Origin of the sequence: Halopolyspora algeriensis (assembly GCF_003337235.1) — a bacterium.
Lineage (GTDB): Bacteria > Actinomycetota > Actinomycetes > Mycobacteriales > Pseudonocardiaceae > Haloactinomyces > Haloactinomyces algeriensis.
This window is the reverse complement of the sequence record NZ_QPJC01000010.1, coordinates 1-113,049: the sequence shown is the minus strand read 5'-3', so window position 1 is coordinate 113,049 and position 113,049 is coordinate 1. Positions and strand designations below refer to the sequence as shown.

The 113,049-nt window shown below is 67.9% G+C and carries 107 protein-coding genes, 3 tRNA genes, 1 other RNA gene and 2 pseudogenes (1 of these 113 only partly in view); 69 read left to right on the top strand and 44 right to left on the bottom strand.

Annotated elements, in window-relative coordinates:
• Positions 1-377, top strand: the 3' portion of a protein-coding gene (locus tag DFQ14_RS15490; RefSeq protein ID WP_114454002.1) for a hypothetical protein. Its footprint begins 52 nt before the window's first position; only the last 377 of its 429 coding nucleotides appear in the window; its start codon lies beyond the left edge, outside the window; its stop codon occupies positions 375-377.
• 46 nt (positions 378-423) lie between these two features.
• On the opposite strand, the gene DFQ14_RS15485 is transcribed toward DFQ14_RS15490, so the two are convergent.
• Positions 424-846 (bottom strand): Fur family transcriptional regulator, encoded by a 423-nt coding sequence (locus DFQ14_RS15485; RefSeq protein ID WP_114454001.1) that lies wholly within the window; start codon positions 844-846, stop codon positions 424-426.
• Positions 843-1,358 carry an ArsR/SmtB family transcription factor gene (locus tag DFQ14_RS22395; protein WP_114454066.1) on the bottom strand — a complete coding sequence of 172 codons (516 nt, stop codon included), beginning with the start codon at positions 1,356-1,358 and terminating at the stop codon, positions 843-845. Before DFQ14_RS22395 ends, DFQ14_RS15485 begins: the two co-directional genes overlap by 4 nt.
• Before the next feature lie 336 nt (positions 1,359-1,694).
• Here DFQ14_RS22395 and DFQ14_RS15475 point away from each other — a divergent pair, with 336 nt between their 5' ends.
• The 6 genes from DFQ14_RS15475 (at position 1,695) to DFQ14_RS15450 (ending at position 7,646) form a co-directional block, all read left to right on the top strand.
• Complete coding sequence (locus DFQ14_RS15475) at positions 1,695-3,080, top strand: glycine--tRNA ligase (protein WP_114454000.1); 1,386 nt, start codon at positions 1,695-1,697, stop codon at positions 3,078-3,080.
• A 262-nt stretch (positions 3,081-3,342) separates the two neighbouring features.
• The gene (locus tag DFQ14_RS15470; protein WP_114453999.1) at positions 3,343-4,017 is read left to right on the top strand and encodes a YdcF family protein; all 675 of its coding nucleotides are present in this window, start codon (positions 3,343-3,345) and stop codon (positions 4,015-4,017) included.
• A 48-nt stretch (positions 4,018-4,065) separates the two neighbouring features.
• A complete protein-coding gene (locus DFQ14_RS15465; protein WP_114453998.1) occupies positions 4,066-5,358 on the top strand; it encodes a deoxyguanosinetriphosphate triphosphohydrolase in 1,293 nt (430 codons plus the stop codon).
• Positions 5,359-5,533: 175 nt separating this feature from the next.
• A complete protein-coding gene (locus DFQ14_RS15460; RefSeq protein ID WP_114453997.1) occupies positions 5,534-5,728 on the top strand; it encodes a hypothetical protein in 195 nt (64 codons plus the stop codon).
• Between the two features lie 162 nt (positions 5,729-5,890).
• Positions 5,891-6,997 carry a serpin family protein gene (locus tag DFQ14_RS15455; protein ID WP_114453996.1) on the top strand — a complete coding sequence of 369 codons (1,107 nt, stop codon included), beginning with the start codon at positions 5,891-5,893 and terminating at the stop codon, positions 6,995-6,997.
• A gap of 82 nt (positions 6,998-7,079) precedes the next feature.
• Complete coding sequence (locus DFQ14_RS15450; RefSeq protein WP_114453995.1) at positions 7,080-7,646, top strand: carboxymuconolactone decarboxylase family protein; 567 nt, start codon at positions 7,080-7,082, stop codon at positions 7,644-7,646.
• 44 nt (positions 7,647-7,690) lie between these two features.
• Here DFQ14_RS15450 and DFQ14_RS15445 read toward each other — a convergent pair whose 3' ends face one another.
• Entirely contained in the window at positions 7,691-8,602 is a 912-nt protein-coding gene (locus tag DFQ14_RS15445) for a sigma-70 family RNA polymerase sigma factor (RefSeq protein ID WP_114453994.1), read from the bottom strand.
• A 77-nt stretch (positions 8,603-8,679) separates the two neighbouring features.
• Between DFQ14_RS15445 and dnaG the strand changes: the two genes are divergently transcribed.
• The 5 genes from dnaG (at position 8,680) to DFQ14_RS15420 (ending at position 13,516) form a co-directional block, all read left to right on the top strand.
• Positions 8,680-10,578, top strand: a complete 1,899-nt coding sequence (gene dnaG, locus DFQ14_RS15440) for a DNA primase (RefSeq protein ID WP_114453993.1) — start codon at positions 8,680-8,682, stop codon at positions 10,576-10,578.
• Complete coding sequence (locus DFQ14_RS15435; RefSeq protein WP_114453992.1) at positions 10,575-11,123, top strand: hypothetical protein; 549 nt, start codon at positions 10,575-10,577, stop codon at positions 11,121-11,123. Before dnaG ends, DFQ14_RS15435 begins: the two co-directional genes overlap by 4 nt.
• An 81-nt stretch (positions 11,124-11,204) precedes the next feature.
• Entirely contained in the window at positions 11,205-11,966 is a 762-nt protein-coding gene (locus DFQ14_RS15430) for a trans-aconitate 2-methyltransferase (RefSeq protein ID WP_114453991.1), read from the top strand.
• Between the two features lie 141 nt (positions 11,967-12,107).
• Positions 12,108-12,179: transfer RNA gene (locus tag DFQ14_RS15425), tRNA-Asn, on the top strand.
• Positions 12,180-12,364: 185 nt separating this feature from the next.
• Positions 12,365-13,516 (top strand): diguanylate cyclase domain-containing protein, encoded by a 1,152-nt coding sequence (locus tag DFQ14_RS15420; RefSeq protein WP_338072617.1) that lies wholly within the window; start codon positions 12,365-12,367, stop codon positions 13,514-13,516.
• A 113-nt stretch (positions 13,517-13,629) separates the two neighbouring features.
• Here the strand turns inward: DFQ14_RS15420 and DFQ14_RS15415 are convergent, their stop codons facing one another.
• Positions 13,630-15,339, bottom strand: a complete 1,710-nt coding sequence (locus tag DFQ14_RS15415; protein ID WP_114453989.1) for a putative bifunctional diguanylate cyclase/phosphodiesterase — start codon at positions 15,337-15,339, stop codon at positions 13,630-13,632.
• Positions 15,340-15,869: 530 nt separating this feature from the next.
• On the opposite strand from DFQ14_RS15415, the gene DFQ14_RS15410 reads away from it, so the two are divergent.
• The 3 genes from DFQ14_RS15410 (at position 15,870) to DFQ14_RS15400 (ending at position 17,110) form a co-directional block, all read left to right on the top strand.
• Complete coding sequence (locus DFQ14_RS15410) at positions 15,870-16,079, top strand: hypothetical protein (protein ID WP_114453988.1); 210 nt, start codon at positions 15,870-15,872, stop codon at positions 16,077-16,079.
• Between the two features lie 139 nt (positions 16,080-16,218).
• Positions 16,219-16,292: transfer RNA gene (locus DFQ14_RS15405), tRNA-Ile, on the top strand.
• A 425-nt stretch (positions 16,293-16,717) separates the two neighbouring features.
• The gene (locus DFQ14_RS15400) at positions 16,718-17,110 is read left to right on the top strand and encodes a hypothetical protein (RefSeq protein ID WP_114453987.1); all 393 of its coding nucleotides are present in this window, start codon (positions 16,718-16,720) and stop codon (positions 17,108-17,110) included.
• Between the two features lie 426 nt (positions 17,111-17,536).
• Here DFQ14_RS15400 and DFQ14_RS15395 read toward each other — a convergent pair whose 3' ends face one another.
• Positions 17,537-18,355, bottom strand: a complete 819-nt coding sequence (locus tag DFQ14_RS15395) for an LLM class F420-dependent oxidoreductase (protein WP_114453986.1) — start codon at positions 18,353-18,355, stop codon at positions 17,537-17,539.
• 372 nt (positions 18,356-18,727) lie between these two features.
• Between DFQ14_RS15395 and DFQ14_RS15390 the strand changes: the two genes are divergently transcribed.
• The 3 genes from DFQ14_RS15390 to DFQ14_RS15380 all read left to right on the top strand — a co-directional run bounded on the left by DFQ14_RS15390 (position 18,728) and on the right by DFQ14_RS15380 (position 20,851).
• Positions 18,728-19,291 (top strand): hypothetical protein, encoded by a 564-nt coding sequence (locus DFQ14_RS15390; RefSeq protein WP_246195699.1) that lies wholly within the window; start codon positions 18,728-18,730, stop codon positions 19,289-19,291.
• A gap of 304 nt (positions 19,292-19,595) precedes the next feature.
• On the top strand, positions 19,596-20,111 hold the full coding sequence (locus DFQ14_RS15385) for a DUF3145 domain-containing protein (protein ID WP_246195700.1): 516 nt from the start codon (positions 19,596-19,598) through the stop codon (positions 20,109-20,111).
• A gap of 146 nt (positions 20,112-20,257) precedes the next feature.
• Positions 20,258-20,851: a hypothetical protein gene (locus DFQ14_RS15380; protein WP_114453983.1), complete on the top strand. Its 594-nt coding sequence runs from the start codon at positions 20,258-20,260 to the stop codon at positions 20,849-20,851.
• A gap of 13 nt (positions 20,852-20,864) precedes the next feature.
• On the opposite strand, the gene DFQ14_RS15375 is transcribed toward DFQ14_RS15380, so the two are convergent.
• The 5 genes from DFQ14_RS15375 to DFQ14_RS15355 form a co-directional block, all read right to left on the bottom strand.
• A complete protein-coding gene (locus DFQ14_RS15375) occupies positions 20,865-22,301 on the bottom strand; it encodes an acyl-CoA carboxylase subunit beta (RefSeq protein WP_114453982.1) in 1,437 nt (478 codons plus the stop codon).
• A 43-nt stretch (positions 22,302-22,344) separates the two neighbouring features.
• The gene (locus tag DFQ14_RS15370) at positions 22,345-23,592 is read right to left on the bottom strand and encodes a beta-ketoacyl-[acyl-carrier-protein] synthase family protein (protein WP_114453981.1); all 1,248 of its coding nucleotides are present in this window, start codon (positions 23,590-23,592) and stop codon (positions 22,345-22,347) included.
• Entirely contained in the window at positions 23,589-23,828 is a 240-nt protein-coding gene (locus DFQ14_RS15365; RefSeq protein WP_114454065.1) for an acyl carrier protein, read from the bottom strand. Before DFQ14_RS15365 ends, DFQ14_RS15370 begins: the two co-directional genes overlap by 4 nt.
• Positions 23,829-23,906: 78 nt before the next feature.
• Positions 23,907-24,872, bottom strand: a complete 966-nt coding sequence (locus DFQ14_RS15360; protein WP_114453980.1) for a beta-ketoacyl-ACP synthase III — start codon at positions 24,870-24,872, stop codon at positions 23,907-23,909.
• Between the two features lie 14 nt (positions 24,873-24,886).
• Positions 24,887-25,831 (bottom strand): ACP S-malonyltransferase, encoded by a 945-nt coding sequence (locus DFQ14_RS15355; RefSeq protein ID WP_170206361.1) that lies wholly within the window; start codon positions 25,829-25,831, stop codon positions 24,887-24,889.
• A 268-nt stretch (positions 25,832-26,099) separates the two neighbouring features.
• On the opposite strand from DFQ14_RS15355, the gene DFQ14_RS15350 reads away from it, so the two are divergent.
• The 6 genes from DFQ14_RS15350 to DFQ14_RS15340 all read left to right on the top strand — a co-directional run bounded on the left by DFQ14_RS15350 (position 26,100) and on the right by DFQ14_RS15340 (position 28,969).
• A complete protein-coding gene (locus DFQ14_RS15350; RefSeq protein ID WP_114453978.1) occupies positions 26,100-26,414 on the top strand; it encodes a hypothetical protein in 315 nt (104 codons plus the stop codon).
• Positions 26,411-27,601, top strand: a complete 1,191-nt coding sequence (locus DFQ14_RS15345; protein WP_114453977.1) for a hypothetical protein — start codon at positions 26,411-26,413, stop codon at positions 27,599-27,601. The genes DFQ14_RS15350 and DFQ14_RS15345 overlap by 4 nt, the downstream gene beginning before the upstream one ends.
• Before the next feature lie 125 nt (positions 27,602-27,726).
• Entirely contained in the window at positions 27,727-27,972 is a 246-nt protein-coding gene (locus tag DFQ14_RS21695) for a hypothetical protein (RefSeq protein ID WP_158546709.1), read from the top strand.
• Positions 27,973-28,050: 78 nt separating this feature from the next.
• Entirely contained in the window at positions 28,051-28,290 is a 240-nt protein-coding gene (locus DFQ14_RS21690; RefSeq protein ID WP_141921363.1) for a hypothetical protein, read from the top strand.
• Between the two features lie 35 nt (positions 28,291-28,325).
• The gene (locus tag DFQ14_RS21685) at positions 28,326-28,628 is read left to right on the top strand and encodes a hypothetical protein (protein WP_141921364.1); all 303 of its coding nucleotides are present in this window, start codon (positions 28,326-28,328) and stop codon (positions 28,626-28,628) included.
• Between the two features lie 113 nt (positions 28,629-28,741).
• Complete coding sequence (locus DFQ14_RS15340; RefSeq protein ID WP_141921365.1) at positions 28,742-28,969, top strand: hypothetical protein; 228 nt, start codon at positions 28,742-28,744, stop codon at positions 28,967-28,969.
• A gap of 7 nt (positions 28,970-28,976) precedes the next feature.
• Here the strand turns inward: DFQ14_RS15340 and DFQ14_RS15335 are convergent, their stop codons facing one another.
• The 4 genes from DFQ14_RS15335 to aceE form a co-directional block, all read right to left on the bottom strand.
• Positions 28,977-30,191 (bottom strand): PucR family transcriptional regulator, encoded by a 1,215-nt coding sequence (locus DFQ14_RS15335; RefSeq protein WP_179951590.1) that lies wholly within the window; start codon positions 30,189-30,191, stop codon positions 28,977-28,979.
• Positions 30,192-30,400: 209 nt separating this feature from the next.
• Positions 30,401-30,649: a DUF3263 domain-containing protein gene (locus tag DFQ14_RS15330; RefSeq protein ID WP_114453975.1), complete on the bottom strand. Its 249-nt coding sequence runs from the start codon at positions 30,647-30,649 to the stop codon at positions 30,401-30,403.
• A gap of 189 nt (positions 30,650-30,838) precedes the next feature.
• Positions 30,839-31,306 carry a nucleoside deaminase gene (locus DFQ14_RS15325; protein WP_114454063.1) on the bottom strand — a complete coding sequence of 156 codons (468 nt, stop codon included), beginning with the start codon at positions 31,304-31,306 and terminating at the stop codon, positions 30,839-30,841.
• Between the two features lie 78 nt (positions 31,307-31,384).
• Entirely contained in the window at positions 31,385-34,165 is a 2,781-nt protein-coding gene (gene aceE, locus DFQ14_RS15320) for a pyruvate dehydrogenase (acetyl-transferring), homodimeric type (RefSeq protein ID WP_114453974.1), read from the bottom strand.
• A gap of 303 nt (positions 34,166-34,468) precedes the next feature.
• On the opposite strand from aceE, the gene DFQ14_RS15315 reads away from it, so the two are divergent.
• From DFQ14_RS15315 to DFQ14_RS15305, 3 genes are all read left to right on the top strand, one after another.
• Positions 34,469-34,906: a DUF3052 domain-containing protein gene (locus DFQ14_RS15315; protein ID WP_114453973.1), complete on the top strand. Its 438-nt coding sequence runs from the start codon at positions 34,469-34,471 to the stop codon at positions 34,904-34,906.
• 107 nt (positions 34,907-35,013) lie between these two features.
• Positions 35,014-35,478, top strand: coding sequence for a peroxiredoxin (locus tag DFQ14_RS15310; RefSeq protein ID WP_114453972.1), 465 nt, complete (start codon positions 35,014-35,016; stop codon positions 35,476-35,478).
• Between the two features lie 68 nt (positions 35,479-35,546).
• Positions 35,547-35,618, top strand: a tRNA-Val gene (locus tag DFQ14_RS15305).
• A gap of 451 nt (positions 35,619-36,069) precedes the next feature.
• Here the strand turns inward: DFQ14_RS15305 and DFQ14_RS21680 are convergent.
• The 4 genes from DFQ14_RS21680 to DFQ14_RS15290 all read right to left on the bottom strand — a co-directional run bounded on the left by DFQ14_RS21680 (position 36,070) and on the right by DFQ14_RS15290 (position 38,455).
• On the bottom strand, positions 36,070-36,471 hold the full coding sequence (locus DFQ14_RS21680) for a hypothetical protein (protein ID WP_141921366.1): 402 nt from the start codon (positions 36,469-36,471) through the stop codon (positions 36,070-36,072).
• A gap of 143 nt (positions 36,472-36,614) precedes the next feature.
• The gene (locus tag DFQ14_RS15300) at positions 36,615-37,013 is read right to left on the bottom strand and encodes a hypothetical protein (RefSeq protein ID WP_141921367.1); all 399 of its coding nucleotides are present in this window, start codon (positions 37,011-37,013) and stop codon (positions 36,615-36,617) included.
• Between the two features lie 121 nt (positions 37,014-37,134).
• Complete coding sequence (locus DFQ14_RS15295; protein ID WP_246195701.1) at positions 37,135-37,635, bottom strand: hypothetical protein; 501 nt, start codon at positions 37,633-37,635, stop codon at positions 37,135-37,137.
• Positions 37,636-37,831: 196 nt separating this feature from the next.
• Positions 37,832-38,455: a hypothetical protein gene (locus DFQ14_RS15290; protein WP_114453970.1), complete on the bottom strand. Its 624-nt coding sequence runs from the start codon at positions 38,453-38,455 to the stop codon at positions 37,832-37,834.
• A 631-nt stretch (positions 38,456-39,086) separates the two neighbouring features.
• Here DFQ14_RS15290 and DFQ14_RS15285 point away from each other — a divergent pair.
• Both DFQ14_RS15285 and DFQ14_RS15280 read left to right on the top strand, forming a co-directional pair.
• On the top strand, positions 39,087-40,484 hold the full coding sequence (locus tag DFQ14_RS15285) for a sodium-dependent transporter (protein ID WP_114453969.1): 1,398 nt from the start codon (positions 39,087-39,089) through the stop codon (positions 40,482-40,484).
• A gap of 353 nt (positions 40,485-40,837) precedes the next feature.
• The gene (locus DFQ14_RS15280) at positions 40,838-41,419 is read left to right on the top strand and encodes a hypothetical protein (RefSeq protein ID WP_114453968.1); all 582 of its coding nucleotides are present in this window, start codon (positions 40,838-40,840) and stop codon (positions 41,417-41,419) included.
• A 311-nt stretch (positions 41,420-41,730) separates the two neighbouring features.
• Here the strand turns inward: DFQ14_RS15280 and DFQ14_RS15275 are convergent, their stop codons facing one another.
• The 4 genes from DFQ14_RS15275 to DFQ14_RS15260 form a co-directional block, all read right to left on the bottom strand.
• Positions 41,731-42,357 carry an MBL fold metallo-hydrolase gene (locus tag DFQ14_RS15275; protein WP_114454061.1) on the bottom strand — a complete coding sequence of 209 codons (627 nt, stop codon included), beginning with the start codon at positions 42,355-42,357 and terminating at the stop codon, positions 41,731-41,733.
• The gene (locus tag DFQ14_RS15270; protein WP_114453967.1) at positions 42,357-43,439 is read right to left on the bottom strand and encodes an S-(hydroxymethyl)mycothiol dehydrogenase; all 1,083 of its coding nucleotides are present in this window, start codon (positions 43,437-43,439) and stop codon (positions 42,357-42,359) included. Before DFQ14_RS15270 ends, DFQ14_RS15275 begins: the two co-directional genes overlap by 1 nt.
• A 66-nt stretch (positions 43,440-43,505) precedes the next feature.
• Positions 43,506-44,543 carry an NADH:ubiquinone reductase (Na(+)-transporting) subunit F gene (locus DFQ14_RS15265; RefSeq protein WP_114453966.1) on the bottom strand — a complete coding sequence of 346 codons (1,038 nt, stop codon included), beginning with the start codon at positions 44,541-44,543 and terminating at the stop codon, positions 43,506-43,508.
• Positions 44,544-44,618: 75 nt separating this feature from the next.
• Positions 44,619-45,839 carry a cytochrome P450 gene (locus tag DFQ14_RS15260; RefSeq protein ID WP_114453965.1) on the bottom strand — a complete coding sequence of 407 codons (1,221 nt, stop codon included), beginning with the start codon at positions 45,837-45,839 and terminating at the stop codon, positions 44,619-44,621.
• 320 nt (positions 45,840-46,159) lie between these two features.
• Here DFQ14_RS15260 and DFQ14_RS15255 point away from each other — a divergent pair, with 320 nt between their 5' ends.
• The 5 genes from DFQ14_RS15255 to DFQ14_RS15235 all read left to right on the top strand — a co-directional run bounded on the left by DFQ14_RS15255 (position 46,160) and on the right by DFQ14_RS15235 (position 48,990).
• The gene (locus tag DFQ14_RS15255; RefSeq protein WP_114454060.1) at positions 46,160-47,083 is read left to right on the top strand and encodes an AraC family transcriptional regulator; all 924 of its coding nucleotides are present in this window, start codon (positions 46,160-46,162) and stop codon (positions 47,081-47,083) included.
• 165 nt (positions 47,084-47,248) lie between these two features.
• Positions 47,249-47,764 carry a DUF2975 domain-containing protein gene (locus DFQ14_RS15250; protein ID WP_114453964.1) on the top strand — a complete coding sequence of 172 codons (516 nt, stop codon included), beginning with the start codon at positions 47,249-47,251 and terminating at the stop codon, positions 47,762-47,764.
• A complete protein-coding gene (locus tag DFQ14_RS15245) occupies positions 47,764-47,985 on the top strand; it encodes a helix-turn-helix domain-containing protein (protein WP_114453963.1) in 222 nt (73 codons plus the stop codon). Before DFQ14_RS15250 ends, DFQ14_RS15245 begins: the two co-directional genes overlap by 1 nt.
• Before the next feature lie 151 nt (positions 47,986-48,136).
• Positions 48,137-48,724, top strand: coding sequence for a GGDEF domain-containing protein (locus tag DFQ14_RS15240; protein WP_114453962.1), 588 nt, complete (start codon positions 48,137-48,139; stop codon positions 48,722-48,724).
• Positions 48,724-48,990 (top strand): helix-turn-helix domain-containing protein, encoded by a 267-nt coding sequence (locus DFQ14_RS15235; protein ID WP_114453961.1) that lies wholly within the window; start codon positions 48,724-48,726, stop codon positions 48,988-48,990. The genes DFQ14_RS15240 and DFQ14_RS15235 overlap by 1 nt, the downstream gene beginning before the upstream one ends.
• A gap of 72 nt (positions 48,991-49,062) precedes the next feature.
• On the opposite strand, the gene DFQ14_RS15230 is transcribed toward DFQ14_RS15235, so the two are convergent.
• The 3 genes from DFQ14_RS15230 to DFQ14_RS15220 all read right to left on the bottom strand — a co-directional run bounded on the left by DFQ14_RS15230 (position 49,063) and on the right by DFQ14_RS15220 (position 52,746).
• Positions 49,063-50,184, bottom strand: coding sequence for a flavin-containing monooxygenase (locus DFQ14_RS15230; RefSeq protein WP_114453960.1), 1,122 nt, complete (start codon positions 50,182-50,184; stop codon positions 49,063-49,065).
• Positions 50,185-50,471: 287 nt separating this feature from the next.
• Positions 50,472-52,100 (bottom strand): LuxR family transcriptional regulator, encoded by a 1,629-nt coding sequence (locus DFQ14_RS15225; RefSeq protein WP_114453959.1) that lies wholly within the window; start codon positions 52,098-52,100, stop codon positions 50,472-50,474.
• Positions 52,101-52,251: 151 nt separating this feature from the next.
• The gene (locus DFQ14_RS15220) at positions 52,252-52,746 is read right to left on the bottom strand and encodes a DUF4188 domain-containing protein (RefSeq protein ID WP_114453958.1); all 495 of its coding nucleotides are present in this window, start codon (positions 52,744-52,746) and stop codon (positions 52,252-52,254) included.
• Between the two features lie 66 nt (positions 52,747-52,812).
• On the opposite strand from DFQ14_RS15220, the gene DFQ14_RS15215 reads away from it, so the two are divergent.
• The 6 genes and pseudogenes from DFQ14_RS15215 to DFQ14_RS15190 all read left to right on the top strand — a co-directional run bounded on the left by DFQ14_RS15215 (position 52,813) and on the right by DFQ14_RS15190 (position 56,709).
• Positions 52,813-53,409, top strand: a complete 597-nt coding sequence (locus DFQ14_RS15215; RefSeq protein ID WP_114453957.1) for a TetR/AcrR family transcriptional regulator — start codon at positions 52,813-52,815, stop codon at positions 53,407-53,409.
• Positions 53,410-53,517: 108 nt separating this feature from the next.
• Positions 53,518-54,417 (top strand): annotated as a pseudogene (locus DFQ14_RS15210) (ornithine cyclodeaminase family protein).
• A 112-nt stretch (positions 54,418-54,529) separates the two neighbouring features.
• Positions 54,530-54,835 (top strand): Scr1 family TA system antitoxin-like transcriptional regulator, encoded by a 306-nt coding sequence (locus DFQ14_RS15205; RefSeq protein WP_114453956.1) that lies wholly within the window; start codon positions 54,530-54,532, stop codon positions 54,833-54,835.
• Complete coding sequence (locus DFQ14_RS15200; protein ID WP_114453955.1) at positions 54,832-55,023, top strand: DUF397 domain-containing protein; 192 nt, start codon at positions 54,832-54,834, stop codon at positions 55,021-55,023. Before DFQ14_RS15205 ends, DFQ14_RS15200 begins: the two co-directional genes overlap by 4 nt.
• 221 nt (positions 55,024-55,244) lie before the next feature.
• Positions 55,245-55,583 carry a hypothetical protein gene (locus DFQ14_RS15195; protein ID WP_114453954.1) on the top strand — a complete coding sequence of 113 codons (339 nt, stop codon included), beginning with the start codon at positions 55,245-55,247 and terminating at the stop codon, positions 55,581-55,583.
• 145 nt (positions 55,584-55,728) lie between these two features.
• Positions 55,729-56,709, top strand: coding sequence for a thermonuclease family protein (locus tag DFQ14_RS15190; RefSeq protein ID WP_114453953.1), 981 nt, complete (start codon positions 55,729-55,731; stop codon positions 56,707-56,709).
• Between the two features lie 18 nt (positions 56,710-56,727).
• Here DFQ14_RS15190 and DFQ14_RS15185 read toward each other — a convergent pair whose 3' ends face one another.
• Positions 56,728-58,194: a pyridoxal phosphate-dependent decarboxylase family protein gene (locus DFQ14_RS15185; RefSeq protein WP_246195702.1), complete on the bottom strand. Its 1,467-nt coding sequence runs from the start codon at positions 58,192-58,194 to the stop codon at positions 56,728-56,730.
• 177 nt (positions 58,195-58,371) lie between these two features.
• Positions 58,372-59,142 carry a helix-hairpin-helix domain-containing protein gene (locus DFQ14_RS15180; protein ID WP_114453952.1) on the bottom strand — a complete coding sequence of 257 codons (771 nt, stop codon included), beginning with the start codon at positions 59,140-59,142 and terminating at the stop codon, positions 58,372-58,374.
• A 226-nt stretch (positions 59,143-59,368) separates the two neighbouring features.
• On the opposite strand from DFQ14_RS15180, the pseudogene DFQ14_RS15175 reads away from it, so the two are divergent.
• Positions 59,369-59,575 (top strand): annotated as a pseudogene (locus DFQ14_RS15175) (PEP-utilizing enzyme); the annotation flags it as partial.
• Between the two features lie 108 nt (positions 59,576-59,683).
• On the opposite strand, the gene DFQ14_RS15170 reads toward DFQ14_RS15175, so the two are convergent.
• Positions 59,684-61,294, bottom strand: coding sequence for a flavin-containing monooxygenase (locus DFQ14_RS15170; RefSeq protein WP_114453951.1), 1,611 nt, complete (start codon positions 61,292-61,294; stop codon positions 59,684-59,686).
• Positions 61,295-61,475: 181 nt separating this feature from the next.
• Positions 61,476-62,420 carry an alpha/beta hydrolase gene (locus DFQ14_RS15165; protein WP_114453950.1) on the bottom strand — a complete coding sequence of 315 codons (945 nt, stop codon included), beginning with the start codon at positions 62,418-62,420 and terminating at the stop codon, positions 61,476-61,478.
• A 325-nt stretch (positions 62,421-62,745) separates the two neighbouring features.
• On the opposite strand from DFQ14_RS15165, the gene DFQ14_RS15160 reads away from it, so the two are divergent.
• The gene (locus tag DFQ14_RS15160) at positions 62,746-63,468 is read left to right on the top strand and encodes a GAF and ANTAR domain-containing protein (protein ID WP_114453949.1); all 723 of its coding nucleotides are present in this window, start codon (positions 62,746-62,748) and stop codon (positions 63,466-63,468) included.
• 198 nt (positions 63,469-63,666) lie between these two features.
• Here the strand turns inward: DFQ14_RS15160 and DFQ14_RS15155 are convergent, their stop codons facing one another.
• Positions 63,667-64,827 (bottom strand): beta-ketoacyl synthase N-terminal-like domain-containing protein, encoded by a 1,161-nt coding sequence (locus DFQ14_RS15155; protein WP_114453948.1) that lies wholly within the window; start codon positions 64,825-64,827, stop codon positions 63,667-63,669.
• 623 nt (positions 64,828-65,450) lie between these two features.
• Between DFQ14_RS15155 and DFQ14_RS15150 the strand changes: the two genes are divergently transcribed.
• Positions 65,451-68,234, top strand: a complete 2,784-nt coding sequence (locus DFQ14_RS15150; RefSeq protein WP_114453947.1) for a sensor domain-containing protein — start codon at positions 65,451-65,453, stop codon at positions 68,232-68,234.
• A gap of 14 nt (positions 68,235-68,248) precedes the next feature.
• On the opposite strand, the gene DFQ14_RS15145 is transcribed toward DFQ14_RS15150, so the two are convergent.
• Entirely contained in the window at positions 68,249-69,184 is a 936-nt protein-coding gene (locus DFQ14_RS15145; protein WP_114453946.1) for an oxygenase MpaB family protein, read from the bottom strand.
• Between the two features lie 221 nt (positions 69,185-69,405).
• On the opposite strand from DFQ14_RS15145, the gene DFQ14_RS15140 reads away from it, so the two are divergent.
• Positions 69,406-70,281, top strand: a complete 876-nt coding sequence (locus DFQ14_RS15140; protein ID WP_114453945.1) for an IclR family transcriptional regulator — start codon at positions 69,406-69,408, stop codon at positions 70,279-70,281.
• Positions 70,282-70,361: 80 nt separating this feature from the next.
• Here the strand turns inward: DFQ14_RS15140 and DFQ14_RS15135 are convergent, their stop codons facing one another.
• The 4 genes from DFQ14_RS15135 to DFQ14_RS15120 all read right to left on the bottom strand — a co-directional run bounded on the left by DFQ14_RS15135 (position 70,362) and on the right by DFQ14_RS15120 (position 74,713).
• Complete coding sequence (locus DFQ14_RS15135; protein ID WP_114453944.1) at positions 70,362-71,537, bottom strand: 4-hydroxybenzoate 3-monooxygenase; 1,176 nt, start codon at positions 71,535-71,537, stop codon at positions 70,362-70,364.
• A 330-nt stretch (positions 71,538-71,867) separates the two neighbouring features.
• Positions 71,868-72,560, bottom strand: coding sequence for a DUF429 domain-containing protein (locus tag DFQ14_RS15130; RefSeq protein ID WP_114453943.1), 693 nt, complete (start codon positions 72,558-72,560; stop codon positions 71,868-71,870).
• A gap of 81 nt (positions 72,561-72,641) precedes the next feature.
• Positions 72,642-73,634, bottom strand: coding sequence for a nitroreductase family protein (locus DFQ14_RS15125; protein WP_114453942.1), 993 nt, complete (start codon positions 73,632-73,634; stop codon positions 72,642-72,644).
• Positions 73,635-73,816: 182 nt separating this feature from the next.
• Positions 73,817-74,713 carry a Rieske (2Fe-2S) protein gene (locus tag DFQ14_RS15120; protein ID WP_246195703.1) on the bottom strand — a complete coding sequence of 299 codons (897 nt, stop codon included), beginning with the start codon at positions 74,711-74,713 and terminating at the stop codon, positions 73,817-73,819.
• 99 nt (positions 74,714-74,812) lie between these two features.
• Here DFQ14_RS15120 and DFQ14_RS15115 point away from each other — a divergent pair, with 99 nt between their 5' ends.
• Positions 74,813-75,763 (top strand): bile acid:sodium symporter family protein, encoded by a 951-nt coding sequence (locus DFQ14_RS15115; RefSeq protein ID WP_114453941.1) that lies wholly within the window; start codon positions 74,813-74,815, stop codon positions 75,761-75,763.
• Between the two features lie 52 nt (positions 75,764-75,815).
• Here DFQ14_RS15115 and DFQ14_RS15110 read toward each other — a convergent pair whose 3' ends face one another.
• Positions 75,816-77,258 carry an MBL fold metallo-hydrolase gene (locus tag DFQ14_RS15110; RefSeq protein ID WP_114453940.1) on the bottom strand — a complete coding sequence of 481 codons (1,443 nt, stop codon included), beginning with the start codon at positions 77,256-77,258 and terminating at the stop codon, positions 75,816-75,818.
• Positions 77,259-77,785: 527 nt separating this feature from the next.
• Here DFQ14_RS15110 and DFQ14_RS15105 point away from each other — a divergent pair.
• A complete protein-coding gene (locus DFQ14_RS15105) occupies positions 77,786-78,364 on the top strand; it encodes a TMEM165/GDT1 family protein (RefSeq protein WP_246195704.1) in 579 nt (192 codons plus the stop codon).
• A 96-nt stretch (positions 78,365-78,460) separates the two neighbouring features.
• On the opposite strand, the gene DFQ14_RS15100 is transcribed toward DFQ14_RS15105, so the two are convergent.
• Positions 78,461-79,735: a TIGR02679 family protein gene (locus DFQ14_RS15100; protein WP_114453939.1), complete on the bottom strand. Its 1,275-nt coding sequence runs from the start codon at positions 79,733-79,735 to the stop codon at positions 78,461-78,463.
• Positions 79,736-79,855: 120 nt separating this feature from the next.
• Between DFQ14_RS15100 and DFQ14_RS15095 the strand changes: the two genes are divergently transcribed.
• Positions 79,856-80,815, top strand: a complete 960-nt coding sequence (locus tag DFQ14_RS15095) for a cobalamin biosynthesis protein (protein WP_114453938.1) — start codon at positions 79,856-79,858, stop codon at positions 80,813-80,815.
• A 38-nt stretch (positions 80,816-80,853) separates the two neighbouring features.
• On the opposite strand, the gene DFQ14_RS15090 is transcribed toward DFQ14_RS15095, so the two are convergent.
• The 3 genes from DFQ14_RS15090 to DFQ14_RS15080 form a co-directional block, all read right to left on the bottom strand.
• Positions 80,854-81,711, bottom strand: coding sequence for an SURF1 family cytochrome oxidase biogenesis protein (locus DFQ14_RS15090; RefSeq protein ID WP_114453937.1), 858 nt, complete (start codon positions 81,709-81,711; stop codon positions 80,854-80,856).
• Positions 81,712-81,853: 142 nt separating this feature from the next.
• A complete protein-coding gene (locus DFQ14_RS15085; protein ID WP_114453936.1) occupies positions 81,854-82,741 on the bottom strand; it encodes a fructosamine kinase family protein in 888 nt (295 codons plus the stop codon).
• Positions 82,742-82,763: 22 nt separating this feature from the next.
• A complete protein-coding gene (locus DFQ14_RS15080) occupies positions 82,764-83,237 on the bottom strand; it encodes a low molecular weight protein-tyrosine-phosphatase (protein ID WP_114453935.1) in 474 nt (157 codons plus the stop codon).
• 61 nt (positions 83,238-83,298) lie between these two features.
• On the opposite strand from DFQ14_RS15080, the gene cobC reads away from it, so the two are divergent.
• The 18 genes from cobC to DFQ14_RS14990 all read left to right on the top strand — a co-directional run bounded on the left by cobC (position 83,299) and on the right by DFQ14_RS14990 (position 101,111).
• Positions 83,299-84,387: an Rv2231c family histidinol phosphate aminotransferase CobC gene (gene cobC / locus DFQ14_RS15075; RefSeq protein ID WP_114453934.1), complete on the top strand. Its 1,089-nt coding sequence runs from the start codon at positions 83,299-83,301 to the stop codon at positions 84,385-84,387.
• The gene (locus DFQ14_RS15070) at positions 84,384-85,244 is read left to right on the top strand and encodes a Nif3-like dinuclear metal center hexameric protein (RefSeq protein ID WP_114453933.1); all 861 of its coding nucleotides are present in this window, start codon (positions 84,384-84,386) and stop codon (positions 85,242-85,244) included. The genes cobC and DFQ14_RS15070 overlap by 4 nt, the downstream gene beginning before the upstream one ends.
• Entirely contained in the window at positions 85,241-85,975 is a 735-nt protein-coding gene (locus DFQ14_RS15065) for a zinc ribbon domain-containing protein (RefSeq protein ID WP_114453932.1), read from the top strand. Before DFQ14_RS15070 ends, DFQ14_RS15065 begins: the two co-directional genes overlap by 4 nt.
• Entirely contained in the window at positions 85,972-87,192 is a 1,221-nt protein-coding gene (locus DFQ14_RS15060; protein WP_114453931.1) for a bifunctional RNase H/acid phosphatase, read from the top strand. Before DFQ14_RS15065 ends, DFQ14_RS15060 begins: the two co-directional genes overlap by 4 nt.
• 151 nt (positions 87,193-87,343) lie before the next feature.
• An RNA gene (gene rnpB / locus DFQ14_RS15055) (RNase P RNA component class A) lies at positions 87,344-87,738 on the top strand.
• A 123-nt stretch (positions 87,739-87,861) separates the two neighbouring features.
• Positions 87,862-88,647, top strand: coding sequence for a class I SAM-dependent methyltransferase (locus DFQ14_RS15050; protein WP_158546708.1), 786 nt, complete (start codon positions 87,862-87,864; stop codon positions 88,645-88,647).
• Positions 88,648-89,000: 353 nt separating this feature from the next.
• Entirely contained in the window at positions 89,001-89,291 is a 291-nt protein-coding gene (locus DFQ14_RS15045; RefSeq protein ID WP_114453929.1) for a hypothetical protein, read from the top strand.
• Between the two features lie 31 nt (positions 89,292-89,322).
• Entirely contained in the window at positions 89,323-89,847 is a 525-nt protein-coding gene (locus tag DFQ14_RS15040) for a hypothetical protein (RefSeq protein ID WP_114453928.1), read from the top strand.
• Positions 89,822-92,797: an ATP-binding protein gene (locus DFQ14_RS15035; RefSeq protein ID WP_114453927.1), complete on the top strand. Its 2,976-nt coding sequence runs from the start codon at positions 89,822-89,824 to the stop codon at positions 92,795-92,797. The genes DFQ14_RS15040 and DFQ14_RS15035 overlap by 26 nt, the downstream gene beginning before the upstream one ends.
• Positions 92,798-92,799: 2 nt before the next feature.
• On the top strand, positions 92,800-94,770 hold the full coding sequence (locus DFQ14_RS15030) for a hypothetical protein (RefSeq protein ID WP_170206362.1): 1,971 nt from the start codon (positions 92,800-92,802) through the stop codon (positions 94,768-94,770).
• A 41-nt stretch (positions 94,771-94,811) separates the two neighbouring features.
• On the top strand, positions 94,812-95,399 hold the full coding sequence (locus tag DFQ14_RS15025) for a hypothetical protein (RefSeq protein WP_114453926.1): 588 nt from the start codon (positions 94,812-94,814) through the stop codon (positions 95,397-95,399).
• A gap of 1 nt (position 95,400) precedes the next feature.
• The gene (locus DFQ14_RS15020) at positions 95,401-96,498 is read left to right on the top strand and encodes a C40 family peptidase (protein WP_114453925.1); all 1,098 of its coding nucleotides are present in this window, start codon (positions 95,401-95,403) and stop codon (positions 96,496-96,498) included.
• Between the two features lie 84 nt (positions 96,499-96,582).
• Positions 96,583-97,050 carry a hypothetical protein gene (locus tag DFQ14_RS15015; protein WP_114453924.1) on the top strand — a complete coding sequence of 156 codons (468 nt, stop codon included), beginning with the start codon at positions 96,583-96,585 and terminating at the stop codon, positions 97,048-97,050.
• A gap of 103 nt (positions 97,051-97,153) precedes the next feature.
• Positions 97,154-97,339: a hypothetical protein gene (locus tag DFQ14_RS15010; RefSeq protein ID WP_114453923.1), complete on the top strand. Its 186-nt coding sequence runs from the start codon at positions 97,154-97,156 to the stop codon at positions 97,337-97,339.
• A gap of 6 nt (positions 97,340-97,345) precedes the next feature.
• The gene (locus tag DFQ14_RS15005) at positions 97,346-98,824 is read left to right on the top strand and encodes an RNB domain-containing ribonuclease (RefSeq protein ID WP_114453922.1); all 1,479 of its coding nucleotides are present in this window, start codon (positions 97,346-97,348) and stop codon (positions 98,822-98,824) included.
• 69 nt (positions 98,825-98,893) lie between these two features.
• Positions 98,894-99,559, top strand: coding sequence for an NADPH-dependent F420 reductase (npdG, locus tag DFQ14_RS15000; protein WP_114453921.1), 666 nt, complete (start codon positions 98,894-98,896; stop codon positions 99,557-99,559).
• 109 nt (positions 99,560-99,668) lie between these two features.
• Positions 99,669-100,070: a DUF4326 domain-containing protein gene (locus DFQ14_RS14995; protein ID WP_114453920.1), complete on the top strand. Its 402-nt coding sequence runs from the start codon at positions 99,669-99,671 to the stop codon at positions 100,068-100,070.
• Between the two features lie 60 nt (positions 100,071-100,130).
• A complete protein-coding gene (locus DFQ14_RS14990; RefSeq protein WP_114453919.1) occupies positions 100,131-101,111 on the top strand; it encodes a glutathione S-transferase family protein in 981 nt (326 codons plus the stop codon).
• 2 nt (positions 101,112-101,113) lie between these two features.
• On the opposite strand, the gene panB is transcribed toward DFQ14_RS14990, so the two are convergent.
• The 3 genes from panB to DFQ14_RS14975 form a co-directional block, all read right to left on the bottom strand.
• A complete protein-coding gene (gene panB, locus DFQ14_RS14985) occupies positions 101,114-101,977 on the bottom strand; it encodes a 3-methyl-2-oxobutanoate hydroxymethyltransferase (protein ID WP_114453918.1) in 864 nt (287 codons plus the stop codon).
• A 220-nt stretch (positions 101,978-102,197) separates the two neighbouring features.
• Positions 102,198-102,380 (bottom strand): DUF397 domain-containing protein, encoded by a 183-nt coding sequence (locus DFQ14_RS14980; protein WP_114453917.1) that lies wholly within the window; start codon positions 102,378-102,380, stop codon positions 102,198-102,200.
• The gene (locus tag DFQ14_RS14975; RefSeq protein ID WP_114453916.1) at positions 102,377-103,246 is read right to left on the bottom strand and encodes a helix-turn-helix domain-containing protein; all 870 of its coding nucleotides are present in this window, start codon (positions 103,244-103,246) and stop codon (positions 102,377-102,379) included. Before DFQ14_RS14975 ends, DFQ14_RS14980 begins: the two co-directional genes overlap by 4 nt.
• A 115-nt stretch (positions 103,247-103,361) precedes the next feature.
• Here DFQ14_RS14975 and DFQ14_RS14970 point away from each other — a divergent pair, with 115 nt between their 5' ends.
• Entirely contained in the window at positions 103,362-103,742 is a 381-nt protein-coding gene (locus DFQ14_RS14970) for a hypothetical protein (RefSeq protein WP_246195705.1), read from the top strand.
• A 12-nt stretch (positions 103,743-103,754) separates the two neighbouring features.
• On the opposite strand, the gene DFQ14_RS14965 is transcribed toward DFQ14_RS14970, so the two are convergent.
• Positions 103,755-105,527, bottom strand: coding sequence for an NAD+ synthase (locus tag DFQ14_RS14965; RefSeq protein ID WP_114453915.1), 1,773 nt, complete (start codon positions 105,525-105,527; stop codon positions 103,755-103,757).
• 83 nt (positions 105,528-105,610) lie between these two features.
• Between DFQ14_RS14965 and DFQ14_RS14960 the strand changes: the two genes are divergently transcribed.
• The 3 genes from DFQ14_RS14960 (at position 105,611) to DFQ14_RS14950 (ending at position 112,445) form a co-directional block, all read left to right on the top strand.
• Entirely contained in the window at positions 105,611-107,197 is a 1,587-nt protein-coding gene (locus DFQ14_RS14960) for an alpha/beta hydrolase (RefSeq protein ID WP_179951589.1), read from the top strand.
• A gap of 63 nt (positions 107,198-107,260) precedes the next feature.
• On the top strand, positions 107,261-108,604 hold the full coding sequence (gene glnA / locus DFQ14_RS14955; RefSeq protein ID WP_114453913.1) for a type I glutamate--ammonia ligase: 1,344 nt from the start codon (positions 107,261-107,263) through the stop codon (positions 108,602-108,604).
• Positions 108,605-108,650: 46 nt separating this feature from the next.
• Entirely contained in the window at positions 108,651-112,445 is a 3,795-nt protein-coding gene (locus DFQ14_RS14950; protein WP_141921368.1) for an FkbM family methyltransferase, read from the top strand.
• The last annotated feature ends 604 nt before the right edge of the window (positions 112,446-113,049 follow it).

Here is a 113,049-nt window from a genome sequence, read left to right as displayed (position 1 = left end):
CCCTGGAGGCCTACCACGATGTGCACGTCGACGATGACGGTGCGCTGACGTTCCGTCACTCCGAGGTTCCCTGTGCCGTGCAGGCCATGCAGCTGGCCGAGGGACTGACGGTGCTGAGCCTGACCTGCGTCGTGGCGTGGGATCTCCCGCAGGACGACAAGCTCGCCCAGTCGGCGGCGGAGCGGGCCGGGCAGGGCCTGTTCGGCACGCTCGGTGTCGTGCGTACCGAACGCGGTATGGACGTCACCCTGCGTTACGCGTTTCCCGCTCAGGGGATGGACGCCTCGCCGTTGGGCACATTGCTGATGCTGGTGGTCTCCACGGCCTCACAGCTCCGCAACGAACTCGTCGGAGATCCGCACCCGTCCGAGCACTGATCGGACCCGGCTTTCGGCGGAGAGCGTCGGCCGCACGGCCGCGAGTTCAGCTGCCGCAGGAGCACTCGGGGCAGACGCCGAGGATCTCCACCGTGTGGCTGACGTCGGAGAAACCGTGCTCCCGCGCGATCCGCTCCGTCCAGTCCTCCACCGGGGGATCGGCCACCTCGACGGTGCGTCCGCACACGCGGCAGACGAGGTGGTGGTGATGATGGCTGGAACAGCGGCGGTAGACCGCCTCCCCCGACTCGGTACGCAGAACATCGACTTCCCCGACCTCCGCGAGACTCTGCAGGGTGCGGTAAACCGTGGTCAGACCGATTCCCTCTCCCTGCCGCCGCAGCTGCTCGTGCAGTTCCTGCGCCGACCGGAAGTCGTTGATCTCGTCGAGCAACTTCGACACGGCGGCTCGCTGCTTGGTGGTCCGCAGGCCGGGTACCGAGGTGGCGGGACGCTCGCCGGTGGTCACGCGGTCTCCTGTCGATGTCGGCTGTGCTGTGCCAGGGTGTTCGCGGATTCGGTGCGCGTACCGTGCGGTGCGGCCTCCGACGTTTCCTCGGCATGCGCCACCGCGTCCACCACGATATGAGCCAGATGCTCGTCGGAGAGGCGGTACACGACCTCGCGGCCGTGTCGCTGTCCGCGGACGACACCGGCGGATTTCAGTACGCGCAGATGCTGACTGATCAGCGGCTGGGTCACCCCGAGCGCATCGACCAGTTCGTGCACGCAGCGCTCGGCGGCACGCAACTGCAGGACGATGGAGATCCGGACCGGCGCTGCCAGTGCTCGGAGCAGTTCACCGGCTTCGGAGAGGGTCTGCGTATCGTACCGGGGGGCGGGCTGTGAGACGGTCCGCTCGGGGGAGTGCACGTGGTGTTCCGTGGTCTCCGAAGTGGCACCCGGGCTTTCCGCTTCCCTCGAGACCCCGGAAGTCTGCTGTCCCGTCTCCGGGACGGAATCCGGACCGGCGACGGGCATGATGTCCTCTCCGGCGAGCCCGGGGTGATCGTCTCGCTCGCCTCGAACGTGGAACGTGTGGAACGCTCTGTCGTTCCCATCGTACTGGTCCGGGGCTGCGAACACGCCCAACCGAAACCCGGCCACGTCGAAAGCGGCTCGGCCCGTGAGGGCGAGGGCCGCTACGCACGGCCGACCGTGTTCGCCCCTCGCCGATCCGAGCGAACAGCGGGGTGGGGGAGGAGCATGCAGGCGCGGGCTGGGTACGCTGGGAGAATCATCGTCATCCTTGCTCGGCCGGTCCAGGTCGGCCCAACCCCTTGACAGCCCAGCCCTCTTGACAAGCGTGGAGTGAACGTGCCCACCGATCAGATCGACACGATCGTCAACCTGTGCAAGCGTCGTGGCTTCGTCTACCCGAGCGGTGAGATCTACGGCGGTACCCGGTCGGCATGGGATTACGGTCCGCTCGGGGTGGAGCTCAAGGACAACATCAAGCGCCAGTGGTGGCGGTACATGGTGCAGGGCCGTGACGACATCGTGGGGCTGGACTCCTCGGTGATCCTGCCGCGCCAGGTCTGGGAGGCCTCCGGTCACGTCCAGGAGTTCGTCGACCCGCTGGTGGAGTGCACCTTCTGCCATCAGCGTTTCCGTTCCGACCAACTCGTCGAGGAGCACGCCGAACGCACCGGCAAGGACATCGCTCCCGATGATTTGAGCGACGTACCGTGCCCGAACTGCGGAAACCGGGGGCAGTTCACCGAGCCGAAGATGTTCAACGGCCTGCTCAAGACATTCCTCGGGCCGGTGGATTCCGAGGAAGGCCTGCACTACCTGCGGCCGGAAACCGCGCAGGGCATCTTCGTCAACTTTCTCAACGTGATGACCACGGCGCGGAAGAAGCCCCCGTTCGGCATCGGCCAGATCGGCAAGTCCTTCCGCAACGAGGTCACGCCCGGCAACTTCATCTTCCGCACCCGCGAGTTCGAGCAGATGGAGATGGAGTTCTTCGTCGAGCCCGGCGATGACGAGCAGTGGCACCAGTACTGGATCGACAATCGCACCGAGTGGTACAAGGACCTGGGGGTCGACCCGGACAATCTGCGCCACTACGAGCACCCGAAGGACAAGCTGTCGCACTACTCGAAGCGCACCGTCGACATCGAGTACCGCTTCGGCTTCTCCGGCCAGGAGTGGGGTGAGCTGGAAGGCATCGCCAACCGCACCGACTTCGACCTCACGACGCACTCCAACCACTCCGGAGTGGATCTGTCGTACTTCGACCAGGTGAGCAACTCCCGGTACCGCCCGTACGTCATCGAACCCGCGGCCGGGGTCGGTCGACCGATGATGGCCTTTCTCGTCGACGCCTACCGTGAGGACGAGGCCCCGAACGCCAAGGGCGGCGTCGACAAGCGGGTCGTGCTCGGGCTGGACCGGCGGCTGGCACCGATCAAGGTCGCGGTGCTGCCGCTGTCGCGCAACGCGGACCTGTCGCCGAAGGCGCGCGATGTGGCCGCGCTGCTGCGGCGGAACTGGAACATCGACTTCGACGACGCGGGTGCGATCGGCCGCCGCTACCGGCGCCACGACGAGATCGGTACGCCGTTCTGCGTGACGATCGACTTCGACTCGCTGTCCGACCAGGCGGTCACGGTCCGGGAGCGCGACACGATGGCGCAGGAGCGTGTGGCCATGGATCAGTTGGAGGGCTACCTCGCCGCGCGCCTCATCGGGTGTTAATAGAGTGCTCGGATCGGCCGGCGTGGCGGTGCAGGTGGTGGAACCTCCGGCTGCGCCTCGCTGCGGGAGCCGGCACCTCGAGTAGCCACTTCTCCGCCACGTGCCGACTGTCCTCGCGAGGCTGTGCCGGAGAACCCGCGGCGGTGCCGGTTGCCGACATGGCGAAAGCAGCCGGTCTCGTTTGCCTGATGGCCGCCTGTTGCCTTGCTGACACCCCTCTCCCAGGGGCGGTGATCACGGTACGGGGTGGGGATCTGGAACGATGAGCGGTGTGACTTTCCACGACACCGCTCGAGGAGTCCGACACAGGTCCCGCCCCGGTCGGCCGGTGCGCCGCCTCGTCTTCGGTGCTGTCCTGGTGGCGTTGCTGGTGCTCGTGGGAACCGGGGTGCGGGTGTGGCAGGTCGCCCGGGTCGACCAGGCGCGCCAGGCCGACATGATCGTTGTCCTGGGTGCCGCCCAGTACAACGGAGAGCCGTCGGAAGTGCTCCAGGCGCGCCTGGAGCACGCTCTCGACCTGTACCGGCAGGGGTATTCCGACAACATCGTGACCGTGGGTGGCAACCGGCTCGGGGACAACTACACCGAGGCGGAGGCAAGCAGGATGTGGCTGACCGAGCACGGTGTCCCCGCGGGAAACGTCGTCGATGTCGAAACGGGCCGGGACACTCTGCGCAGCATCCGCGCGGTGGCACGTGTGGCCGAGCAGCACGCGTGGCACACCGCGTTGATCGTCAGTGATCCGTGGCACTCGCTGCGTTCCCGGACCATGGCCGACAATGCCGGGTTGCGCGCGTGGACATCGCCGACTCGGACCGGCCCGATCGTGCAGACCCGTGAGATCCAGCGGCAGTACATCATGCGCGAGACAGCGGCACTGCTGTACTACCGCCTGACCCACTCCTCCGCGGAGGTCTCCGGCATGGGCCTGGGGTAGGAGTCCGCTCACGGGAATTCGACGGGCCGGGGTCGTAGGCTGTGGCCGATGGACTCCGGTGATCTGCCCGGTTACGGCGAACACGACACCAGACGGCTCCTCCCGGAGCCGCCCAAGGATGCTGCCCCGGCCGGTTCGGACATGTCGAACCGAACCGACTTCGCCAGGGACCGTGCGCGGGTGCTGCATTCCGCCGCGCTGCGTCGACTGGCCGGGAAAACCCAGGTCATGGGGCCGGGTGAGGGGGATGTTCCCCGTACGCGGCTGACCCACTCGCTGGAGGTGGCCCAGATCGGCCGGGGGATCGCGCACGACCTGGGCGCCGACGCGGACGTGGTCGACACGGCGGGGCTGGCCCATGACATCGGTCATCCGCCGTTCGGGCACAACGGGGAGGAGGCGTTGAACGCCCTCGCGGAGGAGTGCGGCGGCTTCGAGGGCAATGCCCAGAGTCTGCGCATCCTGACGCGGCTGGAGCCCAAGCTGGTCGATTCCGGCGGCACCGGGCGTGGGCTCAACCTCACTCGGGCGAGCCTCGACGCGGCGACCAAGTACCCGTGGCCGAAGCAACCGGGCATGACCAAGTTCGGCGTGTACGACTCCGACATCGAGGTGTTCGAGTGGATGCGCCAGGGTGCTCCCGCGGGGCGGCGCTGCCTGGAGGCCCAGATCATGGACTGGGCCGACGATGTGGCGTATTCGGTGCACGACGTCGAGGACGGTGTGCATTCCGGCCGGATCTCCCTGCGGGCGCTGACCCACCCGGATGAGCGCACCGAGATCGTGCGGATGGCGGCGAAGCATTTCCGGCACGAGATCCGATTGCCGGACACCGCCGAACTGCTCGAACCCGCCGCCATGCACCTGATCGAGCTGCCCGCCGTTGCCGCGGTGCTGGATTACGACGGGTCGTTGCAGGCACAAGTGGCGCTGAAGCGGCTGACCAGTGAACTCGTCGGACGGTTCGCCTCCGCCTCGGTCTCGGGCACCCGGGCCGAATTCGGGTCGGGGCCGCTGACCCGGTACGGCGCCGACCTGATCCTCCCGGAGGAGGTGGTCGCCGAGGTCGCGGTTCTCAAGGCCGTGGCGCTGCGGTATGTCATGAGCGATCCCGAACGTCTGCGGCTGCAGCAGCGCCAGCGCGTGCTGCTGACCGAACTGGTTCGGGCTCTTGCCGAGGCGGCCCCGGAGTCATTGGATCCCGCGCTGGCCATGGCGTGGCGCGGTGCCGAGGACGACGGGACACGGCTGCGGGCGGTACTGGACCAGGTCGCTTCCCTGACCGATGCTCAGGCCTCGGAGTGGCACCGGCAGTACGTCGGCTCTGGTTCTGCTGTGTAATCAAAGATGTGAGCTATGCCCGGGCAGGCGGCGTTTTGCGGACCTCTTTTGGCAGGATTCTTACAGAGAGTATCGTTGTGTCCGAGTCAGTATCGCTGATTCGGGTGAAACCCCCGACTCCCGACCCCCGATCTGATGGCCGGGGCCCCGAACCCGGGCCACGAGGAGAAGACCCTTGTCCGATCAACCGAACCGGCACTACATCCAGAAACTCGACGTCGACGGCGAGCCGTACATCAACGTCGACAACCTGGCCAGCTGGGTCAACGATCTGCGCTGGCAGGACCCCGAAGCCCAGCGCGCGACCGCCTACATCGCCCAGGAGCTCCGTCTCATGGGACTCTCGGACATCGAGGAATCGCTCCGGTGAGACCCCCGGGTCTTCGGTGAGCCGGGACCGGTTTCCGCCCGGCTCGCCGAAGGCTCCGTGCATGCTTTTCGGGCCCCGCTCGGCTCCGGAACTGGCAGACTCGGTGCGGACCGACCGATCACCGATGCCGGATCCCCTCGCTGAAGGGAGCCCAGCGCAGCCGTGAGCAACCACCTCGACTTCAGCCTGTCCCTGCACCGGCGACTCGCACCTCGCGCGGAGGAGGACTTTTCCTGGTCGCCTTACTCGGTGGCCAGTGCCCTGGGGTTGGCCGCGGCTGCCGCCGATGGCCACACCCGTGCGGAACTTCTCACCGCGCTACGGGCGACGGGCAGCAATAGCCGGACCGAACTGCTCGAACTGCTCCGCGGTGCGGCACACCCGGGCCACCTCGAACCCGAGGACGGCCCGGAACTGGCTGTCGCCAACACGCTGTGGGCCGATGACGAGCTTCCGATCGAGGACACCTACCTGCAAGCGTTGGAGGACTGGCCGGGAAGCGCGCTGCGCAACACGGCATTCCGGGCCGCTCCGGACCGGGCGCGCAGGCAGATCAACGCCGACGTCGCCGAGACGACCCGCGATCTGATCCCGGAGCTGCTCCGGCCCGGTACGGTCGACCCCGACACGGTGGCCGCTCTGGTCAACGCCCTGTACGTGAAAGCGTCGTGGACAGAGTCCTTCGACGAGCACGCCACCGAGTCCAGGCCGTTCCACGCGCCGCACGGTACACGGGACGTGCCCACGATGCGGATGACGCGCTCCTTCGGCTATGCCTCCCGGCACGGCTGGCAAGTGGTCACCCTGCCCGCCGCAGGCGGTATCGAAGCTGTGGTGCTGCTTCCGGACGGTGAGCTGAGCGGGGCCGAGTCCGGGCTGGAGGCCACACGGCTGGCAGAGCTGGTGTCCGCGGCCGGGCAGCAGCGGGTCGAGTTGCTGCTGCCCAGATTCGAAGTGACCGGAGAGGCCGAGCTGCAGCACCCGCTCGACGCCCTCGGGGTCAGCACGCTGTTCACCTCGGCGGCCGACTTCTCCCCGCTGACCGCGCGCCCGCTCCGCGTGTCGACCATGGTGCACCGGTCGGTGCTGCGGGTGGACGAGCACGGGCTGGAAGGCGCTGCCGCCACCGCAGCCGTGATGCGCCTCGTCTCCGCGGTTCGGGAGGAGGAGCCGATACGGGTCGAGGTCGACCGGCCCTTCCTGTTCCTCGTGCGGCATCGTGCGACCGGCGCGATCTACTTCCTCGCACGTGTGGTCGACCCGAGCTGAGGACTGTCACACCTTCCGGCGGTGCCTCGTCAAGCGGGTGAGGGCCCACGAAAGGTGTGGGCCACCGTCGAGGGAGTGGACCATGTCACGGATTCCGGAAGTCACGATCGACAGGGCGGGCTGGCTGGCCACGTTGATCTACCGGTTCGCCAGACGTCGCTACGGGGCGGTTCCCCAGCCCGTCGCCGTCGCCGCGCACCATCCCGGGCTCCTGCTCAGCTCGGGAATCGTCGAGATGACGACGGAGAAGGTGGCCACCGTTCTGCCCGCGAGCGTTCGGGAGCTGGCCACGTACCGCGTGGCCAGCCGGATCGGTTGCTCGTGGTGCGTGGACTTCGGGACGATGCTGCAGCTCAAGGAGGGGTTGAACATCGAGCGCCTGAAGCACATCGAGGACTACGCCTTCTCGGAGCACTTCGACGAGCTGGATCGGTTGGTCATCGCCTACGCCGATGCCATGACCGAGCAGCCCGTGACAGTCACCGACGAGCAGGTGGCCGAACTCGACCGACGGCTGGGGCACAAGGCCGTGCTCGAGCTCACCTACATGATCGCCCTGGAGAACGAGCGTACCCGCTTCAACCACGCGCTCGGCATCACCGATCAGGGCTTCACCTCCGGGGAGGCCTGCCGAGTGCCCATGCCGTAGCCCGATCGGCGCCGTCGATGGAGTGTGCGCTCGCCGGGGTGCGTTCAGAAGCGAATCCGGGTCAGCTTGTCGGGATTGGCCACGTCGAAGAGTTCCGCGACTCGACCGTCACGGACGGAGAGGGTCATCACCCGGGGCGCAACCTGCCCGGTATCGGTTCCGGGTAGCAGGACCCCCGGGTCACCGTTGACGAGGACGGGGCGGATTCCGGTCAGCAGGTCCTCGCCGTACTTGGTGACGAGTCCCAGAGTGAACTGCGCGACCTTCTCGCCGCCGACGACCGCGCGCAGCGCCGTCCGAGCCTTGCCGCCCCCGTCGCCGTACACGACCGCCTGCGGGTGCAGGACGCGGACGACCGCCTCGACATTCCCCGAGGAGACCGCCGTGAGGAACTCGTCGAGCACCCGCTGGTGCTCGGCTCTTGGGACACGTGGTGGGGGGCCGGCGTTCGACACGGTCCGCCGGCCGCGCGAAGCGTGCTGCCGCACGGCGGGTACCGAGCAGTCGAGCATCTCGGCGATGTCGGCGAACGGGACGTCGAACGCATCGTGGAGGACCAGAGCCAGCCGCTGATCGGGCGGTAGTTGGTGCAGGACGCGCATTGCCGCCATGCGCAGGTCCTCGCGTTGTACGGCGGTCTCCAACGGGCCCGGTACCTCGCTGTCCGGCTCGCTGACGACCGGCTCGGCCAGCCACGGCCCGACATAGCGCTCCCGACGAGCCGCGGCCGACCGAATCCGGTCGAGACAGATGCGTCCTACGACGGTGGTCAGCCATGCCCCCAACTCGTGAATCTCGTCCCGCGCTGTCCCATCGAGATGAGCCAGCCGCAGCCACGCCTCCTGCACGGCATCCTCGGCATCCGCGAGGTGTCCCGTGAGCTGGTACGCCACTCCGATCAACCGTTCGCGGTGACCATCGAACCGTGCTGCCAGAGCGTCCTCGTTCGGTGACACGGAGTGATTCTGGCACGGCGGTTCCGGATGCCGGGGATCGCGTCGGAGGTACCGACCCGGCCTCTAGACTGGCGGGCGTGGCGGGAAAGATCCGGGAAAGCGACATCGCCGAAGTCCGCGAACGCAACCGGATCGACGATGTCGTCGGTGAGTATGTCGCATTGCGGCGCGCCGGCGGCGGCGCGCTGAAGGGCCTGTGCCCGTTCCACGACGAGAAGACCCCGTCGTTCAACGTCCGCTCCAGCCACGGCACGTTCCACTGCTTCGGATGTGGCGAGGGCGGCGATGTCATCGCGTTTCTGATGAAGACCGAGCATCTCGGCTTCGTCGAGGCCGTGGAACGGCTGGCCGACCGCGCGGGAATCGAGCTGCGCTACGAGGGCGGGGGACCTGCGGTGCGGCGCGACCCCGGTACCCGGGCGCGGTTGGTGGAGGCTCACCGCCTCGCGGCCGAGTTCTACGCCGAACAGCTGCGTTCTCCGGAGGCCGAGCCTGCTCGGGAGTTCCTCACGCAACGAGGGTTCGACGAGTCCGCCGCGACCATGTTCGGCTGCGGGTTCGCCCCGAGCGGTTGGGATCGCCTGACGAAGCACCTGCTGGGCAAGGGCTTCGAACTGGAGGAGCTCTACAAGGCGGGGCTGTCCCGGGAGGGGCGCCGCGGACCGATCGACCGGTTCCACCGGCGCCTGCTCTGGCCGTTGAAAGACCTGGGCGGGGACGTGGTCGGGTTCGGTGCACGCCGTGTCTTCGACGACGATCCGATCGAGGCCAAGTACGTCAACACCTCGGCCACGCCGATCTTCAACAAGTCCCAGGTGCTGTTCGGTATCGACCTGGCCAAACGGGAGATCGCCAAGCGCCATCAGGCTGTGGTCGTCGAGGGCTACACCGACGTGATGGCGATGCACCTGGCCGGGGTGCCCACCGCGGTCGCCTCGTGCGGAACCGCCTTCGGCGATGAGCACGTCGCCGTCCTGCGGCGGTTGATGATGGACGACGACGCCTTCCGCGGTGAAGTGATCTACACCTTCGACGGGGACGAAGCCGGGCAGAAGGCGGCGCTGAAGGCCTTCGAGGGAGAGCAGCAGTTCGCCACGCAGACGTATGTCTCGATCACTCCCGACGGCATGGACCCGTGCGAACTGCGTCAGGACTCCGGCGACGCGGCGGTGCGGGACCTGGTGGCGCGGCGGCGGCCGCTGTTCGAGTTCGCCATCCGCAGCCTGCTGAACGGCTACGATCTGGACTCGGTGGAAGGCCGGGTGGCGGCGCTGCAGCGCACCGTGCCACTGGTCGCCCAGATCAAGGACCCCGCCAGCCGGGACGGCTACGCCGTCAGCCTGACGTGGTGGACCGGCTGGGACGACGAGAAGCAGGTCGTACAGCGGGTTCGCGAGTCGGCCGGAGCAGCCCCCGCCAAGTCCCGCCGGAAGCGGGCGCGCCCCGCCGAGCAGGAGTCGGCGGGCTCCGCGGTCGAACTACCACCGCGGCCGCCTCGGCACGACCTTCCCCGCTGGTCGCAGCGCGAGACGCTGAAGGCCGCGTTGCAGGTGCCCGCGCTGGCCGGGCCGCTCTACGACTCGCTGCCGGAGGACGCCTTCACCGAGTCCGCCTACCGGGAACTGCACCAGGCGATCCTGGCGGCGGGCGGTACCGTCTCGGGGCTCGCGGGGCCGGCGCTGATCGATGCGGTGCGGCAGTGCTGCGAGAGCGAGGTCGCCCGTCACCTGCTCACCCAGCTTGCCGTGGAAACACCGGATACGAGGTCCGAGCAGGATCACCGGTATGTCACCGGGGTGATCGCCCGGCTGCAGGAAAATCTCGTGGCCGGGCAGATCGCCGACATCAAGTCGCGTGTGCAGCGATTGTCGCCGCTGGAGGATGCCGACGAGTACCACGCGTTGTTCGGTGATCTGGTGGCGTTGGAGCAATACCGCAAGTCGTTGCTGGAACAGGCCATGGGAGGCGCCCTGTGATCTCGTGGTTCCGGCGTTTCGTGGCTCGTCTGAACGGAACGGCCGCCCTGCCCCGGGACTTTCGGGGCTCCCTGGACATGGACGAGCAGGTGCTGGCCGTGGCCGGCAGCGATGGTGGCCCGCTGGTGGCCACCAGCCTGGGGCTGTGGTTGCCGGAGAGCGAAAGCGCTCGCCGTGTCGGATGGCACCTGCTGAGCAAGGCGAGCTGGGACGAGGGAACGCTGACCCTCATCGAGGCCGAGGAGTCGGGGACGGCGGGGGAGGCGGTGTTGTTGCGCGATCGCCCCGCGCGGCGGTTCACGCTGTCCTCGCGCGGACGGGTGCCCGAGGTGGTGCACGCGAGGATCACCGGATCGATCCGCTCCAGCCATCACCGGGAACTGCCGGGCGGTGGTGCCTGGTTCGTGCAGCGCAAGGTGCCCGGCCAGGATGGCATCGTGCTGCAGGTCCGAGCCGATCGTGGCACGGACGAGACCGCGCTGCGGGACTTCGCTTTCGAGGTCGCCGAGCAGCTGCACCACGTGCGCGAGTCCGGCCACCAGTGAGCGAGATTTCTTCGGGACCTCACGTCCGGTGGCGCCGACGCTGTAGTATGACCGTACTGTTTCTCCGGGTGGTGAGGCGCTGTGTGGGATCCGCGGAAGTATCTGGAATTCTCCGAGTACCGCGATCGACCGGCGCACGACCTCTTGGTTCGTGTCGGCGCGGACACGGCGCGACGTGTGGTCGACGTGGGATGCGGCTCGGGGAATCTGACTCCGTTGTTGGCGGCCCGATGGCCGGAAGCCGTGATCGAGGCGATCGACGCATCATCGGAGATGGTGCAGGCGGCCCGTGCGAATGGGATCGACGCGCGGTTGGAGGACGTGCGGGATTGGCAGCCTGCACCGGACACCGACGTCGCTCTGTGCAACGCCGTGCTCCAGTGGGTTCCCGACCATGTCGAACTGCTGCGCGCGTGGCTGCGCGCGCTGCCCGAGAGGGCATGGTTCGCCTTCCAAGTGCCCGGCAACTTCGATGCGCCCGCTCATCGAACCCTGCGCGAACTGGCAGGCGAGTCGGGATGGTCGCAGCGCCTTGCGGGAGTACTGCGCGAGCCGGACTGCGTCCTTGCCGCTGTCGATTACGCTGACGCGATCGCCGATCTCGACATCGAGGTGGACGCGTGGGAGACCACGTATGTGCACCGCTTGCGGGGTGAGGACCCGGTGCTGGAATGGCTCAGTGGTACGGCGCTGCGCCCTGTCCGGTCGGTTCTCGGCGATGAGCAGTGGCAGCGGTTCCGGACCGAACTCACCCCTCGTCTGCGTGCGGCGTACCCGCAACGCACCGACGGCACCACGTGGTTTCCCTTCCGGAGGATCTTCGTTGTCGCGCACCGGCGGTGACGTTCCGGGCGATCTGCGGCGGAGACCGGGTATCCTGGGAAAACGCCTGTCGGCAGGCCACGGGGGAGGGGGGTGTGCACCCGCCCCGGGAGCATGCGTTAGAGTATGTGTTGTCAGCAGGCGCTGATGAGAACAGAACAGTCCTCCGTAGCTCAATGGCAGAGCATTCGGCTGTTAACCGAAGGGTTGCTGGTTCGAATCCAGCCGGAGGAGCTTCATTGCGAAGGCGGTACCGGGACCCGGTGCCGCCTTCGTTGTCGGCATCCGGCGCGTTCGAGAGTCGGCTCGTCCCGGTGGGCCCGGGGCGCCGTCCTTGCCCGTGCGTATCCGTGGACCTCCCTCGCCGTGTGATCGGTGATTTTTCGAATCGGCAGCATTGCCGCTGCCGTGCCGGCACGATGTACCGATCATCGGGTGGAGTTCGCTCGGAACCGACTTGGCGATCCGCTTGCTGCCGGAGGATGTGGCCGACGACGGCGGCAAACGATCATTTCACAGCCGACGTAGGTCGACGATTCTGCTTGTCGTGCGAGCGAATATTATGGAGAAGATCTCATCCGGTGGTACTGCGCGGGGAGGAGGGTGGCGTGCTCGAGGGGAGGTCGTGGGAGTCGATCTGTGACCAGGCTGCGGGACCGGTGACACTGCTCGATCCGCAAGGCCGGTACTTGTATGTCAATCCGGCCTTCTGCCGCTTGGTCGGATACAGCAGTGAGGAATTACTGCGGCGTGGGAGGGAGTTGCTGACTTTTCCCGGAGATCATGCGAATGATCGTGAATCCGTCGGCGAATTGTTCACTTCCGAAACCGGTCAGAAAAGTCTCGAGAAACGATTTGTGTGCTTCGACGGCAGCGTGATCCGGGTTTTCGTGTTCCTTTCGGTCATCAAGGATGCCGATGGACAGCCGGAAATGCTTCTGGTGCAGGTCCAGGAGGTCGTGGGGCGACACGGATCCGAGGAGCGACAGCGCGAGGTGTCCCTCGACGACGAACTCGCATATCCGGTTCATCGGCACGAGGAGGTCGACGGACGCCGGATGATGGACACGCACCTGGTTCATCTGGCATTGCACGATCCACTGACCGGGTTGGCCAATCGTGCTCTGCTCGCCGACCGCCTCGCGCACCGGCTCACCGAACTGCCCCGTAACGGGGGTGCCGTGGCTGTCATCATGGCCGATCTCGACGGGTTGAAGCCCATCAACGACCACTACGGCCATCTCACCGGCGATCACCTTCTCATCGCCACCGCCGACGAACTTCTCGGTACCGTACGTACCGGTGACACGGTGGCTCGCCTCGGCGGGGACGAGTTCGTCGTCGTCAGCGACGTCGACGATCTCACGGCGGCCGAGGCGTTGCGTGCGCGAATCGCGCAATGTCTGAACACCGAGGTCGAAGTACAAGGCCTGCGCATCGCTCTGCGTGCCAGTGTCGGCCTCGCCGTCACCGACGATCCCGCAGCATCGACGGAGACTTTGCTGCACAGTGCCGACCGGGAGATGTACGCCCGCAAGCGGCGACGTCGCCGTCCCGGCGACCGTTCGTAGCGATGACCGTTGCCTGTTGCTGTGCGCACTCCCGGATACGCCCGGCTCGCGATCCTGTGCAACGCGCTTGGTGCGGGACCGGTTCGAGCAGGAAGCGGTGTGTTCCCTCGCGCTCACCCCATGGGCAGTGGGCTGTCGACGAGCTCGCGGAATTCCTGTGCAGGCAGCGGGGCGGAGAACAGGAAACCCTGGTAGGTGTCCAGTTCGAGAAATTTCAGCAGGCGGAGCTGGCCGGTGGTTTCCACCCCTTCGGCGACGCAGGCGCGTCCCATGGCGCGGGCTATGTTGCGCACGGCGCGTGCGATGGCGAAATCGGCGGCATCGTGGTCGACCCCGGCGACGAATCGGCGGTCGAGCTTGATGATCTGCGCGGGCAGATCCTTGAGCCGAGCGAGTGAGGAATAACCGGTGCCGAAATCGTCGATGGCGAATCGCACGCCGCGCTCGATGAGTTCGGACATGGACTGTTGGGCTTGCGGGGAGAGGTCGACGAGGCTGGTTTCCACCATCTCCAGGACCACGCGGTCCCAACCGATCCCGCATTCGTCGACGATGCGGGAGACCTCTTCGACGAAGGCCGGGTCGCCGGGCAGGAAACTGCTCAGATTGACTCCGATCCCCACCGGCCGCCCTCCCGACATCGGCCAGTTCGCCGCCTCGTGCAGTGCTGTGCGCAGAACCCACAGATCCAGCTCGCGCAGTTGATCACCTTGTTCGGCCACCGGCAGGATGACGTCCGGGGACAACAGTCCCCGGACGGGATGGGGCCAGCGCACCAGCGCTTCGGCCATGACCACGGAACCCTCGCGGTCGACGATCGGTTGGTACCGCAGGGTCATGTCGTTGTTGGCGATCGCTTCCCGCAACTGCCCTTCCAGGTGCATCTTCCCCGTGACCAGAGTGACCAGATCGGGATGGGCCAGGGATACCCGGCCGGGACCCCGGGTCTTGGCTTCGGACAGTGCCGTGTGAGCGGATCGCAGCAGATCCTCGGGGGTTCTCACGGCATTGTCGAAGGCCGTGGCGCCGATGCAGGCCGATACGCCGATCAGCTCTCCACCCACCGGAACGGTCGTGCGCAGGGACTTCGATAGCCGGAGCGTCAATGCCTCCAAGCCACCGACGGCGTCGATGTCCGAACAGACGATCAGGTATTCGTCGCCGGAGACCCGGGCCACCGTGCACTGGTCCGGTAATTCACTCCTGAGGCGCTGGGCCAGCACCACGAGCAACTCGTCGCCTGCTTCGTGGCCCAGCGAGTCGTTGACCCGTTTGAATTGGTCGATGTTGCAGACCAGCACGGCGAGCCGGTCGGTGGCGCCGTCGTCGAGCAACCGGCCGAGCAGCTTGGTGATGCCCCTGCGGTTGGGCATCCCGGTCAGTTCGTCGTGGAGTGATTCCCGAGGTTGCGTGCCCGGCGGAGGATTCCACTTGGTGACGTCCTGAAGCACCGCGACCCACACGCGGCTGCCGTCTTCCTCGGTCGACACGGAGCTGCACACATCGCAGAACACCGGTTGTCCATCCGAGCGAGCCAGCATTCGTTGCCGGTGTAGCGGGGTTCCGGAGCACGAGCCCGGGTCGGCGGCGTCCAGCGCGATTCTCTCGGCCCGTTCCTGCGGATGGAGCAGGTCCATGGCGCCCAGGCCGCAGATGTCCTGATGTCGGTAACCCAGCAGGTCGCACAGAGCCCGGTTGGCGTCCAGTACGTGGCCGGCGTCGTCGAACAGGCCGATCGCGACGGGGGCGAGCTCGAACAGGTCGGGATGTCGCCGGTTCGATCGTTGCCGCCGGGCGTGCCCGCCGGGGGTCTTCCGAGTCATATGCGTCCTCCGATACGCACAGTCCCGTCGCGGAGCTCTTCTCCCGTTGGAGTGACTATACCCATCATTGCTGCATATGGAGCCAATGAAATTACTGTCCGTGGTAATTTTTCGGATACGGCGCAGGTTTTTGCCGGCGCGTCCCCTCCTTCGTGTGTCATGCCTTTGAGCACAGGGTTACCGGGTTCGAGGGCGGGCGAGGGAACCACGGTGCCGCTCCTCGGCCGGTCACGGCACGTGTTCTCGTGATGCGTTCGTCACCTACATGAGCGGTTGGGTGTCGAGAAGGTCAGGCTCGGGTAACGATCCACGGGGCCCGGTGATGTCGCTGCTGTACCGCTCTGCGCATACGGAGCACTTTCGTTGCAGGTCAGCAAGGCCGTGGAGGGCGGTTCCCTTCGGTTTTGCGGCGGACTTCCGGCAAGCCGAGCGGGCTCACGATGAGCTATACACGACAGGAGAGCCATTGCTTTCCGTCCCCGGGGCAGTGGTGTCGGAAGACGGGGACGTGATGAAACGGGGGAGTAGCAATGTCCACACCAGGGATCGGCAAGGAACCACACCTCTGGCTGCCCGACCTGTCCTCGGTGACTCGGTTGCCGAAGCCGCTCAAGGCAGTCGTGTACCTGATCATGCTGGCGGTGTTGACGGTGGCCGGCATCAGTGCGCTACTGGCGACCGCGGTGGTTATCGGTGAGATCACCGGTTCGTTCGATATCGCGACGTTCATGGGGCGGTGAACGTCGCGATCGCAGTGGGGTCGAGGTCGGCGTCTCCTGTGCGAGGCGCCGACCTTTTTCGATGCGCGAGTGCCGAGGGGAGTGCTGCCCCGGGCTCCGTCGCACCGTGCATGCTCGCTACGATCGTTCTGGTTCCCACGGGGCGGTAGCTCAGACGGTCAGAGCAGCGGACTCATAATCCGTAAGACGCCGGTTCAAGTCCGGCCCGCCCCACTCGACCGACCTGCGATAACCGTGCTTGCTCGGTGAACCCGTCAGGGTGTGTGGCAACGGTGTGCCCACGCCACCGTCAGCACCCGTATCGGCCGCTGCGCGCGGTACCCGAGGGCATGACCTCGGCAGCGACGCGCGGGCTGGGCTCGTTCGGCGTGCACTCCGTGTGGCCGCCGGCGCTTGCTCGAGTGACCCGCACTCCACATGGCCGATGAATCGATGCTCCACTTCGGTCCACTGAGGAGAGCGTGAACGTGTGATCATTTCCGTGTGAGTGACGTGTGCCCCTCCGGAGGTCGCGATCGGCGATACTGTATCGATCAAAATCCGCGGGTGGTGTGCGCCGGACTGCCGCACTGCCCCTCGGTTCCGTGCCTTCACGGGAAGGAGGTGCCGTACGAACGAGCGTGAGTGGAACGAAACACATGCACGATCCGGCTGACTGGCGGCGAAGCGGGAAGCACTGGCACGCGTACAGCGAGATACGGCAGGAGCAGGGTTCGTCCACTCGGGTCGACCGCCTCGCTCGTGAGCCCGATGAGGTGTTGCGCAACCCGAGGGACGTGGCCCGGTGGCTGACCGTGATGAGCCGCGAGCACTCGCCCCGGATCGGGGTGAAGTTGCTCGGCGAGAACGCCGGATGGGGGCACGTCGGTGACAGCGGACACCTCGATCACGATCGGGCCGCCGATGAAATCGCTGCCGCACGCGGCGACAGCGTGCACGTCTCGATCAGTCGTGAGCACGACCGTGTGGACCTCTGGGTCGAGGCGGTCACGGTCGACGACTGCCCGGAGGGACATCACGAACAGGAGTGACGTCAGCGATGTGCTCCCAGTGTGGTGGGCCGATGATTCCGCCCCAGGATGGCGGTCCACCCAAGTGCCCGCACTGCGGGTAGGGCCCGGCCGGCAGGTGCACGCTGCCTGCCGGCACGGACCACTCGATCACCGCCTGTCCGAAACGGTGGTCGTGACCCGGCGGTGGTGCCGGGACGGCGGCTGCCGTCTCCGTCACCGCGGCTCTTTCAGAGCCCGTCTTGGGACTTGGTCAGGTGGTTGCTGAACCGCCGTCTCAGGCGGCGCCTTGCGGCGTTGCAGGCCACATCGAGTAGCCACTTCTCCGCCACGTGGCCAGCTGCCTTGCTGATGCCCGCCTGCGGGCATTCCGATCGAATACGCCGGAGCGGGTCACTCTGCTCAGGCTGATCATTCGAGCGAAAGAGCCAAATCAAAGACAGGCACTCACATTCCGGCCGTCTCGGCCAACCGGTCGAGATATTCCAGTGTCGCGTCCCGCGGCTTGGTCGGCAGGTAGAACAGGACTCTGTCCACACCGGCCTGCGCGTAGTCCTCGAGAGTGGAGGCATCGTGCGGCGCCGCGTACACCGACACGGGCACGCGCCGGCCCGCTTGCTCCCGCACGCGTTCGATCCGCGCCCCCAGGTCCTCGGTGCCCGCGCGTGGCAGCCATCCACCCCCGTACTCGGCCACGCGCGCCACCGAGCGCTCGCTCTCACCGCCGACGTAGATCGGCGGATGTGGCTGCTGGACGGGCTTGGGCCAAGAGTGGATCGGGTCGAAATCGACATGTTCGCCGTGGAACTCGGCCTCGTCCCGGGCCCAGATCTCCCGCATCGCCCGGATCCGCTCGTCCATCAGCGCACCGCGGCGGGCCGGATCGGTACCGTGGTTGCGCATCTCCTCACGGTTCCAGCCGGCGCCGACACCGAAGATCACCCGGCCACCCGAGATGTGGTCGAGACTGGCCACCTCCTTGGCCGTGGTGATCGGGTCGCGCTCGATGACCAGTGCGATCCCGGTGGCCACGAGCAGGTGCTCGGTGGCGGTGGCGGCGGCTGTCAGGCTCACGAACGGATCCAGCGTGCGGTAATAGATCCGCGGCAGTGGTTCCCCACCGGGATAGGGGGTTTCCCGGCTCGCCGGGATATGGGTGTGCTCGGCGAGAAACATCGAGTCGAACCCGCGTTCCTCCAGGGCCTTTCCGAGCTCGGCAGGAGCGATTCCCTCGTCGGTCACGAACGTCGAGATACCGAATTTCATTCGAATGTGGGCTTGCCTCGTGCACGCCTCGGCGCACGGGGCAGGCCCTGCCTCCTCACAGAACCATCGGGCAACTGCTGCCCATTCTGGGTCAGCAGGCGAAGTACCGATACCGCAGGCAAAGCAAGCACCGCGGCAACGATGCCACCACCCGGCGACAGAAGTCCATTGTGCACGCTTCGTGATCGGGACATGCCCGTGATGGGGGCAATGCCCGGGTGGCAGCACCACCATTGATCAGCATCGACGGTGGCGCGATCCGGGAACGGTGGCGGAGGTGCTCATCACGTGTACGGGCCATGGCGGGAAGTGATCAGGTTGTGCCGCACTGCGGGGCACCGTCCACGCTGGCAGCAGGTTGCGGCTTTCGGCGTGTCGACATGGGTGCTGTGGTGGGTCGGCGGCCAGTTCATCGTGCCGGAAACCGCTCCCTCCGCACTGGATGTGCTCGGCGAGCTCGGTAACCGCTTCGGCCTTGCCCTGTCGCCGTGGGGTCGGCGGGTTGCGCAGGCATGGGGACAGCTGGCGCCGCTGGTGTCCGTGCTGGGAGGGCTCCTGTGGGCGGCCACGAGCGAGCGCGGCCAGGCACCTGCCTTGCTCGGCTGGGTCGCCGTCATGCTCGCGTCCGAGCGACTCGGGTACCAGCCGTCGGTGGTGATCGCGCTGGCTGCGATGGTGGGCTTCATCCTGCTGGCATGGCTCTGCTCGCTGGCCAACAACCGGTTCGTGGACCGCCGCCCGACAGCGCCGTCGCACAATGTGCTGCGGGCCGGTGTTTCGGCAGCGGCACTGTCGGCGGTGGTTCCCCTGTTCGCTCCCGGAGTGTTCGTGTTCCGGCTGTGCCGCCCCTACGTGGCGACAGCGCCCGGTGCGGTCCCCGCCGGGCGCGGAAGCGACGGTGGCCGCACCGGAGTACCCGAGCCCCCCGACGCATGAGCGGACCGGCATTGCCCCGTTCGGGTGGTATCAACACTCGTGTCCCACCGGGGCACTGCGGCATTCGGGGAAGGTCGAGGAATGCCCGGTAGCGCCGAGAACTGCGGTTTTCTTCCGTGAAAGCCGGCACTGGCAGCTCGTGCGGCAGCGCAACGGGCCGGATCGGTACCGCTCCCGGCTGGTCTCTCCTGTGGCGCGGGTGCGCACCGGCAATGCAGAATGACGCAGCGAGTGATCGGCTGATGACCGCGTGCAGACGAGGCCGTAGGGGAAGACGTCCCTCGTCGAACAGCGGAGGTCAGTGGTGAGCACTCGTGGCAGCGCCCGTGGCCCGACGGAAGGTGTGGTCTACATCCACTCGTCACCGGCTGCGGTCTGTCCGCATGTCGAATGGGCGATCTCCGGCGCACTCGATACTCGAATCGACCTGCGCTGGACGGAGCAGCCTGCCCTGCCCGGGCAGTTGCGTGCCGAATGCGCCTGGTCGGCCGAGCCGGGAGCCGGGGCTCGGTTGGTGACCGCTTTGCGCGCTTGGCCGATGTTGCGGTTCGAGGTCACCGAGGACCCCAGTCCGGGGATGGACGGGCAGCGGTTCTGCCACGTTCCCGAACTCGGCCTGTGGCGTGCCTGCACCGGCGCCAACGGCGATATCGTGGTCAAGGAGGACCAGTTGCGCACGCTGGCGACCAGCAGCACAGGTACCGAAGCGTTCGGTTACCGCGTCGATCAGTTGCTGGGTGCCGCCTGGGACGACGCTCTCGAACCGTTCCGCCGGGCCGGCGACGGCGCCCCCGTGACCTGGCTGCACCACGTCGGTTAGGAGACGCCGGTGCGGGTCGGCCGTGCCGCGAAGCCGACCACCGCGGGCGAGGGACACCGCCGAGGAGGCGGAGCGGTCGGACATGAACGGGATCCGACACCGGATCCTGCGACGATGCTCTTCGGCGGTGTGGCAGGCTCGGTGGGGTGCGTGCGACTGCCCGCCCCGGGCGTTCGGGGATTCCGTGGTTGAAGTGGGGAGTGCCTGTCGCCGCCGTCGTCCTCGTCGCCGCTGTCGCAGCCGGAGCGGCAGCGCGCGTACTGTACGGGGCTCCCCCGAGCGAGGGGTCGGTGTCTCCGGTGCCGAACACCGCAGGACCGGGGAAGGAGCCGGGTTCGAGCAGGGTCGAACTGAGCCCGAGTGCCACCGAGCATCCCGACCACGTCGCCGTGCGCATCCTGCTGCAGACGCACTTCAATTCCATCAATCTCAAGCGCTACGACCGGTGGAAGACCACGGTCGTGGAGGAAAAGCAGCGACGTCAGCCCGAGAGCGCCTGGCGCGAGGAGTACCGAACCACTCGGGACGGCAGCATCAGGGTGCTGCGGATCATGCCGGGACCGCAGGACTCCCTGCGGGTGATGTTGACGTTCACCAGCACGCAGGACCCTTCGGATGCGCCTCCGTCGATGCAGGTGGGATGCCTGCGATGGCGCGTGGTCTATCCGGTGGTGCGGGATTCGGGCGGACTCCGCTTCGGTGTCGGTCTGCCGGAGAGTTCACTGGCACGGCCGTGCTGACACCCCGCGGGCGCTACAGGGGGATGTTGCCGTGGGCGCCGCACCCGGCAGGAGCGGCGGCGAGTGCTTCGGCGATGCGGCGGCGGGTCTGGCTGGGTTCGATGACCTCGTCGACCACGCCGATGGACTTCGCACGGTCGACACCGCCTGCCACCCGCTGGTGCTCTTCGGCGAGTTTGTCCTGCAGCGCTTCGCGTTCGTCGTCCGGCGCTGCGGCCAGTGCCTTGCGGTGCAGGATGCCGACCGCGGCCTTGGCGCCCATGACCGCGACCTCGGCCTCCGGCCAGGCGAACACCGTGGTCGCCCCGAGGGAGCGGGCGTTCATGGCGATGTAGGCGCCGCCGTAGGACTTGCGGGTCACCAGGGTCACCCGGGGAACGACGGCTTCACCGAAGGCGTGCAGCAGCTTCGCCCCTCGCCGCACGACACCGCCCCATTCCTGGCCCACCCCGGGCAGGTAGCCGGGAACGTCGACCATGACCAGCAGCGGGATGCCGAAGGAGTCGCACATCCGCACGAAACGGGCGGCCTTCTCCGCCGACAGCGAGTCCAGACACCCGCCCTTGCGCAGCGGGTTGTTGGCGATCACACCCACGGTCCGGCCACCGAGCCTGCCGAGCCCGGTGACGACGTTGGGAGCCCACTTGGCCTGGAATTCCTGGAAATCGCTGGCCTCGTCGGTATCGGTGTCGAGGATGCCCCGGATCACCGGCTTGACATCATAGGCACGCCGCGCGGTTTCCGGCAGCAGCGCGCGCAGGTCCTGCTCGGTTTGTACCGAGTGGAGGTCGAACAGGCCCGGCCGCGCGAACAGCCCGGTCAGGTGCCGGGCCCGGCGGTAGGCGTCCGGCTCGTCGGCCGCGACGACGTGAACCACGCCGGACTTCTTGCCGTGCGCCTCGGCCCCGCCGAGCCCGTCCTGGTCGATCTCCTCACCGGTCACGCTGCGCACCACGTCCGGGCCGGTGACGAACACTCGCCCGGTCGGGGCCATGATCACCACGTCGGTCAGCGCCGGACCGTAGGCGGCGCCGCCCGCGGCCGGGCCCAGCACCACCGAGATCTGCGGCACCTTGCCCGAGGCGCGGATCATCGCCGCGAACACCTGGCCGACGGCGTCGAGGGCTTCGACTCCCTCGGCCAGGCGCGCGCCTCCCGAATGCCACAGCCCGATCACCGGGCACCGCCGGCGCACCGCCGTGTCGATGGCCTCCACGATGTGTCGGCACCCCTCGGTGCCCATCGCTCCGCCCATCTTGGTGCCGTCGGTGCAGTAGGCGATCACCGTGGCCCCGTCGATACGGCCCTGCACCGCGTACACCCCGCTGGCATCGCGCGGATGCAGCGGTGTCATCGAGTCGGGGTCGAACAACTGGGCCAACCGCAGTTCCGGGTCACGCGGATCCTGCTCGGTCTGTTGGCTGTCGGGACGCGTGGCCAGAGCGGTCATGAATGCCTCCGCAGGTGACGGGCTGAGTGTGGTCGGGAACCGGTCAGGGCCGAACGAACGCGAGGGCGACGTTGTGCCCGCCGAAACCGAAGGAGTCGTTGACCGCGGCGGTCAACTCGACCTTGCGTGGCTCCCCGGCCACCACGTCGAGTTCGACCTTCGGGTCGAGGTTGTCCAGGTTCCGGGTCGCCGGGATCAGACCGGTGTGAATCGACAGGATGGTGACGATGCTCTCCACCGCGCCGGCTCCGCCGACGAGATGACCCAGTGCCCCCTTGGGGGCGGTGAGCACGACGTGGTCCCCGACGGCCTTGCGCACGGCAGCGGCCTCACCGACGTCACCGACCACCGTGGAGGTCGCATGTGCGTTGACGTGGCCGATGTCGTCGCCGGACAAGCCGGCAGCGGAGACCGCGCTGTTGATCGCGTTGACCTGTCCCACACCGTCGGGGTGGTTACCGGTGATGTGGTGGGCATCGGACGTGATCCCCGCTCCGCCCAACCGGGCGTAGACACGAGCACCGCGAGCCCTGGCGTGCTCGGCGCTTTCCAGCACCACCACACCGGCACCCTCACCCATGACGAAACCGTCACGGTCGGTGTCGAACGGCCGGGAGGCCTTTTCGGGCTCGTCGTTGCGCGTGCTCAGAGTCCGGGACTGGACGAAACCGGCGACCGTGATGGGATGGATGCAGGCTTCGGCGCCACCTGCCACCACCACATCGGCGCGTCCGGACTGGATCATCTGCATCCCGGTGGCCAGTCCCTCCGCACCCGACGCGCATGCCGAGGCGGGGGAGTGCACCCCGGCCCGGGCCTTGAGGTCCAGGCTCACGTGCGCGGCCGGGCCGTTGGGCATGAGCATCGGCACGGTCAGCGGGGACACCTTGCGCAGGCCCTGTTCCTTGAGCAGGTCGTGCTGCTCGAGCAGCGTGAGCGGGCCACCGATGCCGGTGCCGACAGCCACCCCGAGCCGGTCGGGATCGACCGGCTGCTGCTCGTCGGAGGGCATGTCGAAGCCGGCGTCGGACCACGCCTGCCGGGCGGCGACCACCGCGATCTGCTCACAGCGGTCCATCCTGCGCAGTTGCACCCGGGGAAGGATCTCGCCGGGTTCCTGGGCCAGCGGGGCCGAGATCCGTGCGGGCAGGTCGTAGGTGTCGACCCACTCGGCTTCGGTCTTGCGGACCCCGCTGCGTCCACTGATCAATCCGTCCCAGGTGGACGCGACGTCACCGCCGAGCGGTGTCGTCGCGCCGAGACCTGTGATCACGACATCGGTTGTGGTCATGCGTTCTTGGCGATGTAGTCCACCGCATCGCCCACGGTCTTGAGGTTGGCCAGTTCGTCGTCCGGAATCTTGACCCCGAACTTGTCCTCGGCCTGGACGGCGATCTCCACCATCGACAGCGAGTCGATGTCCAGGTCATCCACAAAGGACTTCTCGGTCGACACGTCGTCGGCGTCCACACCGGCGACCTCTTCGACGATGCCTGCGAGACCTTGTGTGATTTCCTCGTTCGCCACGGTGATTCCTTCCTTGCTCACGTCGAGCCCCCGGTTCCTCTCCGGGAGGGCTTCAGGAATGGCTGCGGTGTGCTGCACTCACGGGCAGATCACCACCTGACCGGCGTAGGACAGTCCCGCCCCGAAACCGACCAGGAGCAGCACGTCGCCACTGTTGATCTCGCCCGCCGAGCGCATGTGATCGATGGCGAGCGGGATCGAGGCGGCGGACGTGTTGCCGGAATGCACGATGTCACGGGCGACCACGAGGTCGCTACGGGCACCCTGACTTTGCAGCTTCCGCGCGATCGCTTCCACGATGCGCAGGTTCGCCTGGTGTGCGATCAGGGCGTCGACATCGCCCAGCCGAAGCCCCGCCTGCTCCACGGCGCGGGCGGCGACCGGTGCGACCTGGGTGGTCGCCCACCGGAAGACCGTCTGGCCCTCCTGGTAGATGTAGCGGTTGTCCCGCAGGTAGATGGTGTCCACGAGATCCCCGGCGCTGCCGAGGGACGCCGGCCCGATCGCGGGCTCTTCGGCGGGACCGACGACGGCGGCACCGGCACCGTCGGCGAAGATGATGCAGTTCGCGCGGTCCTGCCAGTCCAACCATTCCTGGAACCGCTCCGCGCCGATGACCAGGACACGGCGCGCGGAGCCGCCGCGGACGAAATCGGAGGCCGCGTTGAGCGCGTAGCAGAACCCGGCACAGGCCGCGTTGAGGTCGAAGGCGCCGGAGGCCGTGATGCCGATCCGGTCGGCGACCTGGGCCGCAGCGTTCGGGATGGGACCGGGCATGGTGCAGGTCGCGATGATGACCTGGTCCACATCGGCCGGTGTGAGGCCCGCGTCGGCGATCGCCTTCGCGCCGGCTTCCACGGCCATGGTGACCACGGTCTGATCGTCGTCGCCGAGCCTGCGGCTGACGATGCCGACACGCTGCTGGATCCACTCGTCGTCGGTCTCGACGACCTGCGCGAGGTCGTCGTTGGTGACCACGCGGTTGCCCTGGGTACTGCCGAACCCGAGGATCTTCGTGGCGGCCGGCCCGGCGGCCAACGTCATCGTGGGCGGGGTTGTCACACCTGGCTCCTGGAGTGGTTCGGGCTGTGCTCGGCCAGCAGTTCGGCGACCTTGTCCAGGTCGTCAGGGGTTTTGAGGTTCACGGCCTGGGTGCCTTTGATTTCTCGGCGTATCAAGCCGGACAGGGTGCCCGCGGGCGGGAGTTCCACGACCGCCGTGACTCCGCGCTCGGCCAGCGTCACCATGCACGAATCCCAGCGCACAGGACGTGTGACCTGGTCGACCAGCCGGTGCAGCACGGTCTGCGAGTCGGAGACCACGGCGCCGTCGGCGTTCGACAGCAACGGCCGTCGGGCATCGGAGACGGTGACCTCGGCCGCGTGGTTGCTCATGGTTTCCCGCGCGGGGGTCATGAAGCGGGTGTGGAAGGCTCCGGCGACGGGTAGCGGCCGCACCCGGGCACCGGCGGGGGGCTCTTCGGCGAGCTCCTCCAGCGCGGAGCGACGGCCCGCGGCGACGATCTGTCCGGCACCGTTGCGGTTCGCCGGGTCGAGGCCGAGCTTGTCCAGGTGGGTCACGATCTCGTCCGGGTCGCCACCCATGACGGCCGACATGCCGGTCGGTTCGAGCGAGCACGCCGCGGCCATCTCGCGTCCGCGCACCGCGGCGAGGGTGACGGCGTCGTCGAAGGTCAGTGCTCCGGCCAGTGCGGCGGCCGCGAGCTCGCCGACCGAGTGGCCTGCCACGGGCGCGTCCTGCGGGATCTCGACCCGGCTGCGCAGCTGCTCGGCCGCGATCAGGGACAGCGCCACGATCAGCGGCTGGGTGACTGCGGTGTCCTTGATCTCGTCGGCATCGGCGGTGGTGCCGAGGCGAACCAGGTCCAGGCCGGTGAGTTCCGACCATGCGGTCAGGCGCGACTCGACTCCGTCGAGCTCGAGCCACGGGGCGAACATGCCGGGGGCCTGAGCCCCCTGTCCGGGTGCAAGAAGCGCGATCACGCCTGCCACTGAACACGTTATCCGGCGATCGCGCTGATGCTGACACGGACGAAGTCAGCGCCGGAACGTTGTGGAGTGTCTACAACGACTGCGGGACACAGTGCCTGTAATGACGTGAGTCTTTGTCACTTGTCACCCATATGTGACGCCGGCGTGAGCGCGTGCCGGTGTGAGGCACGCCTCAACGGTGATGCGGTGAATCCTCACCCGTCCCGGTGATCGTGTCGCTATCCTGCTGCGGCCATGATCACGACTTGAGGGGACGGCAGTGGATTTCCGCGTCGATATCGAGGGCCTGGATTCCCTGAAGAACAACCTCACCCGGAGCTCGGAGAACCTCGAGCAGGCGCTGAACGCGATGCGCGACATCAGCTCGGAGTCACTGGGGTACAGGACGCTGGATCAGGCGTGCGCCGACTTCCGCGAGACCTGGCGGACCGGGCTGAAGAAGGTCGAGGAATGCACCGGCAAGCTCACCGAGGGGCTGGACTCGGCCAGGAAGGACTACGTCGAGCTGGAAAAGCAGATCGAAGAGGGCTTCGCCGGGATGGAGGTCGAGCTGGGCGGGGGTGCCGGGAAGTGAGCCAGGAAGGCTGGTCCGGGATCGGTTACAACCCGGCGCCGGGCAGCGTGGCCGCCACGGGTGAGCTCGCGGGCAAGCTGAACAGGACCGCGACGTATCTCCGGGAGACTTACGAGGTCCTCAACGACGTCAAGAATCAATCCGACGTCTGGCAGGGCGAGGCCTCGAAGGCGTTCGCCGAGCGGATCGAGGACCTGCCCACGTACCTGGACAACGCGCACAAGTCGCTCGACAGAGCCTCGGGGCATCTGCGGTTCTGGGAGGAGAACCTCTCGCAGTACCAGAACCGGGCGCAGACCTTGGAGAAGGATGCCCGCGCCGCGCGGGGGCAGGTCGCCGAAACCGAGACCGCGCTGGAGAAGGCCAACGCCAATCCCGCGTTCAACCTGGCTGGACAGCGCTTCGACACCGACGCGGAGCTGCAGGATGCCGAGCAGCGGCTGGCTCAGGCGCGAGCGCAAGCCGATGCCGCCGCCAAGCGGGCCGAGCAAGCCCGGACCTCACTCGAGGAGATCCTTCGCCGGGCGGAGAAACTCAAGCACGAGCACGAGGGTACCGCCGACGACACGGCCCGCAAGATCCAGGCCGCCGACGACGGTCTCGCCCCACCCGAGCCCGGGTGGTGGGAGCAGCTCGTCGACTGGGTCGCCGAGAACGCCGGCTTTATCGGCGACATCGCAGGCGTCGTGTCGGCCGTGGCGGGGTCGTTGGCGTTTATTCCTGTGCTTGCGCCGATATTCGGCCCCATAGCGCTTGCAGCTGGTGCTGTTGCCTTGGCAGGCCACAGCCTCGACATGGGGCTGAACTGGGAGGAGAAGTCGGAAAACAAAGGTGCATGGGCCGGACTGGGCGCTGATGTTGCGGGTCTGGTTCCAGGGATTGGTGCTGTAACCAAAGGTATTGACTTCGCTGGTGACTCCGTAGGGCTGCTGAGCAAGTCAGGACAATTTTGCCGTGGGCTCGGCGATGATATGCAGGAAGCTTCCATGGTGCCCAAAATGGCTATGGAGTCGCTCGGTTACTCACATGTAGCGGAAACTGGCGCCAAGGTGAGTCAATCATTCGTAAATACGGTCACTCAAGTTCCGACTGTGACAGAATGGGTCACTCCGGGAGAAACGGAAAAGGAAGAAAAGAGAGGGGCCGCGTTCGGCGCCCTTGTCGGTAACGCTCTTCAGGTCAGGTAGAAAAATAGTCCGATGCGCAAAAATTGAGGACGACCATGCAAGAAGAGAGTCCCATATGGTTTGATGTTCCGGAATTTTTTGTCCCAATGGGATTCGGAGACGAAGCTGAGCATAGAATGTCGCGGATGATGGAGTATATTGGCTTGGTAAATCCACAGACTACGCTCGAAGAGCGTTTGCGGCATGCCTTCATTCAGGAGAATTTGCTCAAACACATATGGGACCAAGGTGTTCGTTACGGAGCTACCTGCCTTTTGAGGTCGGACGAAGATGATGTGCCTCGATTGACCACGGCGCAGTTCACCGCCAGCCTCATTCTTGCTGATGTACCTGGTAATGATCCACTTTCTACGCTGGAAAAGTCTTTGTGACTGCGAGGAAAAACTCGGGAGACTGCCGTCGACGAGCTCTCGACCGGTCCGGCGCTGCTGGTGGCGGATGAGAGTCAGGTGACGCTTTCCGCTGAACTGCTGGGGAGTCAGGAAGACAGCGTTCGTACAACCAGGCAGATTCAAGCGTTTATTCCGTTGCCAGACGGTAGTCGCATGGCAACGCTGGCTCTTGCCACGGAAGCGCTTGATGATTGGGACAATTACCTTGCTATTATGCGTGGAATACTCGGCACGGTCTCTTTTCGTAAACCGGGAACACGGTCGTCGATCGAGACGAGGCTCGATGGTTTGATGTAATCAACAAGGAGCTTCGATTTGGAGATTAAGGAAAAATGAGCGACTTAATATTTCTCTTCGGTGTTGTGGCGGCGTTCTGCTTTATTGCCTGGTTTCAGGTCGAGCGATTTGTTGTGCGCAGGCGAGGAGCTTATCAACTGGTGGAAACCCTTAGAAACGAACTTCGTTCTCCGCGGGGCTCTCATGACGGTGTGGTGTGTATGCGCCGGTACAAGCTGAGAGGTTTATCACGTGAAATGATTGCAGAAGTAGCAAATCAAGAGGGATATGAAATATCGGGGTTCGGGTTTCACGGCGGCATTTTCTATCATTTTCATTTTACGCCGATCAGCATTTAGCAGGGTGGCTCAAAGTGGAATTTATCGACACTGCAACGATTCGTTTTGTGCAGTTCACAATTGTACTTGTGGTTTGGCTGGCTTTCACAGAAGTGTTCAAACCTCCGCGTGTCGTGCGTGCATTGCGACGTTGGCGTGCCACGTCGCGGTTGCGGAAGGAGTTGCGGCAGCGGGAAGCCGAACCGAATACGGTGGTGTACTGGGACCGGTACCGGCACTTGAGCAAGGCGGAGCTGTTCGCGGTGGCCGAGGAGTTCGGGTGGCGCTACAGCGAGCAGCGGATCGTGCCGGAGGGCTGGGCGCTGGATTTCGTGCGGGTCGGTGCGGCGAAGGTGGTTTGATCGCACCTCACCACAGGCCCCGCGACTTGGCCAGGCGCCCGACGGCCAGGGCCGTGCGCAGGATGAGGGCGTCACGCGGATTGGTCAGTGTCCGGCCGGTGATCTCGGAGACGCGGCGCAGCCGGTACCGCACGGTGTTGGGATGCACGTAGAGCTGCCGTGCGCAGCTTTCCAGGACACCGCCGACCTCGAGGTAGGTGTCCACGGTCTCCATCAGAGCGCTGCCCGCGTCGACCAGCGGCAGCATGATTTTCTCGATGAGCTGGCGCTCGGCTTCCGGATCCCCGGCGAGGGCCCGTTCGGGCAGCAGGTCCTCGGCAGGCACCGGGCGCGGCGCCGCCGGCCAGGCCACGACCGCGCGCAAGGCCGACATGGCGTCGCTGGCCGAACGGTGCGCCTCGGTCAGGCTCGACACGGTCGGCCCCACCACCACGGGCCCCTCTCCGAAAGCCTCGGTGATGCTCGTCGCGGACTCGCGTCCGGCTCGCCGGTCGGACGGCTCCCCGAACACGACCACCAGCCGGCTGCCCTGCACTCCCAGCAGCACCGACCGCCCGGCCCGAGCGGCCCGGCTGCGTACCTGATACACGATGCTGGGCGGGTCGTCCGACGGGGCGTTGCCGACGAGCACGGTGGCCTCCGAGGAAGGTTCCCAGCCGAGCGCCGCCGCACGTGAGAGCAGGGATTCCTCGGTGTCTCCCCGCACGATCCCGTCGACGACCAGTGCTTCCAGCCGCGCATCCCAGGCACCGCGGGACTCGGCCGCCGCCGCGTAGGACGTGGCCGCGGCGAAGGCGATCTCCCGCGTGTAGCGCAGGATCGCCTCGGTCAGCAGAGTCCGCTCGGACTCGTCCTCGGCCAGGTCGGGGAGTTGCTGTTCGAAGACATCGATCGCCGCCCGCACCATCTCGACGGTCTGGCGCAGGCTCACCCACTGGGAAAGGTCCTTCGGCGCGGAGCGGAACGCCTCGGCGGTCAGCCGGATCGCCTCGGTCGGATCCTGCAGCCACGACACGAAATTGGACACGCCGGTCTGGGTCACCAGCAGCACACTGGCGCGCTGGTCGGCAGGCAACCGCCGAAACCACGGCAGTCGCTGCTCCATCGCGCCGATACTCGAGTTGGCGAGCCCGCCCGAGGCGTGTTCCAGCCGCCGCAGCGTCTTCGGCGACACCTGCGTGCGAGGGATGCTGCCCTGCTCGTCCGCGCTGCCGTTGCCCATGGCTGTCAGCCTGCCATGCCGGTCGGTCGGCGCCGGCGGGTATCGGGCTCCCGTGCTGTCGCACCGCGGTCTCGGGTGCCTTCCGACGCATCTCGGGCGGAATTTCGAGAAACCGCCCAGCACGGCCATGATCGGCCGGACGACCTTCGTGCTCGTGAAAGGCACGGTCCACGGTCACCGGGGCGACCACGGCACGGTGATGGTGGCTCTCAGTGCTCCTGCTTCCGCCGGGACGCGTCGGCACGGTGCTCGGCACGCGCATCACGCAACCGCAGCAGCCGCTTGACCAGAGCCGGATCCTGCTCCAGTGCTTCCGGATCGTCGAGCAGGCGGTTCAGGCGCTGATAGTAGCGAGTCGGGGAAAACCCGAAACGCTCCCGGATGTTGCGTTCCTTGCTGCCCGCCTGGTGCCACCACTCGCTCTCGAAGGCGAGGATGGCGCGATCCGTCTCGTTCATCCGACAGCCCCCCGTCCGACAGCCCCTGGCCGGTAGCTTCTGACCGAAAGCTCCACGTCGATCACTCGACCAGTGACTGACCCCAGTCTACCCGGATGCGCACGTGTGTTCGACAGATCGTTCGAGTCGGCCCGCGTGATCCGCCTCATGCGGGAACGGCCGGCTCGGGGCGGGCAGACCCGACCGGCATCACCCGGGGAACACGGCGGCTGCTTCGTCCTCCAGGACGGGGCCGATGAGCTCGACCGGCTGGGGCAGGAGCGCCAGCACGTCCCGGGTGCGCAGGTTCATGGCGCGCTCGTCCGGCGGGAAGGCGGCCTGCGCCCGGGGCAGCGGCATCCCGAAAACCACCCGGCTCACCCCGGCCTGATACATCGCGGTGGTGCACATCGGGCAGGGCTCACCGCTGGCGAACATCGTGGTCTCGCGCAGCGCGTCCAACCCGAGTTCGGCCCCGGCGCGGCGCAGGGCGACGGACTCCGCGTGTGCCGTGAGATCCCCGGTCGCGGCGACGGTGTTGCTCCCTTCGGCGAGCACCGTGCCGTCCGACCCGGCCAGCACCGCTCCGAACGGGCGATTCCCGAAGCGGGCGGTCTCGGCGGCCAACGAGATCGCGCGGCGCAGGTGTGCTGCCTCCTCCGAGGTGAGCGAATCCATGGTGCGGTTCTCCAAGAGGTTCGTGGTCGAGCCCGCCGTGCGGGGATGGGCGCGAGTCTCGCACCCACCCCCGCACGCTTACGCGACGCCCGGATCCGTGGTTTGCGGACCGGCGGCCTGCGCATCGTCGATGCGGTACTTGCGGGCTGCCTCGCCGGCCCTGGCGGCCTCCATCTCGCCGCTGCGGGCGAGAGACGCGAGCGCGGCGACCACGGTGGATTCCGCGTCGACGAGGAAGACCCTCCGTGCAGCCGGTCGCGTATCGGAGAACCCGAAGCCGTCGGTGCCGAGAGTGACCATCTCCGACGGAACCCACGGGCGGATGAGATCCGGTACCGCCCGCATCCAGTCGCTGACCGCGACCACCGGCCCCCGGCCCTCGCCGCTCAGAGCCCGGGTCACGTACGGCACCCGGGGCTCGTCTTCGGGATGGGTCAGATTGTGCTGCTCGGCGCTCTCGGCTTCGCGCCGCAGTTCCGTCCACGAGGTGGCCGACCACACGTCGGCCTGCACGCCCCACTCCTCGGCGAGCATCTCCTGGGCCCGCAGTGCCTCCGGCATGGTCACCCCGGATGTCAGGATCTGCACGCGCGGCCCCGAGCTGCCCGGCGCCTGCCGGTACCGGTACAGACCGCGCAGCAGGGCGTCCACGTCCAGGTCCTCCGGCTCGGCCGGTTGCTGGTACGGCTCGTTGTAGACGGTCAGGTAGTAGAAGACGTTCTCGGCGTTCTCGCCGTACATCCGCCGCAGGCCGTCTTTGACGATGTGAGCCACTTCGAACGCCCACGCGGGATCGTAGGAGACCACGGCCGGGTTCGTCAGCGCGAGCAGCAGCGAGTGCCCGTCGGCGTGCTGCAGCCCCTCACCGACCAGCGTCGTGCGACCGGCGGTCGCGCCGAGCAGGAAACCGCGGGACATCTGGTCTCCCGCGGACCACAAGGTGTCGCCGGTGCGCTGGAATCCGAACATCGAGTAGAAGATGTAGACCGGGATCATCGGCTCGCCGTGCGTGGCATAGCTGCTGCCCGCCGCGATGAACGACGCGGCGGAACCGGCCTCGTTGATTCCCTCGTGCAGGATCTGCCCCTGCTCGCTCTCGCGGTAGGCGAGCATGAGCTGGTAGTCCACCGGCGTGTAGGACTGGCCCAGCGGGTTGTAGATCTTCTGGGAGGGAAACATCGAATCCATCCCGAAGGTGCGTGCCTCGTCCGGAATGATCGGTACGAGGCGAGGGCCGATCTCCGGGTCCTTGGCCAGGTCCTTGAGCAGCCGGACGAAGGCCATCGTGGTGGCCACTTCCTGCTTGCCGGAACCGCGCCGGATCACGTCGTAGACCTTGTCGCCCGGCAGGACCAGGGCCTTGGACTTGGTCCGTCGTTCCGGCAGGTAGCCGCCGAGCTGCCTACGCCGCTCGTGCAGGTACTCGACCTCGGGCGAGTCCTCGCCGGGGTGGTAGTACGGCGGCAGGTACGGGTCCTGGTCGAGCTGCTCGTCCGAGATCGGGATGCGCAGGCTGTCCCGGAAGAGCTTCATGTCGTCCAGGGTCAGCTTCTTCATCTGATGCGTGGCGTTACGCCCCTCGAAATGCGCACCCAGGCCGTAGCCCTTGATCGTCTTGGCCAGGATCACCGTGGGTTGGCCGTGGTGCTCCATCGCCGCCTTGTAGGCCGCGTAGACCTTGCGGTAGTCGTGGCCGCCGCGGCGCAGACCCCAGATCTGGTCGTCGGTGTAGTTCTTGACCATCTCCTTGGTGCGGGGATCCCTGCCGAAGAAGTGCTCGCGGACGAAGGCGCCGTCATTGGCCTTGTAGGTCTGGTAGTCCCCGTCCAGGGTGGTGTTCATCAGGTTGACCAGCGCGCCGTCGCGGTCGGCGTGCAGCAGAGCGTCCCACTCGCGGCCCCACACGACCTTGATGACGTTCCACCCGGCACCGCGGAAGAACGCCTCCAGCTCCTGGACGATCTTGCCGTTGCCCCGAACCGGGCCATCGAGCTGCTGCAGGTTGCAGTTGACCACGAACGTCAGGTTGTCCAGGCCCTCGTTGGCCGCCACGTGCAGCAGACCCCGCGATTCCGGCTCGTTCATCTCGCCGTCGCCGAGGAACGCCCAGACGTGCTGCCTGCTGGTGTCCTTGATGCCGCGGTCGTGAAGATAGCGGTTGAACCGGGCCTGGAAGATCGCGTTCTGCGGCCCCAGGCCCATCGACACCGTCGGGAACTCCCAGAAGTCCGGCATCAGGCGGGGATGCGGGTAGGACGGCAGTCCCCCGCCGGGGCCGGCGTGCGAGTACTCCTGCCGGAAACCGTCGAGCTGGTCGGCGCTCAGCCTGCCCTCGAGGTACGCGCGCGCGTAGATGCCGGGGGAGGCGTGCCCCTGGATGTAGAGGTGATCGCCCCCACCGGGATGGTCCTTGCCCCGGAAGAACCAGTTGAAGCCGACCTCGTACAGGCTCGCCGACGAGGCGAAGGACGAGATGTGGCCGCCGACGCCGATGCCGGGGCGCTGTGCCCGCTGCACCATGATCGCGGCGTTCCAGCGCATCCAGGCGCGGTAGCGCCGCTCGGTCTCCTCGTCACCGGGGAACCACGGCTCCTGCTCGGTGTGGATCGTGTTGACATAGTCGGTGCTGACCAGCGAAGGAACACCGACACCCGTTTCACGGGAGCGCTGCAGCAGCCGCAGCATCAGGTACCGGGCACGCTGCTGACCGTGCCTGGAGAGAACGGAGTTGAACGAGTCCAGCCACTCCTCGGTCTCCTCCTGGTCGATGTCCGGCAAGTGCGAGGCCAGCCCCTCCCGGATAACCCGTACCTTCTGCGGGGAGCCTGCGCCACTGGTCTCGCTGTTGTTCGGGGACAAGGGAACTCCTCGACTACGTCGTGGACGCTTACCACCGGCCGGCCTGTGAGGCCGACCACGCCATCTTCCCCCATCCTGGTCAGTGACGCGCGAACCGTCACTGTTACCGACCGGTATGCAGGTGGCCGATTGTCCGGGGGCACAACTACAGTCAGTCTCTGAGATTGCAGCGGCGTGTCATACCGTCAGCAGTTGCGCCGGTGGCGGCTCGCAGTGTTCGCTATCGGAAGGACCGTGCCAGACCAACGAGGTGTGGGGGCCGAACAGCCGCCACACCGGTGCCATTGGAGGAGTGAGAAAGCCGTGGTCGCCGCGGAAGACGCCGGCAAGACTGAGGTCGACGTCGCCGACAAGCTCGACATCGAGCCGGACATGGTGGTTCAGGAGATCGGGTGGGACGAGGACGTCGATGACGCTGTCCGCGCCGCGATCGAGGAGCGTTGCGGGAGTGAACTGCTCGACGAGGATGCCGACGAAGTGGTCGACGTGGTGCTGCTGTGGTGGCGCGACGACGACGGCGATCTGACGGACACACTTCTCGACGTCATGACCCCGCTCGCCGACGAGGGTGTCATCTGGGTGCTGACTCCGAAGACCGGCCGTGCCGGTCATGTCGAGCCCAGTGACATCGACGAGGCCGCATCGACATCCAACCTGGCGCAAACCTCCAACATCAACCTCGGTGAGGGTTGGATGGGAACCAGGTTGGCCTACCGCAAGGCAGCGAAAACCAAGCGGTGATCGGCCACATCGGTGGCATCGGCGTCCGATCCGCCGATGCCACCGTAGGCGTGTTCCGTGTAGGTTCGGCGGCGACAGGATCACGCCGAACAGAAGGGTGCACGCCCATGACGGTCGAGGTCGGTGCCGAAGCTCCGGACTTCACGCTGCCGGACTCCAACAAGGAGCAGGTCTCCCTTTCCGGTTTCCGGGGTGACAAGAACGTGCTTCTGGTCTTCTACCCGTTCGCGTTCAGCGGTGTCTGCCAGGGCGAGCTGTGCCAGGTCCGTGACGACCTGGCCGAGTTCCAGAACGACGATGTCCAGGTCATCGGGGTGTCGGTCGACACCACGTTCGCGCTCAAGACCTGGGCCGAGCAGCAGGGCTACACGTTCCCGCTGCTGTCGGACTTCTGGCCGCACGGCGAGGTCGCCCAGGCCTACGGTGTGTTCAACGAGAAGGCCGGAATGGCCAACCGGGGAACCTTCCTGATCGACAAGGAGGGAACGGTCCGGTTCGCGGAGGTCAACCAGCCGGGCGAACCCCGGGACCAGGAGGCGTGGAAGAAGGCGATTCTCGCCCTGTCCGCGTGACAATCGGTGGTGGCCGACCGGTACAGTATGTCGCGACCACGGCCGGTACTCTCGGTGGCCACCACTTCGGGCGCATAGCTCAGCGGAAGAGCACTTGCCTTACAAGCAAGGGGTCGCTGGTTCGAACCCAGCTGCGCCCACCCCTTACCACCAGGGAAAACACTGGACTGCTCGGGGTTGCCGGGCAGTTTGTGGACCCAAGTGTGGTGTGAACAGGCCTGTCCTTGGTCCATGGCGAGGTCGAAAGCACGTCGTCAACGCCCGCGCGGCACGGTCGAGAAGCCGGCCGGTGGCGCCCTTCGCGTGAAGGTGTGTGCGGGCTTCGATCCCGTGGCGAAACGTCGCCACCATCTCCGCGAGACGGTTCCGGCTGGCTCAGGTGCGGCGTGCGGCGGAGAAGGTCCTGACGCGCTTGCTGAACCAGGCGGACGAGCACGTGGCAGCAGTACCGCGCAGCGAGCCACCGCTCTGCTGAAGGAGCGGGGCCTGGTCGAGGTCCTGCAGGGCCGCCGAACCACGGGGACCGTCAACGTGACGGCGAGTTCTGACAACGTTCGTCACAATGACGGCGTGAACAGGGACGTGAAGCAGCTACGGTTTCATCATCAAGGAAATCACTGCTGCAACGGCTGATACCACTCCGGCGAATGCCGATATCGTCGCAGCGCCTCCGCTGAACTTCCGGAATACTTTACGGCCAAACTCGGCCCAGTTCTGGCGACTTGCGAGTATCTTCGCGTTCTCCCATTTGTGGGATTCAAGATGGCAGCCCCGAAGCAGTCCTCTCGCATTGTTTTTGCAAAGTGAGGTGCCATCTCGGTTGGGGGCGCAACATGGAGCGGGCGCTTGGAGCAGAAAGTACACGATGATCGCCAGCGACATCACTATCAGGATGATCGGGTCTGCGTGGAACTGGAACCACGCGAAGTAAAGTCCGACCAGGAGGATGTATCCCCAGTAGCGCGCGATGCGCCTCTTGGTTTCAGCCCGCATGGGAATGACAGTACGAAACGCTGGTTATTTACCGTGACGGCCAAACGGTTGATCATGCTGACAATAAATGTGATCAAGCTAACAGGAGGTCCCTGTTGAGGCGTTGTCAAACCCGTCAAGTATGTATGACTTCTTTGTGAGTGTCATTCGGGAAATGGATACGGCTCTATTTGCCCGGAGAGGACCCAGGCTCCTCCGGGGCCGAACATGAGAACCCCCGCGGCACACATAACTGCCTCGATGCCGGTGACCTCCAGCAACACGTACGCGCATCCTGCGTTCAGTAGCAAACCGAGTACACCGACAACGATGTGTGCGCTGTTCGCTTCACCGCTGAGCCGGCACATGCCGGCGCCGATCAGGCAGGCGAGGCTGCCCGCGAGCACGACGATCGTCTGCATACGTGCGGAGACGGACCAGGCCGCCCACAGTTCGAAGAAAACCATCCCCGCTCCACCGATCGCCAGCAGTGTGGCTCCCCCGCTTTGGATGCGATTGGCGAGCGGTCTGTTCCACGTCACCTTACGACGGAGATTGCTCAACCTCTGCTCCTTCCCCCTCGTACCACTCGTAGCCGTCCTCATAGCCGGGTTCGTGGTCGCGTTCGCTCCTGCCAACTCTTTCATCACCAGGACAGAGGCCACCTGCTGAGGAACCGGCGGATTATCCCTTCCACGACTCGGGACGGGGCACTTGGAAGGCGCTGTGGACCATGCTGTTGGTTTCGGCGCCTCCGGCGATGACCGAGTGCAGGATTCCGTTGTAGACGAGGTCCCAGACATCGCGGTCTTCTTGGAGGTCGTCGGATTTGACCATGACGACGCGTCCGGCGCTGTCTTTGAAGTCCAGGTGGATGGCGTTGCTGCGGTGCTTGGCTTTGATCTCGGTCAGCTCGTACAGCCGCACCCACGCCTTGCCGACCTTGAGCCACTCGGCCCCCACGGCGCACTCCACCGCGCGGAACGAGGCGTAGACGACCAGCGAACCCGTGGCGACGATGAGCCACATCCACCAGGCACTCATCCACGACGGATCAAGCCCCTGCAAAAGCGTGATACCGAGGGCGATGATGACGAACGCGCCCAATCCGGCCGTGATCGCATTACGCTGGCTGTGGCGGTACCACTCCAGCATGCGCCCTTCACCCTCCGGTGGAGTCGGCATGCGACGAATGGTCTGGTCCCGGTCGCGGTCCTGCTCCTTCGGCGGCTTGCCCTCCTTGTGGAACCCCGGTGCCCGAGGTGGACGAGGTTCTCCGCTGACCGGGTCAGGCTTAGGAGGCAGCTCTGAGGTGGCGAGAAAGAGACGATCGTCGTTCATGCTGACCTCCCGGCAGGCACTGTTTCGGAGACGTGGGTCATTACTCTCCTGTCGCTGCGTTGACGCCCCAGCCAGCGGCCCAGCTTCCGATAGCCCCGCCGACGACGCCGCCGATGACGGTCCCCACGCCGGGGCAGATGGCCGTACCAACTATGCCGCCGAAGTAACCGCCGGCAGCGCCTCCACCAAGATTCGCGGCGGTGTCCTCCGTCGCCTCCCAGACATTCTTGCCGTTGGCAACATCCCATGCCGCGGAGCCGATCGTCAGCGTGGTACCGACTGCCGGAACCCCACGCACCAAGCCCCTACTGACATTGGCAACGCGTAGCGTGCCTTTTACCAATCCGCTCGCGTCTGCGGAGACGATGCTTCGCGCCTTCGAGCCGACCGGTCCGCCCATCCTCTTGGCGTCGTCGGCGTATGCCGCGTTGGTGCTGGCCACCTTCTTGTAGCTGTCGGCGGCCTTGTTGAAGCGGTCGCGGACGCTCCCGGAGTACTTCTCGGCGCGAGCCTGCAAGGTGGAGGCCGTGTCGTTCCACTGGCTAGCTTTTTGAAAGAAGTCCCCGGCGGCGTCGGTGGAGCCCTTGATGGTGTTGAGGCCCTGGCCGACGACGAACATCGCGTAGGTCTTGGTGGCCTTGGCCGTCGCCAGCGGGTCCTTCATGGCCTGCTCGAGCGCTCGATGCGCCTCCTCCTGCCTGGTGCGGGCGGCAGGCCAGATACACCTGCCGCGGCAGGTGTTCCATCTCGTCCGGGTGCAGCACGCGTGGACGATCCCCGACTTCGGACACGCCTCCTCCCACGGCGAGCGGCACGCAAGCAGCCATGATCGAGCCGGGACGAGACCGTACCCAACCGCGATCGAGGTCGGGAGCGTGGACCTACTCAGCACCCGAACGGAGCAGTGCGGCGGATCGACGGAACAGCTCTCGGCTCTCGGGGGCACTCGGTCGCTACAGCAGGGCTGTATGCGGAGCACGCGCAACCGTGGCATCACTCGTGGCGCGAATCGGGGTCAGCAGGGGCGACTACAGCGGGGTAGGGGGCCGCAGGTGCGGTCTTCGTCGCTGATCGTGATGGGTGTCGGTGCTGGTGTCCGGCAACGACTTCAGTCCCGGCCCGCAGATCGGGCGTACAGGCAGCAACGGCTCGATGCGCTGCGCTGATCCACCGCGATTGTCGATGTGTTGGATGAGTCACCGGCGCTTTCCCTTTGGATGACGCGTGCTCGGGACTACGGTACTTCTGATATTTCAGAAAGTACGCAACACAGAGGTAATCGAGAGTAATCGTCCATGAGCGTTTCCGACGTCCCTCCTGCTGCCACCACCGATTCGAATCCTCGGGAATCCTGGGGTTCGAGGTTCGGTTTCATCATGGCCACGGCCGGGTTCGCCGTGGGACTCGGCGCCATCTGGCGCTTTCCCTACCTGGTCAGTGAGAACGGCGGCGGGGCGTTCGTGCTCGTCTACATCGTGATCTCCGTGCTGGTGGGTATTCCCCTGTTCATCGCGGAGCTCATGCTCGGTCGGCGCACGCAGAAGGGTCCGATCCTGGGCATGCGGGAGCTCACCCGCTCCGGTAACCCGTTCCGTGCCATCGGTTGGCTCGGGACGTTGTCGGCCCTGCTGATCATGTCGTACTACGTGGTCATTCTCGGGTTCATGGTGGGATACTTCGTCATGTCCCTCACCGGCACTTTCAGCGCCGGAACCACCGCCGAGCAGATCAGCACCACCTACAGCGCATTCACGGCCAACACCCCCGCCATCGTCGCGGCCACGGTGGGGATCATCGCCGTGACCGGATTGATCATCAGCCGCGGGCTCAAGGAAGGCATCGAGCGGTCGACGAAGTTCCTCATGCCGCTGTTGCTGATACTCCTGATCGGGCTCACCGTTTACTCGCTGCTGCAACCCGGGGCCGCGAAAGGCGTGGCCTGGTACTTGACCCCGGACTTCTCGCTCATCACCGGCGAGGTCATCCTGGCCGCTCTGGGGCAGGCGTTTTTCGCGATCGGCATCGGCGTGGCCACCGCTTTCATCTTCGGCAGCTACCTCGACAGGGAGAAGTCCCAAGTCCCCGGGGACTCGGTGAGCATCGTGGGTGTCAACACCCTGATCGCCATCCTCGCCGGACTCATCATTTTCCCCGCCATACGTTCCTACGGGTTGACCGAGGCGGAGGGGCCGGGGCTGGTGTTCCAAACCATGCCCAACGTCTTCGCCCGCATCCCGGGTGGGTTCATCGTGGGGCCGGTGTTCTTCCTGCTGGTGCTCATCGCCGGACTCACCTCCGCCATCGGATACTCCGAAGGCATCGCCGGTTCGTTGCGGGAACTCACCGGTTGGAGTCGTCGACGGGCCAGCTGGGCGACGGTCGGAGCCATCCTCGTGCTCGCCGTGCCGAGCATGCTCTCCTACGGAGGGAACGGTCCGCTCTCCGATGTGATCATCGCAGGCAAGAACCTGTTCACATGGGCCGACTTCATTTCCGGCAGCATCCTCATGCCGCTGGGGGCCTTGCTGATCATCGTGTTCGTGGCCCTGTTCTTCGGCTTCAACCGGTACCGGGAGGAGGCCAACCGCGGCGCCGGAGCCATTCGAGTCCAGGGTTGGTGGAAGCCGCTGGTCGTGGTGGTCATCCCGCTGGCCGTGGCCGTCATCATGGTCACCGGTCTGCTCCCGCAGTGATGTTTCGGTTTTCGGTTGTGGCCGACCAGCCGGGCGATGTCCTCCAGCGCCATGTCGGAGTCCGACAGCAGTGACACGAAGCTGTGTCACGTCTCGCGAGGCGCCCACTGGCGCACCAGAGCACCATAAGGCCCGAACAGCCGTAATCTCGGTCCTGCCGGATGGCGAGTTCCGCGTGCGACCGACCGGGAGCTCAACGGACTCCCGACGAGGTGCGCGGCCTGCTCGGTCGCCTGGACGATGCGCCCTCTGCCCTCTCCGCTGGGGCTGCGGGGATGCCGATCGGGAAGGACTCAGAAACAAATCAGGTGCGGCTTATCGGGCTCTCAACCGGGGTCCCTAAGCTGCCCGTGATGACATCCGGAACCGCAGCGAACGCGGAGAACAGCGACAGCGCTCCCGCGATCGCGCAGGAAGAAACCCCGTCTTACGATCAGCTACCGGAGACGCCCCAGGAGAACACCGAAGCCGGTGGCGAAAGCACCGACACCGGCGACACCGGTGGCGAAAGCACAGCCACCGGCGCCACCGGTGGCTTCGTGGCGGGTGCCGTCGCCACTGTCGGTGCCGGTCTCGGGCTGAGCTCTCTGACCGGCACGCCGCTCGGGAACATGCTGCGTTCCCGCGCGGAAATCGTCGGCCAAATCAAAGCCAGTACCGGCGGCGGAGGCGACCCGGTCGAGGCCTTCTACAGCGCTCCCTGGCACACAGCGGCGCTCGTCAACGGCATCTTCGCCGTGATCGCCGTTGTTCTCGGTGGTGGTGTACTGCTGACCGCCTCCGTCCGGAACAACAGCATCCGGCCGTGGGTGAAGGCTGTGGCTCTGGGCGGCGTCCTGCTCGGTGTGCTCGGTCTGCTCGTTGCGGGCGGTATGTACTTCGACCTCTTCGCCGGTCGGCCCGAGATGCCCGCGATGCCCGGTCTCGGCCGCTGAGAGGGCGCGGAGCGCACGTGACACTCGTAGAACGCGTATGCGGGCACGGCAACAGCACGGCGGCATACGCGTTGAGGGCTTCCGAAGGTGGGGCCGTCCCACCTTCGGAAGGTCGGGAGAGTGTCTCGTGACGCGGGATGCCTCGAAGCGGGCGAGAGCACGGGCGGGTGCGTAAAACCGCGGTAAGGGCATGAAATGAGGTCAGCACGGTGATTGCAGTGGGGTAGTGGTGCCGTGGGTGTGGTCGCCGTTGCCGGCCGGGTGGGTATCGGTGCTGGTGAGGCGCCTCGTAAGGAGAAGCTCAAGAGCTGCTACCGAGGCTTGACCCACTCGTCCAAATGCGGTTTTTCGGTTCCGATGGTGGTCGAGTCACCGTGGCCAGGATGCACTCCGGTCTCCTCGGGCAGTGTCAGTAGGCGTGCGCTGATCGAGCTGATGATCACGGTGAAGTCGGAGTAGGAGCGACCGGTCGCTCCTGGTCCTCCGGCGAAGAGGGTGTCGCCGGTGAAGACCGCACCGAGTTGCGGTGCGTACAGGCACACGGCGCCGGGTGCGTGGCCGGGGGTGTGCAGCACGCGAAGCGCGATCCCGGCGACCGGTACTTCCTGCCCGTCGGTGAGCGTGCCCTGTGGATTATGCCCGGGATGGGTCATGCGCCAGAGCACGAGGTCGTCCGGGTGCAGCAGCACGGGTGCGTCGAGTGCCTCGGCCAGTTCGGGTGCGACGCGCACATGATCGTCGTGAGCGTGAGTCGCCACAATGGCTCGAACACGGCGGCCGGCGACCAGCTTCCGGATCGCGTCGACGTCGTGCGGAGCGTCGATCACGACACACTCCCTGTCGTCGCCGACGACCCACACGTTGTTGTCCACCTCGAAGGTTTGGCCATCCAGGGAGAACGTTCCCGATGTCGTGGTGTGGTCGATGCGGGCGGACATCACAGCATCACCACCGAACGCAGCACCTCGCCGTGCTCCATCTTGGTGAACGCCTGCTCGACCTCGTCGAGAGCGATCTCCTCGGAGACGAACTTCTCCAGCGGCAACCGGCCCTGCTGGTACAGATCGACCAGCATCGGGAAGTCCCGGCTGGGTAGGCAGTCGCCGTACCAGCTGGACTTCAACGCACCACCCCGAGCGAATACGTCCAGCAGAGGCAGCTCCAGCTGCATCTCGGGAGTGGGAACACCCACCAGTACCACCGTTCCGGCCAGGTCGCGGGCGTAGAAGGCCTGCTTGTAGGTTTCGGGCCTGCCGACGGCCTCGATGACCACGTCGGCACCGTTGCCGCCGGTGAGCTCGCGAACGGCTTCCACGGTGTCGGTCTCGGTGGCGTTGATTGTGTGAGTCGCACCCAGCTCAACGGCCCAGTCAAGTTTCTTTGGATCGGTGTCGACTGCGATGGTTTTCGCCGCGCCGGCCAGGTGGGCGCCGGCTATAGCACCGGTCCCGACGCCGCCGCAGCCGATGACCGCCACCGAATCACCACGGGTGATCTGACCGGTGTTGATCGTCGAGCCGATCCCGGCCATGACCCCGCAGCCGAGCAGCCCGGCCACCGCGGGCCGCGCGGTCGGATCGACCCTGGTGCACTGCCCGGAGTGCACCAGGGTGCGTTCGGCGAACGCGCCGATGCCCAACGCCGGCGACAGCGGCGTGCCGTCCTGCAGGGTCATCGGCTGGGCGGCGTTGTGCGTGTCGAAGCAGTACCAGGGTTCGCCGCGCTTGCACGCCCGGCACACTCCGCACACCGCGCGCCAGTTGAGCACGACGAAATCACCCTCGGCCACATCCTCGACCCCGGCACCGACGGACTCCACAACCCCGGCGGCCTCGTGCCCGAGCAGGAACGGAAACTCGTCGTTGATCCCACCCTCGCGGTAGTGCAGATCCGTATGGCAGACCCCGCAGGCCTGCACCCGCACCACGGCCTCCCCCGGTCCGGGGTCAGGAACATGGATCGTGGTCACCTCGACCGGCTCGCCTTTGGCCATGGCCACGGCAGCACGTGCCTCGGTCATTGTTCTCCTCTCGAAAAGAGCTGATTCGTCGCGGTGACGAGTGGAAAAGTGGGGAGCTCGATGCCGTCAGCTCACCGCGGCAGCGGTGTGCGAGGCGTCGAGGAACTCCTCCCGGAAGATCTTGCGGGGAGCCATGCGCCGTCGCTTGAGCGCCTTGACCCCGGCTTCCACCATGGGTGGCGGGCCGCACAGGTAGGCGCTGAGACCCTTGCACGAGGTGAAGTCTTCCAGCACCGCATCGGTGACCATGCCTGTCGCGCCGTCCCACTCCTGTTCGCTGAGGCAGGGACGGTAGGTGAACTGCTCGTGCTGCTGCTCCAGCCGGTGGAAGAACTCCGTGTCGTAGAGGTCCTGGCGGGTGCGGCCGCCTTGATAGAGGTACAGCTGCGGCGCCAGTTCGTCGGCGAGCGCGTGCTGCACGATCGACTTCAGGGGGGCCAGACCGGTTCCGCCTGCGATCAGGATGGCCGGCTCTTCCTGCGGGGTGTTCATGCCGAAGTCTCCGAGGGGACCCTTGAGCTCGACACGATCTCCTCGCTGCATTTCCCGGAACATCCAACCGTCGGTGGCGATACCGCCCGGGGTGCGCTTGATGTGGAACTCCAGCCGGTCGGTCTGCGACGGTGGGTTGGCCATGGAGTACTGCCTTGTCACGTCGGTGCCCGGCACCTTGATCTCGGCGTACTGCCCGGCGTTGAAGTTCATCGGCTCGTCGAGTTCGACGACCAGTCGGCGGATGTCGCGTGCGATGTCGTCGAGTGTCACCACGGTGCCGGTGACGTCCTTGAGCGGATGGCGCACCACACCGTCGTCGGGATCGAGCTGTTCGACCGGCTCCAGTACCAGGCTCGAGCGCGGTGTGGCCTGACAGCCCAGTGCGATGCCGGCGTCCCGCTCCTCGGGTGTGAGCGTGTATTCCGAGGAGTCGCGGTGGTCGATCTCGCCTTCCAGCACTTTCATCTTGCAGGTGCCGCAGGTGCCCTGGGTGCACGAGTGCGGCAGCCAGATGCCCTCCCGCAGGAACGACTCGAGAACGGGCTGATCGTCGGAGCAGGACGTGGACTTTTCCAGCGTGCTGATCCGGATCTCGTGAGTATCGCTCATCGGTGCGTCCTTTCTGTCCGGTGATGCCGGGGTCCGGTGTGCCACCGCGCCGGACCCCGACTCGGCCGTCGACCGTCACACTTCCCACGTGACGGGCACTTCCAGCGGGCTGCGGAAGCCCCATCCCCAGTAGTCCGTCTCGGAGTCGGTATTGGACTCGAGGTTGGGGATGGCCTCGAACAGTTCCTCCAGGCCGATCCGGACGACCTCGGTGGCGAAGTAGGTGCCCGCGCAGGCATGCTTGCCCGCACCGAAGGCCAGGTTCGGGATCGGCGTGCGGTCCAGGTCGTACCGGGACGGACCGTCGTAGTCGTTCTCGTCGTGATTGGCCGAGCCGTAGGACATCATCACCACCGAGCCGGCAGGCAGCTCGACGCCGTCGATGGTCAGGTCCTTGGTGCTGCGCCGTGCGGTGGCCGACCAGATGGGCGAGGTCCAGCGCACGGCTTCGGTGATCGCCCGGCGGATCAGCGAGGGGTCGTCGATCACCCGCTCCAGCTGGTCCGGACGGGTGAGCAGCCCGGCGATGGTGGAGGCCATCGCGTGGCCCGGTTCCTGCATCGCGCCGAGCAGATACACGAACACGTTCGGGTAGATGGTCTCCCGGTCGCGCACCTGCCCTTCGGGCATACCATCGTGCAACCAGTGGGACAGCGCGCTGTCGTCGGGCTCGACCGTCCACTTGTCCAGCAGCGGGTCGAGGATCTCGCGAATCTCGGCCTTGGCCTCGTCACCCGGGATGAACCCGTCCGGATTGGCGAAGTTGCCGTCGGCGTCCACTCCCGCGTTGGTGAACGACACGTTGAGCTTGCGGAACCACTCCCGCAGCTTGTCCGAGCTCACCGACTGCAGTCCCATCAGATCGCCGAGGCTGCGGACGCTGACAGGCTCGCAGAACTGGGCGACCAGATCAGCGTGGCCGTCGTTCTCGAACTGCTCGAGGTAGCGGCGCGCGATGGGTCGTGCCAGGCCGTCGACGTAGCGGTCGACCTGGCTGGGCTGCAGGCCGGGATCGACCATGGCGCGCAGCTCGTCGTGCTGCTCGCCGTTGGCGTCGAGCACCGCCGGATCCCCGAAGGTGCGCCTGCCCGCCGGGGTGATGACGCCTTCGAAGTCCCCGTCGTCGGCGCCGGCGATGCGCTTGCACATCTCCTTGGTCGAGGCCACGTGACAACCGAGTGCCGGAACGTAGGCCAGCGGCGCTTCTGTGCGCAGGCGCTCGTAGAACGGATACGGGTTCTGCTCGAGCTCCTCCATCGTGATGTCGGCGATCCAGTCCGGGCTCGTCGTGGTCATGGACCTGCTCCCTTGGTAGTGCGTGGCCCGACCGTGCTTGGCAGAGGCACCATCGAGCTGATCAGCAGCGGTGACCGCTATGCGTATTGCTATGCCGCTATGCGGTAGCAGGAAGAAGACCACGCGACCTCATCGGCCGTCGATCCGGCGAGCGCGAGGGAGGTACAAAAAGCGCGGCGAACTATGTTCCGGCTCTCAGTACACCTTTTGGTGACGGGTGTCACGCGGTTGAATGCTGCTGAGGCGATGGAAACGGAGTGCGGAAGCTTGGGGTGAGAGGAGGCGACGTAGTGAGCACGTCCCCCGAGGTCATCAGCGCGATGGACACGCACGACTGGAACGAGGCTGCCAGGGCGGTCTCGGGTGCCTACTTCCCGCACGAGCTGAAACTGCTTTCGCCTGCGGACCGCCTCGATCTTTCGATGCGTACTGCCGATCTGGGTTCCGTGACGATCGGTCGGATCGGCTGGGGCGCCGAGGTCGCCATCGACTGTGACTACCCGGACGCCTACGAGGTGAACATGCCGATGGCGGGATTCCTCGAGTCAGCGCACGAAGGAGAGAAAGTCGTCTCCGGTGAAGGGGAAGGCACGGTCTTCCAACCGAACATCGCAACCCCCATTACCCGCTGGTCGCAGGATTGCACGGTCGTCGGGGTGAAGTTTGATCGCTTCAGCCTCGAGCGAGAGATGGAGCGAGTGCTGGCCTCCCCGGTGCACCGCAAGGTCGACGTGCCTTCCCACATCGATCCCCGGACAGCGGCAACCAGAAGCTGGATGCACTTCGTGCGGATGCTCTCCAACGACCTGCCGCACATGAGAGACCTGCTGAGCAGCGATCTGATGAAGAAGCAGATCGCCAGCACCATCGCGACCGGATTCATCCTCGCGGTCACTCCGGACCTCGAAACCACGCCGCCCGCTCGTCCGCGCATCGTCAACCGGGTGCTCGATCAGATGCACGACGATCCTGCTCGTCCGTGGACGGTCGCTGACATGGCCGAAGTCGCCGAGGTGAGCGTGCGGCGTCTCCAGGAAGGGTTCCAGCAGTATGTCGGCACGACCCCTGTGGTCTGCCTCAGGAACATCCGTCTCGCGCACGCCCACGAAGACCTGACGAAGGCCAACGATTCGACAACCGTCGCCGAGGTCGCGGCACGATGGGGGTTCACGCACACCGGGAGATTCGCTGCGGCGTATCGAAGCAAGTACGGAATGTCGCCCTCCGAATCCCTGCGCTCGTGACGCACTGAAGCCGGTCGTTGGAGCACCTGGTGATCTTTGACGACGGACTCCGGAGCGCCGAGTCACGAGTTCGTGCCGGAGTCCCACCTCACCGGCTACCTCGACTCTTGCCACGCCTATCGAATGTCGATAGATTTCCATCGTGACTCGATCGAAGGAGAGACGATGGGAAAGCTGACAGTGCTTGCGCTGCGCGTCGTGCTCGTGGTGCTGCTCGCCGGCTCGGTGTTCGTGCAGGCAGTGATGGTGCCGCTGCTGGCCATCGACATGACCGAGCTCAGCGCGGCCCTCGCGTACCTGCGCACCCCGCTCCTCGTGATCACGGTGCTGGGCATCGTGGCGGTCCAGGTCGTCCTGGTCTGCGTGTGGCGGCTGGTGACGATGGTGCGACGCGGAACCGTGTTCTCCCACGCCGCCTTCCGATACGTGCACGTCGTGATCGGCGCGATCGTGGCGGCCGCCCTCCTGGTGTTCGCGCTCGCGGTCCTGCTGGCCTCGGCGAACCACGTGGTGCCGGGTGACGCCGTCGCCCCGGGCGTGGTCCTGCTGATGTGCGGGGCTGTCGTGGCAATCCTGGGGGTCGCGCTCATCGTGCTCGTGCTGCGGATGCTGCTCGCTCAGGCCGTCGCGCGCGACGTCGAGGCGGCGCAGCTGCAGGCCGAGCTGGAAGAGGTGATCTGATGCCGATCGCCGTCGACATCGACGTGATGCTGGCCAAGCGGAAGATGTCCGTGGGCGAACTCGCCGACCGCGTTGGGATCACGCCCGCCAACCTGGCAGTACTCAAGAACGGCCGTGCCAAGGCGGTGCGCTTCGCGACGCTCGCCGCGCTCTGCGAGGCGCTCGAGTGCCATCCGGGAGACCTGCTGCGCTGGGAGGCCGAGGACGCCGCGGACGGGTGACGCCGGCCGTCGGAGACGGTGGCCAGGGCCGAGACGTCCGCTCCGTAGTGGACGAGGTCGGTGATTTTCAGCCGAACCGTGGGAACACCGCGTTGGGACGGGTCTGCACCGAGCTGCACATCGATCTCGCCGGCCCGGACGGAGGTGTGCTATGAGCCCACTCGAGCCCACCGCGGCACTGGCCGCCGCCACCCTGGCCAGCTCGGCCGGCCTGCTGGTTACCGGCCTGCACGTGCGCCGGCTGCGCCGGCAGCTGCGCACCGATGCGTTGACCGGGCTGGCCAACCGCAGCGGCCTGCAACGAGCCGTCACCCGCACCCCGGCACGCCCGGGCGAATGCGCGGCCGCACTCATGATCGACCTCGACGGGTTCAAGACCGTCAACGACACCTGCGGCCACCGCACCGGCGACCGGGCGCTCGTCGAAATCGCCCGCAGGCTGGATCGTCACCAGCAGCGTGGGCAGCTGGCGGTGCGGCTGTCCGGCGACGAGTTCGCCCTCTACCTCGGGCGCCTGCCCAACACCCCGCAGTGCTGGATCCAGGCTCACCACACCGCCCAGCAGGTCGCCGACAGCCTCGCCGCACCCCTGTATCTCGACGGTCGGCGCCTGAGCATCACCGCCAGCGTGGGGGGCGGCATCGCCGCAAGCAGCAGGCTCGACGACCTCCTCGAGCCGGCCGACCGGGCCATGTATCGGCAGAAGACACCGAGCCGCCGACGCCCGGAGGTGGCGTGATGGCACGGAAGTCCAATGCCCAGTCCGCCCGCGAATACCGCGCTCGCAAGCGGGCCCGGAACCCGCCGCTGCGCCGCCCCGGCGAGAACGTTCACCGTGCCGGGCAACCCTGGCGGGTGCTCAGCGACGAGCAGGTCCGTGACATCCGGGAACGCCTGGCCGGCCCGGACGCGCCCACCCAGGCGGTCCTGGCCCGCGAGTACGGCATCCACCCCTCCACCGTGTGCCAGATCGCCCGCGGGCGGCGCCGCAAAGGCGTCACGTGACAGGTGATCACTCGTCCCCGGCCTCGGCTGTCCACCAAAGCGGAAACGGTGCGCACTTCGCAACGGCCGGGATCATGCCGGTATCGGAGTTCTCGTTGTGCGCTTGGACGTACGGGAGGCGATGTGCTTGGCCACATAACCGGCATCCCGTCCCACGCCCCCGATGAGCATGGACACGAACGCGTACTGGAAAGCAAGACCGACGAAGTACAAGCCGGGATATGTCTCCGCGACACCTCGTCGTTCGTGGGGCCATCCGCTCTCGTCGACCACCGGCAGGTCGATCCAGGAGAAGTCCTGCCGGAAACCGGTGCACCACACGATGTTCGTCACGTCGAGTACGCGACCGTCGGCCAGAACGGGGCGCCCATCACGTGTACCGATCGTGCGTTCACCGGCCAGCTCGACCCCCACGCGCTCGAGGTCGCTGCGCTTCACCCGGATCAGCGGGCCGCCGTGTGCCCTGACCTGCGGGCGCATCTTGCGCCCGATCGGTGTTCTGATCGTGAACACATGCGTGGCCAGGAAGAACAGCACCGGGAAGAGAACGTGTGCCGAGCGGCCTTCGATATCGAACGGGATCTCACCGTGAATCCGACCGCTGAGCACCGTTGGATGTCCGGCCGATCCCGCCTCGAACGCGACATCACCTCCGGAGTGCCCTGCACCCACGACCAAGACCGGGCCCGGCCGGAGTTGCCCGGGGTTCTTGTAGGCGCTGGAGTGCAGCTGCACGATGTCCGGGTCGAGGTCGCCGGCGAAATCCGGAACACAGGGCGTTCTGCCGAAAGTGCCGGAAGCGACCACGACGTTGTCGCACCTCAGCGAGCCGTTGTCCGTTGTGACGACATATCCGCCACGTTCGGCGGCGACCCTGGTCACCCGCACCCCGGTTCGTACCGGTAGGTCGAAGGCCGTCGCGTAGTCCTCGAGAAAATCGGCCATCTCGTCCTTGGTGGGGAAGGCCATTCGCTCGGCCGGAAATCGCAATCCGGGAAGTGGTGAGGTAAACGCCGGACTGTAGAGACGCAGCGAATCCCAGTGGCACCGCCAGTTGTCGCCGATCCTCGCGTTCGATTCGAGGATCACGAACGATCTGTTCTGCTTGGCCAGGTGATAACCGGTGGCGAGGCCGGCCTGGCCCGCGCCGACGACAACGGTTTCAACCTGCTCGGTTCCGTTTGTCCCGTTCATCGTCGCCTCCTTGGCTTGAACCACACGTGTGAAGGTCGTTTCGATTCCATCGGGTGTGCCCCTCGGAGCGCTCGCCTTCTGTCGCATGGCAACCGCATGGTGATGTGAGTTCCCTCGACCGCGTGCACCGGAGGCCGTAGCGGGTCGATGAAAGGATCTTCCCGCTGTGGTCTGCGGTGCCCTCCGGTTCTGGTGTGCTCGACACTATGCGCGAGCCGGACCGCCCGGCATCGCACGGCCGTACCAACTGACGGTGGGCGGATGGCACGTTCGTACCACGCCCGAGCTCAGACCAGGTTGTGTTGCACCGCGTACCGGGTCGCCGCCGCGCGGGAGGACACCCCCAACTTGGCGAAGACGTTCTGCAGGTGGCGCCGTACGGTGTGTTCGCTGAGGACCAATTGCGTGGCGATATCCCGGTTGGACTTGCCCGCCGAGACGAGAGCGATCACTTGCAGCTCCCGCTCGGTGAGTTCTCCGGCCGAGGCGGCACCGGGGGCTCGGGACGGTTGTCGAAGATCCGGTGTGGCACCGAGCGCCCGGAACACGGATTCGGCCGCGTCCAGCTCCAGACGCGCCGTATCCTCGTCGCCCAACAGAAGTCGCGCGGATCCGAGCAGCACACGCGAGCGCGCTGCCTCGTACGGCACGTCCAGCTCCGACCACAGCGTGCAGGCTTCGCGCAGTGCGGCCACCGCGGCTCGTGGTTCGTGCGTGGCCAGCAGTACGGACCCGCGCGCGTGCATCGCGGTGGCGCGCAACGGTCGAGCGCCCACGGTGGTGGTGGTTCGGATCAGCTCGTCGGCGGCTTTCCGCGCGGCGGCGGTGTCCCGGTTGGCCAGCATGATCTCGACCTGTGCGGAAAGCAGCCCGGCGCGGTTGGCCTCGTTGGTCTCCTCGTCGACGGCTTGTCGGATCGCCGTCGCTGCGGTCGTCGTGTGGCCCTGGGCCAGCCGCAGGAGTGCGAAGCCCGGCTGTGTGGAATGCCCCCGCAGGTCCGTCTGGCCGTAGAGCTCTTCGGCTTCGTCGAACTCGCCGCGCAGCCGATGCAATTCGGCCTGCTGGTAAAGAGCCATTCCCAGCGGGGCTTGGCCGGGTGGGTCGCTCAGGCGCTGTCGGGCCAGCCGGATCTCGCGCATCGCGTCCGACCACGCGCCACGTGCCTGCAGCACCTGCGAACGGTGCACCAGGCATTGCCCCCGGAAAGGCACCAGATCCTGCTGCGCGGCGCACCAGCCGGACAGTGCTGCCGTCCACTCGCCGGCACGGTGGAGATCGAAAATCTCCTGGCAAGCTTCGATCACGCTGCAGTAGATCATTCCGGTGGGCAGTGGTGCCAGTTCTCCGGTCGTTACCGAGACCATGACCTCGTCGAGGAGGGCCAGGCCCGCATCGACCTCGCCCATGCGAAGCAGGGCGCGTCCCTGACCGTGCCGAGCGAACGCGATCAGGCCCGCATCACCGACTCGTCGCCCGATGTCCAGGGCTTGCTCGAACGTGTCGTACCCCGAGACGTACTCGCCCGTTTCGACGCTGCGCCTGCCCTCGGCGGTCAGCAACCACCCCCGGGCAGCGCACTCGAGGTGTTGTTCGCTGATCAGTCGTTGGGCGCGTGCCATCCAGCCCCCACCGCGTGCCCGTTGATCCCGCAGGAACAGGCCCATGGCCAACCAAAACGCGCACAGCGCGGCTTGGGCGGAGTTGCCACGACGCAGGTATTGGCGATGTGCGCGTTCGAGGGCGTCGAAGCTCTCCGCGTCACGTCCGGTGAGGTAGGCCGCGGTGAACAGGCCGACGAGGTCCTCCGGGGTGAGGACCGCGTTCAGGGACGGCTCGGACAATCGGGCATACGCGTGCCCCCACGCCTGCCGTCGCAGGGCTTGCCTGGCTGTTTCCAGCTCCGCGACCGAGTCCATAACCCCTCCGGGTTCATTATGTGCCCGGCGGAGGACGTCGCCCACCCGAACTCGGCCATGGGTGCTGGGAGCCTCTGACGCTGGTGAGAGCGCCCCCAGCAGCCATCGTCGTGAAGGAAGGTATGCCCCCGGCGTCGATCGACCGGGTTGTTCAGGCCCGTTCTGACTCGGTGCCGTGGGCGAGTCGCGCCTTGGCCGTCTCCCGACCTCGTCCGACCGGGACATGACGGGTGGCCGCCGCCAGCCCGAAGGCCGGCATGTTGTCGTAGACGGACTCGGCGCTGCCCGGCCCGATGCGGTAGGTCTCGTGCCAGATTCCCACGGTGCCGTCGCCGCCGATGCGGCGGTTGAAATCCCGCCACGCCGCGGCGTGCGGTGCGGAGGAGTCGGTGGCGAAAGTGTGCAGCTCGTCGAGGCTGCGCCAGTACTGCACCAGCAAGATCGTGCGGCCGAACCACATCTTCCAGCCGAGCAGCCCGGCGTCGCGGGATTCGAGGTGGCGCAGCATGCGCGGCATGGCGGTGACCACCCGCCACCACTTGTCCGCCCGCCACCAGTGGTTGAAACGCATGCCGATCAGAAACACCACCGCTCCCTGCTCGTCGAGCTCAGCGGTGTAGCGCCCTCGAAACACTCGCTCCGGCATGGCCCCTCCTCGGGTCATGAGTTTTGTAACACTGTTGCAGAATAGCGCACGATCTATCCTGGGTCCATGCCTCGGCCACGGATCCACGACGAAGCCCTGCGTGAACGCCTGCTCGTACTGGCCGGTCAGGAGCTCTCGGATCGCGGTCCCGACGGGTTGAGTCTGCGGACGCTGGCCCGGGCGGCCGATACCTCGACCCGGGCGATCTACTCCCTGTTCGGCGGCAAGACGGGTCTGCTGCACGCCGTCTTCGACGAGGCGTTCGCCCGGTTCGGCGCCCACCTCGATGCGGTCGGGAAAACCGATGATCCCCGCGAAGACCTCATTCGGCTCGGACGCGCCTACCGTGCCAGTGCCCTCGCCGACCCGTATTTCTACGCGATCATGTTCGGCTCGGCCGCCTCCGATCTCCAGCCGCCCCCGGAGTCACAGCAGCACGCCGCACGCACCTTCGAGCCGCTGCAGCAGATCGTGGAGCGGGCGATCCGGCAGGGCGTGCTCCGCCCGGAAGATCCCCTTCGGGTGGCCACCGCGCTCTGGGCGGTCGTGCATGGTCTGGTCTCGCTCGAACTCGGTGGCCATCTCTCGCAGCAGCTCGGTGACCCGGCCGAGTTTTTCGACACCTCGATGCGCGCGGCGCTCACCGGCTGGCTGTCGTCCTGAAGAAGCACGATCGATCCAAGAGACAGGTCCATCATCTCGACGTGGGAGCGGCACTGCTGCCGCGAGGCGCAGGGGCGTGGCCGGTTTTCGTTCCGGCAGCATTGACGCATGCGAGTGCTGACCGATGAGGACGTCATTGCCCTGAGCCCGGAGACCGCCGTCGACGCGGCGAGGGAGGCCCTGGAGGAGTTCGCGCGTGGCCGGCTTGCCGCTCCGCCACGGGTGCGGGCGGAGCTCGGCGACGTGGATTACGTGTACACCACCGGCGGTGTGTCCGGCGACGTCAGCGGGTTCCGCGCCTACCGCGCTGGGGCGTCCGAGGGCGATCAGTTGGTGGCGGTGTGGAACGCGTCCGGCCGCCTGGTCGGCACCGTGGTGGGGGAGGAGCTCGGCCCGCGCAGAACCGGTGCGCTCGGCGGCGTTGCCGTCGATGTCCTCGCCGCCGAACGGGCACGGACCGTGGCCGTGATCGGGACGGGCACGCAGGCCTGGACCTAGATGTGGGCGATCAGCGCGGTGCGTTCGCCCGAGGTGGTGCGGGTGTACAGCCGGGACGAGCGGAACCGGAAGGCCTTCGCGGTCAAGGTGCACGACCGGCTCGGGATACGTGCCGAGCCGGTGGCCACCGCTGCCTCGGCGGTGCGGGGTGCCGACATCGTCGTCATGGCTACTCGTTCGACCGCTCCGGTCATCGACCCCGCCGACGTGGCGCCCGGGGCGCACGTCACGACCGTCGGCCCGAAGGGGAGCACGACCCACGAGCTTCCGCCGACTCTGTTGGAGGCGGCGGGGGTGGTCGCGTGCGACTCCCCGCCGCAGGCGGCGGCCATGCCCGATTTCGTCACCGATCCGGCGGGTGTGGTCTCGCTCGGCGACATCGTGATCGGAGCGCACCCCGGACGCGAGGATGCGAAGCAGATCACGGTGTACTGCTCGGTCGGCCTCGCCGGATCGGAGGTGCTGCTCGCGGGGCGCCTGCTCGGCGAGGGCGCTGGAGGCGGAGCCTGACCGGCCGGGATGCCTGTCCGGCGAGCGACCCGGCGGCAGGCCGAGCGGGCCGGGGTCTTTCGGGAGCGCTCGGGGGTGTGGCCGGGTGGTTGCGGGAGACGATCGCGCGTGAGTGGCGCGGCGTGCGGGTGGTTGTCTCACGGGGTCGTCCGGAGAGGCCGTTTTCCGGGGTGCTTCGGAGACGCTGCATCGCTGGACCGCCGCGCACAGCGGCCAGTTCATGCTCTTCGAGTTTCCGAAGGCACCATCGATCGTGCACCTGGAGCACCTGTCCTCGGCGGCGTTCCTCTCCGGTCAGGCAACGATCGAAGCCCACTGTCGCGCGCTCGATACCCTGCGCGCGGCAGCGATGAGCCCCGAGGAATCGGTGGAGTTCGTCGCAGCGCGTGCAGACAGCTTCGAGGAGAACGAATCGTGAGACAGCACCCCACGGGTTGGCGCAAAGCCAGCCGGTCGAGCAACAACACCGCCTGCGTCGAGGTCGGCCGGGTGGCCGGCGGCGCTGCCGTGCGCGACACCAAGGACCGCGCGGCCGGGTACTTCACCACCGACCGTCGGCAGTGGCAGGCGTTCGTGGCCGCCATCAAGGCCGACCGCTTCGCCTGATCCGCGAGCAAGTCGTGAGCGCACGGTCCGGTGCTTTCCAGTTCGTGCGCTCACGACCGCTCTGCGGCCGGGTATCCGGTCTGTTGAACACCGCCTCCCGAGCGCCAATGCCGGGAGGTTCACTCTTTCGGTAGCTGGTTTCGCAGAGTCGGTTCCTCCAACTACACGCGGAACCTGCAAGGATGGCTCCGTCGCACCGGATGCCGGTAGGAGGATCAAGTATGACGCGTACTTTCTACGTGGAGGTCACTTGCCGGGCATCGGGCTCTCATGCGGAAGAGCTCGAGGAGCATCTTGAGCAGGTGATGGATGCTCTGCAGGACGAACCCGGCGTGGCCGACGCCGACATCGGTGCGGACCTGGACGAGATGCTCGTCGATTTCTGCCTGCACGTGCGAGCGGACAGTGCGGCGGATGCGGTCGCGCAGGCGCACACGGTGGTGCGCTCCGCACTGCACGCCGCTGGAGCCGCGACCCCGGGCTGGGAGCACATGGATCGGGCTCTGGCCTCGGAGGAAGCGGTCTCGACAGTCCGCCCGGCCGGTTTGACCCCGGCGTAGCCGCCGCGCGGCGGGGTCGACACGCCCGATGCGGGCCAGTCGGCCCGGTCACCTGCGAATTTCTCGGGAAAACCCTCTACCCGTCCGTTTCCGTCCGGAGTAGCTTTCGAAACACGGTGCTCTTCGGCTCCGGGGGGGACCAATCATGCACAGCAGTGGATGGCGAGCACTCGTCCGGCGTGTCGTACTCCCGATCATCGCCGTCGTCCTGTTCGCTCTCGGCCTGGCAGCGTGCTCGGGGGCGGGAACCGAGCCGGCGCCCCCTCCCGGCCACGTGCCGAATTCCGGGGCGCCGCCACCGGAAACATCGCCCGAAGCCGGGGAAGCACCGCCGAACCGAGGGCAGGCGCCTTCCGATCCCGGGCAGGCGCGGACGGGATCCTCGCCGGAATCCGGGCCGCAGCCACCCAGCACGGAGACCGCACCTTCCGCATCCGACCGGCCGGCGCAGGTGACCAGCGTGGTCGACGGGGACACGGTCGAAGTGCTGCGTTCCGACGGAACCAGCCGCACCGTGCGCATCCTGGGCATCGACTCGCCGGAGACGAGCGAGTGCTGGGGCTCCGACTCCTCCGAGTTCGCCCGGCGCACCCTCACCGGGGCGTCCGTACGACTGGCGGCGGACCCGACACAGCAGGACACCGACACGTACGGACGTTCCCTGCGCTACGTCCTCGTCGACGGGAGCTCCTACAGCATCCTCGCCGCCGAAGCCGGGGCCGCCCGCTCGTACGTCCACGACGCTCCCGTCCAACAGCACTCCGCGATCGCCGCGGCCGAACGAAGCGCACAGGCCACGGGCACCGGGCTGTGGGGACCACCCTGCAACGGCTCCACGCAGACCCGGGAATCCGGTTCGACCCCGCTCTCTCCGGAACCACCCCCGGAACCGGCCGCGCCGGACGTGCCGGACGTGCCGAGCCCGGAACCGGTCGCGCCGCCACCGGGGACACCGGAGACACCGGAGCCGAGCGTGCCCACCGAGGACTGCGCCGAGGGGTACTCCCCCTGCCTTCCGCCACCACCGCCGGACCTGGACTGCGATCAGGTCGAGGGTCCGATCACCGTGACCGGCTCGGATCCGCACGGCCTCGACGGGGACGACGACGGGACGGCCTGCGAATGAAGTCCGAGGCCGCCCGCGTCACGGCAGCGCGGACCGGATGATCTCCAGCGCCTCGTCCACGTGTTCCCGGTGGGTGCGGTGCGACAGGATGCACAGGCGCAGGGTGAACGTGCCGTCCAGCCGGGTGCTGGACAGGAACGCCCGCTGCGAGGCGTTGATCCGCTCCAGAAACGCCCGGTTGGCCGCATCATCGCCCGCACGCAGGCGGAAGACGACCGTGGACAGCTCGGGAGGCTCCGGCACGTAGAGCGCCGGCTCGGCCGCCAGCACTTCGTGCGCGTGTGCGGCGAGGTCGAGCTTCTCGTCGAGAGCGGCGCGGAAAGTGTCCAGGCCGTGCAGATGCAGCGGTAGCCACAGGCGCAGCCCGCGGTGCTCCCGGGTGAGTTCGGTGCTCATCGCCGCGTAGTCGGGCAGCGTTCCCGTGGCGAGGTCCTGCATGTAATCGCCCGGATCGTCCTCGCCGTGCGCGGCATGCAGCGCAGCCTGGTCCCGGACGAGGAGCGCGCCGGTGCCGTAAGGCAGGAAGAGGCTCTTGTGCGGATCCAGGGAAACGGAATCGGCCCGCTCGATCCCCCGCAACCGGTGGTGGCCGCGCGTGGTCAACCGGAAAAACCCGCCGTAACAGCCGTCCACGTGGAACCACAGGCCGTGCATCGCCGCCAGATCGGCGAGCTCGCCGAGCGGATCGACAACCCCGGCATTGGTAGTGCCCGCCGTGCCGACCAGCAGGAATGGCCGTAGCCCCTGGGCGCGGTCCTCGACGATGGCCTCGGCCGCCGCCGCGGGGTCGATGCGCCGGCCGTCGACGGTGGGGATCGGCCGGATCGACCGGGCCGGAAACCCCGCGATGCGGGCGGCTTTGCGCACGCTGTGGTGCGCCTGGTCGGACAGGTAGATGCGGCCGTGGCCCAGCTCCTCGCCGAGATGCCGTTCCCGCGCCGCCAGCACCATCGACAACATGGCCTGGGAACCACCGGTGGTGAGCAACCCCCCGGCACCGGCGGGCAACCCGAACACCGAGGCGAGCCAGCGCACCAGCCCGTCCTCCAACGCCACCAGGCCGGGAGCGAGATCGGCCATGTCCGTGTAGCGGTTGACCGTGCGCGCGATCAGCTCACCCACCGCGGACGTGGGCACACCACCACCGGGGATGTAGCCGAAGAAGCGCGGTCCGGCGGTTTCGACACCGGTTCCGGCAGCTTCGAAGGCGAGATCGAGCAGCTCCTGCGCCGGCCGCGGCTGCTCACCCGGTGGCGTGCCGAAAAGCTCACGCAGATTCTCCGGATCAGCGGTCGTCATGGCGGGAGCGTTTTCCAGTTCCTTCAGGAAGGTGCGCACCCGCTCGCCGGCCTGCTGCAGCAACTGTTCGAACCGATCCCCGTCCCCGTGCACGTGCCCGAACTCCATCCCCGGACTGTAGACAACCGCAGCGGCTACCCGTCCGCCCGATCCGCGCTCACCGGAACCACCCGTGGAATCGAGCACGTCACCGATTGTGCGGATGCGCCGAGATCGGATCCGTGACACGAATTCCCGTGGTCCCCGTTCCGGGATTTCCCGCCGAAATGAGGTCACCGCAGCCATGGAAGCGTGGGCAGCACGGTGTGGGTGCAGCGCGACGAGGAGCTGAAAGACCGGTACGGCAGGTACCTGCTGTTCGTCTCAGGTGGCGATGAGCACCGCGCGGTCGCGGATCCTGTCCCAGGCATCCAGCGGGATGTCGGCGAGCACCAGGATCTCGTCGACGGTGGTGAACCGGCTGCCGTGGCTCGCGCGGGCGGTCACGATGGCGTCGGCGGCGGCCGGATCGAGCTCGCAGACGCGGGCGATGACGGCGGCCGGGGCGCTGTTGAGGTCGACCAGCCCTCCGTCGTCGTAGCTGCGTGCCAGGTCCGGGCGGCCGATGCGCAGCTCGCGGGCCATCAGCGGATCCTCGGCGGCGAGGGCGCGGGCCTGCTCACGGCGAGCGCGTGCGGCCAGGATCTCGGCGACCGCGGGATCGGCAGCCGGGTCGGGGCTCGTCCGTGTGATCGGCCGGCTGCGGCCTGCCGTGAACACGGTGCGGCGCAGCGACCACTGCTGGATCAGCGCCACGATCATCACCGGCAGCGCCAGTGCCCCGGTCAGCGTGCTCAGCACATCGCCCGCGGTACCGACGGGATCGCCCTGCGCGTCGGTCGGGGTAGCACTGAGGAGCACGACCATGAGCACGGCCAGACCTGCGTAGATCGCGGTGCGGCGCTTGAGCGCGGCAGTGCGCAGCCGGCGGGCGGCGTGCAGGAACGGCACCCACGCGCACAACCCGGCCGTGGCCAGGGTCAGCACGAGATACCACCCGCCATGACGGAACCAGCCCCACGGGCCGCGATGCGCCGGACCTCGCGGCACCGATTCCGGGGGCACCTTCACGGACTTCTGGTATCCGGAGCTCATTCGACTCGCCCTCCTGCGCCGAAACCGCCACATCGTGGTGACCGCGATCGCGGTGCTGACCCTGCGCCGCGTGCGGCGCCTTTTCGATCACCACAGCGGAGGACAGCGCGGTAACGCTAGCCGGAGTTCGCAGCGCGGGAACCGACACCGTGCCGAGCTGTTACGCAAGCGACTCCCGGCCGTGTCCTCCGTGGCGAACGCTGTCGCCGCCTCCGGGGAGCTGCTCGAAACCGATCCCGGTTGGACACCGCTGTTCCTCACGGCGGGCGGGCTGGTGACCGAGACCGGCGCGCCGATCGCCCACGGCCCGACCGTGGCCCGCGAGTACGGCATCCCCGCCGTCATCTGCGTCCGCGATGCCACGCACGCGATCGAGAACGGCCAGATGATCACGATCGACGGGGCAGCGGGCACCGTGACCATCGCTCGATGACGAGCCGTGACCCGGAAGCTCTGCACCGGCCGCTTTCGAGGAGTCGGGCCGTGTCTCGGGAGTGGTTCGGATCGCAGGAGAGGGCCTCGCCGGTGCGGCTGCCCGGCGTCATGCGGTCAGGGAGAACCCGTCGTAGTCCTTCGCCGCGATCTCGTCGCACATCTGCCGGTAGGTCCCGACCCCACCGATGTAGGCCATGAACACGCGGGGCTTGCCCGGAACGTTCGACCCCATGTACCAGGAGTCGGCCGTCGGGTAGAGCGTGGCGTTGCCGATCTCCTCGACGTGCTCGACCCAGGTTTGCTCGGCCTCGTCGGTCGGCTCGATCTCGACGATGCCGCGCTCGCGCAGGTGGGAGAGGCAGTCGGTGATCCAGTCGACGTGCTGCTCGATGGAAACCATCATGTTGCTGAGCACCGACGGGCTGCTCGGTCCGGTGATGGTGAACAGGTTCGGAAACCCCGCGATGGCGATACCCAGGTAGGAGCGCGGTCCCTCACTCCACTTCTCGGTGAGCGTGACACCGCCCTTGCCGCGGATGTCGATCGCGTTCAGGGCACCGGTCATGGCATCGAAGCCGGTGGCGAACACGAGGGAGTCGAACTCGTAGTCCCGTTCCGACGTGCGCACTCCGCGTTCGGTGATGTCCACCAGTGGTGTTTCGCGCAGGTCCACCAGACGCACGTGCTCCTTGTTGAAGGTCTCGTAGTAGCCGGTGTCCAGGCAGGGCCGTTTGGTGCCGAACGGGAAGCTGCGCGGCGACAGCGCCTCGGCGGTCTCGGGATCGGCCACCGTCTCGCGGATCTTGGAGCGGATGAACTCGGCGGCGGTGTCGTTGGCGGCTTTGTCGGTGAGCGTGTCGGTGTAGGAGCCCAGGATGGCGACGAGATTGCCCTTGTCCCACCCCGCTTGGTAGGCCGCATTGCGTTCTGCTTCGGAGACCTCGAGCGCCGACTGCGTCGTCTCCTGTGTGGGGACCCCGAAAGCCGACTCCCGCTGGGCCTTGCGCCAGGTGCGGTAATCGGCCTTCATGTCCGCGATCTCGGAATCCTCCAGCGGCCGGTTCCCGGCAGGCATGCTGAAATTCGGGGTCCGCTGGAAAACGGTCAGCTCGCGGGCTTGCTCGGCGAGGATCGGGATCGACTGGATACCGGACGATCCGGTGCCGATCACACCCAACCGTTTGCCGGTGAAGTCCACGCCCTCGTGGGGCCACTGTCCGGTGTGGTGGATCGTGCCGCGGAAGTTCTCGATGCCCGGCACTTCGGGTGCCTTGGACATCGACAGGCAGCCGGTCGCCATGATGACGAATCGGGCGGTCACCGACTCGCCCGTGTCGGTGACCACCTGCCACTGCTTCGCCGTCTCGTCGTAGACCATGCTGGTCACCCGGGTGTTGAACGTGATGTCGGGGCGCAGATCGAAACGGTCGGCGACGTGGTTGATGTAGGACAGGATCTCGGGCTGGGTGGGGTACTTCTCGGTCCACGTCCATTCCTGCTCCAGCTCCGGGGAGAACGAGTAGGAATAGGAAAGGCTCTCCACGTCACACCGGGCACCGGGATAGCGATTCCAGTACCAGGTGCCACCGACGTCGGCACCGGCCTCGAACACCCGCGCGCTCAGGCCCAGGCCGCGCAGTGTGTACAGCTGGTAAAGACCGGCCAGTCCGGCCCCGACGATGGCGGCATCGAGCCGGTTCGAGTGCGATTTGGACATCGATACTTCCTTCTGCCGCGATGGGAACGCTCGCTTGCTTCTGCGACCGTTTCCGAAAGAGGGGGACTCTCGGGCGGCATGCACCGCACCCGGTACGCGCCGGCTACCGCCGGTCGCATGCCGAGGGGGTGCTTTCCGCGAGGATCGGATCGGCTGGTGGGAGCCGTGCCGGGCAGGTGAATCAGGCGAGGCTGGGCTGGGAGGTCAGGTGCTGCCCGATCTCCTCGGTGACGTACTCGATGCCGGCAGCACTTCCCGGCAGCACATTGACCATGGTGAAAAATCCGTGCATCTGTCCGTCGAACCTGCGGTGCCGCACCGGGACACCGGCCTCGCGCAGCCGTTCGGCGTATGCTTCGCCCTCCTCGCGCAGGACATCGTGTTCCGCGGTGAGCACCACCGCGGGCGGCAGTCCGGAAAGGTCCGTGGCCAGGCCGGGGCACGCGTCGACGTTTCGGCGACTCGCGGCCTCGGGGGCGTAGTGGTCCCAGAACCAGATCATGCTGTCCCGGGTGAGCATCAGCTGGTTCTCCGGATCGACATAGGACGCGTTGTCGACGTCGCAGTCGGTGACCGGATACACCAGCACCTGCAGGGCGATGTCCAGGCCGCCGTTGTCGCGGGCGCGTTGCGCCATGATCGCCGACAGGTTTCCCCCTGCACTGTCGCCCGCGACGATGAGTGGAACCCGGCCACCGGCGATGTCGGCCATGTGTTCGTCCACCCAGCACAGTGCCGCCCAGGAATCCTCGACGGCCGTCGGGTAGCGGTGCTCCGGCGCCAGCCGGTAATCCACCAGCACCACGGCGCACCCGGTCCGCTGCGCGAGCGTGCGCCCGAGGGTGTCGCACCCGTCGATATCGCCGATCACCCAGCCACCGCCGTGGTAGTAGACGATGACCGCGCGCGGGGAGTCGTTCGGCACCAGGACCCGGACCGGGAAGGAGCCGTCCTCGGTCGTGATGTCGGCATCCTCCGACCGTGCCACCTCCGGTCCGGGACCGGACATCTCGCCCAGGCTCGCCATCAAGCCGCGCGCTTCGGCCGGGGTCATCTCGTGCAGCGGCTTGCCGTCGTTCTCCGCCATCCGGGTCAGGAATGCGGTGGTTGCCTCGTCGAGCGCCATGGGAACTCCTCTTCGGAGAGAGTCGAACACCGGTCCGCGATCACACTGCGTGGTGATTTGGATCACACTACAGGATGTCTCCTGCCTCCGGGCAATACGGCTTTCGGTCGACGGGCGATCCGGAGGCGCGTCGTGAAGATTCTTCCCGGGCTCGCAAAGCCCCGGCACTGTCCGCACCCTGCGCAAGGCCGAGCCGGATGCTGTTCCGGCCGGGAGACAGTACTGTTGCCGAATACACCAACGAGGGGGTTCGGGAGATCGGACCGGGCCGAGCCGGTGTGCGTCCGCCGGGCGGCACAGGTCAGGAGGGAGACGTGCAGCAACCATGACCGCCGACGAGACGGCTCTGGTGGCGTTCGCCAACCTCGCCCGCGACCTGTCCGCGCAAACCTCGGAGCAGGACGTGCTGGACCGCGTCGTGGAGCTGGCCGTGCAGTTCATCGACGGCTGCGACGATGCGGGCATTCTGCTGCTGCACCGCAGGCGGGATGTCGAGACCGCGGCAACCTCCAGCGAGCTCGTCCGCGAGTCCGACCAGGCGCAGGCCGAGTTGCGGGAGGGCCCGTGCTTCGATGCCGCCCTGGACGACGTCCCCTGGAACAACCGGGTCTACCGCAGCAAGGACACCGCCACCGAGACCCGCTGGCCGTCCTACATGCCGCGGGCCCGCGACCTCGGCATCGGCAGCATGCTGGGGTTTCAGCTCTACCGGGACGAGGGGAGTTTCGGGGCACTGGACCTGTACTCCCACCGGCGCAACGCCTTCGACGACCGCGCCGAGGATCTGGGCTGGGTGCTCGCCTCGCACGCGGCGGTGGCACTCAACAGCGCGCGCACCGACGAACAACTGCGCACCGCTCTGACCACTCGCGAGGAGATCGGCAAGGCCCTGGGCATCCTCATGGAGCGCCACCAGCTCTCCGACGACGCGGCGTTCACCGTGCTCAAACGGATCTCGCAGGACAACAATCTCAAGCTGCGCGCCGTCGCCGAGACCTTGCTGCGCACCGGCGAGCTCCCCGGAGAGGGCCCGCGGGAACGCGGCTGAACCGGCGGCCTCGTCGGTCGGTGAGGCAACCGGCGAGGCCGGGATTCGGATCGGTGCCCGGGCGTTCACCCGGCTCGCACCGGGGGCGCTCGCATCACCGTGTTCCCGGCACCGGGTGCGGTCGGCGATGACGGCGCCCCATGTCGCCCCGGACTTCCCGTCCGGGCGGGGTCCCTTCTTGCGGGACCGGCCCGTCGGTCACGCCGGTTCCGAGAGCACCACCACGGAGTTGTGCCCGCCCATCCCCAGCGATGACTTCACCGTGATCCCACCGGTCACGGATGTGGGGCCGTCGAGCAGCCGGGAATTGCCCGGAGCCACTGTCGGCGGTGCCGGGATGATCCCGCGGTCGTACCCGAGCGCGGCCACGGCGACTTCCACGGCCGAAGCCGCACCCTGGCAGTGCCCGACGAGGGGCTTGACCGAGTAGATCCCCGTCTGCGGGGAGAACAGCTCGTCGCAGACCGTGGCCTCGGCGCGGTCGCACTGCTTGGTGCCCGGGCCGTGCGCGTTGAGGTACCGGACGTCCGAACCCTGCACTCCGGCGTTGTCCAGCGCTTCTCGGAAGCAGCTGGTCACCTCGGTCAGGCTCGGATCGATGGAGGTGACGTGGTGGGCATCGTGCGACATCGCGCCACCGAGCACGTGCGCGTACGGGTTCGGTGAGCGCCGGGACAGCACCATCCCGATCGACGCCTCGCCCATGCCGAACCCTCGACTGCCTTCCTGGAACGGCCTGCAGGCATCCAGCGGTTCGGTGTCGGTGACCGCGACGCCGAGCTTCTCGAAGTGCAGGACGTTCTCCGGATTGGCGGACAGGTCGGTGGCCACGAAGACGACGTCGTCCACGATCCCGCCGTCGAGCCAGGCCTTCGCGGTGAGCAGTCCCGCGTTGCCGGAGGCGCACATCGACGACACGTTCATCGCCGGGCCGTGGAAACCGAATTCCTGCATGAGCGTCGACATCGGTGTGGACGGCATGAGGGAGAGGTAGTCCCGGACCGGCAACCGTCCGTCCTGGTCCTGGTAGAAGTCCTTCCACAGGTCCACCTCGCCGAGTACGACCGCGTGCAGCAGCCCGACCCGGCGACCGGGCTGCCAGCCGCGGTGGCCTGCGTCGGTGATCGCCTCTCGCGCGGCCGCCCGCATCGCTCTCGAGAAGCGGCTCGGACCGTCCTTCTCGTCGCCGCCGTCCGGTACGGTCGCCACCCACGCCGGCCGGTCCCGGTCGGGCCCGTGTCCCTCGACCAGCGAGGCGGCCAGCTTGCTCGTGGACAGACCGTCCCAGAGCGCTGCGGTGCCCCAGCCGTAGCCGGTGACCGCTCCTATACCGGAGATTCCGAAGTGCTGCGAGACCATCGCGTCCCCTCTCTTTCCTTCGCGCCCTCCGCCCCCTGCGCAGGCCGGACGGAGTCGTGTCGGGGCCGGCCACACGCGGTGCCCGGCAGCGGACCGGCTGACCGAGGGAATGCCGAAACGTCCCTGCGCCGACCGCCGGAGAAGCAAGGCGGAGGCTCATCGCACGAAGAGGTCGAATCGGCCCTCGATCGCCTCGGCGTTTCAGCCCCGCTTCCCCACGGAAATGATCGAGAGGAAGTTCTGGCTTTCCAGATCGAAATACGGAGAGTGAGAGCTGAGCGCCTATATTGCTTATCGCCACTCGCCAGAGTGAAGTTACCTATATCGATTCCGAAACCAAATGTGTTTGCACTCTCAAGGAGTAGCGGGGGAGCAGGCGATTCTGCGCAACGATCACACGCTTCGGGCCGCGACTGCGCACATACCGTCAAGGACTGCCATAGTGTGTCTTCGCAGGTCGGTGACCGGGTATCCGTCGGATATGCGGATACGGAAGGGTTCACATCCGGTGAGTGGCCCTGCGGGTGGGCGATCTCCGCTCTCGGGGAGGTTGCCGCCTGCTCAGCCGAAACCGAACTGTGATGTAATGCACAGAAATCGTCTATGCGGGAGTCGGACGGATCATGGGGGATGACGGGCTTCCGGTCGGCTCGGGACTTGACCGCGAGCTCGTGGATCTCGCGCTGTCCGTGAATGCCGCCGCCATGTGGTCGTTCGATCTCGCGCGGGGCGAGGTCGACTGGATGTCGGGCATGGACGCGCTTCTCGACATGCCCGGAGCGACCCAGAACGAGGTCCGCGCTCGGCTGCTAGAGTTGATCCGACCCATGACGGTGGCGGCGGGCACCACCCCGATGTGGCAAGATCTCGAGCTGGAACAGCCACTCGAGACGCCGGGAGGGGAAGCACGCTTGATCCGCTTCCGTGCCCGGAGGTTCGGGGACGCCCGGACCGGTGGCCTGCTCGGGATCGCGACCGGTGCTGCAGAATCGGACAGAACCAGCCGGGAACTGGCCGACATCGCCGACCGCTACCGATTGCTCGTGGAGCTGAGCCCGGATGCGATCTGTGTGCATCAGAAGGGCGTGCTCACCTACGTCAACCCCGCCACCGTCAGCATGGTGGCCGCCGAATCCGATACGCAGATCATCGGTTGCCCGATCACCGATTTCGTGTCCGAGGAATCGCTTCCGGGACTGCGGGAGCGGGTCGAGTCGCTGACGAAGCCGGGGGAGACCTCGGAGCCGTCGGAAGCACAGCTGCTGCGGCTCGACGGTGGCACGGTCCTCGTCGAGGCGGTGTCGGTGCGCACGACCTGGAAAGGACGTCCCGCTTTCCAGGTCATCATGCACGATGTCACGGCACAGCGTGCGGCCGAGGCCACGCTGCACTACCAGGCGGCGCTGGTCGAGCACGTCAGTGACGCGATCATCGCGACGACTCGCGACGGGGTGGTGACCAGCTGGAACCCCGCCGCGGAGGCGGTGTACGGCGTGCCCGCGCACGAGGCGCGGGGGCAGCACGTCGGTGAGCTGGTCGGTGCACCGCTCGAACCCGCGGCGTTGCTGACCGCAGGCGGCGTCACCCAGACGCTGCACCGGCGTGCCGACGGCTCCAAGCTCATCGTTCGTGTCTCGGCCGCGGAGATGGACAGCGGTTTCGTGCTGATGTGCGCCGACGAGACCGCGCGGCGACGAGCCGAACAGCATTTCGCCACCGTGGTCGACTCCCTCGACGAGGGAGTCGTCGTGATCGGTGAGGCGGGGCTCATCGTGTCGGCGAATCCCGCTGCCCGCAACATCCTCGGTTTCGGCGAGGACGAACTCGTCGGCCTCTCCCTGCCGTCCTGGCCGATGTTCGACGAACGCGGAAACCCCATTCCGCTGGACGACTATCCCTCGAGGCGGACACAGCGCACCGGCGAGCCCCAGAATTCGTATGTTGCGCGTCTCCGGCGCCCGGACGGGCAGAGCGTGTGGCTGGCGATCACCTCACGCTCCCTCACCCCCGATGACGACCCGCCACACTCGGTCCTCATCTCGTTCATCGACATCACCGAGCACCGGGCCATCCGCGCACGCCTGGAGCACGAGGCCACGCACGATCCCCTGACCGGACTGGCGAATCGCACCCTGGTCCTGCAGCAGCTCAGCGCCACACTGCGGTCCCCGCACCGAGCTCACCTGATGGCGGTGCTGTTCATCGACCTGGACAACTTCAAGGTCATCAACGACTCCCTGGGGCACATCGTGGGGGACAGGGTTCTGCAGATCGCCGGGGAACGGCTGCGGCACGCTGCGCGGGAAGGTGATCTCATCGGCCGTCTCGGCGGTGACGAGTTCGTGGTCGTCGCCCACAGCGTGATCGACCACGAAGAGATTCGCGACCTCGTCGAACGCTTGCGCGACTCCCTCAGCGCACCGATCGACATGGACGGCAGATGGCTGCACGTGGACGCCAGTACCGGAATCGTGCTGATCCCCTCGGATGACGGCAGAGCCGCCGAGGACATCCTGCGGGATGCCGATGTGGCCATGTACCAGGCCAAATACCAGGGGCACGGGCACTCCGCGTTCTTCGGTGTCGAGTTGCGCGAACGCGTGCAGCGCCACATGCACCTGGAGCAGGATCTGCGCAGCGCCGTGCAACGGGACCAGCTCTGGTTGGCCTACCAGCCCATCGTCGATCTGCGCACCGACCGCACAGTGGCCGTGGAGGGCTTGCTGCGGTGGACACATCCGGTGCACGGGAACGTCTCGCCCGGCGAGTTCATCCCGGTGGCCGAGGAAAGCGGCCTGATCAACCTCATCGGTGCCCACATGCTGCGGACGGCGCTGAGCGAATTCACCACCCAGAGCCGGCGGTACGGCTTCGACATGCAGCTCAAGGCGAACCTGTCCGCGCGCCAGCTCGAGGACCCGCACCTGCTGCCGACCGTGCGCCGGGCACTGGTGGACAGCGGCATGTCCGGTGACGCGCTGTGCCTGGAGATCACCGAAAGCGCGCTCATGCGCGACTCGTCTGCGGCCACACGGGTGCTGAACGCACTGCGTGAGCTCGGCGTGTTCCTGGCCATCGACGATTTCGGGACCGGCTATTCCTCCCTGGCGCAGCTGCAGCGCCTCCCGCTGGACACGCTCAAGATCGATCGCTCGTTCGTGGCCAGACTCGGTGAGTCCGAGGATGCCGAGATCATCATCACCAGCATCATCGCCATGGCGCATGCGGTCCGCCTCACCGTCGTGGCGGAAGGAGCCGAGACCGCCGAGCAGCTCGATATCCTCCGACGCCTCGGTTGTGACCAGGTGCAGGGTTTCTACCTCGCCAAACCGTCCCCTCTCGAGGAGCTGTTCGCCGTGGTCCGCTCGGACGGGATCCCGATCCAGCGGCCGACGTCATCGACGTGAACGCGGCGTGCCGGTCACCTCGGTGAGCCGGGTGCGTTGCTGTGCGGCCGGGCAGTGTCCTGCGCGGTGGGTTGCGGCCCGAGCTCGGGGACGGGGCAACCGGGCGGGAAGGTGCCGAGCCGATCGAGGTCGTAGCCATCCGGATAGCTGCGGATATTGGCCGACTGGCGAGCGTACTTCGGCGAGGTGCGAGGCGGCAGGAACCGTACGAATCGCCCCCGCAGTCGGAGTGCGGTGCGGGACAGGGCACGCATGGCCCGCGAGGGCCGCGGGTAGTCGAACGCCTCGAGCAGCGCATCGTCCATCAGTGCCCGGGCGAATCGGCGCATCAGACCCGCAGGAGCCCGATTGTTGGGCGGAAACGTCGTCATCAGTTCCAGAGTGGAATCGGCCACGGCTCGCGCACCGGGGTCGTGGCGGAAATGCTCGGCCTCGTAGGCGTCCATCACCTCGCAGAACTCCCGGTACGTGGCCGGTATGTCGCGGATGTTCATGTGGCGGCCGAGTTCGCGATAGTAGTTCGCGCTCGCGATGCGTTCCGTCTCGGTGAACGACCGCCACCCGTAGGCGTCCATCCAACGCATGGGAGTGACCACGAAGGTGCACAGCACGTACCGCATCTCCTCGTCGGGAATCGAGTACGCGCGGTGCATCCGGTTCATCCGCCGGATCGCGCGGCGGCCGCTGTCGCTGGAGAATCCGTGCTCGAGCACGGCATCGAGGATGAGACCGGTGTCGTCGTAGCGCTTCTGGGTGCGCTCGGTGAACTCGCCCGTGCTGGCCAGCAGCGCCCCGATACCGGGTACCGCGTAGGTGCGAAACAGCGCGAAGCTCAACGACTGGTTCATGTCCCAGGGGAACTCGTGGGCGACCATGATCCGGTAGATGTCGTGGAAGTCCCGTTCGGGATCCATCGATTCGATCCGATCCCGCCACGCGTATCGCTTCATCGGTCCCCTCACCTCACCCTTGCGCTCTTCCGCGCTCACGGACGATCGGTGATCACCGTGTGCAACACACCGTACTGGGTGTGTCAGTACCACTGTCAAGGTCGAATCGGTGCCGGAGCCTTCTTCGACTGGTGGGCGATTGCCGGCTGTGGTGCGGGACTTTCCGCCACGGGCGGTGTTGCAATGGGTGCGGACGTGGCATCGAGGGGAAGGGATCGGCGATGGTCCGCGGGGGAGACGACGGTTCCACCACGGCGGGCAGGAGTGCGCCCACCGTGGCGACGCGGCTGTTCCGGATTCTCGACGCTTTCTCGTCCGAGCGTTCGGCCCTGACCCTGTCCGCGATCAGCCGCCACAGCGGGCTGGCCCTGACGACCACGCACCGGCTCGTCGGGGAACTCGCGTCCTGGGGCGCTCTGGAGCGCGACTCCCAGGGCAAGTACCGGATCGGTCTGCGGATGTACGAGCTCGCCGCGCTCGCTCCGCGCGGGCCCGTGCTGCGCGAGGTCGCCATGCCGTTCCTCGGGGACCTCTACGAAGCCACACACCAGAACGTGCAGCTGGGCGTGCTCGACGGGCTGGAAGTGGTCTTCGTCGAACGCCTCTCGGGACGCGAGGCGGTCCGGGTGGTCTCCCGCGTGGGGGGCAGGCTTCCCCTGCACGCCACCGGCGTGGGCCTGATACTCCTCGCCCACGCCGAGCACGCGGTGCAGGAAGCGGTGCTGGATGCACCGCTCAAGCGGTTCACGAGCAAGACCATCGCCACGCCGCAGCAGCTGCGTCGCGTGCTGGCCGAGGTGCGCCGGAACGGTTTCGTCATCAGTGACGGCCAGATCGAACTGTCGAACCTGTCCGTGGCCGCCCCCGTCCACGACGAGACGGACACGGTGGCTGCCGCACTGTCCGTGGTCGTGCCCTCCCGGGGGGCCGACCCCAGAGCCCTGATCCCGGCGGTGCGCGCAGCCGCGCGGGGGATCTCGCGCGCGCTGGGATCCCCCCGGGCTCTCGCGCTTCCCGCATCGGCCAGGCGCGAGGCCGCCTCCCGGGCAGCCCCGCCTTCCCGGACGCGGGAGGAATCGCTCGGTGACGCCGAATGACCGCGCCGGCTGTGTCGCCGCGAACGCGCCCGGCCACGGGTACCCGCCTGCGTGACTGCCGTGTCAGCCGAACTGCCGTGTCATTCGAGCGGGGTGCCGACGTAGTTCTCGGCCAGCAGGGTGCGGCCTGCCCGGGAGCGGGTCACGGTGTCCAGTTCCGCGAGCTGCCGGTTGAGGTCGAAACCGCTGGAGCCCGGCATGCGGTGCAGCATGGAGGTCATCCACCAGGAGAAGTGCTGGGCACGCCAAACCCGCGGGAGCACGGTGGTGGTGTAGGCGTCGAGGGCGGCGGTCTCTCCCCGATTGAGGAACTCGCCCATGGCGCGGGCCAGGACGTAGACGTCGGCGATGGCGAGGTTCATGCCCTTGGCCCCGGTGGGGGGCACGGTGTGGGCGGCGTCGCCGGCCAGGAACAACCGGCCGCGCTGCATCGGCTCGCACACGAAACTGCGGAACGGCAGGATCGACTTCTGGAAGATCGGCCCTTCCTTGAGCTGCACGTCGTCTCCCGCGACCCGGGTGTGCAGTTCGTTCCAGATCCGGTCGTCGGACCAGTTGTCGACGCTGTCCTCGGGGTCGACCTGCAGGTAGAGCCGCTGCACCTCGGGTGTGCGGGTGCTGATCAGAGCGAACCCGTTCTCGTGGTGGGCGTAGATGAGTTCCTCGGACGACGGCGGCGCCTCGACCAGGACGCCGAACCAGGCGAAGGGGTACTGGCGGAAGTGATCCTGGCGCACGTCCGGATGCGGGATGAGGGATCGGGTCTGGGTCCGGGAACCGTCGCATCCGGCGACCAGCGCGCAGTGCAGCACTTCCTCGGCGCCGTCTTCGGTGAACCGGATGCTCGGCGTGTCACCGGTGATGCCCTCGACCTCGACGTCGGAGACCCCGAAGCGGATCTCTCCACCATCGGCCAGGCGCTGCTCGATGAGGTCCTTGAGGACCTCGTGCTGCGGGTAGACCGTGACCCCGCGACCATCGGTGAGGTCGTCGAAGTCGATGCGGTGGCCGCGCCCGCCGAATCGCAGCTCGATGCCGTGGTGCACGGAACCCACTCGCTTGATCCGTTCCCCGACACCGGTTTCGGTCATGAGATCGACCGTGTTCTGCTCGAGGATTCCGGCACGGATGGTGCCTTCGATCTCCTCCCGGGTCCGGGTGTCGAGGACCACCGATTCGATGCCCTTCTGGTGCAGCAGGTGAGCGAGCATCAGGCCGGCAGGTCCGGCCCCGACGATCCCGACTCGAGTGTGCATGGGTGCTCCTTCGCCGACGAGCGCAGCGTGGTGCTCGGGTGAATGTCTCCTGTGACCCCCTCAACAGGGTGATGGCGACTACTCTGCGTCCAGGCTCTTCCGGGAAACAGCCCCCCTTCCGTTCAACGGAAGACGAACTGTGCCGTGCTGCCGCAGGTCGTTTCCGCCGGACGAGGCCGAATTCCGGCGGGATCACCCTGCGCAACCAGGAGTGCCGCAGCAGGAGAGCAGGCCGCTACCGGCCCGTGGCGAGCCCGCACTCGGGACCGCTCGGTCCGCGATCCCGGGTGTGCGGAGTGCCACAGGGAGCACGATGTCGGCGCACCCCGGTCACACACGGATTGCGGCGGGGAGCCCGTCGCTGAACCGCTCCGGCGGGTCGGGCAGCGACTGTGCCGTGCCCCGGTGGACCCGCTGTGCCGTCCAGGCTGCGGCGGCCGCATCGAGGATGTCGTCGACCGCTGCCTTGGTGCCCGCGGTGCCGAGGTCGCTCGGCAGCGAGATTCCGGACTCGGCGAGCAGTTCGTGGCGGTGCCTGCAGCCGGTCCACGTCCCCTTGCGGGCGGTCAGGGGCGTTTCCGCCATCGTGGCGAACGACACCTCCGGATGGACCTCGACGACGTGGTGGTCGGTCTGTTCCACCCACCGCTCGACCTCGTACACCCTGGCCCGCACACCGAACGCCTGCACCGAGACGCCTTCCCCGGTGATGCCGCGGTTGGTTTCCACGGCGGCGGCATGGTCGTCCTCCTCGAGGGCTTTGCGTACCGGTGTGATGTAGACGGACGAGGACAATCCCCCGACCGCTTTCCTGGCCAGCTCGTCGGCCTGTCGCCGCCCTTCGTCGGGAAGCCCGATGGGAATGTCGACGGCCACGACGGCGAGGGGATGCGCCGCATGGGCCTGAGCCACCACATCGTCGATCGTTTCGGCGAAGTACGCGGTCGGTACGGCCCCACCGAGAGCGACGCCGACCCAACCGACCTTGCACGCATCCACTCCGAGTACCTGTGCAACGTCCATAGGGGAATGATGCACGGTGTGCGCTGCTATGCCATTCGAGAAGCGGGTCCTTCGGGTGGCAGTCAGCAGCCGGCCGGCCCTTCAGAACCGACGTGGCCCGGGAATGAACGCCGGATACCCGAACCGCATCAGCATCTGCGGTTGCCCGGGCAATCCGAGCCGCTCGCGCAGGCCGGACCTGACTTCCGGCAGGTGCAGCGGCTGCGTGATCACCGAGGCGGCCAACCCCAGGCTGGTGGCGGCCAACCACGCCAGCTGCATCGCGGTGCCCGCGCTGACGTGGTCGTGGCGCCCGTCGGAAAAGGTGCTCAGCACCAGGACGGACTCGTTGCCGATCCATGCGCCGAGCTGCTGCTCGCTCGGCAGCCACGCCGCCGGCGCGGCCGAACCGGCCGCCCGTACGCCCCCGGAGCCGGACGTGTCGTCCGGGACTCCCTGGCCGGGTGGCACCTCGTCGGGCTGTCCGAGCGACCACATGGCCAGCTCCCACGAGTGGGAGCGATCTTTGCGGGACGTCCTCGCCGCGTGGGCCAGCAGGCTCGCCACGTTCGAAGCCTCGGTTCCGCCCATGACCCACCGGGAGTACACCTGAGGTGAGGTGGCTGCCGCGAGCAGGGTCTCCCGGGTGAGGTAGGACAGCGCCCGGGGTTCGAAGATGCGGTGGTAGGTGGTGCGCCGGGTGATCGCTCGGTAGCGCTGTCCTTCCGTGGCCGTCGGAGCCTCCCTGCGGGTACCGGTCACGGCTGCCACCGTGTCGGGAGGGTCCGGGCTGTGCTCCTGCCGCACCTCCGTCGCCCATCCGATGCTGCGCACCGCGAGGACGAGGTTGGCCAGGGCGGCGCCGCAGGAGAAGTGCCGGTCCCGTCCCTCGGGATCGTGCCGGTCCTGCTTCGCCTCCGCCCACTCGTACAGCGTCGCCGTCCGCCCCTGCACGGTCAGCGACCAGGGACGGGTGTCGTGCACCGAGGGAGCGCGGTCGACCGCCCGGTCGAGGACCGTGGTTTCCTCCGCCGTCCACGGCGGGCCGTCCACCGCGGTGCCGTGTCGCCTCGGATTCGCTCTGCGCCGACTCATCAGCGAGCACCTCCCGCTGAGCCTCGAGGAAGGACCACCGGTCGCCGACTGTGTTCGACCGTGGACGCGTTTCCAGTATCGTCCCGGGACAGTGCCGGGTGGCAAGTGCCCCGTGGAGGTGCTCGGGAACTCACCGGGCGCGGGCCGCCGCTCGCCGGCGAAGCCTGGTCTCCTGCGTCCCCTCAGCGCAGGCGGATCTGGAGGCGGTCGCCGACGACGCGCGTGTGGAAGCCGGGCTGCGGTGCCGTCGCGGGCCCGTGCACCACGCTGCCGTCGCCAACCCGGAAGACGCTGCCGTGCCAGGGGCATTCCAGGCACGGTGCCTCGCCCGGGCCTGCGGGCCACGAGAGGGTCCCCTCATGCAGTGGCCCGGAAGCATGGCTGCACCGATCGGCGAGTACGTGCGTGTCCTCGCCGTCCCGCAGTACGACAACGGGGACCTCACCGGCCATCCGCTGGACCGGAACGCGGTCGGGCAGGTCGTGGACGTTGCCGATCTCGGTCCATTCCCGTGGGCCGATGTGCAGCACGTCTTCTGCCTGGTTGGCACCGTTGGCCTGGTGATACGACAGGTGCCCGCCGAGGAGTCCACCGGTTGCCAGCAAGGTCAGCCCGGCCCACCCGGTCGCCACCGCCGCTGCCTGCCTGCCGCGGGCACGTTGCCGCAGCGACACCAGGTAGCACGCCAGCGCAGCACTGTTGGCGGTGGCATGGACCAACCCGGTGCGCTGCTGGTCGGGCTGTCCCTGCGCGAAATCGGTCAGCCCGGACAGCGCCGCGGGCAGGCTGGTCAGCACCCCCATGGTGATCAGTGATCCGGCGACTCGCCGCTCACCCGGGCCGGAATCGGGCAGCGCGTCCACGACCCCGGCGCTGAGAAACGCCCCGATGGGCACCTGCACCGACATCGGGTGTAAGGGATGTCCCAGCCACACGCCGTGGAGCACGTCTCGCACCTGCCGGTTCGAGAACACCTTGAACACGGCCTTGCGCACCGTCTTCGCCGGCTTGTCCAGCCATGACCAGTCCGCGATGTGGTCCAGTGCTCGAAACGGTCGTATGTCCGGGGAGCCACGCATGCCCGGGGAATTACCCGGTCTCCGGTCTGCCAAACGCGCGAGGACCATCGCAGCCCGCCCCGCTCATCCCGTGCAGCGGACACGGATAGGCTCCGGGCGGTGAACGTATTGACTTCCCTGGCCGGCCTGGCGGGACGCTGGTTCGCTGCCCTGGTGCTGCTCGGAGGGGTCGTCGGACTGCTCGCGCCCGGCCCGACGGCCGCGCTCGCCTCTGCCATCCCGGTGATACTCGGTGTGATCATGTTCGGGATGGGGCTGACGCTGCGCCCCGCCGACTTCGCGATCGTCGCGCGGCGGCCGCAAGCCGTTGTCGCGGGCGTGGTGGCGCAGTTCCTGGTGATGCCGCTGGTCGGGTGGGCGGTCGGTGCCGCATTCGGGTTCGCTCCCGCCCTGCTGGTGGGCATGGTCCTGGTCGGGGCCAGCCCCGGAGGCACGGCGTCCAACGTGGTGGTCTACCTCGCCCGGGGTGACGTCGCGCTGTCGGTGGCGATGACCTCGGTCTCGACGCTGCTCGCGCCGGTGCTGACCCCGGTGCTGGTGCTCTGGCTGGCCGGTTCCACGCTCCCGGTCGACGCAGCCGAGTTGTTCCTGTCGATCGTGCAGGTGGTGCTCGTCCCGGTGATCGCGGGACTGCTCCTGCGCTGGCTCGCGAGCCGGTGGGTGGAGCGGCTGCTGCCCGTGCTGCCGCTGGTGTCGGTGACGGGGATCGTGGTCGCCGTGGCGGCCGTGGTCGGCGCCAACGTCGATGCTCTGCTGGCCTCGGGCCTGCTGCTGGCGCTGGCCGTGGTGGTTCACAACATGATCGGACTGGCGCTGGGCTACGGCGCGGCGCGAGCGGCCGGGCTCGACACGGCGGCGCGGCGCGCCGTCAGCGTGGAGGTCGGTATGCAGAACTCGGGACTGGCCGCCAGCCTCGCGACGACGCACTTCACTCCGCTCGCGGCGCTGCCCGCCGCCCTGTTCTCCGTGTGGCACAACATGTCCGGGTCCCTGGTCGCGATGTACTGGGCGCGGCGACCCGTGGCCGACCGTGCCGCAGAGCTGCGGTGACCGCTCCCCGCCCCGAAACGGCGGTTCCTCCGACAACCGAGAGGCGGCTCGGTCAGGTGCTGCCTGCGAGGGGAACCCCGGCGTGTGCGGCGCTGCTGAAGGCATCGTCGAGCAGGACGACCGTGCGGCCGGCTCCCTCCAGGATCGAAGCCGCTGCGGCGGCGCGATAGCCGCTCCCGCAATGCACCCACACCGTGCCGGACGGAATGTCGCGCAGTCGGCCGGTGAGCTCGTAGAGCGGGATGTGCACGGCACCTTCGACGTGCGAGGAGTTCCATTCGTTGTTGGTCCGCACATCCAGAACCACATCCGGTGTCGGATGGCGCCCGTCCTCGGAGGGCTCGCCCCGCGAGGACAGGGAGTGGGCCAGGTCGGCGAAGGTCGCCGAGTCCATGGACCGCAGTTGCCCGGGCTCGGCGGCCAGCCGGCGGGGAGAGCCGACAGCGGCGGCGGAGAACGTGTCGATGCCGATACGGGCCAGTTCACGCTGAGCCTGGCCGACCTGCTCCGGGGATTCGCCGAGCAGGACGATCGGCGCTTCCCACTCGATCATCCAACCCAACCAGGTGGCCATGGAGCCGTCCAGCCCCAGGCTCACCGTGGAGGCCAGGTGCGAGGCGACGTAGGCCTTGCGGGAACGCAGGTCCACGACCCATTCACCGTGCTCGAGACGCCGGGCCAGCTCCTCGGGGGTGGCCCGGGCAGGCGGGCGCAGATCCAGCGGAGCCGGTCCCGTGGTGTTGAGCACGCCCATGTGCGCGTAGTACGCGGGGTAGGTGTCGAGTCCGGCCAGGGTCTGTTCGACGAACTCGCCCTCCGCCAGCGTCAGCGCCGGGTTGAGGTGGTACTGCTCGCCGATCGTGCCGGAATCGCCCGACACCGATGCCGCGGAGCAGAAGCTTCCGAAGCCGTGTGTCGGCCAGATCCGCGCTCCGTCCGGCAGCAGCGCACCCAGCTTGTGCGCCGAGGTGTGCTGGTGACGGGCGAGCGTCTCGCTGTGCTGCTCGCCCGCCAGGTCCGTGCGCCCCGTGGTGCCGTACAGCAGGGATCCACCGGTGAACACGCCCACCGATCCCTCGACACCTTCGAGCGCGTAGGACAGGTGGTGGAAGGTGTGGCCGGGCGTGTCCAGCACTCGCACCTGCATCCGATCGGACAGTTCGACGACGTCGCCGTCGGACAGCGGTCTGCGCGCGAAGGGGACCTCGTCCGCGGCGGCCAGCCCGTACTCCGCGCCCGTCAAGCGGGCCAGTTCCAGACCGCCGGAGACGTAGTCGTTGTGCACGTGGGTCTCCAGCACGAGCGTGACTCGCACACCGAGCCGTCCCGCCGTGGCCAGGATGCGGTCCACATCGCGTTGTGGGTCGACGACCACGGCGACGTCGCCATCGGTGGCGAGATAGCTGCGGTCCCCCAGTGAGGAAGTCTCGATCACCTCGACATCGAGGTTGCCGGGGAGAGGGTGTGTGAACCCCCGGACGGGCTGCAGAGCCATGGCGCGTCTCCTTCCCGCACCACCCGGGACGGGATCCGGCGGTGCTCGGGCGAGTGAGAGGAACAGGCGAGCAAGCTCCGGTTTCGTTTCCATGACCGCCCTGCCACGAGGCCAACATACGCTCGCGAGACCCGCTCGGCGAGACTCTCGCGCTGCCGCACCTCGTTGCCGGGGTGGGCACGGCGGTGCTCCACGGGAAGCAACGACGTCCGGAACGCGGGAAATTGTGGAGAGCCTCGACGAAAGAATATCTTGCGGAGCGGCGAAACCGCTATTTGGATATCGCGGAATTTGTTTTCGGTGATATACGCCACCGACGTGGTTTGTTTGTTTCGGTGAATGCGTTACTCTCTTTGGCGAGAAGGGGAGTAGCCCGCAATCTCGCGGTCGACAGACTGGTGCCGTTCGGCTCCCGGCCGCGAAGCCTCTCCACGAGGTGGGCGAGACCTTCGGCTCGTGCACACCATGCCGGGTCGAAGTGTCCGCGCACCTTCGCCGCCGGCATCGACCGAGAGGCGGCAACGACCGTGCTGACCGGTTTCGCAGTGAGTTCGGCGGCGATTTTCGTCGCGGAACTCGGCGATAAGTCGCAGTTGATGGCGATGACCTTCGCCACCCGCTACCGCGCGTGGCAGGTATTGCTCGGAATCACCCTGGCCACCGTGGTGGTGCATGCCGCATCGGTCGGGCTGGGAATCGGAATCGGCCACCTGGTGCCCATGGAGTGGGTCGGCCTGCTCGCCGGTGTCGCCTTTCTGGGATTCGCCGCGTGGACCCTGCGAGGCGATTCCCTGACGGAATCGGAGCAGGCGAAGGCCGCGCGGGGGGCGGGTTCGGCCGTACTGGCGGTCACGGGGGCCTTCTTCCTCGCGGAACTGGGGGACAAGACGATGCTGGCCACCGTCACCCTGGCCACCCAGCACGGCTGGTTCGGCACCTGGATCGGTTCCACCGTGGGCATGGTTCTCGCGGATGCCCTGGCGATCGGTGCCGGCCTGCTGCTCGGCAAGCACCTGCCGGAGCGGATGATCCGCTACGGCGCCGCGGCACTGTTCGCACTCTTCGGTATCTGGATGGTCGGCGATACACTCCCCACCCTGCTCTGAGGCCGCCAAGGGCGCCGGAAGAGCGACCGCCTCGGGCGGTCGTCATGACCGCGGTGTCCGCGTCGGCGAACCCGCCACGCCTGAACCCGATCGCTGTCAGCCCAGGCCGGTGCGGAGATCGGCGAGCAGTTCGTCGAGCACGACTTCCTCCTCGACGGCGCGGCCGGCGGTGGCCATGAGTTCCGGCAGTTCCGGATCCCACGGCGCCTCGGACGGCTCGCCGGTCAGCACCGGCAGGTCGATGCGCTGCGCGGAAGCGAGATTGACCGCCGCCCGGTAGTCGGCTGCCGCCATCCGCCAGAACCCGACATCGTGGTCGCTGCGCAGGGAGCGGGCGATGGTCAGGCCCATCCAATCGAAGTCGCCGTGATATCGCAGGACGGCGCCGCAGGCACTCAAGCGATGGAGCAGCTCGGTCACGACCGTGGCCGGATGACCGGACGTGCACACCAGTGGATGCCGGATCCCCTCCTGCGCGGCGGCTTCCAGCACGCGCGGGTTCTCGCAGACGGCAACGGTGGTGCCCGCTTCGACGAGATGTTCCGGTGCGGTCTGCAGGTCCAGGTGCGTGAGCTGCACGGGCAGACCGAGTGCCGTGCGCTGCCGGATCCCTTGCGACCACTCGCCGGAGTCGGTGACCGGCAGCGCCCAGCACAGCGCCGTGGTGGAGACGGCATCGGGGGTGACGCCGCACAGTTCCCACAGCTTCCGGCGGTCGCGTTCGTTGCCCGGGCTCTCCACGTCGTGGGCGATGGCCGCCGCCCGCAGCACGGTACGGCTCAGTGTCATGCCGCTGTCCAGCAGGCGAGCCCCGCCGCCGAAGCGAGTTGCCAGCTCCGCCCGCGACCGCCACCTCCGCGGTGTGCTCCCGGGATCGAGGACCATGTGCGCCAGGACCGCAGCCGAACGTTCGGCTACCTGTTCCAGTTCGTCGTCGGCGACCCGCCCGTATTGCCGCAGCCACTGCACCCAGGGCCGTGCCCAGGATTCCTCGGCGAGTCCCCACCGGCTCAGCGCCGAGCCCAGCACCTCGGTGACGCGGTCGTGCCGCTCGGTGTGCGCGCCGGTCGACGACTCCCGGCGACCGACCGGGCGGCCGTGCAGAACCTCCAGGACCTGCTCCAGGCCGAGGCCGAACCGTGTGTTCTCCCGCAATGCGGCATCGAGCCTGGACACGCTGATCCGGGTGCCCTGGCCCCACATCGGCCGTCCGTACACCTCGCCCACAGCCTGCCGAGTGGCCTCGTCGGGAAGTTCCAGCCGGAACGTCGCCGGTTGCTCGGGTGCCTCCAGCACCTCCCGGGCCTTGGCCCACAGTCCCCGCAGCTCAGCGGTGTCCCACGCAGCTCGGATGTCTTCGTCCCCGTCCACGGGCCGCCACGATAGCCTGTGCGGCCGTCGGACAGGGGATGCCGGGTCGTGGCAATGCGGTGCCGGTGCGGGCGGTAGCGTGCTGCCGCGGGCAGGGTCGAACGGGAGGGAGCAACGCGGGTGAGTGCGGGACGCGCGGCCGGTCTGGTACTCGGGGTGGCCGCGGATGCGGTGCTCGCCGACCCCCGGCGTGGACATCCCGTGGCCGCTTTCGGGAAGGTGGCCTCCACGGCCGAGAAGCTGCTCCACCGGGACCGGCGCGCTGCCGGAGTCGTCCACACCGTTGTTCTCGCCGGTGGTACCGCGGCACTGGGAGTGATCGTCGAACGGCTGTCCCGGCGCGTTCCCGTGGCCCATGCCCTCGTGACCGGGGTGGTCACCTGGGCGGTGCTGGGGGGGACCTCGCTGGCCGGTGAGGGAACCGCCATGGCTCGCACGTTGGAGTCGGGGGACCTGGACGCTGCCCGCGGGAGGTTGGGTCATCTCTGCGGCAGGCAGGCCGAGGGCCTCGACGAGCAGGAGCTCGCGCGTGCCACCGTGGAATCGGTGGCCGAGAACACCTCGGATGCCGTGGTCGCCCCGCTGGTGTGGGGAGCTGTCGCGGGCATTCCCGGCCTCGTCGGCTACCGCGCCGTGAACACCCTCGATGCGATGGTCGGCAACCGCGGAACCCGGTACCGCAACTTCGGTTGGGCCTCGGCGCGGCTCGACGACATCGTCAACCTGGTGCCGTCCCGCCTCGCCGCCGCACTCGCCTCGCTGGGAGCCCCGGTTGTCGGCGGCTCGGCCGCGGATGCCCGGCGTACCTGGTGGCGCGATGCCTCGGCGCATCCGAGCCCGAACGCCGGGCAGATCGAGGCGGCCTTCGCCGGCGCGCTCGGGATCCGATTGGGTGGCCGGACCGTCTACGGCCACGCCGCGGAAAGCCGCCCGGTGTTGGGCGACGGGCGAGCCACCGAGGTGGGTGATGTCGCCCGCAGCGTGGAGCTCTCGCGAGTGATCGGCTACGCGAGCGGGGGTCTCGCGGCCGGTGCGGCCCTGCTCGCCGGGTTCCGCCGCGAACGTCGTCGACGGCGATGACGCCGAGCACGGGGCCGGAAAGCGGCACCGCCGGGCGATCAGGGCGAGTGCGCCGCCTGTTCCCGCCGTTCGTCTTCGGCAATGGCCTCGGCCACCGACATCCGGCGACGTTTCGACCGGCCGCCGTACCGATCGGTCGACGGGCCGGACGGGGAGCCGGTCGATCCACTCGCTCGGCGCCACTCGGTGTAGGTCAAATACACCACTCCGAGCGGGGCCATGGTGCCGAAAATGATCCACTGCATGGCGTACGAGAAGTACGGTCCGGACTCCAGCCGGGGAAGCGGCAGTGGCGACAGCACGCCGGGCTGGCCCTGTATCAGGGAGAAGTACCCGGCGCGCATCGGGATGCCGGTGCCCTCGGACACCGTCCGGGAGTTCACCGCGTATGTCCACAGGTGCCCGTCGTGACGGAAGGTAGGGCGCTGTTCGGCGTCCTGCTCGTTGCTGCGGATCCGTGCCGCGAGCGTGACCCGGCCCTGCGGGGGCGCGGCGTAGTCGGGTGCCCGGGTGGCCTCCACCGGACGGATGTAGCCCCGGTTGACCAGCAGCGTTGCGCCGCTGTCCAAGCGGAAGGGGGTCAACACCTCGAAAGCGGGCTCGCCCAGGACGGTGCGCTGCCACGCCAGTGTCTCTCCCCGGGGCAGGTAGTGGCCGCGGAATGTCACCGTCATCCACTCCGTGTCCGCGCCGGGAGAGCGGCCGTCGGGCAGTACCTCCCGCAGCGGCCTGGTGGGGGCGTGCATCGACTCCCGGATGGCGGCGTTGCGTGCCTGCGTCTCGGCGTGGCGGTCGAACTGCCACGGTGCGAGCAAGGTGAAACACACCGTCGAGAACACCCCGGCCAGCAGGATCAGGGCGATCCACCCGGGCCGCAGCAGGAACTTCAAGCGCACCCGTCCACCGTAGGCCGGGGATTCCCGTTCTCGCCGCCCGGGGCCGGTGCGGGGTGCTCCCCGATGTCGGGACTCCCGGAGCGAGGCGCATCCGGAGGTTGCGCCACCCGCACCGCTACGCGAGCCAAGCCGCACACTCCACTCACCCGAGGGCGGAGCGGGCGGCGGTCACGGCCCGCGTCGCGAACCCGCGGCCGAACAGCACGGCGTGCACCAGCAGCGGAAAGAGCTGGTGCAGGCCCACGCGGTCGCGCCACCCCTCGGACAGCGGGTACGCCTCCTCGTAGGAGGACAGGACCCGCTCCAGATGTGGGCACCCGAACAGCTGCAGCATCGCCAGATCGGTTTCGCGATGCCCGCCGTGAGCGGCCGGGTCGATCAGCCACGCCCGGACGCCGGTGCTGTCCTCGCCCCAGTGCACGTTTCCGTTCCACAGGTCGCCGTGCAGCCGTGCGGGCGGTTCGGCGGGACCGGCCAGATCGTCGAGCCGGGTGCACACCTGTGTGATCACCTCGCCCTCCTGCGCGGTCAGCGTGCCGGAGTCCACCGCGCGACGCAGGTAGGGCTCGATCCGGTGCGCGGCGTAGAAGGACGGCCAGTCGAGGGCGGGCTCGTTGCGCATGGGAGCGAGCCCGATCCAGGCGTCCGTGGGCCCCCCGGGCGGCGGTGCGCCGTGCGCAGGCGCGCCTGCCGCGTGCAGCCGAGCGAGGCCGCGTCCCAGTTCCTCGGCGGCCGGCTTCGTCGGTGAGGCCGTGCTGATGTGGTCGGTGACGAGCCAGCGGTCGTCGTGCCCGTGCACAGCCGGAACGGGCACGCTGCCCGCCTCGGCGAGCCAGGTCAGCGACGCGGCTTCCGCGGCCGAAGCTCCGGGCATGCCGTCCCCGGCGGTCTTGGCGAACACCGTGCCACCGTCGGCGAGACGAACCTCGAAGGCCGCCGCCGCGTCACCGCCTCCCAGCTGGTGCGCACTGCTCGGCGTGTCCCCGGTGAGCTCCGCCACCGCGACCAGGGCCTGATCCGACCGGCTCATGCGTTCCTCCCCGCAGCGCTGTCTAGGTGTGTTGTTCGGAGAGGTTCCCGCGTATCCAGTCCAGAACACCGGGCATGGCGGCCTCGATCATCTCGAGCGCGTCCTCGAAGCCCCGGTCGCCCCCGAAGTAGGGGTCGGGAACCTCCGCCCCTACCTCGGAGGAGGGGTCGAAGGAGCGCAGCAGGCGCACCCTGTCCGGGTCCTCGACGGCCCCGCGGACCGCCCGCAGGTGCCCGGTGTCCATGGCCAGCAGCAGGTCCGCCGAGAGGTGCTCGTCGGCGATCTGGGCGGCGACGTGCTCGGTGGGGTAGCCGTGCTCGGACAGCACCGTGCAGGTGCGCGGGTCGGCTGCCTCCCCCACATGCCAGGGGCCCGTCCCGGCGCTGGTCACCTCCACGTGGTCGTCGAGCCCGGCACGGCGCAGGTGCTCGCGCAGCACCTGGGCCGCCATCGGGGATCGGCAGATGTTTCCGGTACAGATCACAGACACGTGCACGATCCCGAGGATAGAAGGCCGTCCTCCTCGAGCGTGCGAACGGATGGCTAGACTGCCGGGGATGACGAGCCGGGACGATCGGGAACTGCTCCGCCATCACGGTGATGTCGATGCCGAGCCCGGCCTGCTCGACTTCGCGGTGAACGTACGCCTGAACCGCCCCCCGCCGTGGCTGCGCACTCGGCTTGCCGGGGCGCTGGACCGGCTCGGTCACTATCCGTCGAGCGCCGAGGACGCCGCCGCTCGCTCGGCGGTCGCCGCGCGGCACGGCCGCCCTGCCGAGGACGTGCTCCTGCTGTCGGGCGCGGCGGAATGCTTCGCGCTGCTGCCGTCGTTGCGGCCGCGGCTGGCGGCGGTGGTGCACCCGTCGTTCACCGAGCCGGAGTTCGCGCTGCGCAGCGCCGGGGTACCGGTCACTCGTGTCCCGCTGGACCCGCAGGACGGCTACCGGCTGCGCTCCGGGGCCGTTCCGGAGGAGGCCGACATGGTCGTGCTCGGCAATCCGACGAACCCGACCTCGGTGCTGCATCCGGCCGAGACGATCCGCCGGCTCGCCCGGCCGGGAAGAACGCTCGTGGTGGACGAGGCCTTCGCCGATGCCGTTCCGGGAGAGTCGGAATCACTGGCCGCCGACCGCATCCCCGGGGTACTGGTGGTCCGCAGCCTGACCAAGATGTGGGGTCTTCCGGGTTTGCGCGCGGGATACGCGTTGGCGGAGCCGGAACTGCTCGCCGAACTCTCCGCGAGCCGTCCACACTGGCCCCTGGGCACGCTGGCGCTCGAGGCGATCGCGGCGTGTTGCGACAGCGGTGCGCTGACCGAGGCCGAGCAGGCCGCCACGCGGATCGCCGCGCACCGCGATGCGTTCGCGGCCGAACTCGCGGCACTGGAGGATGTCCACGTGCACGGCCCGGCGGCGGCCCCGTTCCTGTTGCTGCGCATCCCCGGGGGCGAGCGGGTGCGGGAGAGGCTGCGGCAACGGGGAATCGCCGTGCGCCGGGGCGATACCTTTCCGGGGTTGGACACCGACCATGTGCGGGTGTCCGTGCGAGCTCCGGAGGACAACGCGGTGCTCGTCGAGGCCCTGCGCGAGATTCTCGGAATGCGGGGAAGTTCCGCGGACCGTTCGAGGAGGGGAGCCACCGTATGAGCGCACGGCTGCGGGACGTGGTCGATGTACTGCGCACCGCCTATCCCCCGGAACTCGCCGAGCCGTGGGATGCCGTCGGGTTGGTCTGCGGGGATCCGCAGGCAACGGTGCAGCGGGTGTTGTTCTGCGTCGACCCGGTGGAGGAGACCGTGGAGGCGGCTGTCGAGTGCGGCGCGCAGCTGCTGGTCTCCCACCATCCGCTGCTGCTGCGCGGTGTGCACGGCGTTCCCGCCGACGATCCCAAGGGTCGCCTGATACATCGGCTGGTGCGGGAGGGCATCGGCCTGTTCTGCGCGCACACCAATGCCGACAGCGCCGATCCGGGCGTGTCCGATGCGCTGGCGGCGGCACTCGGCCTGACCGTCACGGGACCGCTGGCGCCGCACTCGGAGGGAGCGCGTACCGGGTTGGGGCGGATTTGCACACTGCCGGAGCCCGAACCGTTCGGGGCGTTCGTCCAGCGGGTGGCGGGCGGCTTGCCCGCGACGGCGTGGGGAGTGCGAGGTGCGGGAGATCCGCAGCGTTCGATCGGTTCGGTCGCCGTGTGCGGAGGAGCGGGTGACTCGCACCTGGACACCGCCACGACTGCGGGCGTGGACGCGTACGTGACGGCGGATTTGCGCCATCACCCCGCCGGGGAACACCGTGCCCGGGAAGAGGTACCGGGCACGCGGGTTCCCGCGTTGGTGGATGTCGCACACTGGGCCAGTGAGTGGCCGTGGTGTCGGCAAGCCGCCGACGTGGTGGCAGCGGCACTGCCGGGTACTGTCGAAGTCCTTGTCTCCACGCGTCGCACCGACCCCTGGACGATCCACGCCGCCGGTGCGGCCACCGACCCTGGGAGGGCGCCCGAGTGAAAGCCGACCCCGCCGTGCAGCGCAGGTTGCTCGAGCTTGCCGATGTGGACGCCGAGCTCAACCGCATCAACCACCGCCGCAGGACCTTGCCGGAGCTGGAGGAGATCGGCCAGGCCGAACGTGACCAGCAGGCCAAACGCGATTCCCTGGTGTCGTCGCAGACTTCTTTCGACGACCTCGATCAGGAGGTCAAGCGGCTGGAGGCCGAGGTCGAGCAGGTGCGTGCCCGGGAGGAGCGCGACCGCACGCTGATGGAGTCCGGCGGTTCGGCCAAGCAGATGGAGGATCTCCAGCACGAGCTGGAGACGCTGTCGCGGCGCCGGGGCGCGCTGGAGGACGACCTGCTGGAGGTCATGGAACGGCGCGAGGCGACGGAGACCGAGGTCGGCTACGCGCGCGAGGCGGTCTCGGCGGCCGATACCACCTTGGAGGACGCGCAGCGGCGCCGGGACGAGGCCCAGAAGGACCTGGACACCGCCGAAGCCAAGCGGCAGGCCGAGCGCGCGTCTTTCGTCCAGGAGATCCCCGAGAACCTGCTGACCCTGTACGACCGGATCCGCCAACAACGGGGAGCCGGCGCGGGGCTGTTCCAGGCAGGCCGGTGCGGCGTGTGCCGCATCGAACTGGACCGTGCGGCACTGACGCATGTGCGCGAGGCACCGGCGGACGAGGTCGTGCGGTGCGAGGAGTGCGGCGCGATCATGGTGCGAACCAAGGAGTCGGGACTGTGAGTGTGCGGGTCACCGTCGAGGCCGACGGGGGATCGAGGGGCAACCCCGGACCGGCCGGCTACGGCGCGGTGGTCTGGGACGCCGACGGCGCGCTGCTGGCCGAGCGCTCGGGCGGCCTGGGGGAGACGACCAACAACGTGGCCGAGTACCGGGGCCTGATCGCCGGCCTGGAAGCAGCCGTCGAGTTGGGGGCCACCGACGTCGACGTGCGGATGGACTCCAAGCTCGTCGTCGAGCAGATGTGCGGCCGGTGGAAGATCAAGAACGCCGGCTTGCAGCCGCTGGCCGTGGAGGCGTCGAGGTTGGTCCGCGCGCTGGAGCGGGTGGAGTTCGAGTGGATCCCACGCGAGCGCAACAAGCACGCCGACCGCCTGGCCAACGAGGCGATGGACAGCCAGGCGGGGGTGGAGCACCGGGCCGATCGAGCCACGGGCGAACCGTCCGGCGAGGCCGGGTCCGCGGAGATGACTCCTCCGGCGCGGTCCGAACCCGTCTCGGCCGCGGCTTCCGGGGAATCCGGCAAGGCGGAGACGACCGGGGAGAGCGAGGACTCCGGATCCGCAGGGGCCTGGATCGGGGCCATGGGGCCGCCGACCCGGCTGCTCATCCTGCGGCACGGGCAGACCGCGTTGTCGGTGGATCGCCGCTACTCCGGGCGCGGTGACGTGCCGCTGACGGAGTTGGGGGAGAACCAGGCCAAGGCAGCGGCGAAGCGACTGGCGACGATGGATGGTGTGGTCACCCCGGAGGGGGCCGCTCCGGTGATCTCCTCGCCGCTGGAGCGCACCCGCCGGACCGCGCAGGCGGTCGCCGATGCCACCGGCGGTGAGCTGCTGTTCTACGACGGCCTGATCGAGGCTGATTTCGGGGACTGGGAGGGCCTGACCTTCCTGGAGGCTTCCGAGCAGTACTCCGACCTGCACAGCCGATGGCTGGGTAATCCGGCCATCGACCCGCCCAACGGGGAGAGCATCACAACGGTCTTCGACCGGGTCCGGGTGGCTCACCGGGAGTTGCTGCAGCGGTTCGCGGGCAGAACGATCATCGTGGTCAGCCATGTGACGCCGATCAAGGCGCTGCTGCGACTCGGGTTGGATGCCGGACCGTCCGTGTTCTACCGGCTGCATCTGGACCTGGCCTCGCTGTCGATCGCGGAGTTCTATCCCGACGGCAACGCCTCGGTCCGGCTCGTCAACGACACGTCCCACCTGATTTAGGAGTGCGGGCCGGCTTGCGCGGCGGATTCCGGTCGCAGAAGTGACAGGCCCCGGCGCTCGGGCACCACGAGAAGGACCGCTCATCCGGGGCGGGCCTGCCCCGGGTGGGATGAACGCAGGCGGTCTCGTTGTTCTACCCTGGTGGCGCGGACGAGTCGGCCGGGCGATCGCGGCGGGAGTGTCCCGTCGAGGAAAGTCCGGACTCCACAGGGCAGGGTGGTTGCCAACAGCAACCCGGGGTGACCCGCGGGAAAGTGCCACAGAAAACAGACCGCCCGGTGTCGACAGCCGGGTAAGGGTGAAACGGCGGTGTAAGAGACCACCAGCATCCCGGGTGACCGGGATGGCTCGGTAAACCCCACCCGGAGCAAGGTCAAGAGGACGTCGTGTTCGGCGTCTGCGCAGGTGTTCGAGGGTGGCCCGCCCGAGACCTGCGGGTAGACCGCTGGAGCCCGCCGGCGACGGCGGGCCAAGATGGATGATCGCCGAATGGGAGTGCCGCAAGGCCCCCAGGAACAGGATCCGGCTTACAGGCCGACTCGTCCGCCCGCACAGCGACTCCGGTCCCCCGGTGGGGGGGATCTTGCCGCCTGTCGATCAAAAGCCTTCTTTCGGGCGACGTGTGCGACCGATGTGGTCGCTAACCTCGCTTCCGGCCGGGAGGTTGATGTGGGCGACTACATATTCGAGTCGGACGACACACTCACGCGAACACATCTGGGCGCGCTGGAGGATGCCTTCGATGCCGTGAGCATCCGGCAGCTCTACGACGTCGGTATCCGGAGCGGATGGAAGTGTCTGGATGCCGGTGCGGGCAGCGGATCGATCGCACGCTGGCTGGCCGGCCGTGTCGGGTCCTCCGGCGAGGTCGTTGCCACGGAGACCGATCCGCGCCTGCTGGAAGGTCTGCACGACGACAACGTCCGGGTGCTCGAGCACGACCTCACTCGCGATCCGCTCGCCGAAGCCGAGTACGACCTCGTGCATGCCCGGTTGCTGCTGATCCTGCTGTCCGAACGAGAACGGGTGCTGGATCGCCTGATCGGCGCGCTCAAGCCGGGCGGAGTGCTGGTCCTGGAGGATTTCGATGTTGCCGGAGCCGGTGCGCTCCTCGCGCCGGAGGACGGCGATGCCGAGGTCTTCGACCGCGTCCTCGAGACATATCTGAGTGCCATGGCCGTCCTCGGCGCCGACATCCGATGGGGCCGTCACCTCTACGCCGCCCTGCGGCGACGAGGCCTGCGCGATGTCCGGTCGGTGGGGCATGCCGAGGTGTGGCCGGGCGGCTCGTCCGGGTGCGAGCTGATCCGCACGAATTTCACTCAGTTGCGCAGGCAGATCCTCGACCGTGGCACGGTCGGGCACTCCGAGTGGCGGCGAGCCGTGGAGTTGCTCGATCACGAGGGATTCGCGATGCGCTCGTTTCTCCTGGTGGCCAACTCCGGACTGCGTTGACGCGGCATTTCCGGCCGACACGGAGTTCCCGATGGTGTGGGTGGCTCTGCGTCGAACGCGGCGAAGTGCCATGATCATCTGGTGGGTGACGAAAGGACCGGCAGACGAGTGAACACGTATCCGGTGGCGCGGAGAACGAATGCCTGCGACCACCCTTTTCGCGGTGTTCGACGGTCCACGTCGAGCACTACACTGCCCTCGCCTGTGGACAGCCGGTGCGCCACGCGCCACACCGGACGCTCTACCTCTATTGCTGGTGACCTTGTCGTGTTCTACTCGTACTGCGCACCGGGCCGGTCCCGGTGGCTCCCGATGCCGACCCGACACCACCGCTCGTATTCCGGAGTGAACAGATGACTGCCGTGCCACTGGACGCCGTGGGGCAACTGGATGTGCTGGCGCAGACCGGGCTCGATACCGGTGGCCTCAGAGGATGGATCCTCGACAACCTGCTTCCCCTCCTCCTGCTCGCGGTCGCGTTGTTGCTGCTGTGGCTCGGTGGCGGCAAGGGCGACAACGCGGGCGTCATGCGCCGCGTCGGTGGTGTGTTCGTCGCGTTGGCGATCGTCGGGATCGCCGTGAGCGGCGCCGGTGTGGACATCGGCACGTTCATCGCCGGACTGTTCAGCACCAGCGGAGGATGATCACACCGGTTGCTCGACGGGTTGGTTGAACATGCGGATACGCACCGACGATGAGGTGTATCGGGTCGATGCCGTCTGGCTCGGACCGCCGAAGGCGACGTTTCCGTGGCGAGCGCGCTACGTCGCCTGGGGAGTGGGAATCGTGGTGTTCCTGCTCGTGCTGGCGGTCGAGCGGAGGATGAACATCGGTTTCGGTTTCTTCTCCACCGCGTGGGCCGTTGTCATCACGGTCGCGCTCACTCGCATCATTTGCTCCCGAATCAGCCACGAACGGCCGCTGAGTGCGGTCATGGTGATGTGGTTGCGTGAACTGACCGCTCCCAGGAAGACGGCGAGCGGCCGGGGAGGCGCTGCCAGTGCTGCGAAGATCCGGGTGCATGCCGACAGGCCGCGCCCCCGACGATCGAAGCAGTCCGGGCAGTCCGGACAAGCCAGACGAAGCGGCGGGCGCCGGCCCGCCGACCGCTCCAGGAAGCCTGCCGGCCGAAGTGGCACTCCCAGCAGGCGCACACGCAGCAAGGAGGTTCGCGGTGTTCGGTCGCGGGCGAGGTCGTGAGCGCGACTCGCACCAGGTCTCGGGGCAACCACATCGCGGTGCCGCCCGGTCGGGGACGTCGAAGGGGCGGAGATCCGGGGCGGCAACCTCCGGCAATCGCAAGGGACGTCGGCTGCCCGACGAGCAGTCGATTCCCTCCTATACTCCGTCGATCGCCGCGCGCTCCATCGACGGCCACCTGCTCCGTACCGGTCAGGACGTGTTCGCCTGGTATCGGCTGTCCTCACAGCGGTGGTCGTTTCGCTCGGACTCGCAGCGGCAGAACCTCATCAATGCCATCGCGGGTCAGTACGCCGAGCTGCAGGGACGTTGGATGCACCTGCGTGTGACCAGCAGGCCCTACCCCATCCGGATGTGGGCCGAGGCGCACGTGTACAACGCCCGCAACCGGTTGCCCGACGTATCGGGTGCGCTGAGTTTCGACGACTACATGGTCGGTGAGCAACAGCAGCTGATGGGCCGGTCTATGGCGGAGAAGGAGGTCTATCTCGGTGTCCAGGTCCAGACGCGCAACGTGATGGACCGGGCCGTCGAACGGGCGGCGCCTCTGCTGCGCAAGGTGTTTCCCGAAGCGGTGGAGGCCGAGCTCGTCGCCCTGGACAGCGAGATCGAGCATCTGGACCAGGTGATCGGATCGGCCGGGTTGGACGGGCGGCCGGTCACCGCCGAGGAGATGTCCTGGCTGATGCACCGGTCCTGTTCGCTGGGCCTGCCCGCGCCCCGCAACATGCCCGCGGTGCCCGCGGCGGAGTGGGCCCCGGAGGACCTCGCGTCGTTCACCGATGCCGCCGACATGCACCAGGAGCCCTACGCACCGACCGCGACCGTCCGGGGCCGTACCGGGTCGAACGCGGGGGTGACCCGGCACGTCGCGGTGCTGACCGTGGGGCAGACGCACGGCCTGCAGATTCCCGAGATGGACGATCCGTGGATGCAGCATGCGGACCGTCTGCCCGCACCGGTCGAGTGGTCGGCGCGGATCTACGTGCGCCGTCCCGAGGACGTCGGCGGTGAGCTGCAGCGACAGATGAACAAGGTGCGTTCCCAGGTCCGGCACTACACCGAGGAGCACGGGCTCGAACCACCGACCTCGCTGGAGCGGCAGGCCGGACGGGTGCTCGAGATCGACGACGAGATGAGCTCCGGATTCACCGCGCTGGCCACCCGGGTGCGCTCGTGGTGGCGCATGGCGGTGTCCGGCCCCACCGAGCGCGACGCGCTGCGCCTGGCACAGCAGATCCTCGACCTGTACAAACCGAAGGTCGCCATCGAGCATCCGGAAGCCCAGTATGCGATGGCGCGGGAGTTCATTCCCGGCGAGTCACTGGCCTCGGCCGCGTACCTGCGGCGCGGATCGGTCGTGTGGGCGGCCTCGGCCGTCCCGCAGGCCACGGCCGACGTCGGGGACCGGCGCGGCATCCTGCTCGGGGAGACCTGCACCGCGACCCGGCGCCCGGTGGCCTGGGATCCGTGGATGGCCCAGGAGATTCGCGATGCTTCGGGACTGACCGCGATGGTCGCGGGACTCGGCGGAGGAAAGTCCTTCCTCGGCGGGGGCATGGTCTACAAGACGCTGCGTTCCGGTGCGCACTGGACGTTGCTGGATCCGTCGGGGCCGTTGACGGAACTGTGCCGGCTGCCGGAACTGCGCCCGTATGCGAGACCGATCAACCTGCTCAATGCCCAGCCGGGCATTCTCAACCCGTATCGCGTCGTCGCCGAACCGCAGCTGGAGCACTTCGCCGACGAGGACGATCCGGAACGCAGCTGGCGACGCGAGCGTGCCCTGGCCGCGGCGACCCGGCGACGGCTGGTCCTGGATGTGCTGACCGGGCTGCTTCCCTACGAGGTCGCGCGGATGCCGCAGACGAGGATCGTCCTGCTGCGTGCGGTCCGTGCCGTCGGTGGTCGTGCGGACGCGCACCCGGGTCTGGTGTTCGCCGCGCTGCGGCGCGATGCGAGCGAGCACCACGAGCACGCGGTCGTGGTCGCCGACTTCCTCGACGAGATGCGCGAGCGGATGGCGTTGCTGATTCCGGAGACCGATGCCGATCCGTACTCGCAGACCCGCGAGGATCGGCTGACCGTACTCAGCATGGCGGGTCTGACACTGCCGAAGGACGGTGTCGGGCGGGAACACTGGACCGACAGCGAGGCAATCGGCGTTCAGCTGCTCAACCTGGCGGCCTGGCTCACGCAGCGCTCCGTCTACGAGCGTCCCAAGGAGGAGCGCAAGGGCGTGTGGATCGACGAGGCGTTCTTCCTGTCGGAGGTGCCCACCGGCCGGGTGTTGATGAACCGGTTCGCTCGTGACTCTCGCAAGTGGAACGTCCGGGTCCTGCTGTCCAGCCAGATTCCCGCGGACTTCTTGCGGATCGAGGGTTTCGCGTCGTTGCTCGACTCGGTGTTCGTGGGCCGTCTCGACGATGAGCAAGCGCAGTCGGACGCGCTTCGGCTGCTGAAGGTGCCGGTCGACGTCGGCTACGAGCAGGTGGTGGCGGAGCTGGGGCGCCGGCCCGGACCGTCCCGCAACGGTACCGAGCGGGACCGCGCCCCCCGGCAGTTCATCTTCGCTGACGGGGCCGGTGGTGTGGAACGCATCCGCATCGACTTCGGTGGTCCCCATCTGGAACACCTGCGGGATGCGCTGGACACGACCCCGACGACCCGGCAGGACGGCCCCCCGCGTCGTGCCGACGGCCCCGCCGAACGGACGGCCAACTCGGATGCGATCGCCGCGCCGGTGCCCGAGGAAATCGGCGTTCCGGAAGAGCCCGGCGCCTACGGGGAAACCGGCGATCCGGAAGACCGTGACGAGTTCGCCGAGCTCGAGGAGTGGGAACTGGAGCCGGCGAGCGTCGGCTGGAGCGAGCAGCCGGACTCGCAACACGAGGAGACCGCCGGAAGCAACGGTCACCGGGCCGGCGACGACGTGCAGGGGGCTCGGTAGCCGTGTGGCTCGTCGTGATTGCGCTGGTGGCGGCCGCAGTGCTGGTCCGGGCACGCCGTGCGGCGAACACCCCGGTGGTCCGGTCGCGTCACGCCGATCGGCGCGGTGCCCTGCTGCTGGTGTCCGCGATCGTCGGCATGCAGGTCCTGGTCGGTGTGCCTGCCTCCGCCCAGCCTTTCGACTGCACGGAGCCGCCGAACCCGGAACGTCCCGGTGCCGGCATGGTCGGTGCGCTCGATCCCGCCCCGATCGGTGTCGGCCAGTCGGGCAGTGCCTACGACCTCTACGGCTACGCCGGTCAGGTATGGCACACCTACGACCTCGGCTGCGGCCCGCAAGGTGTGACCAACCCGAACGCGCTGGTCGGTACCTGGATCGGCAACCAGTTGTTCAATGTGGCCAAGAATCTCGTCGGTGCCACCAACGGGCTGCACTACGCCCTGCTCTCCGGCAACATTCTGGCTCCGCTGGACGACGTGGTCGCCACCGGCACGGTCGCCTTGTACGACAGCGTGTTCACCCCGTGGTTCGGCCTGGCCGCGCTGATTCTGGCCGTCGTGCTGTTCCGCTACATCTGGCAGGGCGACCTGGCCACGATCGGCAAGCGCACCATGTGGGCCCTGGCCGCACTGTGGTTCGCCTCGGCGACCTACCTCACCCCTTTGGTCTACACCCACGCACTGGACGAAGTGGTCATCACCGGCACTTCGGCGGTGCAGGGGGGATTTCTGGAAGAGGTCGGCGTCGACGAACGCGACGCGCTGCCCACTCTGCTGCACAACGAGGTCGTCTATCGCAACTGGTTGCGGGGCGAGTTCGGCACCCCCGACTCCCCGAAGGCCCAGCAACTGGGCATGGAACTGCTCGCGGCTCAGGCCTGGAGCAAGGAGGAAGTGCTCGCCGGTGAGGACGCGGGCTCTGCCGAGGAGAAAAAGCGGGCCTTCGAGGAAGTCGCGTCCAAAATGGGCAGTGCCTACGGCTACTTCCGGGGGGTGCAGGGCAGCCGGATCGGCGCGGGAATGCTGGCCATGCTCCAGGGTTTCGCCTACACGTCGTTCCAGTTGCTGGCCAAGGCCGCGATTCTGCTCGCCCAGGTTCTGCTGCGGGTGCTGATCCTGGCGGGGCCGCTGATCGGTCTGGTCGCGCTCCTCTATCACGAAGTGCTGCGCACGGTCGGCCGTGTGGCCGGGGCGGCGCTGCTCAACGTCGTGGTGATCGCGGCGATGGCCGGGATGCACACCCTGGTTCTGAGTTGGGTCTTCGATCCGGCGCGGGGCTTTTCCGCTCTCACCCGGATATTGCTGGCCGGGCTGCTGACGATCGTGTTCCTCATGCTCGGAAAGCCGCTCCGCAGGATGGGGCAGATGATCGAGCTGTCGGTCGGCGCCGCGGGGGGTGCCATGCCGCGGGTACCGTCCAGCGTCTTCTCCCGGTTCGGGGGACGCTCCCGCGGTGAGCGACGCGCCCCGCAGGACGATTTCTGGGACCAGGTGCGGGAATCCGAGCCCGACGACGGCTCCGCCCCGCCGCCCCGGGGCAGGCGGCGCCGCGTCCGGCCGGAGTCCGAAGCACCGTCGGTGGCGGCCACGGCCCAGCGCATGGACCGCGAGAACATGCCGCCGGAACTGTCGACGGGGCCACCGCCGGCCGGTGCCGCGGGGCAGGAGCCACCGTCGGCAGCCGGCGGCACGGGCAGGCAGCGTCCCGGTGCGGCGGGACGGACGAACGCGCTGCCGCAGGCCCCCGGCACCAGCCGGGCCGTGGACACCGCCCCGGTGGTGGACGCCACCTGGGACACGCACGGCGAGGATGCGGTTCTCGTGCCGTCCCGAGCGGGCGCGGTGACGCCCTCGGAGGTGACTCCCTCGGAGTCCCCGGGGACACGGCGCAGGCCGGACCCCGAGGTCGTGGCCGGGAAACCGGTGAACGTCATCTATCACCCGACACGGGGGCTGGAGGTCACCGATGGCTGACAACCTCCCGTTCCCGGGCGGAGCTGCGTGAGAGGAGGGTCATGCCGATCCGGACTCACCGGGGACGCGCCGCGGTCTACCGCCGGTTGTGGGGATGGCCGTTGCGTTCCCCCAAGCACCTGATCGCCGCGGTGATCGGGTTGGCCGTGGTGGTCGGTTCCGTGGGGCTGTTGCTGCCGGAGCCGTCCCCGAGCCGAGCTCACGGGCAGCAGCACCACGCGCAGGAGCCCTTTGCCACTTCGGAGTTCGGCGCGTCCGCGGACACCAGCGGCTCGCCACCGACGATCTCGGTTCCGCGGGCGTCGCCCTCCTCGGTTCCGCCGGATCCGGCGGGGCTGGCCGTGGTGGACGCCTGGGGCAGGCAGTGGGTCAAGCACCCGCCCGGGACCGATTCCGGCGAATGGCTCGACCGGCTGCGCCCGTACACCACCGCCGAGTTCATCACGGTGATGGCTTCGATCGATCCGGCGAATGTCGCGGCGACCGAGGTCACCGGATCACCCGAGGCGACCACCTCGACCGCGACCGCGATGAAGGTCCGGTTGCCCACCGACGCGGGTGCCATCCGGGTCCGAGTAACGGCAACCCCCGACGGGTGGCGGGTGGCCGGTTACGAGAAGGCGGCTTGATATGCGCAAACTGGCGATCGCGCTGGTCGTGTTCCTGGGGTTCGGTGCGCTGGTCGGTGTGGGCGCCGTGATGGGGGTGCTCTCCGGCCTCGGCGGCCGGTCCGGCCAGAGCTGGGCGCAGTGCAGCACGGGCCCGGGTGTGTGGGGCGGCAACGAGCAACGGGGCAAGCGGGCCGCTGGGGCGCTGGGACCGGAGCAGCGCAGGATCGTGCGGCGGATCATCGAGATCGGCAAGCAGCGGGGATTGCCGCCGCGTGCCTGGCAGATCGCCATCCAGGCGGGCAAAACCGAATCGAACCTGCGTAACGTCCATTACGGACATGCCGATTCGCAGGGCGTGTTCCAGATGCGTCCTTCGCAGGGGTGGGGCAGCGTTGCTCAGGTCACCAACGTGGACTATGCGATCAACAAGTTCTACGACGTGTTGCTGACCGTCGAGGGCTGGCAGGACATGCGGCCGGGCGAAGCGGCCCAGGCGGTCGAGCGCTCGGCGTTTCCGTCCCGCTACCACGATGCCGAAGCCATGGCGGCGCACCTGGTCAGCACCGAGGGCAGCGTCAGCGGCACGAGCGGGTGCGAGTCCCTGCCGTCGACCACGCTGCTGGCCGGCCAGGCGATCGAGTACGCGAAGAATCAGCTCGGCAAGCCGTACGTGTGGGGAGCGGAGGGCCCGCACACCTTCGACTGCTCCGGGCTGACGCAGCGGGCGTGGGCCGCTGCCGACGTACAGATCCCCCGGGTTTCTCAGGACCAGTACGACCGGGGCGGCAAGCACGTGCCGCTGTCCCGGGCCCAGCCGGGTGACCTGGTGTTCTGGGGGTACGGCCGGAACCCGGACGCGATCCACCACGTGGCGATGTACCTCGGCGACGACATGGTTCTGCACGCCCCCCAGCCGGGTGAGACGGTCGAGCGGGCGAAGCTGTGGGACGGCGGCGAGCTGATGCCGACGGTGGTGCGTCCGGTCCCGGACTCCTCGGCGCGGGCAGCCGCGCACGAGGCCGATCGGGGCAGCGCGGTGGGCGCGCCCGCAGGACTGTCCGCAGCGGATCCGGCCGGTGAGAACGTTCCGGCACCCGCTGCTTCGGGGGCGCCGTGAAGGTGCCCGCTGTGACGCTGTCCGGTTGCCGGTGGTGGCCGGGCAGTGGACGGCGATGTCGCCGCACTCTCCAGGAGGCCGAGTATGTTCACCCCCGATCCCATTCCGCGGCCCACCGGTCCACCCGCGTCGAGTACCCCGCTCGGGGATTACCTGACCGGGGTCGAGCACTCGGAGGGCCGGTACGGAGTCGACAGCGGATACGTGGTGCTGCCACGCTCGCTGGTGGAGTCCCTGCCCTTGCCGTGGCAGCAGCACATGCGCAGGCTGCTGACCGAGTTCCACGAGGCCTTCGGGTACCTGTCGTGGCCGGTCTACCGGGTGGTGCCCTCCCGCTACGAGCGGCTGGTCGACCTCGATGACGACCAGCTCGCCGAGGTCGGGTGCACCGTCGAGGTCGCCGACAGCGGCGAGCTGGAGTACCGGCAGCGGGACGGCAGCCGGATCTCCGACCCGGAAACGCGGCGGGTCCTGGTCTCGTGTTCGGACCCGATCCAGCCCCCCGGCTCGGGGGCCGGTTCCGCACCTCCACCGGCCCCACCGGCCCGGTGACCGGCGGGTTGCGCTCCCCGCGCCTCCCGGTTCGCGGCCTGCGACAGGGGGAGATACGGCTCGAGCACGTGACAGGCGCCGGTGCTCATGCGAGGCTCGAAGTATGGACCCGAACGGTTGGTATTTCTGTCTGAAGCATCACGACGTCGAGTTCGGTCCCGGATGCCGCTCGGCGGAGCGGATGGGTCCGTATCCGGACAGGGAGACCGCCGCCCATGCTCTGGAGCTGGCTCGGCAGCGCACCGAGGCAGCCGACGAGGCCGATCGCCGCTGGAGTGAGGGGAACTGAGGTCCCATGGCGGCAACCCGGGTGGCACACGGCGGAGGTGATGCTTCCGCCGTGCCCGCGGGCACCGCTGCCGCCGGGAACCCGGATTTCTCGGCGATCCGGGCGGAGCTGGGATTGCCGGTGGAGTATCCGTCCGCCGCGCTGAGCGAGGTCGAGCAGACCGCGGCGCAGCCCGTACTCGATGTGGCCCGCGTGGATGCCACGGACCTGCCGATGGTCACGGTGGATCCGGCCGGGGCCAAGGATCTCGACCAGGCTCTGCTGATCGATCGCCGCGGACGGCGCGGTTACCGGGTGCACTACGCCATCGCCGACGTCGCGGCCTTCGTCCCGCCGGGCGGCGCCCTGGACGCCGAGGTACGCAGCCGTGGTCAGACCCTGTATCTGCCGGACGGCAACGTGCCGCTGCATCCGACGCTGCTGTCCGAGGGCGCGGCCAGCCTGCTGCCCGAGCAGAGACGTCCGGCCGTGCTGTGGACCATCGACCTGGACCGCGACGGGACAGCCGTCGGGGTGGACGTGCGCCGGGCCGTGGTCCGTTCGGTGGCCCGGCTCGATTACGAGGGAGTGCAGCAGTCCCTGGAGCTCGGTGCCGCCCCGCCGGCCGTGGCGTTGCTTCCCGAGGTGGGCCGCCTGCGGCGGGAGCAGGCCGTGCACCGGGGAGCGATCGAGCTGGGCCCGCCCGAGCAGCAGGTGGAGTCCGACGGTGCGGGCGGATGGCGTCTGACGCTGCGCCCCCGGCTGCCGCTGGAAGCCTTCAACGCCGAGATCTCCCTGCTGACGGGGATGTGTGCGGCACAGATCATGCTTTCCGGCGGGATCGGCGTGTTGCGCACGGTCCCCGACCCGGAGGATCGGACGATCGCCGCCCTGCGCCGTTCGGCGCTCGAACTCGGCCTGGAATGGCCCGACCGGCAGACTCCCGCCGAGTTCCTGTCCGGCCTCGATCCCGCACGGCCGGAAGCGCTGGCCCTGCACGTGTCGGCCACCCGGTTGCTGCGCGGCGCGGGATACACGGTGTTCGACGGCGGTGTGCCGGACAAGGTCCGCCACGCGGGAATCGGCGCGGCTTACGCGCATGTCACCGCGCCGCTGCGCAGGCTCGCGGACCGGTACGGCACGGAGATCTGCCTGGCCGTCCACGCCGGCCGCGAGGTGCCGGAATGGGTCCGTGCGGCGTTGCCGCAGCTGCCTTCCGCGATGGGCAGTTCGGACAGGGCTGCGGGGCAGGTGGAGCGTGCCTGCATCGCCCAGGCCCAGGCGTGGGCCTTGGCCGGCCGGATCGGGGACGAGTTCACAGCCACCGTGCTGCGCTCGGGCAGTGCCGGCGAGTCCGGTGAGGTTTTCGTGCCCGCTCCGCCGGTCATCGCACGCTGTTGCGGGGATCACCTCTCCGAGGGGCAGCGCGTGCGGGTGCGGTTGACCGAGGCCGACCCGGTGCAGCGCGATGTCGCGTTCGAAGTGGTCGCGCCCACACCCGTGTGATCCGGCGGCATTCCCGCTTCGGGCATGATCGTGGACATCGGAGTATCGAACGCGAGGGAAGGGGCCGTTGTGGCTGGTGTGCGGGAGCAGACGATCGGTGTGCTGGGCGGAACCGGACCGCAGGGCAAGGGGCTGGCCATGCGGTGGGCCCAGGCGGGGCTGACGGTGGTGCTCGGTTCGCGTGCGGCCGAGCGTGCGCAGGAGGCGGCTGCCGAGATCGCCGAGTCCGTCGGTGGGAACATCACCGGGCGGGACAACGCCGGCTGCGCCTCGGAGGCCGACATCGTGCTGGCGGCGTTGCCGTGGGACGGGCACGAGGACACGTTGCGCTCGCTGAAGGGCGAGCTCGCGGGCAAGATCGTGGTGGATTGCGTCAACCCGCTCGGTTTCGACAAGAAGGGGCCCTATGCGCTGACGGTTCCCGAGGGAAGTGCCGCGCAGCAGGCCGAGTCCCTGCTGCCCGATTCGCGGGTGACCGCCGCGTTCCACCATGTCTCGGCGGTCACGCTGGCCGACACCGAGGTGACTCACGTGGATCTCGATGTCCTGGTTCTCGGTGATGACCGGGAGGCCACCGACGTGGTGCGGGAGCTGGCGGACGTGATCCCGGGGGTGCGCGGCATCTACGGCGGGCGCCTGCGCAACGCGCACCAGGTGGAGGCCCTGACCGCGAACGTGATCGCGATCAATCGTCGCTACAAGGCACACGCGGGGTTGCGGGTCACCGACGTGTGAGGCTCCGCGCCCGGATGTGAGTGAACGGAACTTTCGTTACTTCTATGCGGGTGAAAGTTCCGTTCACTCCGAACGGGAGCATCGGAACCGCAGAAGAAGGGGGCGAGCAGTGGCGAGCAGCAAGCTTCCGGAAGAAGCCGGCGACTGGACCGAGGACGAGCGCGCCCGGGCCACCGAGGTCCTCGGCGGCCGCTCGACGGTGGTGAACGTGCGCAAAGGCGGCCCGCACAAGCATCTCGTGCCCTGGCTGGTCTCCGAGGGGCTGGTGGTCTACGTCGGAAAGGGCAGCCCGCGGCACGCCTGGCCGGCATCGGACTTCGCCAACCCGTTCGTCCGGGAAGCGAAGTCCGACCGGGAGAAGATGGTGCGCGACTACGAGCAGTGGCTCGACGACCAGCCGGAGCTGCTCCGGCGGATCGAACAGGGCGAGCTCGCCTCCCGTGCCCTGGGCTGCTGGTGCGCCCCGCAGCCCTGCCACGCCGACGTCCTCGCCCGGCGCGCCAACCGGTGAGCGCTATCCACCCACGGCCGCGAACCGGTCGGTCGCCTCGAATCTCGGTAATCTGGGGTTATGACGAAGGCTCAGTTCGGCGCGGAGACGTCGAACAGCGGTGAGTGGGTACGTCAGTCGAACCGGTTCACCGATCGGATCACCGCCGACGGCTCGTCCGGCTGGAAGGCCGAGCCCGGCCGCTACCACCTGGTGGTCAGCCTGGCCTGCCCGTGGGCGCACCGGTCGGTGATCGCTCGCCGCCTGCTGGGCTTGGAGGACGTGCTTTCGCTCGGCATCGTCGACCCGCTGCGGGACGAGCGGGGATGGCGGTTCACGCTCGACCCGGACGGCCGGGACCCGGTCACCGGCCTGTCGTTCCTGGCCGACGCCTACCTGGCGGGCGATCAGAACTACAGCGGGCGCTACACCGTTCCCGCCGTGGTCGACGTGGCCTCGGGACGGGTGGTCACCAACGACTACCCGCAGCTCACGCTCGACCTCTCCACCGAGTGGGCGCGATTCCACCGCCCGGGGGCGCCGTCGCTGTATCCGCCGGAGTTGCGGGAGGAGATCGACGAGATCAATGCCGTGGTCTACTCCGACGTGAACAACGGCGTGTACAAGTGCGGATTCGCGACTTCGCAGGAAGCCTACGAGCGGGCCTTCGACGCCTTGTTCGCCCGGCTGGATTGGCTGTCCGAGCGGTTGGAGTCCCGGCGCTACCTGGTCGGCGACACGATCACCGAGGCCGACATCCGGCTGTTCACCACCCTGGTCCGGTTCGACGCGGCCTACCACGGGCATTTCAAGTGCAACCGGCACAAGCTCACCGAACTACCGGTGCTGTGGGCCTACGCCCGCGACCTGTTCCAGACACCGGGCTTCGGGGACACGGTCGATTTCGACCACATCAAGCGGCATTACTACAGTACGCACGCCCAGATCAACCCGACCGGCATCGTCCCGGCCGGGCCGAATCTGTCCGGCTGGCACACCCCGCACGGGCGTGCGGCGCTGGGCGGGCGACCGTTCGGCGACGGCACCCCGCCCAGCATGTGAGGTCAGTCGAAGCTGTGCTCCGGGGCCGGGAAGCTCCCACCCCGCACGTCGGCGGCGAAGTTGCTCGCGGCTTCGGACAGCATGCCGCCGAGGTCGGCGTAGCGCTTGACGAAGCGGGCGGTGCGGCCGGTGTTCATCCCGGCCATGTCCGTCCACACCAGCACCTGCGCGTCGCAGTCCGGCCCCGCGCCGATGCCGATGGTGGGGATGCGCAGTTCGGAGGTGACCCGCTTGGCGGCTTGGCCGGAGACCATCTCCAGCACCACCGAGAACGCACCCGCTTCCTGCAGTGCGAGTGCGTCGGCGACCAGTTCCTCGCCCTGCTCGCCGCGCGCCTGGACGCGGTAGCCGCCGAGCCCGTGCTCGCTCTGCGGGGTGAACCCGATGTGGCCCATCACCGGGATACCGGCAGCCACGAGCGCCTCCACGTGGGCCGCGTAGCGGCGCCCGCCTTCCAGTTTCACCGCGTGCGCGCCGTCCTTCATGAACCGCACCGCGGTTTCCAGGGCCTGCTCCGGTGAGGCCTGGTAGGAGCCGAACGGCAGGTCGGCGACGACCAGCGCGTGCTCGGCCGAGCGGGACACGGCGCGGACCAGCGGCAGCAGTTCGTCGACGGTGACCGGCAGCGAGGAGTCGTAGCCGTAGACGTTGTTGGCCGCCGAGTCGCCCACGAGCAGTACGGGGATCCCCGCCTGGTCGAAGATCCGGGCGCTGTACATGTCGTAGGAGGTCAGCATCGGCCAGGCCTCGCCGCGCTCCTTGAGTTCCTGCAGGTGATGGACCCGTACCCGGCGCCGTGGCGGGGCAGAGCCGTAAGGGGCGGTGGTTTCGGCCGTGCGGTTGGCTTCGTCCGGTGTCGCAGTCATGATCGACCATCCTCTTCCTCGCGGCCCGCCCGGCGGGTCCACGGGCTTGTGGGGATGCTTGCAGTCCCAGAGTGACACGGTCGGATGCCGGCGTGGGATGACTTTCGACACACATCACATGTGGTTCGGTCGATCCGTGGATGGCCTTCCCGCGATCGGCGCAGAGGCTATCGATCACCACCGGATCGGGCGATTCACCTTCCGGGAGCCGCCGTCGGTGTCACCTGTCGAGCTGCCGGAGGAAGTCGGCCCAGCGGTCGGCGTCGAAGCTCAGGTGCCCGCCCTGGCGGTCCTTGGAGTCGCGGATGTCGATGCCTCGGCCGGTGAAGCGGGCCTCGACGCAGCTGTTGTTGTTGGGGCCGCTGTAGCTGCTGGTGAACCAGTCGGTCCGGTAGTTGCTCATGTCTCCAACTCCTTCACGCGCTCGGCGATGAAGTCCCGGGACTCCTCCGGTCCGAGCGCCACGGCTCGCAGGCGGTCGAAGGCGTGCGAGCACTCCGCGATGTCCTGCTCATCATCCATGTACACACCACCTCCGATGAAGGTCGGCTGATGCACGATGTCCGGGGCCGCTCCTCCGAAGTGCACGATTTCGATGGAACCACCGAGCAGTGGATGGTCCACCGTAGCCAGCGGAGCAACTTGGACCACGATGTGAGGATGACGTTCGATCACGTCGAGCAAGTGCAGGAGTTGCTTTCGCAACACATCCCACCGGCCAATAGGGCGGCGCAAGGCCGCTTCGCCGATGACGAACCACATCCTCGGTGGAGAATCGCGAGTGATGAGTTCCTGGCGATCCAACCGGAACTGGATGCGTGCTTCCACGTCTTCCTGATTCGATCCGGAGACTGCCGACCGGGCTGACCGCATCATGGCGCGGATGTAGTCCTCGTGTTGCAGAAGCCCCGGGATGAGCTCGCTCTCGGCGTAGTAGATCTCGGTGGCGTCCTGCTCGTGGTCGCTGAGCCTGCGGAAGGCTCCCGGCAGCGTGTCGGAGTACATCCGTCGTGGTTGACGCCGACGGGCGAGCTGGGCCAGCTCGGTGATCTGTGTTCGTGACTCCTGGGGTGCGCCGTAGAAGTCGAGCAGAGCCTCGATCTCCAGCACCTTGAACGCGCGCTCGCCGCGCTCCACGCGGCTGATCTGGCTGATGTCGCACTCGATCGCAGCAGCTGCCTCTTTCTGTTGCTTGCCTGCGGCTTCACGCAGCCGACGAAGCTCTGCACCGAGCTGGCGACGTTCGAGCGTCGCGCGGGGCTTACCCATGTGACGATCACCCATTCGGGGCCATGTGGCACTGTCAATTGGCAGCTATATTGATCATGTCAGGCAGTGCAGTCGCTGACCAGGTGTGGCGGCAGTGTATCCGGAGGGTGGAAACGTGATCGCGGTGCGTTTTGGTTACACGCTCGACGAAGTTCCGAATCCCAGCTCGGTCGGCGGCGCCCCGCTCGTCGCGAGCGCGGAGGTCGATGCCGACAGGGTGGACCCGGAACAGCTCAGAGAGGACCTGCACGCCTGGGCCGTCGAGCAGCTCGCAAGGGGACGTCACGAGTTCGGGCTCTACACCGCCGAGTTCGGCACCTGGAAAGCCAACAGGGATCCCGGTTACTACCTGCGGCAGCTCCACCTGCTGTGGGGCGGCGACGAGGTCCTGGCCACGTACACCGAGGACAGCCGGGTCAACGTCGCGGGAGTGCGGGCGCTGACCGTGCAGGCCGAAGCCTTCGAGCAGGCCCGTGCCGCCGCACCCCGTTCATGAGCGGCGGCCGACCTACGGCCGCACCTCGCGCCAGCGATTGGTGATCGGCAGGCGGCGGTCCCGGCCGAAGGCCTTGAACGTGATCTTGGACCCCGGCGGGTACTGGCGCCGCTTGTACTCGGAGCGGTCCACCATCTGCAGGACCCGCTCCACGAGATCCGCGTCGAATCCCTCGGCGACCAGGTCGGCATAGCTGCGGTCGCCTTCCACGTACCCGTCGAGAATCTCGTCGAGAGTCTCGTACGGCGGCAGTGAATCGGTGTCCACCTGGTCGGGACGCAGTTCCGCCGACGGTGCCTTGCTGATCGAGCTCTCCGGAATCGGCGGTGTCTCGCCGTGCCTGGCGGCCTCCGCGTTGCGCCACCGTGCCAGCCGCCACACCAGCGTCTTCGGCACATCCTTGATCGGTGCGAAACCACCGACCGAATCGCCGTAAATCGTGGAATAGCCGACCGCGAGCTCGGTCTTGTTGCCCGGGGTGAGCACGAGACGCCCGAGCTGGTTGGACAACGACATCAGCGTGATCCCGCGGCAGCGGGCCTGCACGTTCTCCTCCGCCACCCCGGACAGCTGCAGTCGGTCGACGAACACCTCGACCATGTCGGCGACGGGATGCACCTCGTAGTGGCAGCCGAGCCGCTGGGCCAGGTCGGCGGCATCGGACCGGGAGTGCTCCGTGGAGTACTTCGACGGCATCGACACGCCGTACAGGGCATCCGGCCCCAGCGCATCGGCGGCCAATGCCGCGCACACCGCCGAGTCGATCCCCCCGGAGAAACCGAAAGTCACCGCCGGAAAGCCGTTCTTGTGCACGTAGTCGCGCAGCCCGGTCACCAGCGCCGACCACACCTCGGCCTCCTCCGGCAGCGGCTCGGGAGTTCGCGGCGGCGGCAGCGGCTCGTAAGGCGGCAGCGGATCGGGCTGCAGGATGATCCGCTCGACACCGAATGCGGGCAGCGCATCCGGTCGGAAGTGTAGCGGGGTGCCCTCCTCCACCGGCTCCGGAGAGACGTCGGTGGAGGTGTGGCCACCGGCAGCCAGGTCCATGTCCAGCACCATCAGATGCTCCACGAACTGCGGAGCTCGCGCCTGCACCTCCCCCTCGGACGTGGCCACCAGCGAGCCACCGTCGAAGACGAGCTCGTCCTGCGCGCCGACCATGTTCACGTAGGCCATCGGCGCCCCCGCTTCGGCCGCCCTGCGGGTGACCAGCGGTGTGCGCTGATCGTTCTTGGTCCGCTCGTAGGGCGAGCCGTTGAGGCACACGACGGCGTCCACGCCGACCCGGCCCAGCGCGGCCACGGGGCCACCGTTGCGCCAGATGTCCTCACAGATCACCACCCCGATGTCCACGCCGTGCAGGCGGACGATCGGCAGGTCGTGGCCCGGTGCGAAGTACCGTGCCTCGTCGAAGACGCCGTAGTTGGGCAGGTGGTGCTTGTAGTAGGTGGCCACGACCTCACCGCCGTACAGCAGCGACGCCGCATTGCGCACCCCCTCGTCGTCACGGTCCAGATGACCGACGACGACCAGGGCGTCCCCGCAGCCGGCCTCGAGCAGCCGCCGGGCCAGCGCGTCGAGCTCGGAGCGGTTGGCCGCCGCGAACGACTTCCGCAGCGCGAGGTCCTCGACCGGATAGCCGGACAGGACCATCTCGGGGAAGGCGACCAGGTGAGCGCCCTCCTGGACGGCTCGGCGTGTCCAGTCCAGAACCATCGCGCTGTTGCCGGTGATGTCACCGGCACAGGCGTTGACCTGTGCGAGAGCGACGCGCAGTTGGGGCATGCCCCCATCTTCGCGCAGACGCGTTGCGCGCAGCGCCCGGGTCTGCCCGCCGATCGAGGAGGGATCCGTGCCACGATCGTCGAGTGCCTCGTCTGTTGACCGCCATCGCAGCGCTCCTCCTGCTGTTCGGCTTCACCGCCGCCTGCACCCCGGAACCCGAGGGTTCGCAGGGGTTGCAGCCGCACACCGAACGCAACGGGCCGGCCGGAACGGTGCCCCCCGGCCTCGGCGAGTACTACGGGCAGGCGCTGGAGTGGGGCCCGTGCGCGGAGTACGCGACGAGCAACCGGACTCGTGCGGCCTTCCGGAAAGGCTCGGTCGAATGCGCCCGGCTGACCGTTCCGCTGGACTACAGCGATCCGCAGGGGCGGACGATCACCCTCGGCGTGCTGCGCAAACCGGCAAGCGACCCCACCCGGCGCATCGGATCGCTGGTCGTCAACCCCGGTGGTCCCGGCGCCTCCGGCATGCTCATGGCGGCCGGGCTGGCCGGCCCGATCTCGAGCACCGAACTCGGCACTCGCTTCGACCTGGTCGGTTTCGACCCCCGCGGAATCGGTGCCAGCGAGCCTCGGGTGAACTGCCTGACCGACGCCGAACGCGACGCCGAACGACTCGACTCCGACGCGGACACCTCACCCGCGGGTATCGCGCAGACCGAACGCGAGAACCGCGCCTACGCGGCCAAGTGCGCGCAGCGCAGCGGAACCGAATTGCTGGCCAACGTGGGCACCCGCGACGTCGCCAAGGACATGGACGTGCTGCGTTCGGCGCTCGGGGACACGAAGCTGACCTACCTCGGCTTCTCCTACGGCACCCGCATCGGCGCCGAGTACGCCGAGCAGTTCCCCGGCAACGTCCGCGCGATGGTGCTCGACGGCGCGATCGACCCCGACCAGAGCAAGGTGGCCGAGCTCGTCGCGCAGGGCGCCGGCTTCCAGCAGGCCTTCGACAAGTTCGCGGCCTGGTGTTCCCGGCAGGACAACTGCGCTCTCGGCAACGATCCCGCACGGGCGGTCTCGGTGTACCAGCAGCTGACCCGGCCTCTGGTGGAGCAGCCGATCGACGCGGGTGCCGGACGCAAGCTGTCCTATTCGGACGCCACGACCGGAACGATCCAGGCCCTGTACTCCGAGCGCCTGTGGGGGCAGCTCAACACCGGCCTGCTCCAGCTCGCTCAGGGGCGCGGGCAGGCCCTCAAGGCACTGGCCGACGCGTACTACGGGCGCGGCAAGAACGGGAGCTACTCGGGCACCACCGATGCCTTCGACGCGGTGCGGTGCGTGGACGATCGGCGGCTGACCGACCGCGCGCGGCTGCGAGAGGCCGACCGTCGCTACCGGCAGGCCGCCCCGTTCCTGGACAACGGTCACCCGCCCAGCGGGGCTCGGGGGGTGTGCGCGTTCTGGCCGGTGCCGGTCACCGCGGACGACCGCGATCCCGAGGCGGCGAAACTGCCGACGACGCTGGTCATCTCGACCACGGGCGACCCGGCGACGCCGTACGAGGCCGGCGCGGAGCTCGCGGACACGCTCGGAGCCCGCCTGCTGACCTTCGAAGGCACCCAGCACACCGTGTTCCTGCAGGACAACGCGTGCGTGAACGAAGCGGGCATCCGGTACCTCGTGACCCTGGAGCCGCCGCAGGAAGGCACCCGCTGCACGAGCTGAACGATCGCCGCCGCCGACGGGTGGGCCGCAGTGCACACGTCCCGGAGGCCTTAGGCTACGGGCATGACTCGTCAGCAGGAGTTCGTCCTCCGTACCCTGGAGGAACGAGACATCCGTTTCGTTCGGCTGTGGTTCACCGACGTCCTCGGCATTCTCAAGTCGGTGGCGATCTCGCCCGCCGAACTGGAGGGTGCCTTCGCCGAGGGCATCGGCTTCGACGGCTCGGCCATCGAGGGATTCTCCCGGATCTACGAATCCGACATGATCGCCAAGCCCGACCCGGCCACTTTCCAGGTGCTGCCCTGGGAAACTCCGGATGGCGAACACTACTCGGCACGGATGCTGTGCGACATCGCGATGCCCGACGGTTCCCCGGCCTGGGCCGATCCGCGGCACGTGCTGCGCCGCACCCTGTCCAAGGCGACCGAAGCCGGATTCACCTGCTACGTGCATCCGGAGATCGAGTTCTTCCTGCTCAAAGACCGTCCCACCGACGGCGGTGAGCCGACTCCGGCCGACTCGGGCGGTTACTTCGACCAGGCCAGCCACGATGCGGCCCCGCACTTCCGGCGCAACGCCATCGAAACGCTGGAAGCGATGGGGATCTCCGTGGAGTTCAGCCACCACGAGGGAGCACCGGGACAGCAGGAGATCGACCTGCGCTACGCCGACGCGCTGACCATGGCCGACAACGTGATGACCTTCCGCTACGTCGTCAAGGAGGTCGCACTCACCCAGGGTGTGCACGCCTCGTTCATGCCCAAACCGTTCAGTACGCAACCCGGCTCGGGGATGCACACCCACGTGAGCCTGTTCGAAGGTGACCAGAACGCCTTCTACCACCCCGAGGACCCCTTCGAGCTGTCCGAGACCGGCCGCGCCTTCGTCGCCGGGATCCTGCGCCACGCGCGGGAAATCAGCGCGGTCACGAATCAGTGGGTGAACTCGTACAAGCGGCTGGTCGTCGGTGGCGAAGCCCCGACGGCGGTGTGCTGGGGCCACGCCAACCGCTCCGCCCTGGTTCGGGTGCCGATGTACTCCCCGGGCAAGTCCTCCTCGCGCCGAGTGGAGATCCGCAACCTCGACTCGGCATGCAATCCCTACCTCGCCTACGCGATGATCCTGGCGGCCGGCCTGCGAGGAGTGCAGAAGGGATACGAGCTGCCTCCGCCCACCGAAGACGATGTGTGGTCACTCACCGAAAGCGAGCGCAAGGCCGCCGGCTACGCGAACCTGCCGCAGAACCTCAACGAGGCGCTCGGTGAGATGGAATCCTCCGAGCTGGTGGCCGAAACGCTCGGTGAGCACGTCTTCGACTTCTTCCTGCGGAACAAACGCGACGAGTGGGACGCCTACCGCAGCCACGTCACCCCCTACGAGCTGCGCACACTGATGCCGATGCTGTGAGGAGCGGTCCGTTTCCCGGCAGGCACGCGGCGGTAGGTTCGGACGCGTGACTGATGACCAGGTGTCCGACGCGCCTTCCGGCGAGCCGAGCGAGCCGACGCTCGGCTCTCGACCCGCCTTCGCGCAGCAATCGGAGGGGAGGCCGGACGAGCCGGAATGGCCTCCGGAGACCTCGGAGGAAACGGCAGGCGGTTCCGTCCTTCCTGCGGCGCCGTTGCTCGGCTGCACGGTCGCCTACCGCAGCCAACTGCCCGCCGCCCGGGTGTTGTGCGACTCGTTCCTGGACAGCCACCCCGGAGCCCGGTTCGTCATCCTGCTGCTGGACGACACGGAAGACAGCGGTGACCAGGAGCGTGCCGAGGTCCTGACCCCACGCGGTATCGGGGTGGAGTCCCCGGAATTCGCCCGGCTGGCGATGGCCTGCACTCCCGGGCAACTCCGCGCGGTGCTGCGCCCGCGCCTGCTCGCCCATCTGCTGCAGGACGGCGCCTGCGTGCTGGCCCTGGAACCCTGCGTGCGGATCTTCGGTGGCTTCGAGGACGTGGTGGCGACACTGACTCCGTCGAGGCCGGTGGCACTGGTTCCGAGAGTGCTGCATCCCCTGCCCGCCGACAGCGCGCGCCCCAACGCCGCCGACCTGGCCGAATCCGGCACATTCGACCCGAACATGCTCGCCGTGGGGCCCGGCGGCGAACGATTCCTCGCCGCGTGGGCGGAGCAGTCGCGGGCCGACCCGACCACCGCGTTCGGCTTTCTGGAAAACGCCTCCGCACTGGTGGATCACCAGGTCCTTCGCGATCCCGGTTTCGGTGTTTCGGCCTTCAACGCCGCGCAGCGCACCCTGGAGAGCGCATCGGACGGTCGGTACCTGGTGGACGGCCACGTGCTGCGCACCGTGCACTTCGACGGTTTCGATCCGCAGCGGCCCTGGCTGCTGTCGGCGGTCTATGCGGATCAACCGCGCGTACTGCTGTCGGAGCACCCGGTGCTGGCGCGGCTGTGCGCCGGATACCGCAACGCGCTGATGGAAGCCGGCCACACCCGGCAGCAGTCGTCCCCCTTCGAGACCCTGCCGGACGGAACCGTGGTGCCCGCCGCACTGCGCACCGCATACCGGTACGCCTGGTGGGAAGCCGAGCGAGTGGGGGAGGACGTGCCGGTCAGCCCCTTCGAGCTCCCGCGGGACCGCACCGATGCTGTGTCGTCGTTCCTGCAATGGGCGTGTGCGGCCGAGAACGAACGGCAGCGGGAGGCAGGCGCCTCGCGCTGGACCGTCGCGGTCTGGTCCGACGACCCGGTGCTGCAGCGCACGTATCCGGACCCGCTCGGTGTCGACGCCACCGCGTTCCGCGAGTGGTGTGCCGGAGCCGCCGACAACCGGATTCCCTCGGCGGCCGTACACCGGACAGCCGGCGATCGACGTGCCCCGATGATCGACCAGCTCGGCGTCGCCGTCCTCGGGAAGGGGCGGGTGGCCGAACTGGTGCGCGCGACGGTGCGGGCTTCCGGACTGCCGTCCGCCGACACGCCGCATTACCCGGTGGTCCTGCGATGCGACACCGAGCTTCCGGTACCCGCGGGACACTACGTGATCGACATCCTGCCCGAGCAGCATTCCGAGCAGGACACCGCGCCCTCGACGGACAACGGCACCGCCGGTGCCGAAACGTGGGTGCTGTCGGAAGCGGGCCGTCTCCGGGGAGACGCGAGGACTCACGTCATCACCCTGCCGCTGCCGGAGAGCGACCCCATGGAGCTGCCGACCCGCAGGCAGGCACGCGCGGAGTGCGGCCTCGCCGACGAGTTCGCCATCGCAGGATTCGTCGATCACGCCGACGAGCAGCAGGGCAACACGCTCGGCCTGGTCAACGCGTTCCTCACGGCATTTCCCGACCGCTCCGACGTGCGGCTGCTCCTCGCTGTCAGCGAAGCGGTCACCCACCCGGAAGAAGCCGAGCGCCTCCGCCTGGCCACCACGACGGACCCCCGCATCGTGCTGCTGGAGGACATTTCCCAGGATCGGGTCCTGGCGGCCTCCGACTGCGTGGCCTCGCTGCACCGGGCCGAAGGCGGTACGGGTGGCGATCGCTACGTGTTGCGCCTCCTCGAGGCGGTGGCGCAGGCGATTCCGGTGGTTGCCGGTGATCACGGCGCCGTCGCGGAAGTGCTGGACGAGCAGTGCGCCAAGCTCGTTCCCTGCCACAGCGAGGGAGAACCGGACATCGGGACCGCCGCGGCCCTCCTGGCGGGTGTGGCGGAGGCTCCCGACAAGAGCGCCACTTTCGGTCTCGCCGCTCGGGAGCACCTGCTGGCCGAGTACAGCATGACACGAGCGGCGGAGGGCTTGCGCGAACGAGTGGAACAGGCATACCGCAATTGGCGGGTGCACTGGTCCGGAGATCGTCACGACGGGCAGGACGATCCCCTGCGTCCCCTGCTCATCGCCCGCCATGCCCTGCATCGCCCACCCGAGGTAGGGGTCGGCGGCCGCCATTCGATGGCGCCGGCGCTGCGCAAGGCCGTGCTGAAGGCACTCGGTCACTATGACGAGCACATTCGCGAGATCATGCGCTCCCTGGTCGACGGCGTGGAGCAGACTGCCGCCGAATTGCTGCGCCGCCAATCCGACACCGGTGAGGATCTCGACGTCGAATCCCTGCGTGCCGAACTCACTCACCTCGGACAGCGGCAGGACCGGCTCGGTGCCCAACTCGCAGGCACCGAAGACGGGATCGTCCGGGCCAGGGCCGACCTCGCCGAGCATCACCGCAGGCTCCGCGAGGTCGAGGAGGGACTCGCCTCGGAACGCGGCGGCGACGACGACCGGGTCGGGGCACTGGCCGAACGCTTGGACCGGCTGACCGGTGCCGTGGAAAAGACGCTGGACCGCATCGACAGCCTGGAGCGGGAATGGGCGGAGGCGCAGCGTTCCCGGGAGCACACCCTCGAAGCGGGACTGCAACAGGCCACGCACGATGCGGACCACGCACTGCACCGCACCGACATCCTGCAACGGATCGTGCTGCGGGAACACGAGCGCACCACGAGCACGGGCGACGACACCGGCACGCCTGTGGTGTGTGACGCCGGGCTGATGCGCCTGCCCGACGACGACACTCTGATGCTGCCGTGGCTTTCCTCCCGTGCTCACTGGGATCGCGAGGTTTCCACGCTGATCGACGGACTTCTGGAGCCCGAGGGAATCTTCCTCGACATCGGTGCCTATGTCGGCTATCAAGCGGTCCGGGTGCTGAGCCGGATGGGAACGACCGGGGCCGTGGTGGCTGTCGAACCGTGCGAGCGGAGCAGGCAGCTGCTGTGGCGCAACATGGAGGTCAATGTCCCGGAAAGAGCCGAAGGGCAGTTGACGGTCCTGGGCAGCACGGCCTGGGATACGCCGGATGAACTGGCTGTCGAACGGTCCACCTCCGGTGGCCTTCACGTCCGCGCGGACCCTGCATCGCACGGGGGTGTGCCGGAGGAAAGCGCGAAGGTACAGGCCACACGGCTGGATTGGGAGCTGGAGAACCAACCTGCACTGAGCGGACTCCGCCTGTCGGTGGTGCATGTCGATGTCGGTAGCCGGGTGCACCGGATCCTGCGGGGGCTGGTTCGCCTGCTGCAGCGCGACCGCCCCTCCGTCGTGTGCTCGTTCACTCCCACGGGCGTGGCCGAGTTGAGTGACGACCCGGCGGCTGCTCTTCGCGAGTTCGGCACGTGGGGCTACGAACTCGTGCCGGTCGGCAGGTCGGAAGCGGTCTCGGCGGAGGAGTTGCTGAAAGCCATCGGAGCCGCGGGGAGCGCGAGTACCGTCAAGCTCTGGCTGCGCCCCCGGCAGTAGAGGGTGTGTGGATCGGCTTGCGTCGCGGTGTGGGCGGCGCAACCTCCGCACGGTCCACAATGTTCGGAAGTCCCGGTGCCAAGCGTCTGATCAGGTGATTTGACCTCGCCCTGTGGGAGACGTACCTTGATTCGCGCTGCACGGAAGCTGAACACGACAGGGAAAACCCGTCGGGTACGGCTGGAGTGCGCGAGCACCATCTGGGGTTGCTTTCGCGTACGTGCGGGGCGTGCGGTTTGACGCCGCGAAACGCACCGGCTAAAGTTGTGCAGTCACCGAGTTCCGGTGCCGGGATAAGGCGTCCGGACCAAGGTGTGCTGAAAACTTGATGATCGGGTCTGCATGACCGGTTGGGGCGGGGTTGATACCCCCCCTGACAACAGGGTCCGCAAGGCTTGGTAAAGTATTCGGCAGAACAAAGCGCTTTGGGGCGTGGCCTGCCTGTGGTGGGTGTGTTCTTTGAGAACTTGACAGTGTACCGATGGTTCGGTGTGTTTGTGCGGAACCGTTTTTTTGGTTTTTTCCGGTGCATCCTGCCCGGTGTGGGTGGGGTGTGCTGCTGGGATTGTTTTTCCGTGATGGAGAGCTTGATCCTGGCTCAGGA

What these genes read in the sequence shown, in the direction of transcription:
- DFQ14_RS22395 (WP_114454066.1), bottom strand. Translation starts at nt 1,358, where the DNA reads ATGCCCGTCGCCGGTCCGGATTCCGTCCCGGAGACGGGACAGCAGACT.
- DFQ14_RS15470 (WP_114453999.1), top strand. Translation starts at nt 3,343, where the DNA reads ATGAGCGGTGTGACTTTCCACGACACCGCTCGAGGAGTCCGACACAGG.
- DFQ14_RS15465 (WP_114453998.1), top strand. Translation starts at nt 4,066, where the DNA reads ATGGACTCCGGTGATCTGCCCGGTTACGGCGAACACGACACCAGACGG.
- DFQ14_RS15450 (WP_114453995.1), top strand. Translation starts at nt 7,080, where the DNA reads ATGTCACGGATTCCGGAAGTCACGATCGACAGGGCGGGCTGGCTGGCC.
- DFQ14_RS15420 (WP_338072617.1), top strand. Translation starts at nt 12,365, where the DNA reads ATGTACCGATCATCGGGTGGAGTTCGCTCGGAACCGACTTGGCGATCC.
- DFQ14_RS15415 (WP_114453989.1), bottom strand. Translation starts at nt 15,339, where the DNA reads ATGACTCGGAAGACCCCCGGCGGGCACGCCCGGCGGCAACGATCGAAC.
- DFQ14_RS15410 (WP_114453988.1), top strand. Translation starts at nt 15,870, where the DNA reads ATGTCCACACCAGGGATCGGCAAGGAACCACACCTCTGGCTGCCCGAC.
- DFQ14_RS15400 (WP_114453987.1), top strand. Translation starts at nt 16,718, where the DNA reads ATGCACGATCCGGCTGACTGGCGGCGAAGCGGGAAGCACTGGCACGCG.
- DFQ14_RS15395 (WP_114453986.1), bottom strand. Translation starts at nt 18,355, where the DNA reads ATGAAATTCGGTATCTCGACGTTCGTGACCGACGAGGGAATCGCTCCT.
- DFQ14_RS15375 (WP_114453982.1), bottom strand. Translation starts at nt 22,301, where the DNA reads ATGACCGCTCTGGCCACGCGTCCCGACAGCCAACAGACCGAGCAGGAT.
- DFQ14_RS15370 (WP_114453981.1), bottom strand. Translation starts at nt 23,592, where the DNA reads ATGACCACAACCGATGTCGTGATCACAGGTCTCGGCGCGACGACACCG.
- DFQ14_RS15360 (WP_114453980.1), bottom strand. Translation starts at nt 24,872, where the DNA reads ATGACGTTGGCCGCCGGGCCGGCCGCCACGAAGATCCTCGGGTTCGGC.
- DFQ14_RS21695 (WP_158546709.1), top strand. Translation starts at nt 27,727, where the DNA reads ATGATGGAGTATATTGGCTTGGTAAATCCACAGACTACGCTCGAAGAG.
- DFQ14_RS21685 (WP_141921364.1), top strand. Translation starts at nt 28,326, where the DNA reads ATGAGCGACTTAATATTTCTCTTCGGTGTTGTGGCGGCGTTCTGCTTT.
- DFQ14_RS15335 (WP_179951590.1), bottom strand. Translation starts at nt 30,191, where the DNA reads ATGGGCAACGGCAGCGCGGACGAGCAGGGCAGCATCCCTCGCACGCAG.
- DFQ14_RS15330 (WP_114453975.1), bottom strand. Translation starts at nt 30,649, where the DNA reads ATGAACGAGACGGATCGCGCCATCCTCGCCTTCGAGAGCGAGTGGTGG.
- DFQ14_RS15325 (WP_114454063.1), bottom strand. Translation starts at nt 31,306, where the DNA reads ATGGATTCGCTCACCTCGGAGGAGGCAGCACACCTGCGCCGCGCGATC.
- DFQ14_RS15310 (WP_114453972.1), top strand. Translation starts at nt 35,014, where the DNA reads ATGACGGTCGAGGTCGGTGCCGAAGCTCCGGACTTCACGCTGCCGGAC.
- DFQ14_RS21680 (WP_141921366.1), bottom strand. Translation starts at nt 36,471, where the DNA reads ATGCGGGCTGAAACCAAGAGGCGCATCGCGCGCTACTGGGGATACATC.
- DFQ14_RS15295 (WP_246195701.1), bottom strand. Translation starts at nt 37,635, where the DNA reads ATGCCGACTCCACCGGAGGGTGAAGGGCGCATGCTGGAGTGGTACCGC.
- DFQ14_RS15290 (WP_114453970.1), bottom strand. Translation starts at nt 38,455, where the DNA reads ATGAAGGACCCGCTGGCGACGGCCAAGGCCACCAAGACCTACGCGATG.
- DFQ14_RS15285 (WP_114453969.1), top strand. Translation starts at nt 39,087, where the DNA reads ATGAGCGTTTCCGACGTCCCTCCTGCTGCCACCACCGATTCGAATCCT.
- DFQ14_RS15280 (WP_114453968.1), top strand. Translation starts at nt 40,838, where the DNA reads ATGACATCCGGAACCGCAGCGAACGCGGAGAACAGCGACAGCGCTCCC.
- DFQ14_RS15275 (WP_114454061.1), bottom strand. Translation starts at nt 42,357, where the DNA reads ATGTCCGCCCGCATCGACCACACCACGACATCGGGAACGTTCTCCCTG.
- DFQ14_RS15270 (WP_114453967.1), bottom strand. Translation starts at nt 43,439, where the DNA reads ATGACCGAGGCACGTGCTGCCGTGGCCATGGCCAAAGGCGAGCCGGTC.
- DFQ14_RS15265 (WP_114453966.1), bottom strand. Translation starts at nt 44,543, where the DNA reads ATGAGCGATACTCACGAGATCCGGATCAGCACGCTGGAAAAGTCCACG.
- DFQ14_RS15260 (WP_114453965.1), bottom strand. Translation starts at nt 45,839, where the DNA reads ATGACCACGACGAGCCCGGACTGGATCGCCGACATCACGATGGAGGAG.
- DFQ14_RS15255 (WP_114454060.1), top strand. Translation starts at nt 46,160, where the DNA reads ATGGACACGCACGACTGGAACGAGGCTGCCAGGGCGGTCTCGGGTGCC.
- DFQ14_RS15250 (WP_114453964.1), top strand. Translation starts at nt 47,249, where the DNA reads ATGGGAAAGCTGACAGTGCTTGCGCTGCGCGTCGTGCTCGTGGTGCTG.
- DFQ14_RS15245 (WP_114453963.1), top strand. Translation starts at nt 47,764, where the DNA reads ATGCCGATCGCCGTCGACATCGACGTGATGCTGGCCAAGCGGAAGATG.
- DFQ14_RS15240 (WP_114453962.1), top strand. Translation starts at nt 48,137, where the DNA reads ATGAGCCCACTCGAGCCCACCGCGGCACTGGCCGCCGCCACCCTGGCC.
- DFQ14_RS15235 (WP_114453961.1), top strand. Translation starts at nt 48,724, where the DNA reads ATGGCACGGAAGTCCAATGCCCAGTCCGCCCGCGAATACCGCGCTCGC.
- DFQ14_RS15230 (WP_114453960.1), bottom strand. Translation starts at nt 50,184, where the DNA reads ATGAACGGGACAAACGGAACCGAGCAGGTTGAAACCGTTGTCGTCGGC.
- DFQ14_RS15225 (WP_114453959.1), bottom strand. Translation starts at nt 52,100, where the DNA reads ATGGACTCGGTCGCGGAGCTGGAAACAGCCAGGCAAGCCCTGCGACGG.
- DFQ14_RS15220 (WP_114453958.1), bottom strand. Translation starts at nt 52,746, where the DNA reads ATGCCGGAGCGAGTGTTTCGAGGGCGCTACACCGCTGAGCTCGACGAG.
- DFQ14_RS15215 (WP_114453957.1), top strand. Translation starts at nt 52,813, where the DNA reads ATGCCTCGGCCACGGATCCACGACGAAGCCCTGCGTGAACGCCTGCTC.
- DFQ14_RS15195 (WP_114453954.1), top strand. Translation starts at nt 55,245, where the DNA reads ATGACGCGTACTTTCTACGTGGAGGTCACTTGCCGGGCATCGGGCTCT.
- DFQ14_RS15190 (WP_114453953.1), top strand. Translation starts at nt 55,729, where the DNA reads ATGCACAGCAGTGGATGGCGAGCACTCGTCCGGCGTGTCGTACTCCCG.
- DFQ14_RS15180 (WP_114453952.1), bottom strand. Translation starts at nt 59,142, where the DNA reads ATGAGCTCCGGATACCAGAAGTCCGTGAAGGTGCCCCCGGAATCGGTG.
- DFQ14_RS15170 (WP_114453951.1), bottom strand. Translation starts at nt 61,294, where the DNA reads ATGTCCAAATCGCACTCGAACCGGCTCGATGCCGCCATCGTCGGGGCC.
- DFQ14_RS15165 (WP_114453950.1), bottom strand. Translation starts at nt 62,420, where the DNA reads ATGGCGCTCGACGAGGCAACCACCGCATTCCTGACCCGGATGGCGGAG.
- DFQ14_RS15160 (WP_114453949.1), top strand. Translation starts at nt 62,746, where the DNA reads ATGACCGCCGACGAGACGGCTCTGGTGGCGTTCGCCAACCTCGCCCGC.
- DFQ14_RS15155 (WP_114453948.1), bottom strand. Translation starts at nt 64,827, where the DNA reads ATGGTCTCGCAGCACTTCGGAATCTCCGGTATAGGAGCGGTCACCGGC.
- DFQ14_RS15150 (WP_114453947.1), top strand. Translation starts at nt 65,451, where the DNA reads ATGGGGGATGACGGGCTTCCGGTCGGCTCGGGACTTGACCGCGAGCTC.
- DFQ14_RS15145 (WP_114453946.1), bottom strand. Translation starts at nt 69,184, where the DNA reads ATGAAGCGATACGCGTGGCGGGATCGGATCGAATCGATGGATCCCGAA.
- DFQ14_RS15140 (WP_114453945.1), top strand. Translation starts at nt 69,406, where the DNA reads ATGGTCCGCGGGGGAGACGACGGTTCCACCACGGCGGGCAGGAGTGCG.
- DFQ14_RS15135 (WP_114453944.1), bottom strand. Translation starts at nt 71,537, where the DNA reads ATGCACACTCGAGTCGGGATCGTCGGGGCCGGACCTGCCGGCCTGATG.
- DFQ14_RS15130 (WP_114453943.1), bottom strand. Translation starts at nt 72,560, where the DNA reads ATGGACGTTGCACAGGTACTCGGAGTGGATGCGTGCAAGGTCGGTTGG.
- DFQ14_RS15125 (WP_114453942.1), bottom strand. Translation starts at nt 73,634, where the DNA reads ATGAGTCGGCGCAGAGCGAATCCGAGGCGACACGGCACCGCGGTGGAC.
- DFQ14_RS15120 (WP_246195703.1), bottom strand. Translation starts at nt 74,713, where the DNA reads ATGCGTGGCTCCCCGGACATACGACCGTTTCGAGCACTGGACCACATC.
- DFQ14_RS15110 (WP_114453940.1), bottom strand. Translation starts at nt 77,258, where the DNA reads ATGGCTCTGCAGCCCGTCCGGGGGTTCACACACCCTCTCCCCGGCAAC.
- DFQ14_RS15085 (WP_114453936.1), bottom strand. Translation starts at nt 82,741, where the DNA reads ATGAGCCGGTCGGATCAGGCCCTGGTCGCGGTGGCGGAGCTCACCGGG.
- cobC (WP_114453934.1), top strand. Translation starts at nt 83,299, where the DNA reads ATGACGAGCCGGGACGATCGGGAACTGCTCCGCCATCACGGTGATGTC.
- DFQ14_RS15070 (WP_114453933.1), top strand. Translation starts at nt 84,384, where the DNA reads ATGAGCGCACGGCTGCGGGACGTGGTCGATGTACTGCGCACCGCCTAT.
- DFQ14_RS15045 (WP_114453929.1), top strand. Translation starts at nt 89,001, where the DNA reads ATGACTGCCGTGCCACTGGACGCCGTGGGGCAACTGGATGTGCTGGCG.
- DFQ14_RS15040 (WP_114453928.1), top strand. Translation starts at nt 89,323, where the DNA reads ATGCGGATACGCACCGACGATGAGGTGTATCGGGTCGATGCCGTCTGG.
- DFQ14_RS15025 (WP_114453926.1), top strand. Translation starts at nt 94,812, where the DNA reads ATGCCGATCCGGACTCACCGGGGACGCGCCGCGGTCTACCGCCGGTTG.
- DFQ14_RS15020 (WP_114453925.1), top strand. Translation starts at nt 95,401, where the DNA reads ATGCGCAAACTGGCGATCGCGCTGGTCGTGTTCCTGGGGTTCGGTGCG.
- DFQ14_RS15015 (WP_114453924.1), top strand. Translation starts at nt 96,583, where the DNA reads ATGTTCACCCCCGATCCCATTCCGCGGCCCACCGGTCCACCCGCGTCG.
- DFQ14_RS15010 (WP_114453923.1), top strand. Translation starts at nt 97,154, where the DNA reads ATGGACCCGAACGGTTGGTATTTCTGTCTGAAGCATCACGACGTCGAG.
- DFQ14_RS15005 (WP_114453922.1), top strand. Translation starts at nt 97,346, where the DNA reads ATGGCGGCAACCCGGGTGGCACACGGCGGAGGTGATGCTTCCGCCGTG.
- DFQ14_RS14990 (WP_114453919.1), top strand. Translation starts at nt 100,131, where the DNA reads ATGACGAAGGCTCAGTTCGGCGCGGAGACGTCGAACAGCGGTGAGTGG.
- panB (WP_114453918.1), bottom strand. Translation starts at nt 101,977, where the DNA reads ATGACTGCGACACCGGACGAAGCCAACCGCACGGCCGAAACCACCGCC.
- DFQ14_RS14980 (WP_114453917.1), bottom strand. Translation starts at nt 102,380, where the DNA reads ATGAGCAACTACCGGACCGACTGGTTCACCAGCAGCTACAGCGGCCCC.
- DFQ14_RS14975 (WP_114453916.1), bottom strand. Translation starts at nt 103,246, where the DNA reads ATGGGTAAGCCCCGCGCGACGCTCGAACGTCGCCAGCTCGGTGCAGAG.
- DFQ14_RS14965 (WP_114453915.1), bottom strand. Translation starts at nt 105,527, where the DNA reads ATGCCCCAACTGCGCGTCGCTCTCGCACAGGTCAACGCCTGTGCCGGT.
- glnA (WP_114453913.1), top strand. Translation starts at nt 107,261, where the DNA reads ATGACTCGTCAGCAGGAGTTCGTCCTCCGTACCCTGGAGGAACGAGAC.